Annotated in this window: 100 protein-coding genes, 1 tRNA gene and 1 pseudogene (2 of these 102 cut by a window edge); 47 read left to right on the top strand and 55 right to left on the bottom strand. The window is 64.1% G+C overall.

From position 1 onward, the window contains the following. The 3 genes from B0G69_RS02880 to pdxH form a co-directional block, all read right to left on the bottom strand. On the bottom strand, positions 1–1412 hold the 5' portion of the coding sequence (locus B0G69_RS02880; protein ID WP_121315568.1) for a DUF72 domain-containing protein. It extends 28 nt beyond the left edge of the window; the window shows 1412 of its 1440 coding nt (coding positions 1–1412); it begins with the start codon at positions 1410–1412; its stop codon lies off the left edge, out of view. Positions 1413–1482: 70 nt separating this feature from the next. Continuing rightward, entirely contained in the window at positions 1483–2697 is a 1215-nt protein-coding gene (locus B0G69_RS02875) for a cyclopropane-fatty-acyl-phospholipid synthase family protein (RefSeq protein WP_121315567.1), read from the bottom strand. A 138-nt stretch (positions 2698–2835) separates the two neighbouring features. Further along, positions 2836–3477 carry a pyridoxamine 5'-phosphate oxidase gene (gene pdxH, locus B0G69_RS02870; protein WP_121315566.1) on the bottom strand — a complete coding sequence of 214 codons (642 nt, stop codon included), beginning with the start codon at positions 3475–3477 and terminating at the stop codon, positions 2836–2838. 229 nt (positions 3478–3706) lie between these two features. Between pdxH and tcdA the strand changes: the two genes are divergently transcribed. Beyond that, on the top strand, positions 3707–4564 hold the full coding sequence (gene tcdA, locus B0G69_RS02865; protein WP_121315565.1) for a tRNA cyclic N6-threonylcarbamoyladenosine(37) synthase TcdA: 858 nt from the start codon (positions 3707–3709) through the stop codon (positions 4562–4564). Positions 4565–4676: 112 nt separating this feature from the next. On the opposite strand, the gene trxA is transcribed toward tcdA, so the two are convergent. Together trxA and B0G69_RS02855 are read right to left on the bottom strand one after the other, a co-directional pair. Then, positions 4677–5525, bottom strand: a complete 849-nt coding sequence (trxA, locus tag B0G69_RS02860) for a thioredoxin (protein WP_121315564.1) — start codon at positions 5523–5525, stop codon at positions 4677–4679. Positions 5526–5638: 113 nt separating this feature from the next. After that, entirely contained in the window at positions 5639–6514 is an 876-nt protein-coding gene (locus B0G69_RS02855; RefSeq protein ID WP_121315563.1) for a pirin family protein, read from the bottom strand. 176 nt (positions 6515–6690) lie between these two features. Here B0G69_RS02855 and B0G69_RS02850 point away from each other — a divergent pair, with 176 nt between their 5' ends. Further along, on the top strand, positions 6691–7572 hold the full coding sequence (locus tag B0G69_RS02850) for an EamA family transporter (RefSeq protein ID WP_121315562.1): 882 nt from the start codon (positions 6691–6693) through the stop codon (positions 7570–7572). A gap of 92 nt (positions 7573–7664) precedes the next feature. Here the strand turns inward: B0G69_RS02850 and B0G69_RS02845 are convergent, their stop codons facing one another. Further along, entirely contained in the window at positions 7665–9257 is a 1593-nt protein-coding gene (locus tag B0G69_RS02845) for an N-acetylmuramoyl-L-alanine amidase (RefSeq protein WP_121315561.1), read from the bottom strand. Beyond that, positions 9239–9814 carry a tRNA (adenosine(37)-N6)-threonylcarbamoyltransferase complex ATPase subunit type 1 TsaE gene (gene tsaE, locus B0G69_RS02840; RefSeq protein ID WP_121315560.1) on the bottom strand — a complete coding sequence of 192 codons (576 nt, stop codon included), beginning with the start codon at positions 9812–9814 and terminating at the stop codon, positions 9239–9241. The genes B0G69_RS02845 and tsaE overlap by 19 nt, the downstream gene beginning before the upstream one ends. A gap of 17 nt (positions 9815–9831) precedes the next feature. Here tsaE and queG point away from each other — a divergent pair, with 17 nt between their 5' ends. The 3 genes from queG (at position 9832) to xerD (ending at position 12631) form a co-directional block, all read left to right on the top strand. Beyond that, positions 9832–11070 carry a tRNA epoxyqueuosine(34) reductase QueG gene (gene queG / locus B0G69_RS02835; protein ID WP_121315559.1) on the top strand — a complete coding sequence of 413 codons (1239 nt, stop codon included), beginning with the start codon at positions 9832–9834 and terminating at the stop codon, positions 11068–11070. A 140-nt stretch (positions 11071–11210) separates the two neighbouring features. Further along, positions 11211–11681, top strand: a complete 471-nt coding sequence (locus B0G69_RS02830) for a methylated-DNA--[protein]-cysteine S-methyltransferase (RefSeq protein ID WP_121315558.1) — start codon at positions 11211–11213, stop codon at positions 11679–11681. After that, positions 11678–12631 (top strand): site-specific tyrosine recombinase XerD, encoded by a 954-nt coding sequence (gene xerD, locus B0G69_RS02825; RefSeq protein WP_121315557.1) that lies wholly within the window; start codon positions 11678–11680, stop codon positions 12629–12631. Before B0G69_RS02830 ends, xerD begins: the two co-directional genes overlap by 4 nt. A gap of 46 nt (positions 12632–12677) precedes the next feature. Here xerD and B0G69_RS02820 read toward each other — a convergent pair whose 3' ends face one another. Further along, positions 12678–14237 (bottom strand): AMP-binding protein, encoded by a 1560-nt coding sequence (locus B0G69_RS02820; protein ID WP_121315556.1) that lies wholly within the window; start codon positions 14235–14237, stop codon positions 12678–12680. 326 nt (positions 14238–14563) lie between these two features. Here B0G69_RS02820 and ybaK point away from each other — a divergent pair, with 326 nt between their 5' ends. Beyond that, the gene (gene ybaK, locus B0G69_RS02815) at positions 14564–15055 is read left to right on the top strand and encodes a Cys-tRNA(Pro) deacylase (protein WP_121315555.1); all 492 of its coding nucleotides are present in this window, start codon (positions 14564–14566) and stop codon (positions 15053–15055) included. Between the two features lie 125 nt (positions 15056–15180). Further along, complete coding sequence (gene plsY / locus B0G69_RS02810; RefSeq protein WP_121315554.1) at positions 15181–15816, top strand: glycerol-3-phosphate 1-O-acyltransferase PlsY; 636 nt, start codon at positions 15181–15183, stop codon at positions 15814–15816. Positions 15817–16160: 344 nt separating this feature from the next. Here plsY and B0G69_RS02805 read toward each other — a convergent pair whose 3' ends face one another. Next, positions 16161–16646, bottom strand: a complete 486-nt coding sequence (locus B0G69_RS02805; RefSeq protein ID WP_007180572.1) for a YajQ family cyclic di-GMP-binding protein — start codon at positions 16644–16646, stop codon at positions 16161–16163. 183 nt (positions 16647–16829) lie between these two features. Between B0G69_RS02805 and murB the strand changes: the two genes are divergently transcribed. Further along, on the top strand, positions 16830–17882 hold the full coding sequence (murB, locus tag B0G69_RS02800; protein WP_121319050.1) for a UDP-N-acetylmuramate dehydrogenase: 1053 nt from the start codon (positions 16830–16832) through the stop codon (positions 17880–17882). Between the two features lie 242 nt (positions 17883–18124). Here the strand turns inward: murB and B0G69_RS02795 are convergent, their stop codons facing one another. Both B0G69_RS02795 and argF read right to left on the bottom strand, forming a co-directional pair. Further along, positions 18125–19351 carry an argininosuccinate synthase gene (locus B0G69_RS02795; protein ID WP_121315553.1) on the bottom strand — a complete coding sequence of 409 codons (1227 nt, stop codon included), beginning with the start codon at positions 19349–19351 and terminating at the stop codon, positions 18125–18127. Between the two features lie 255 nt (positions 19352–19606). Further along, complete coding sequence (gene argF / locus B0G69_RS02790; protein WP_121315552.1) at positions 19607–20536, bottom strand: ornithine carbamoyltransferase; 930 nt, start codon at positions 20534–20536, stop codon at positions 19607–19609. 439 nt (positions 20537–20975) lie between these two features. Here argF and B0G69_RS02785 point away from each other — a divergent pair, with 439 nt between their 5' ends. After that, positions 20976–21323, top strand: coding sequence for a DUF3579 domain-containing protein (locus B0G69_RS02785; RefSeq protein ID WP_121315551.1), 348 nt, complete (start codon positions 20976–20978; stop codon positions 21321–21323). Positions 21324–21544: 221 nt separating this feature from the next. Here the strand turns inward: B0G69_RS02785 and rpsT are convergent, their stop codons facing one another. Further along, a complete protein-coding gene (gene rpsT / locus B0G69_RS02780; protein WP_012434165.1) occupies positions 21545–21823 on the bottom strand; it encodes a 30S ribosomal protein S20 in 279 nt (92 codons plus the stop codon). Between the two features lie 539 nt (positions 21824–22362). Between rpsT and murJ the strand changes: the two genes are divergently transcribed. Further along, entirely contained in the window at positions 22363–23913 is a 1551-nt protein-coding gene (murJ, locus tag B0G69_RS02775) for a murein biosynthesis integral membrane protein MurJ (RefSeq protein WP_121315550.1), read from the top strand. Between the two features lie 5 nt (positions 23914–23918). Further along, positions 23919–24761, top strand: coding sequence for a SirB1 family protein (locus B0G69_RS02770; RefSeq protein WP_121319048.1), 843 nt, complete (start codon positions 23919–23921; stop codon positions 24759–24761). A gap of 107 nt (positions 24762–24868) precedes the next feature. Here the strand turns inward: B0G69_RS02770 and B0G69_RS02765 are convergent, their stop codons facing one another. The 5 genes from B0G69_RS02765 to lpxK form a co-directional block, all read right to left on the bottom strand. Then, complete coding sequence (locus tag B0G69_RS02765; RefSeq protein ID WP_121315549.1) at positions 24869–25627, bottom strand: 3-hydroxyacyl-CoA dehydrogenase; 759 nt, start codon at positions 25625–25627, stop codon at positions 24869–24871. A 249-nt stretch (positions 25628–25876) separates the two neighbouring features. Beyond that, entirely contained in the window at positions 25877–26542 is a 666-nt protein-coding gene (adk, locus tag B0G69_RS02760; RefSeq protein WP_121315548.1) for an adenylate kinase, read from the bottom strand. Between the two features lie 224 nt (positions 26543–26766). Next, a complete protein-coding gene (gene kdsB, locus B0G69_RS02755; protein WP_121319046.1) occupies positions 26767–27567 on the bottom strand; it encodes a 3-deoxy-manno-octulosonate cytidylyltransferase in 801 nt (266 codons plus the stop codon). 131 nt (positions 27568–27698) lie between these two features. Further along, the gene (locus B0G69_RS02750; protein WP_121315547.1) at positions 27699–27902 is read right to left on the bottom strand and encodes a Trm112 family protein; all 204 of its coding nucleotides are present in this window, start codon (positions 27900–27902) and stop codon (positions 27699–27701) included. Then, positions 27883–28899 carry a tetraacyldisaccharide 4'-kinase gene (gene lpxK, locus B0G69_RS02745; RefSeq protein WP_121315546.1) on the bottom strand — a complete coding sequence of 339 codons (1017 nt, stop codon included), beginning with the start codon at positions 28897–28899 and terminating at the stop codon, positions 27883–27885. The genes B0G69_RS02750 and lpxK overlap by 20 nt, the downstream gene beginning before the upstream one ends. Before the next feature lie 566 nt (positions 28900–29465). Between lpxK and xseA the strand changes: the two genes are divergently transcribed. Together xseA and sodB are read left to right on the top strand one after the other, a co-directional pair. Next, positions 29466–30845, top strand: a complete 1380-nt coding sequence (xseA, locus tag B0G69_RS02740) for an exodeoxyribonuclease VII large subunit (protein WP_121315545.1) — start codon at positions 29466–29468, stop codon at positions 30843–30845. A 219-nt stretch (positions 30846–31064) separates the two neighbouring features. Further along, positions 31065–31643, top strand: coding sequence for a superoxide dismutase [Fe] (gene sodB, locus B0G69_RS02735; protein WP_042321432.1), 579 nt, complete (start codon positions 31065–31067; stop codon positions 31641–31643). Positions 31644–31997: 354 nt separating this feature from the next. Here the strand turns inward: sodB and B0G69_RS02730 are convergent, their stop codons facing one another. Continuing rightward, positions 31998–32276 carry a hypothetical protein gene (locus tag B0G69_RS02730; RefSeq protein ID WP_147440692.1) on the bottom strand — a complete coding sequence of 93 codons (279 nt, stop codon included), beginning with the start codon at positions 32274–32276 and terminating at the stop codon, positions 31998–32000. Between the two features lie 335 nt (positions 32277–32611). Between B0G69_RS02730 and B0G69_RS02725 the strand changes: the two genes are divergently transcribed. Together B0G69_RS02725 and B0G69_RS41710 are read left to right on the top strand one after the other, a co-directional pair. Further along, positions 32612–33184, top strand: coding sequence for a glycine zipper family protein (locus B0G69_RS02725; RefSeq protein WP_121315543.1), 573 nt, complete (start codon positions 32612–32614; stop codon positions 33182–33184). Between the two features lie 289 nt (positions 33185–33473). Beyond that, positions 33474–33696 (top strand): annotated as a pseudogene (locus B0G69_RS41710) (pyrrolo-quinoline quinone); the annotation flags it as partial. Positions 33697–33984: 288 nt separating this feature from the next. On the opposite strand, the gene B0G69_RS02715 reads toward B0G69_RS41710, so the two are convergent. Together B0G69_RS02715 and clpP are read right to left on the bottom strand one after the other, a co-directional pair. Beyond that, positions 33985–35439: an NYN domain-containing protein gene (locus B0G69_RS02715; RefSeq protein WP_121315542.1), complete on the bottom strand. Its 1455-nt coding sequence runs from the start codon at positions 35437–35439 to the stop codon at positions 33985–33987. Positions 35440–35814: 375 nt separating this feature from the next. After that, positions 35815–36462, bottom strand: coding sequence for an ATP-dependent Clp endopeptidase proteolytic subunit ClpP (gene clpP / locus B0G69_RS02710; protein ID WP_121315541.1), 648 nt, complete (start codon positions 36460–36462; stop codon positions 35815–35817). Between the two features lie 269 nt (positions 36463–36731). On the opposite strand from clpP, the gene B0G69_RS02705 reads away from it, so the two are divergent. Next, on the top strand, positions 36732–37715 hold the full coding sequence (locus tag B0G69_RS02705; protein WP_121315540.1) for a sigma-70 family RNA polymerase sigma factor: 984 nt from the start codon (positions 36732–36734) through the stop codon (positions 37713–37715). Here the strand turns inward: B0G69_RS02705 and B0G69_RS02700 are convergent. The 3 genes from B0G69_RS02700 to B0G69_RS02690 form a co-directional block, all read right to left on the bottom strand. After that, positions 37671–38945: an EAL domain-containing protein gene (locus B0G69_RS02700; protein ID WP_121319044.1), complete on the bottom strand. Its 1275-nt coding sequence runs from the start codon at positions 38943–38945 to the stop codon at positions 37671–37673. The genes B0G69_RS02705 and B0G69_RS02700 overlap by 45 nt on opposite strands. A 236-nt stretch (positions 38946–39181) precedes the next feature. Further along, positions 39182–40642, bottom strand: a complete 1461-nt coding sequence (gene mdtD / locus B0G69_RS02695) for a multidrug transporter subunit MdtD (RefSeq protein ID WP_121315539.1) — start codon at positions 40640–40642, stop codon at positions 39182–39184. Between the two features lie 140 nt (positions 40643–40782). After that, complete coding sequence (locus B0G69_RS02690; protein ID WP_121315538.1) at positions 40783–42198, bottom strand: PLP-dependent aminotransferase family protein; 1416 nt, start codon at positions 42196–42198, stop codon at positions 40783–40785. A 199-nt stretch (positions 42199–42397) separates the two neighbouring features. Between B0G69_RS02690 and B0G69_RS02685 the strand changes: the two genes are divergently transcribed. Beyond that, positions 42398–42703, top strand: coding sequence for a DUF2917 domain-containing protein (locus B0G69_RS02685; RefSeq protein WP_121315537.1), 306 nt, complete (start codon positions 42398–42400; stop codon positions 42701–42703). A 40-nt stretch (positions 42704–42743) separates the two neighbouring features. On the opposite strand, the gene B0G69_RS02680 is transcribed toward B0G69_RS02685, so the two are convergent. Then, on the bottom strand, positions 42744–43985 hold the full coding sequence (locus B0G69_RS02680; protein ID WP_121315536.1) for a citrate synthase family protein: 1242 nt from the start codon (positions 43983–43985) through the stop codon (positions 42744–42746). A gap of 129 nt (positions 43986–44114) precedes the next feature. Here B0G69_RS02680 and B0G69_RS02675 point away from each other — a divergent pair, with 129 nt between their 5' ends. Beyond that, entirely contained in the window at positions 44115–45506 is a 1392-nt protein-coding gene (locus B0G69_RS02675; RefSeq protein ID WP_121315535.1) for a CoA transferase, read from the top strand. A 14-nt stretch (positions 45507–45520) separates the two neighbouring features. Here the strand turns inward: B0G69_RS02675 and B0G69_RS02670 are convergent, their stop codons facing one another. Beyond that, positions 45521–46267 carry a GntR family transcriptional regulator gene (locus tag B0G69_RS02670; RefSeq protein WP_121315534.1) on the bottom strand — a complete coding sequence of 249 codons (747 nt, stop codon included), beginning with the start codon at positions 46265–46267 and terminating at the stop codon, positions 45521–45523. A 192-nt stretch (positions 46268–46459) separates the two neighbouring features. Between B0G69_RS02670 and B0G69_RS02665 the strand changes: the two genes are divergently transcribed. Further along, entirely contained in the window at positions 46460–47305 is an 846-nt protein-coding gene (locus B0G69_RS02665; RefSeq protein ID WP_121315533.1) for an aldo/keto reductase, read from the top strand. 57 nt (positions 47306–47362) lie between these two features. Here B0G69_RS02665 and B0G69_RS02660 read toward each other — a convergent pair whose 3' ends face one another. From B0G69_RS02660 to B0G69_RS02610, 11 genes are all read right to left on the bottom strand, one after another. Next, a complete protein-coding gene (locus tag B0G69_RS02660) occupies positions 47363–47836 on the bottom strand; it encodes a hypothetical protein (protein ID WP_121315532.1) in 474 nt (157 codons plus the stop codon). Between the two features lie 524 nt (positions 47837–48360). After that, complete coding sequence (locus B0G69_RS02655; RefSeq protein WP_121315531.1) at positions 48361–50547, bottom strand: ABC transporter ATP-binding protein; 2187 nt, start codon at positions 50545–50547, stop codon at positions 48361–48363. After that, positions 50544–51413, bottom strand: a complete 870-nt coding sequence (locus B0G69_RS02650; RefSeq protein ID WP_121315530.1) for an ABC transporter permease — start codon at positions 51411–51413, stop codon at positions 50544–50546. The genes B0G69_RS02655 and B0G69_RS02650 overlap by 4 nt, the downstream gene beginning before the upstream one ends. After that, entirely contained in the window at positions 51410–52420 is a 1011-nt protein-coding gene (locus B0G69_RS02645) for an ABC transporter permease (protein WP_121315529.1), read from the bottom strand. The genes B0G69_RS02650 and B0G69_RS02645 overlap by 4 nt, the downstream gene beginning before the upstream one ends. Before the next feature lie 31 nt (positions 52421–52451). After that, positions 52452–54116 (bottom strand): ABC transporter substrate-binding protein, encoded by a 1665-nt coding sequence (locus B0G69_RS02640; RefSeq protein ID WP_121315528.1) that lies wholly within the window; start codon positions 54114–54116, stop codon positions 52452–52454. A 253-nt stretch (positions 54117–54369) separates the two neighbouring features. Further along, entirely contained in the window at positions 54370–55389 is a 1020-nt protein-coding gene (locus B0G69_RS02635) for a HoxN/HupN/NixA family nickel/cobalt transporter (RefSeq protein WP_121315527.1), read from the bottom strand. Between the two features lie 30 nt (positions 55390–55419). After that, the gene (locus B0G69_RS02630; protein WP_121315526.1) at positions 55420–55947 is read right to left on the bottom strand and encodes a cupin domain-containing protein; all 528 of its coding nucleotides are present in this window, start codon (positions 55945–55947) and stop codon (positions 55420–55422) included. A gap of 202 nt (positions 55948–56149) precedes the next feature. Then, on the bottom strand, positions 56150–58255 hold the full coding sequence (fusA, locus tag B0G69_RS02625; RefSeq protein WP_121315525.1) for an elongation factor G: 2106 nt from the start codon (positions 58253–58255) through the stop codon (positions 56150–56152). Positions 58256–58558: 303 nt separating this feature from the next. Next, entirely contained in the window at positions 58559–59068 is a 510-nt protein-coding gene (locus B0G69_RS02620; RefSeq protein ID WP_121315524.1) for a DUF192 domain-containing protein, read from the bottom strand. Between the two features lie 145 nt (positions 59069–59213). Beyond that, positions 59214–59405, bottom strand: a complete 192-nt coding sequence (locus tag B0G69_RS02615; protein WP_121315523.1) for a hypothetical protein — start codon at positions 59403–59405, stop codon at positions 59214–59216. 469 nt (positions 59406–59874) lie between these two features. Beyond that, on the bottom strand, positions 59875–60444 hold the full coding sequence (locus B0G69_RS02610) for a pseudouridine synthase (RefSeq protein WP_121315522.1): 570 nt from the start codon (positions 60442–60444) through the stop codon (positions 59875–59877). Between the two features lie 344 nt (positions 60445–60788). Here B0G69_RS02610 and icd point away from each other — a divergent pair, with 344 nt between their 5' ends. Further along, positions 60789–62045 (top strand): NADP-dependent isocitrate dehydrogenase, encoded by a 1257-nt coding sequence (gene icd, locus B0G69_RS02605; protein WP_121315521.1) that lies wholly within the window; start codon positions 60789–60791, stop codon positions 62043–62045. Positions 62046–62313: 268 nt separating this feature from the next. Here the strand turns inward: icd and B0G69_RS02600 are convergent, their stop codons facing one another. Beyond that, the gene (locus B0G69_RS02600) at positions 62314–62520 is read right to left on the bottom strand and encodes a cold-shock protein (RefSeq protein WP_007180614.1); all 207 of its coding nucleotides are present in this window, start codon (positions 62518–62520) and stop codon (positions 62314–62316) included. A gap of 551 nt (positions 62521–63071) precedes the next feature. Between B0G69_RS02600 and clpS the strand changes: the two genes are divergently transcribed. Then, positions 63072–63386, top strand: coding sequence for an ATP-dependent Clp protease adapter ClpS (gene clpS / locus B0G69_RS02595; RefSeq protein ID WP_006050100.1), 315 nt, complete (start codon positions 63072–63074; stop codon positions 63384–63386). Beyond that, the gene (gene clpA, locus B0G69_RS02590; protein ID WP_042321496.1) at positions 63383–65680 is read left to right on the top strand and encodes an ATP-dependent Clp protease ATP-binding subunit ClpA; all 2298 of its coding nucleotides are present in this window, start codon (positions 63383–63385) and stop codon (positions 65678–65680) included. Before clpS ends, clpA begins: the two co-directional genes overlap by 4 nt. Before the next feature lie 101 nt (positions 65681–65781). Here the strand turns inward: clpA and dut are convergent, their stop codons facing one another. The 6 genes from dut to B0G69_RS02560 all read right to left on the bottom strand — a co-directional run bounded on the left by dut (position 65782) and on the right by B0G69_RS02560 (position 73181). Further along, entirely contained in the window at positions 65782–66228 is a 447-nt protein-coding gene (gene dut, locus B0G69_RS02585) for a dUTP diphosphatase (protein ID WP_121315520.1), read from the bottom strand. Between the two features lie 16 nt (positions 66229–66244). Further along, positions 66245–67261: an LLM class flavin-dependent oxidoreductase gene (locus B0G69_RS02580; RefSeq protein WP_121315519.1), complete on the bottom strand. Its 1017-nt coding sequence runs from the start codon at positions 67259–67261 to the stop codon at positions 66245–66247. 71 nt (positions 67262–67332) lie between these two features. Continuing rightward, positions 67333–68547: a bifunctional phosphopantothenoylcysteine decarboxylase/phosphopantothenate--cysteine ligase CoaBC gene (gene coaBC / locus B0G69_RS02575; RefSeq protein WP_121315518.1), complete on the bottom strand. Its 1215-nt coding sequence runs from the start codon at positions 68545–68547 to the stop codon at positions 67333–67335. 113 nt (positions 68548–68660) lie between these two features. Further along, on the bottom strand, positions 68661–69167 hold the full coding sequence (gene lspA, locus B0G69_RS02570; protein ID WP_121319042.1) for a signal peptidase II: 507 nt from the start codon (positions 69165–69167) through the stop codon (positions 68661–68663). A gap of 11 nt (positions 69168–69178) precedes the next feature. Then, positions 69179–72016 (bottom strand): isoleucine--tRNA ligase, encoded by a 2838-nt coding sequence (gene ileS / locus B0G69_RS02565; protein ID WP_121315517.1) that lies wholly within the window; start codon positions 72014–72016, stop codon positions 69179–69181. A 169-nt stretch (positions 72017–72185) separates the two neighbouring features. Further along, entirely contained in the window at positions 72186–73181 is a 996-nt protein-coding gene (locus B0G69_RS02560) for a bifunctional riboflavin kinase/FAD synthetase (protein ID WP_121319040.1), read from the bottom strand. Between the two features lie 117 nt (positions 73182–73298). On the opposite strand from B0G69_RS02560, the gene purN reads away from it, so the two are divergent. From purN to nadC, 6 genes are all read left to right on the top strand, one after another. After that, positions 73299–73952 carry a phosphoribosylglycinamide formyltransferase gene (gene purN / locus B0G69_RS02555; protein ID WP_121315516.1) on the top strand — a complete coding sequence of 218 codons (654 nt, stop codon included), beginning with the start codon at positions 73299–73301 and terminating at the stop codon, positions 73950–73952. Next, positions 73949–75208 carry an RsmB/NOP family class I SAM-dependent RNA methyltransferase gene (locus tag B0G69_RS02550; protein ID WP_121315515.1) on the top strand — a complete coding sequence of 420 codons (1260 nt, stop codon included), beginning with the start codon at positions 73949–73951 and terminating at the stop codon, positions 75206–75208. The genes purN and B0G69_RS02550 overlap by 4 nt, the downstream gene beginning before the upstream one ends. A 74-nt stretch (positions 75209–75282) precedes the next feature. Continuing rightward, a complete protein-coding gene (locus B0G69_RS02545) occupies positions 75283–76638 on the top strand; it encodes a mechanosensitive ion channel domain-containing protein (protein ID WP_121315514.1) in 1356 nt (451 codons plus the stop codon). 202 nt (positions 76639–76840) lie between these two features. Then, positions 76841–78037, top strand: a complete 1197-nt coding sequence (locus tag B0G69_RS02540; RefSeq protein ID WP_121315513.1) for an acyl-CoA desaturase — start codon at positions 76841–76843, stop codon at positions 78035–78037. Positions 78038–78167: 130 nt separating this feature from the next. After that, a complete protein-coding gene (nadA, locus tag B0G69_RS02535) occupies positions 78168–79307 on the top strand; it encodes a quinolinate synthase NadA (protein WP_121315512.1) in 1140 nt (379 codons plus the stop codon). Then, on the top strand, positions 79307–80230 hold the full coding sequence (gene nadC / locus B0G69_RS02530) for a carboxylating nicotinate-nucleotide diphosphorylase (RefSeq protein ID WP_121315511.1): 924 nt from the start codon (positions 79307–79309) through the stop codon (positions 80228–80230). Before nadA ends, nadC begins: the two co-directional genes overlap by 1 nt. A gap of 91 nt (positions 80231–80321) precedes the next feature. On the opposite strand, the gene nadB is transcribed toward nadC, so the two are convergent. The 4 genes from nadB to radC form a co-directional block, all read right to left on the bottom strand. Beyond that, positions 80322–81920 carry an L-aspartate oxidase gene (gene nadB / locus B0G69_RS02525; RefSeq protein ID WP_121315510.1) on the bottom strand — a complete coding sequence of 533 codons (1599 nt, stop codon included), beginning with the start codon at positions 81918–81920 and terminating at the stop codon, positions 80322–80324. A gap of 246 nt (positions 81921–82166) precedes the next feature. Then, positions 82167–82334: a 50S ribosomal protein L33 gene (rpmG, locus tag B0G69_RS02520; protein ID WP_007180630.1), complete on the bottom strand. Its 168-nt coding sequence runs from the start codon at positions 82332–82334 to the stop codon at positions 82167–82169. Positions 82335–82344: 10 nt separating this feature from the next. After that, the gene (gene rpmB, locus B0G69_RS02515) at positions 82345–82578 is read right to left on the bottom strand and encodes a 50S ribosomal protein L28 (RefSeq protein WP_007180631.1); all 234 of its coding nucleotides are present in this window, start codon (positions 82576–82578) and stop codon (positions 82345–82347) included. Between the two features lie 237 nt (positions 82579–82815). Next, positions 82816–83598, bottom strand: coding sequence for a DNA repair protein RadC (gene radC, locus B0G69_RS02510; protein ID WP_121315509.1), 783 nt, complete (start codon positions 83596–83598; stop codon positions 82816–82818). A gap of 210 nt (positions 83599–83808) precedes the next feature. Here radC and B0G69_RS02505 point away from each other — a divergent pair, with 210 nt between their 5' ends. The 7 genes from B0G69_RS02505 (at position 83809) to B0G69_RS02475 (ending at position 90852) form a co-directional block, all read left to right on the top strand. Next, a complete protein-coding gene (locus tag B0G69_RS02505; protein WP_121315508.1) occupies positions 83809–84264 on the top strand; it encodes a peptidylprolyl isomerase in 456 nt (151 codons plus the stop codon). A gap of 2 nt (positions 84265–84266) precedes the next feature. Beyond that, the gene (gene ispH, locus B0G69_RS02500) at positions 84267–85226 is read left to right on the top strand and encodes a 4-hydroxy-3-methylbut-2-enyl diphosphate reductase (RefSeq protein ID WP_121315507.1); all 960 of its coding nucleotides are present in this window, start codon (positions 84267–84269) and stop codon (positions 85224–85226) included. A gap of 542 nt (positions 85227–85768) precedes the next feature. Continuing rightward, positions 85769–86968 carry a branched-chain amino acid ABC transporter substrate-binding protein gene (locus B0G69_RS02495; RefSeq protein ID WP_121315506.1) on the top strand — a complete coding sequence of 400 codons (1200 nt, stop codon included), beginning with the start codon at positions 85769–85771 and terminating at the stop codon, positions 86966–86968. A gap of 230 nt (positions 86969–87198) precedes the next feature. Further along, the gene (locus B0G69_RS02490) at positions 87199–88149 is read left to right on the top strand and encodes a branched-chain amino acid ABC transporter permease (RefSeq protein WP_121315505.1); all 951 of its coding nucleotides are present in this window, start codon (positions 87199–87201) and stop codon (positions 88147–88149) included. 26 nt (positions 88150–88175) lie between these two features. Beyond that, positions 88176–89345 carry an ABC transporter ATP-binding protein gene (locus B0G69_RS02485; protein WP_121315504.1) on the top strand — a complete coding sequence of 390 codons (1170 nt, stop codon included), beginning with the start codon at positions 88176–88178 and terminating at the stop codon, positions 89343–89345. Positions 89346–89362: 17 nt separating this feature from the next. Next, a complete protein-coding gene (locus B0G69_RS02480; protein ID WP_121315503.1) occupies positions 89363–90136 on the top strand; it encodes an ABC transporter ATP-binding protein in 774 nt (257 codons plus the stop codon). Further along, positions 90136–90852, top strand: a complete 717-nt coding sequence (locus B0G69_RS02475) for an ABC transporter ATP-binding protein (RefSeq protein ID WP_121315502.1) — start codon at positions 90136–90138, stop codon at positions 90850–90852. Before B0G69_RS02480 ends, B0G69_RS02475 begins: the two co-directional genes overlap by 1 nt. A gap of 87 nt (positions 90853–90939) precedes the next feature. Here the strand turns inward: B0G69_RS02475 and B0G69_RS02470 are convergent, their stop codons facing one another. The 3 genes from B0G69_RS02470 to B0G69_RS02460 all read right to left on the bottom strand — a co-directional run bounded on the left by B0G69_RS02470 (position 90940) and on the right by B0G69_RS02460 (position 94033). Further along, entirely contained in the window at positions 90940–91410 is a 471-nt protein-coding gene (locus B0G69_RS02470) for a GNAT family acetyltransferase (RefSeq protein ID WP_121315501.1), read from the bottom strand. 17 nt (positions 91411–91427) lie between these two features. Further along, entirely contained in the window at positions 91428–92612 is a 1185-nt protein-coding gene (locus tag B0G69_RS02465; protein WP_121315500.1) for an acetylornithine transaminase, read from the bottom strand. A gap of 389 nt (positions 92613–93001) precedes the next feature. Further along, on the bottom strand, positions 93002–94033 hold the full coding sequence (locus tag B0G69_RS02460) for a CDP-6-deoxy-delta-3,4-glucoseen reductase (protein ID WP_121315499.1): 1032 nt from the start codon (positions 94031–94033) through the stop codon (positions 93002–93004). A 95-nt stretch (positions 94034–94128) separates the two neighbouring features. On the opposite strand from B0G69_RS02460, the gene B0G69_RS02455 reads away from it, so the two are divergent. Then, positions 94129–95169: a sugar nucleotide-binding protein gene (locus B0G69_RS02455; RefSeq protein ID WP_121315498.1), complete on the top strand. Its 1041-nt coding sequence runs from the start codon at positions 94129–94131 to the stop codon at positions 95167–95169. 205 nt (positions 95170–95374) lie between these two features. Here B0G69_RS02455 and B0G69_RS02450 read toward each other — a convergent pair whose 3' ends face one another. Continuing rightward, a complete protein-coding gene (locus B0G69_RS02450) occupies positions 95375–95563 on the bottom strand; it encodes a hypothetical protein (RefSeq protein ID WP_121315497.1) in 189 nt (62 codons plus the stop codon). A 170-nt stretch (positions 95564–95733) separates the two neighbouring features. Continuing rightward, entirely contained in the window at positions 95734–96444 is a 711-nt protein-coding gene (locus tag B0G69_RS02445; RefSeq protein WP_121319038.1) for a 16S rRNA pseudouridine(516) synthase, read from the bottom strand. 92 nt (positions 96445–96536) lie between these two features. Between B0G69_RS02445 and B0G69_RS02440 the strand changes: the two genes are divergently transcribed. From B0G69_RS02440 to poxB, 10 genes are all read left to right on the top strand, one after another. Further along, entirely contained in the window at positions 96537–97787 is a 1251-nt protein-coding gene (locus B0G69_RS02440) for an MFS transporter (protein WP_121315496.1), read from the top strand. Positions 97788–97913: 126 nt separating this feature from the next. Continuing rightward, positions 97914–98906: a MurR/RpiR family transcriptional regulator gene (locus B0G69_RS02435; protein WP_121315495.1), complete on the top strand. Its 993-nt coding sequence runs from the start codon at positions 97914–97916 to the stop codon at positions 98904–98906. Then, positions 98903–99901: an isoaspartyl peptidase/L-asparaginase gene (locus tag B0G69_RS02430; protein ID WP_121315494.1), complete on the top strand. Its 999-nt coding sequence runs from the start codon at positions 98903–98905 to the stop codon at positions 99899–99901. The genes B0G69_RS02435 and B0G69_RS02430 overlap by 4 nt, the downstream gene beginning before the upstream one ends. 68 nt (positions 99902–99969) lie before the next feature. Then, complete coding sequence (locus B0G69_RS02425) at positions 99970–101892, top strand: dipeptide ABC transporter ATP-binding protein (RefSeq protein ID WP_121315493.1); 1923 nt, start codon at positions 99970–99972, stop codon at positions 101890–101892. A 147-nt stretch (positions 101893–102039) separates the two neighbouring features. Beyond that, positions 102040–103602, top strand: coding sequence for a glutathione ABC transporter substrate-binding protein GsiB (gene gsiB / locus B0G69_RS02420; protein WP_121315492.1), 1563 nt, complete (start codon positions 102040–102042; stop codon positions 103600–103602). Positions 103603–103710: 108 nt separating this feature from the next. Further along, positions 103711–104631, top strand: a complete 921-nt coding sequence (gene gsiC, locus B0G69_RS02415) for a glutathione ABC transporter permease GsiC (RefSeq protein ID WP_121315491.1) — start codon at positions 103711–103713, stop codon at positions 104629–104631. A 7-nt stretch (positions 104632–104638) separates the two neighbouring features. Beyond that, positions 104639–105544, top strand: coding sequence for a glutathione ABC transporter permease GsiD (gsiD, locus tag B0G69_RS02410; RefSeq protein ID WP_121315490.1), 906 nt, complete (start codon positions 104639–104641; stop codon positions 105542–105544). Beyond that, positions 105541–106644, top strand: coding sequence for a P1 family peptidase (locus tag B0G69_RS02405; protein ID WP_121315489.1), 1104 nt, complete (start codon positions 105541–105543; stop codon positions 106642–106644). The genes gsiD and B0G69_RS02405 overlap by 4 nt, the downstream gene beginning before the upstream one ends. Beyond that, on the top strand, positions 106644–107477 hold the full coding sequence (locus B0G69_RS02400; protein ID WP_121315488.1) for a M55 family metallopeptidase: 834 nt from the start codon (positions 106644–106646) through the stop codon (positions 107475–107477). The genes B0G69_RS02405 and B0G69_RS02400 overlap by 1 nt, the downstream gene beginning before the upstream one ends. Before the next feature lie 162 nt (positions 107478–107639). Beyond that, entirely contained in the window at positions 107640–109364 is a 1725-nt protein-coding gene (gene poxB, locus B0G69_RS02395) for a ubiquinone-dependent pyruvate dehydrogenase (protein WP_121315487.1), read from the top strand. A 133-nt stretch (positions 109365–109497) separates the two neighbouring features. Here poxB and B0G69_RS02390 read toward each other — a convergent pair whose 3' ends face one another. Then, positions 109498–110418, bottom strand: a complete 921-nt coding sequence (locus tag B0G69_RS02390) for an alpha/beta hydrolase (protein ID WP_121315486.1) — start codon at positions 110416–110418, stop codon at positions 109498–109500. Positions 110419–110631: 213 nt separating this feature from the next. On the opposite strand from B0G69_RS02390, the gene B0G69_RS02385 reads away from it, so the two are divergent. Continuing rightward, positions 110632–112011, top strand: coding sequence for an amino acid permease (locus tag B0G69_RS02385; protein ID WP_121319036.1), 1380 nt, complete (start codon positions 110632–110634; stop codon positions 112009–112011). Positions 112012–112207: 196 nt separating this feature from the next. Here the strand turns inward: B0G69_RS02385 and B0G69_RS02380 are convergent. Beyond that, a tRNA-Leu gene (locus B0G69_RS02380) sits at positions 112208–112292 on the bottom strand. Between the two features lie 107 nt (positions 112293–112399). Beyond that, on the bottom strand, positions 112400–113339 hold the 3' portion of the coding sequence (hemN, locus tag B0G69_RS02375; RefSeq protein WP_121315485.1) for an oxygen-independent coproporphyrinogen III oxidase. The gene runs 446 nt beyond the window's last position; 940 of the gene's 1386 nt are visible here — the last part of the coding sequence; its start codon lies beyond the right edge, outside the window; its stop codon occupies positions 112400–112402.

The following is a 113339-nucleotide window of genomic DNA, read 5'->3' as shown; positions in this document are numbered from 1 at the left end:
CCGTCTTCCTGCGGCCGATGTTCGTCGGGCTGCGGCCGTTCACCATCGTGCTCGTGCTCACGTTCGTGAGCACGGTGCGCGTAGGCGTCGATAATCGCCCGCGCCAGTTCCACGCAGCTTAGCGGCGCCGAGCCCTCCGCCTTGTTATTGATCGCGATCACCACCGGCTGGCCGGCGAGCGCGTAGCGCGCGGCCAGTTCGGCGAGCGACGCGCGGGTGGCCGGGTCATGATCGACCAGCTGGTTGAACGGCTCGTACCTGGCTTTCGCCTGCTCGTATTTGAAGCCGCCGTGCAGACTCCAGCGCACGATCAGCGGACCGGCCGGCTCGCCGTCCAGCAGCGCGAGCGCAGCGGCCTGGCGCAGCGGGTCCGGCATCCGCGCGTGAATCCCCACGCAATACCGCACGCCCGCCGTTTTCAGCGCGCGAATGAAGCGCGGCGTGAGCAGACTCGCGTCGCGGATTTCGATCGCGTAGCACGTGCCGTCCGGCAGCTTCGGCAACGCCATCAGAAACGCGGCAAGCCGTTCGATGAACACCGTCGGCTGCGCCAGCATCTGGTCCGGCAGCGGCGAAAGCTGGAACACCAGCGCGCCGGCTTTCGCGCCGAGTCCTTCGAGACAGGGCGTGACGAATTCGTCGATCGCCATCTGCGCGTTCAGGAAGCACGGGTTCAGCGATACCGGTTCGCCGCGTTCGGCGCGCACTGTGGCGTCGGTGATCGTCATCGGCGCTTTGACGATGAAGCGGAAATGCTCGGGGACCTGCTGCGCGTAGCGCAAGTAATCGGTGACCGGCAGCGTCTGATAAAACGACCGGTCGATGCTGACCGTCTTCAGCAGCGGATGCGCGCCATAGGCGGTGAGTCCGTCGCGCGAGAGTTTGCTGTTGCTGTACTCGTCTCCGTAGACGATGCCGTTCCAGCCGGGAAACGACCATGTCGAGGTGCCGAGATGGATCTGCGGCGGCAGTTCGGCAGCAAGCGCGCGCAGTTCGGGCGACGACGGGGCGGCGAGGATGTCGCGGCCACGGCGCTTTTTTGGGGTGTCGGCGGGGGCGGGTGGGGAATCGGCAGAGGCGGGCGACGCGGCGTTCCCGGGCGCATCGTCTTCCTGCCAGAGCGACGCGGCCGCGCCGGGTTTCGTGCGCGGTTGCCGCCGGCGTTCGGGCTGGGCGGCAGCAGCGGGCGCGGTAGCGAGGGTATCAGCGGCAGGCTGCCCGGCTCCAGCTTCGGCTCCGACTACCGCGCGCGGCGGCTTACCAGCCCGGGCATCCACCTTCGACGAAGCGCTCGCCTGCTCCACCGGCATGCCGAACAGATCGACCTGCACGGCTTCGCCGCCGGTGTCCTCATCACCGCGATGCTCGCCGCCTGGCGGCTGTTCAACTTCGTTCGTCCCGCTCTGGTCCATCGATGTCGGATCTGCTGTTCAAGGTTGCGCCGCGCGGGTCCGCTCATGCACGCGCCGCGGCGCAACCGTATCACAGCGGTTTTTCGTACATATAGCGGCGCGACCACGGCAAGGTTTTCGCGCTGCGGCCGGCTTTGCGGCACACCACCTGGTAGATCGACACGTCGTCGTTTTCGAACGCGTAGGCGCAGCCGGCGAGGTACACGCGCCAGATGCGGAATTTTTCGTCATCGACCAGCTTGCGGGCTTCCTCCGCATGCGCCTCGAAACGTTCCGCCCACAGGTCCAGCGTGTGCGCATAGTGACGGCGCAGGCTTTCGACGTCAACCGCTTCGAGCCCGCCGCGCTGCATCGATTCGAGCGCGAGGCTGATGTGCGGCAGCTCGCCGTCCGGGAACACGTAGCGGTCGATGAATTCGCCGCCGCCGAGCGCGGTTTCCCCGCTGTCGGAATCGCTCGACGTGATGCCGTGGTTCATCGCGATGCCGTCGTCGACCAGCAGGTCGTGGATTTTCTCGAAGTAGCCCGGCAGATTCTTGCGGCCCACATGCTCGAACATGCCGACGCTCGTGATGCGATCGAATTGCCCGGTGACGTCACGATAATCCTGCAGACGGATTTCGATCTGGCCTTCCAGACCCGCGGCTTTCACGCGGGCGGTAGCGAGGTCGAACTGATTCTGCGAGAGCGTCACGCCCACGCACTTCGCCCCGAACTTCTGCGCCGCGCGCAGCACGAGCGCGCCCCAGCCGCAGCCGATGTCGAGCAGACGCTGGCCGGGCTGCACCTGAATTTTGGTGAGTATGTGGTCGATCTTCTTGATCTGCGCGGTGGCGAGATCTTCGTTGCCGTTCTCGAAGTACGCACACGAGTAGACCATGTTCTCGTCGAGCCATAGCTTGTAGAACTCGTTCGAGACATCGTAGTGGTACTGGATCGCCCTTTTGTCCGACGTCTTCGAGTGATTGAAGTAACGCCGCACACGCGCGAGCTTGCTTGCACTGGTCACGGTGTTGCGCGCCAGCTGATAGCTGATGTTGATGATGTCCGACAGCTTGCCTTCGATGTCGATCTTGCCCTTCACGTACGCCTCGCCGAGATTGTCGAGGCTCGGTTCGAGCAGATAGGGCAAGGCCGTCGCGCTCTTGACGTGTAGCGTGACCTGGGGCGCGGCGAACTGCCCGAAGTCATGTTGCTGACCGTCCCACAGCACGAGGCGTGCAGGCAGGTTAGCCTTGGTTTTTACTTCTTCTACCCACTGCGCCAGCTTCTTCTCCCAGAACATGTGATCTCTCCGTGTCCGTTGAATTAAAGCAAAGCTTGTGGACCGCGGCCCGGTGCGGCGCAACTCCCATGCCGCGAGACGCGATCCGGCCGGCGCGCGCTGCTGCGTTGGCGGCGCGCTGCCAGCGTCATATTCGATTCAAGGCGATAAGCGGGAGATTTGCCAGTCGCCGTTTTCGCTTGCTCGCGTATAGAGCAGACGGTCGTGCAGACGCGACGGCCGGCCCTGCCAGAATTCAATTGCTTCGGGGACCAAACGATAACCGCCCCAGTGCGGGGGACGCGGTGGCTGGTCGCCGTATTGCAGACTGATTTCGCGTTCGCGTGTTTCGAGCTGCGAACGGCTTTCAATTGGCTGACTCTGATTCGAGGCCCACGCGCCGATGCGTGAACCGAGCGGACGCGACGCGAAATATGCATCGCTTTCCTCCGCGCTGGTTTTGACAACGCGCCCCTCGACGCGCACCTGGCGTTCGAGTTCGATCCAGTAAAACAGCAGGCTCGCGTACGGATTGGCAGCCAGCTCGCGGCCCTTGCGGCTTTCGTAATTGGTGAAGAACACGAAGCCGCGTTCATCGACACCCTTGATCAGCACGATGCGCGCCGACGGCCGACCGCGCGGGTCGACCGTGGCCAGCGTCATCGTATTCGGTTCGGGTAGCTTGGCGTCGACGGCTTGTTGAAACCATGTGTCGAACTGACGAAACGGGTCGTGGTCGACATCGGCAACGTCCAAAGAACCTAGCGAATAGTTTTTTCGAAGTTCGGCGAGTGAGGTCATGTTCTTATGCGAACGCTACAGTCAAGCAAGTATAGCCAGGGAGTTAACTTTTTGCGCGTGAGCAAGGCAAGACCGCGTGCCATGCATGGCTTTGCGCCTTCGCCGCCGCCGCAGCCGCAGCCGCGGCGATGCCGATCGACGCGTTCAGGCAAAATACGGGCTGAGCGCGCCAAACCCCCTTGAGCGCCGTCACTTTCTGTCTTGCCAGTTTTCAACGAGCCCCGCCATCATGTCCAGCACCACCGCGCAATCCGATCTTACTACCAGCCTCGACGGGAGTGAAACCGCCGACCGCGCGCGGCGCTTCGGCGGCATCGCCCGCCTGTACGGCGCGCCGGCGCTCGCCGCGTTCGAAGGCGCGCACGTCGCGGTGATCGGCATCGGTGGCGTGGGGTCGTGGGTGGCCGAGGCGCTCGCGCGCAGCGCGGTCGGCACGCTGACGCTGATCGATCTGGATAACGTCGCCGAAAGCAACACCAACCGGCAGATTCATGCGCTCGACGGCAACTACGGAAAGCCGAAAGTCGAAGCGATGGCCGAGCGCATCGCCGCGATCAATCCGTATTGCGACGTGCGGCTGATCGAAGACTTCGTCGAGCCGGACAACTTCGCGGCGACGCTCGGCGGCGGCTTCGACTACGTGATCGACGCGATCGACAGCGTGCGCACGAAGACCGCGCTGATCGCATGGTGTGTCGAGCGTCAACAGGCGTTGATCACGGTGGGCGGCGCGGGCGGTCAGCTCGACCCGACGCGCATTCGTATCGACGATCTCGCGCTGACGATCCAGGACCCGCTGCTGTCGAAAGTGCGCGGTCAGTTGCGCAAACAGCACGGCTTCCCGCGCGGACCGAAGGCGAAGTTCAAGGTGAGCGCCGTGTATTCCGACGAGCCGTTGATCTACCCGGAAGCGGCCGTCTGCGATATCGATGTGCAAGCCGAGCACGTGAGCACGTCGCCGGGCCACATGGGACCGGTCGGGTTGAACTGCGCGGGATTTGGATCGAGCGTGTGCGTGACGGCAAGCTTCGGTTTTGCCGCCGCGGCGCATGTGTTGCGAGCGTTGGCGAAGCAGGCGGTGGCCTGATGCGGTGAGGCGAGTGCCGCGTGAGCGCGCGGCATGGTGAGGTGCGATGGCCGCGGATTCAGGCGCGATAGCCGCGCTTGCTTGCGGCCACCACGCGTGAACCCGGCGCGAATCAGAACAACGATGCGCTCAGCTTGCGCCGCCACTGCGACACCAGCTCCGGCTGATGCGCGGCCAGATCGAACACCGACAACATCGTCTTGCGGCCGATATCGTCGCGGAACGTGCGATCGCGTTGCACGATCGCAAGCAGGTGTTCGAGCGCTTGCGCATATTTGCGACGCGCGATCAGCGCGCTCGCCAGATCGAAGCGCGCTTCGAGATCGTCCGGAGCGGCCGCGACTTTGGCCTCCAGCGCGTCGGTCGGCGGCAGGTCGGCGGCGGCATCCACTGCATCGAGGCGCGTCTTGATCGCGTTGAAACGCGCGTCGATGCCTTGCGTCGTTTTCGGCGACAGCAGATCCACCTCGTTGCGCGCCTCGTCGATGCGGTTGTCTTCGAGCAGCAGCTCGATGCGGTCCATACGCGCTTCGTCGAAACCCGGGTCGTAGGCGAGGGCGGCTTGCAGCGCGTCGTACGCATCGTCACGGCGGCCTTCGGCCAACGCGGTCTGCGCTTCGAGGCGCGCCGCATCCGCGCCTTGCGGCACGAGCCGCTCGATAAACTCGCGCAACTGACCTTCAGGCAACACGCCGATGAACTGATCGACCGGCCGGCCGTCGGCAAAGGCGATTACGTGCGGAATGCTGCGCACCTGGAAGTGCGCGGCCAGTTCCTGATTTTCGTCCACGTTGACCTTCACCAGTTTCCATTTGCCGGCCGCTTCGGCTTCGAGCTTTTCGAGCATCGGGCCGAGGCTCTTGCAGGGGCCGCACCACGGCGCCCAGAAATCGACCAGCACGGGGGCCAGTGTCGACGCCGTGATGACGTCCTGTTCAAAAGTGGCCAGAGTGGTGTCCATTGCGTCCTCGTCGATAAAACGGTTTGTGATTAATTGGGGCCGAACAGCGCGGATTCAATCCGGCCGGCGCCGGCTTGCGTCAGCCGGCGGCGCTCATTTGCGCTCATTTGCGCTCATTTGCGTTCCGGCAGCGGAATCCATTCGGTTTCACCCGGCACCGTGCCCATCTCCTGATGAGTCCACGCGAGTTTCGCGGCCTCAATCTTTGCGCGCGAACTGGCGACGAAATTCCATTCGATGAAGCGCTCGCCGTCCAGCTTCTCGCCACCGAGCAGCATGACGCGCGCGCCGTGCGTGCTGGCGAGCGTGACGGTTTCGTCGAGCGCGAGCACTGCCATCTGACCGGCTTCGAGCGGCTCGCCGTCGATCTCCAGATCGCCATCCACGAGATAGACGCCGCGTTCCTCGTGCTCCGGTTCGAGCGCGAAGGCGCCGCCCGGCGCGAATTCCGCGGCGACGTACAGCGTGCCCGAAAACGTCCTGACCGGCGACTCCACGCCGAAGGCCGTGCCCGCGATCACCCGCAGCGATACGCCGTTGCGCTCGACGAGCGGCAGCGTGTCGGCGGCGTGATGCGCGAACGACGGCTCGATCTCTTCGTCCGCGAGCGGCAGCGCGACCCAGGTCTGGATGCCGTGCATCGTCACGCCGCTCGCGCGGTCTTCGGCGGGCGTGCGCTCGGAATGGACGATGCCGCGCCCCGCGGTCATCCAGTTGACGTCGCCGGGGACGATTTTCTGCTCGGAGCCGAGGCTGTCGCGATGCATGATCGCGCCTTCGAACAGATAGGTGACGGTGGCCAGACCGATGTGCGGATGTGGGCGCACGTCGAGGCCGACGCCCGGTTCGAGCGTCGCCGGGCCCATGTGGTCGAAGAAAATGAACGGGCCGATCAGGCGCGCTGCCATGGCGGGCAGCACGCGCCGCACCGTCAGACTACCGACGTCGCGCAGATGCGGTTTGAGGACTGCTTTGATCGAGGAGGTCATGGGCGGGCTCGGCTGAAATGGTCGGTGGGGATGGCTTAATGGACGATTCTACTGCGCAGCGCGCGATGCCGACGGTTCGTGGCACAGCGGCGCTGGGGGAACGCGTAGCGTGGGCGATCACGCCGCGCTGCCGGCTCCGCTAAACTCCCGGATTGGACAATCAATCGGAGACCGGGATGTCGCCCAGGGACTTGCTGCTCGCGCTGGTGGTGGTGCTCGCGTGGGGCGTCAATTTCGTCGTGATCAAGGTGGGCCTGCACGGGGTGCCGCCGATGCTGCTCGGCGCCTTGCGCTTCACGGTCGCGGCGGTGCCGGCGGTGTTCTTCGTCAAACGCCCGAACCTGCCGTGGTGCTGGCTGCTCGCATACGGCGCGACGATCTCGTTCGGGCAATTCGCTTTTCTGTTCTCGGCGATGTACGTCGGCATGCCGGCCGGGCTCGCTTCGCTGGTGCTGCAGGCCCAGGCGTTCTTCACGCTGATGTTCGCGGCGCTGTTCCTGCACGAGCGGTTTCGTTTGCCGAACGTCGCGGGTTTGCTGATCGCGGCGGGCGGGCTCGCGGTGATTGGCCTGCAAGGCGGCCATTCGATGAGCGTCGCCGGTTTCGTGCTGACGTTGTGCGCCGCGTGCATGTGGGCGCTCGGCAACATCGTCACGAAGAAAGTCGGCAAGGTCGATCTCGTCGGGCTGGTGGTGTGGGGCAGTCTGATCCCGCCGCTGCCGTTCTTCGCCGCGTCGTATCTGTTCGAGGGGCCGCAGAAGATGGCCGCGGCACTGACGGGCATCAGCGCGATGTCGATCTTCGCGATCGTGTATCTCGCCTTCATCGCGACGTTGCTCGGTTATGGCTTGTGGAGCCGCCTGCTGTCGCGCTATCCGGCAAGCCAGGTCGCGCCGTTTTCGTTGCTGGTGCCGATCGTCGGGCTGGCGTCGGCGTCGCTGCTGCTCGATGAGCAATTGACCATGGCGCAAATCGGCGGCGCGCTGCTGGTGATGGCGGGCCTCGCCGTGAACGTGTTCGGCGGCTGGGTCGTGCAGCGGTTGACGCCGGCGCGTTGAGCCTGCCAAGCGCCGCTCGTGCGCGCGAACGCATCAGGAACAACGGCCGCGTCGAGCGGCCGTTGTTCATTGCGTGGCGGCACGCCAATGCATCACGTCATGCGGTTTTTTGCCAGCGGCGGGTTCGCCGCGAAATAGCGCTTGATGCCGGTCAGGATCGCGTCGGCCATCTTCTCGCGATACGCGTCGTCGTTCAGACGGCGCTCCTCGTCCGGGTTGCTGATGAACGCGGTCTCGACGAGGATCGACGGAATGTCCGGCGCCTTCAGCACGGCGAACCCCGCCTGTTCGACCGAGCCCTTGTGCAGCTTGTTGATCCCGCCGATTTCCTTCAGCACGAAGTTGCCGTAGCGCATCGAATCGCGAATCTGCGCGGTGGTCGACATATCGAACAGTGCACGGTTGACGGTGGCGTCGGCGGACTTGATGTTGATCCCGCCGATCTGATCCGACGAGTTCTCCTTGTTCGCCATCCAGCGCGCCGCGGCGCTCGACGCGCCATGTTCGGACAGCGCGAACACCGACGAGCCCTTCGCCTCCGGCGTGGTGAACGCGTCCGCGTGGATCGACACGAACAGGTCCGCGCCGACGCGCCGCGCTTTTTGCACGCGCACGTTCAGCGGCACGAAGAAGTCGGCGTCGCGCGTCATCATGGCGCGCATGTTCGGCTGCGCGTCGATCTTCGCGCGCAGCTTTTTCGCGATGTCGAGCGCGACGTGCTTCTCGTAGGTGCCCGAGCCGCCGATCGCACCCGGGTCTTCGCCGCCATGACCCGGGTCGATGGCGACCGTCAGCAGACGCACCGTGTTGCTCTTGCCGGATTTGGGCGTGCTGAACGCGTAGGTGTCGCCGCCGTCCGTATCGTCGCTGTCCTGGCTGCGCGCGCTATTGCCGCTGTTGCCGCCTTTGTTGTTGCGCGCAATCGCGGCGGGCGGCGAGAGCGGGGCGAGCGGCGCGGCCGGCTTGCCCGCGATGATCGGCGCGGTAGGCGCGGGGGTGACGTGCACGGACGGACGCGGCGCATTCGGCGCAGTGTTGCCGCCGCCGTTCTGCGCATAGCGCTCGAAGAATGCTTCGCTGTTGTCGGCGGTGGGCGGCGTGCCGGGGCCGCTCAGCGTGGCGGGCGGCACGCCGTTCTCTTCGTTCAGCGTCTGCTGCTTGTGCTCGGTCTGCGCGAGCAGGTCCATCAGCGGATCGGGCGCGACCGCCGGATAGAGGTCGAACACCAGCCGGTACTTGTACGCGCCGACCGGCGGCAGCGTGAATACCTGCGGCTTCACCGAACCCTTCAGGTCGAACACCATGCGCACCACGTGCGGCTGATATTGCCCGACCCGCACCGACGAAATCTGCGGATCGTTCGGCGTGATCTTCGAGACGAGATCCTTGAGCGCCTGATCGAGATCGAGGCCGCTCAGATCGACCACCAGCCGGTCCGGTCCTTGCAACAATTGCTGTGCGTTCTGCAACGGCTGATCGGATTCGATCGTCACGCGCGTATAGTCGCGCGCGGGCCAGACGCGCACGCCGAGCACCGAACTGGCCATGGCCAGACGCGGCGCGACGAGGCCGAGCACGAGCGTGGAGGCGCCCGCCCGCAGAATCTGCCGGCGCCGCCAGTTATGCGTTGCGGTGGCCGCCGATTCGATCGAGCGGAACGGTTTGATCAACATCTTTCGAGACATGCCTTTCCTGATTCGCTGTATGCCCGTGCGACGAGCACGCGGCCGTCGCCGTCGCTGTCGAGGTCGAGCGAGAAGACGAGATCCGGCACGCCGAGAAGACGCCCTGCGCGTTGCGGCCATTCGACGAGGCAGACCGCGCCGCTGTCGAAGTATTCGCGAAAGCCCGCGTCGGCCCATTCGGCCGGGTCGGTGAATCTGTAAAGATCGAAGTGATAGAGCGCGAGTTCCCCGAGTTCGCCTCGTTCACCTTGCCGTGGTTCGAGCACGTAAGGTTCGACGAGCGTGTAAGTGGGACTGCGCACGCGGCCGGTGTGGCCGAGGCCGCGCAAGGTCGCGCGCACGAGCGTGGTCTTGCCCGCGCCAAGGTCGCCGACGAGTTGCACCTGCAGTCCGTGGAACGCGTTGCCACGTTGGGCGATCGTTGCGCGCACGCTTTCGATCGCCTGCGCGAAGCGCTCGCCGAAGGCGAGCGTGGCGGCTTCGTCCGCGAGCGCGAAGACGCGTTCGAGCAGGACGGCGGCGGGCGGTTGAATCGCGTGATCGGAGTTGGCAGGCATTCTCGTAAAATGGCGTGATGAACCGAAGTCCGGAGTCCCCTGTTTCCAGCACGCCCGCGTCCGTCGACGCCGCGCGTGCCGTGCGTCATTTCGATGAAGCGGCGCTGAATGCGCTCGCGCTGAACATCAAAAGCTGGGGCCGTGAATTGGGTTTCGGGGCGATCGGCATTAGCGACACCGACCTCTCCTCTGCCGAAGCGCCGCTTGCAGCGTGGCTGGAAGCGGGGTGCCACGGCGAGATGGATTATATGGCGAAACACGGGACGAAACGCGCGCGCCCGGCCGAGCTTGTGGCCGGCACGCGACGCGTGATTACCGCGCGTATCGCCTATTTGCCTTTCGACACGCTGAGCGGCAACGCGAACCAGACCACCACGCAGGAAGGGCCGCTAGCACGCGAGTGGCGCGCAGCGGAGCAGGCGCGGCTCGCGGACCCGTCGGCGGCGGTGGTGTCGATCTATGCGCGCGGCCGCGACTATCACAAGGTGATGCGTAACCGTCTGCAACATCTGGCCGAGAAAATCGAAGCCGAGATCGGCGCGTTCGGCTACCGCGTATTTACCGATTCGGCGCCGGTGTTGGAAGTAGAACTTGCGCAGAAGGCGGGCATCGGCTGGCGCGGCAAGCACACGCTGCTGTTGCAACGCGACGCCGGATCGCTGTTTTTCCTCGGGGAAATCTATGTCGACGTGCCTTTGCCGACCGATGCCGAAACCTTGCCCGAGATCGCGCCGGAAACGCCGGGCTCGCATTGCGGCAGTTGCACGCGCTGCATCGGCGCATGTCCGACCGGGGCGATCGTCGCGCCTTACAAGGTCGATGCGCGCCTGTGCATCTCGTATCTCACGATTGAACTCAAAGGCAGTATTCCCCTGGACATGCGGCCGCTGATCGGCAATCGTGTGTATGGCTGCGACGATTGCCAGCTCGCGTGTCCATGGAACAAGTTCGCGCAGGCTGCGCCGGTCGCCGATTTCGATGTGCGGCATGGGCTCGATCGCGCGTCGCTGGTCGAGCTGTTCGCGTGGAGCGCGGACGAGTTCGATACGCGCATGCAGGGCAGCGCGATTCGCCGCATCGGCTACGAGAGCTGGCTGCGTAATCTCGCGGTGGGGATGGGTAATGCGCTCAGAGCGTCTGCGGGAAGTTTGAATGGTGCGGCGCGCGAGGCGATCGTGCAGGCACTGCGGCAGCGCGCCGACGACCCTTCCGCCGTGGTGCGCGAGCACGTGGAGTGGGCGTTGGAAGCGGCGTAGAGTAGCGGCAGTTCATTCAGCGGATGTTTTTGTACGGCGCGGTTTGCGCATAGGGTTCGCGTAGAGCGCCTGCACATCCATGCAGGTTGCTACGTGGCCGTTGCAAGCCAGTGCGCCGCGTCTGTCAGGAGCAGGCAATCATGTTCAACGCAGTGATCGATGCACCGTTCGGCAAGGTCGGCATTCGTGTCGAAGGCGAGGCCGTGCGCGCGATCGTCTATCTGCCGGATTCGGTGCAGAGCGTCACGCCCGACACGCCGTTGGCGCGGCAAGCGGTCGAGCAGATCGAACGATATTTCGAGCAGCCGTCCGCGCGGTTCGAGTTGCCGCTGGCGTCCGTCGGCACCGCGTTTCAGCGGCGGGTGTGGCAGGCGCTCTGCGAGATTCCGCCCGGCGTCGTGCTGACCTACGGACAGTTGGCGAGGCAGTTGGGCAGCGTGCCGCGCGCGGTCGGCCAGGCTTGCGGCGCGAATGACTTTCCGATTGTGATTCCGTGTCATCGCGTCGTGAGTTCGAGCGGTATCGGCGGCTTCGCGCATCACGCCGAAGAGGGCTTCTTTCGCAACGTCAAGCGCTGGCTGCTGGCGCATGAGGGCATTCCGTACGCATGAGCGACATCACCGCAGACGGCGCGAGCGTCGTGTCACCTTCATCCGCTTCATCGCCGGAGCTGCTCGCGAGCCTCGCGTCGATCGACGTGTTCTGCGACGCGCTGTGGCTCGAGCACGGCCTGTCGCGCAACACGCTCGATGCGTACCGCCGCGACCTGCGGCTGTTCTCAGAATGGCTCGCGGCGAGCCGCAACATGTCGCTCGATACAGTCGGCGAAGCCGACCTCAACGCGTACAGCGCCGCGCGCCAGCACGACAAATCGACCTCGGCGAACCGGCGTCTTTCGGTGTTTCGCCGCTACTACGCGTGGGCGGTGCGCGAGCATCGCGCGACGGTCGATCCGACACTGCGCATCCGTTCGGCGCAGCAGCCGCCGCGTTTTCCGTCGACGCTCACCGAAGCGCAAGTCGAAGCTTTGCTCGGCGCGCCCGACATCGGCACCGCGCTGGGCTTGCGCGATCGCACGATGCTGGAACTGATGTACGCGAGCGGTTTGCGCGTTACCGAACTCGTCACGCTGAAGACCGTGGAAGTGGGACTGAACGAAGGTGTGGTGCGCGTGATGGGCAAGGGCTCGAAGGAGCGCCTGATTCCGTTCGGTGAAGAGGCGCATGGGTGGATCGAGCGTTATCTGCGCGAGGCGCGCCCTGCGTTGCTCGGCGCGCGCGCCACCGATGCGCTGTTCGTCACGAGCCGTGCCGAAGGCATGACGCGCCAGCAGTTCTGGAACATCATCAAACGCCACGCGGCAGCGGCCGATGTGCACGCGCCGTTGTCGCCGCACACGTTGCGGCACGCGTTCGCGACGCACCTGCTCAATCACGGCGCCGACCTGCGCGTCGTGCAACTGCTGCTCGGCCATACCGATATCTCGACTACGCAGATCTATACCCACGTGGCCCGCGAACGGCTGAAGTCGCTGCATGCGCAGCATCATCCGCGAGGATGAGGCGCGCTTGCGTTCCGCGCGCGCGGCGCGTGCCGTTGGGCCTGCTTCAGACGAATTCGCGCAGCCGGTGTTTAAGGATCTTGCCGGTCGAAGCGGCCGGCAGCGCGGCGAGCACCTTCAATTCGGCGGGCCGCTTGTACGGCGCGAGACGCTCCCCGCACCACGCGATCAAGTCGGCGGGCGTCACGGTCGCGCCCGCCGTCAATTCGACGAACGCGATCACTTCCTCGTTGCCCTCGACCGCGCGTCCGATCACCGCCGACTGCACGACTTGCGGATGCGCATTCAACACATGCTCGACCTCGGCCGGATAGACGTTGAACCCCGAGCGGATGATCAACTCCTTGCTGCGCCCGACGATATGCAGCGCGCCGTCCGCGTCCTGGCGCGCGAGATCGCCGGTCTTGAGCCAGCCGTCCGCGGTCACGGCCGCGCGGGTTTGCTCCGGACTGCGGTAGTAGCCGAGCATCACGTTCGGCCCGCGCACCCATAGCTCGCCGATTTCTCCCGGCGCCGTGTCGGCACCGTCGAGTCCGACGAACTTCACCTCGACGCCCGGAATGACCTCGCCGACCGAGCAGTCGCTGCGCGGCGCGTCGAGCATCGTGTGCGATACCGTGGGGCTGCTCTCGGTCATGCCGTAGCCGTTGTGCAGCGGCAGACCGTAGACGGCTTCGACCTGCGCCTTGAGCGCGGCGTCGAGCGGCGAGCCGCCCGAGTAGGCAAAGCGCAGGTGCGGCGCGGACCACGGAAGGCCGCGCGTCTGCAGATGTTCGAGCAGTTTCGCGTGCATGGCCGGCACGCCCTGGAAGATCGACACGCGTTCGTCGGCGAGGGCGCGGCGCACGGCTTCCGGCGCGAAGCGCGGCGCGAGCCGCAAGGTCGCGCCGGCGTGCAGGCTGCCCAGGCACACCGACGCGAAGCCGTACACGTGCGAGATCGGCAGCACGGCATAGACGACGTCGCCGGGACCGACCTTGCGCAGGCGGCTCGACACCGCGGCGATGTACAGCAGATTGCGATGTGACAGCATCACGCCTTTTGGCGCGCCGGTGGTGCCGGTGGTGTAGATCAGCGCGGCGCATTGGCGGTGGTTGGCGGCTTCGACCGGTTCGGCTAGCGCCGTGCTGTCCACGGTGTACGACCACGCGCCGATGTCCGGCGTGATAGCCGGCGCTGCCGTCGCCTGGTGGCGCAGCGCGTGCTGTTGGGCATCACCGGATTCCACCGCGTACGCGACCACGCGAGGTTGTGCGTGCGCGCGGATAGCGTCGAGTTCGGCTGCGGACAGGCGGGCGTTCGACACCAGCGCCCACGCGTCGAGCCGCGCGGTCGCGAACAACAGCACGATCTGCGCGATGCTGTTTTCCGCGACGATCATCACGCGGTCGCCGCCACGCACGCCCCATGCGCGCAGCAGGGCCGTCACGGCGTCGACGGCTTGCAGCAGTTGCGCGCTGGTCAACTGGCGCGCGTCCTCGATCAAGGCGATGTGCTGCGGATCGCGCGCGGCGGCGAGCGCCGGAATCTCGGCGATGCGCGCCGGCAGCGCGGCGAGCAGGGCGGGGATGTCGATTGTGGAACGGGTGGATGAGTCGAGATTCAATGGTGTCTCCTGTGTCGACCGGAGTTAGCGCTTTAGCGCTTACTCCGGTCCCATGCCTACGGCGGTCGACCGGAGTCAGCGCTTTAGCGCTTACTCCGATCCCATGCCAACGGCGGTCGACCGGAGTCAGCGCTTTAGCGCTTACTCCGGTCCCATGCCAACGGCGGTCGACCGGAGTCAGCGCTTTAGCGCTTACTCCGGTCCCATGCCAACGGCGGTCGACCGGAGTCAGCGCTTTTTCGAACGATCGTGCCACACCCGCATGGACCGCACAATCGGCCGTTCGGCAAATAGCCGATGTGCAAACTCGCCATTACAATGCGCCGATGAGCAAATCCAGACACGTCTCCGAAACGCCGGCCACGCAGTTTCTGCGCCGCCATGGCGTCACGTTCGGCGAGCATCCTTACGATTACGTCGAGCACGGCGGCACCGGCGAGTCGGCGCGCCAGCTCGGCGTGGACGAGCATCATGTCGTGAAGACCCTCGTGATGGAAGACGAACACGCGAAGCCGCTGATCGTGCTGATGCACGGCGACCGCACCGTCAGCACCAAAAACCTCGCCCGGCAGATCGGTGCAAAGCGCGTCGAGCCCTGCAAGCCCGAGGTGGCGAACCGGCATTCCGGCTATCTGATCGGCGGCACGTCGCCGTTCGGTACGCGCAAGCAGATGCCGGTCTACGTCGAGTCGAGCATTCTCGAAATGGACAGGATCTGGCTGAACGGCGGCCGGCGCGGCTTTCTGGTCAGCATCGAGCCGACGGTGCTGACCGATCTGCTGGCGGCGAAGGCGGTGCAGTGCGCGAGCGTCGATTGACGTTTGCGCGAATGTTTTCCGGGCGGCCGCGTTCGGTAGAATGTGCGCCGCTTTGTTCCGAGTTGCGTTCCCTGTTGCGGTTGGAGTATTGAGTTTCAGACCGCTGATCCTTATAAGAGTCCCAGATGCAAAACCTGATCGTTGCTGTCGTTGCCTATCTGATCGGTTCGGTGTCGTTCGCCGTGATCGTGAGCGCCGCAATGGGCCTCGACGACCCGCGCTCATACGGCTCGGGCAACCCCGGCGCCACCAACGTGCTGCGCAGCGGCAGCAAGAAGGCGGCGATTCTCACGCTGATCGGCGATGCCTTCAAGGGCTGGCTGCCGGTGTGGTTCGTCGTGCACTTCGGCGCGCGCTACGGGCTGGACGGGACGTCGGTGGCGATTGCGTCGGTCGCGGTGTTTCTCGGCCACCTGTATCCGGTGTTCTTCCGCTTCAAGGGTGGCAAGGGTGTGGCGACCGCAGCGGGCGTGCTGCTCGCGATCAATCCGACGCTCGGTATCGCGACCCTGCTGACGTGGCTGATCGTTGCGTTCTTTACGCGTTATTCCTCGCTGGCGGCGCTGGCCGCTGCGGTGTTCGCGCCGCTTTTTTACGCGTTTCTGTTCGGGCCGCGCGTGATCGCGCTGGCGATCGTCGTGATGAGTTCGCTGCTGGTGTGGCGCCATCGCGGCAACATCGCCAAGCTGATGCGCGGGCAGGAAAGCCGCATCGGGGATAAAAAGAAGGCGGCTACGCCGGCGGCGGGTAACGACCTTTGAGGATGGATGGGGCGTGCATGCCGCACGAGTTGCGCGCCGATTGATCGCGCAAGCCGTCTCATCTGGACTGCCCGCAGACCGGCCGTTGCTGCTGCCCGGGCGGTATGGCGGTGATACGGGATTTCATTCGGGTTGCTCGCTGACTCCACCCAGGCCGTGCGCTGCGAACGCGAAACCAGGCGCGACCGGCTAGCCGGCAAGTTACGAGTTCGTGTTGGGCGGCGCACGGGTAAGGCGACCCCGGTGTGGAGGGCTCGCAAGCCCTGCGCGGGGGCACGCCTCGCGCTTGCCCGTTGCCCGTCGTCCGTTCTTCACCCCTGGGGCATAGCCGCGCCCCCTAAGCCTCAGTCCCGGAAGTTATTGAAGTCGAGCGGCGTATCGGTCACGTCCTTGCGCAGCATCGCAATCACGCTTTGCAGATCGTCGCGCTTGCCGCCGGTGATGCGCACCGCGTCGCCCTGAATGCTCGCCTGGACCTTGATCTTGCTGTCCTTCACGAGACGCACGATTTTCTTCGACAGATCGCCCGAGACGCCCTTCTTGATCTTGATGACCTGCTTGACCTTGTCGCCGCCGATCTTCTCGATCTTGCCGTAGTCGAGAAAGCGCACGTCCACGTTGCGCTTGGCCATTTTCGACAGCAGTACGTCCTTTACCTGGCCGAGCTTGAAGTCGTCGTCGGCGTAGGCGGTGATTTCGTTTTCCTTATGTTCGACGCGCGCGTCCGACCCTTTGAAGTCGAAGCGCGTGGAAATTTCCTTGTTGGACTGTTCGATCGCGTTCTTGACTTCGATCATGTTCGCTTCGCAGACGACGTCAAACGATGGCATTGCATTCTCCCAATAGTGCTGCGGTGCGTGACGCGGCCGGTCGGCTGCGCACGGGCACTCGCTATAATCACGAACCGGACGTCATTTTACCGACGCCACTCCCTTTTGCCCAAGGCCGCCGCGCATTGTCGCGCGGCCGGGCGCGATCTGGTCTCTTTCGCTGTTTCATTCTCCTCGATTCCGATGTCCCACTCCGATTCCGCCGCGTTCATTGCCGGCTATCCGCTGAAGGCGCACAACACCTTTGGTTTCGATGTCCGCGCGCAGTTTGCATGCCGCATCGAGCGCGACGCGCAATTGATGGCCGCGGTGCGCGATGCCCGCGCGACGGGGCTGCCGCGGCTTGTGCTGGGCGGCGGCAGCAACGTCGTGCTGACCGGCGACTTCCCCGGCCTGGTGCTGCTGGTGGCATTGCGGGGCCGCCGCGTCGTGCGCGAGGACGATGACGCATGGTACGTTGAGGCGGCCGGCGGCGAACCGTGGCACGAGTTCGTCGCATGGACTTTGTCGCAGGGATTGCCGGGGCTGGAGAATCTCGCTCTGATTCCGGGCACGGTCGGCGCGGCGCCGATTCAGAATATCGGCGCCTATGGATTGGAAATGTGCGAGCGGTTCGCCTCGCTGCGGGCCGTGGAGCTGGCAACGGGCGACGTCGTCGAATTCGATGCCGAGGCCTGTGGGTTCGGCTATCGCGACAGCTTCTTCAAGCGGGAAGGGCGTGACCGGTTCGTGATCACGTCGGTGACGTTCCGCTTGCCGAAGGTCTGGCAGCCGCGCGCCGGTTACGCGGATCTGGCGCGTGAGTTGGCCGCGGGCTCTGATCATGCCAATGGCGGTGACAGGCCGCCGACCGCGCGGGCCATCTTCGATGCGGTGGTGGCGGTGCGGCGCGCGAAGCTGCCCGATCCGCTGGAACTCGGCAACGCCGGGAGTTTCTTCAAGAATCCGGTGGTCGACGCGGCGCAGTTCGACGCGTTGAAGAGCCGGGAGCCGGATGTCGTGTCCTATCTTCAGGCGGATGGGCGGGTGAAGCTCGCGGCGGGCTGGTTGATCGACCGATGCGGCTGGAAAGGCCGTGCGATGGGCGCGGCGGCCGTGCATGAGCGGCAGGCGCTGGTGCTCGTGAATCGTGGCGGCGCGAGCGGCGCGGAGGTGTTGGCGCTTGCCGATGCGATTCAGCGGGACGTGCTGGAGCGATTCGGTGTGGAGTTGGAAGCGGAGCCGGTTTGTTTGTGACGCGACGGGCGCGGGTGGCGGCCGACTGAGTTTGAGGCGCCGAAGTCTTGCTGCCAGCGCTCTCAGAAGTGCTTCAACGGTGCGCTGGGCGCGTTGTGACTGGTTAGGCGGAACGCTGAAATGAAAAAAGCGCCGGGAGTTCTCTCCCGGCGCTTTTTTTTATCGTCTGCGTTTGGATCGGGCCGCGCCTTCAGCGCTTGACTTCGCTCGCGCGAAATTAGCCTTCACCGAAACGCCCACCCTCAGTCACGCTGACGGCGCGCATTTTCCGCAATCCGCATACGCAGTGCATTCAGCTTGATGAAGCCGCCGGCGTCCGCTTGGTTGTATGCGCCGCCGTCGTCGTCAAACGTGGCGATGGTCTTGTCGAACAGCGTTTCCTTCGAATCGCGCGCGACCACCGAGACGCTGCCCTTGTACAGCTTCACACGCACCCAGCCGTTCACCTTTTCCTGCGTGTGGTCGATCAGCACCTGGAGCGCGCGGCGCTCCGGGCTCCACCAGTAGCCGTTATAAATCAGCGATGCGTAGCGGGCCATCAGGTCGTCTTTCAGGTGAGCGACTTCACGGTCGAGCGTGATCGACTCGATGCCGCGGTGCGCTTTCAGCATGATCGTGCCGCCCGGCGTTTCATAGCAGCCGCGCGATTTCATGCCGACGTAACGGTTTTCCACCAGATCCAGACGGCCGATGCCGTGCTTGCCGCCCAGGCGGTTCAGTTCGGTCAGCATTTCCGCGGCCGACAGACGTTTGCCGTTGATCGCGACCGGGTCGCCGTGCTCGTACTCGATGTCGAGGTATTCGGCCTCGTCCGGCGCCTGTTCCGGCGACACGGTCCAGCGCCACATATCGGCTTCGGCTTCCGCCTTCGGGTCTTCCAGGTGACGGCCTTCGAACGAGATGTGCAGCAGGTTCGCATCCATCGAATACGGCGCGCCGCCTTGCTTGTGCTTCATTTCGATCGGAATGCCGGCTTTTTCCGCGTACGCGAGGAGCTTTTCGCGCGACAACAGGTCCCATTCACGCCACGGTGCGATGACCTTGATCCCTGGTTCCAGCGCGTAGTAACCGAGTTCGAAGCGAACCTGGTCGTTACCCTTGCCAGTGGCGCCGTGCGACACCGCCTGCGCGCCGGTGGCGCGGGCGATTTCGATCTGACGCTTGGCGATCAGCGGACGTGCGATCGACGTGCCCAGCAGGTACTCGCCTTCATAGATCGTGTTGGCGCGGAACATCGGGAACACGAAGTCGCGCACGAATTCTTCGCGCAGGTCTTCGATGAAAATGTTTTCCTGCTTGATGCCGAGCTGCAGGGCCTTCTTGCGCGCCGGCTCCAGCTCTTCGCCCTGGCCGATGTCGGCCGTGAACGTGACGACTTCGGCGTCGTAATTGTCCTGCAACCACTTCAGGATGACGGAGGTGTCGAGGCCGCCCGAATAGGCGAGCACGACTTTCTTGATATCGCTCATGGTGAACTCGTAGCTGGAAAAAGCGGGAAAACAAGGCGCGCCGGCGGTTCCGGAGCGCGGAAAACCACTATTTTGACACTAAACCGCCGGACGCCCGCGTTTTTGGAGCAGTGCGCTGATGCAGCCGGGTCGCGTTACAACCGTGGACGCCGGCCCGATGCGCAGCGCCGACGTGGACGCCTTGCCTCGTAGTCAAGGCCCCGTCGCGCTTTACGCAGATTTCACGCGGGTGCTGCAGGGAGTGAAAAAGCTCGCTCAGTGATTCAGCTTGCCGAGCAGCAGATATTCCAGCAATGCCTTTTGCACGTGCAGGCGATTTTCCGCCTCGTCCCACACGACACTTTGCGGGCCGTCGATCACTTCCGCGCTGACTTCCTCGCCGCGGTGGGCGGGCAGGCAGTGCATGAAGAGCGCGTCCGGGTTGGCGCGCGCCATCATTTCGGCGTCGACGCACCAGTCCGCGAAGGCTTTCTTGCGTGCTTCGTTTTCGGCTTCGAAGCCCATGCTGGTCCAGACATCGGTGGTGACGAGATCGGCGCCCGCGCAGGCTTCGTTCGGGTCGTCGAATTCTTCGTAGAACGGCGCGCTTTCGGCGGCGACCATCGCGCGGTCGAGCTTGTAGCCCGGCGGCGTGGATAGCCGCAGCTTGAAGCCGAGAATCTGCGCGGCTTCGATCCACGTGTACAGCATGTTGTTGGCGTCGCCGACCCACGCAACCGTCTTGCCGCGAATCGGGCCGCGATGCTCGAAGTACGTGAAGATGTCGGCCAGCACCTGGCAGGGGTGGTATTCGTTGGTCAAGCCGTTGATCACCGGCACGCGGGAATTTTCCGCAAAGCGCTGGATGATGTCCTGGCCGAACGTGCGGATCATGATGATGTCGACCATGCGCGAAATCACTTGCGCAGCGTCTTCGATCGGCTCGCCGCGGCCGAGCTGCGTGTCGCGCGTGCTCATGAAGACGGCGTGACCGCCCAGTTGGAAGATGCCGGCTTCGAACGACAGGCGGGTGCGTGTCGAATTTTTTTCGAAGATCATGGCCAGCGTGCGATCGTGCAGCGGGTGGTAGGTCTCGTAGTTCTTGAATTTGCGTTTCAGAATGCGCGCGCGTTCCAGCACGTACTCGTAGTCTTCCAGCGAGAAATCCTTGAACTGCAGGTAGTGGCGAATTTTCTTGGCGGTCATGAAACAAATACGGCGGACTCACCCGGCAGGATTGCCGGACGGCGCCGCCGTCGTTTGTGGTAACCCAATGCAGCATAAAGGATTTCGCCCCGTTTGACGAGTCGGCCAAAGGGCCAAGAAAGCTGTCTGAAAGCGTCGCACCTCTGTCGGACGAGGCTTGTGTGCGCTGCGGAAAAAGGTCCGCTGCGCTATAATTTGGCGGTTCTCCCAAAGCCCGGCAGGTCGGAATCCGGCCTGCGGGACACGGCTCGCGCGGTTCGGAAAGCCTGCTCGCGGTGCGCCGTCATGACAAGCGACGAGGCTGCCCCGGCGGCCCGTGGCGGTTTCTGGTGGCGCGGCTCGCCATCGCGGCGTACAGCCGCGAATTCAGGCATTCGAAGCCGGCGCGTGCCGTCGGCTTTGCCGTCATCACGCTGGGCAGTTACACAGGTATTCCTACATGGCCGAAGCAGCTCCAACCGAATTTTTCATTCAGGGCATTACGTCGACCGGAAAGCGATTCCGGCCGAGCGACTGGTCGGAGCGGCTCGCCGGTGTAATGGCATGTTTTGGGCCGGGAGCGAAGAAGGGGCCGAACGCCTATATGCAGTACTCGCTGTACGTGCGGCCGACCATGATCGGCGATCTCAAATGCGTGATTCTCGATTCGCGCCTGCGCGACATCGAACCGATGGCCTTCGATTTCGTGCTCAACTTCGCAAAAGACAACGACCTCGTCGTGACCGAGGCGTGTGAGTTGCAACTCGAGCACGCTGCTGTGCCGCAAGCCAAAAGGCATGCTATATAACGCAGGCCGCGCCGGATCTGCAAAAGCAAAAAAACCCGCATTAGCGGGGTTTTTTGTGCGTGATGCCGGGGCGGCAGGCCGGTCCGTCAATCACGAGCGCGCCGCGCTAAACCGTTGCGGCACTGTGCGAATCGGTCTGTTTCAAGCAAAAAAGCCCGCCGAGGCGGGCCTTTCTGTGCAGCGGAAACAGGAGGTAGCCCACCGAAGCGGGCTGACCGGAATTACTGCGCTGCGGACGCTTGCAGGCCCTTGATGGCTGCAGCGAGACGGCTCTTATGGCGAGCAGCCTTGTTCTTGTGAACGATGTTCTTGTCGGCGATGATGTCGATGGTCTTCGACGATGCCTGGAAGATTTCAGCGGCCTTGGCCTTGTCGCCGGCGTCGATCGCCTTGCGAACAGCCTTGATAGCCGTGCGGAACTTCGAGCGCAGTGCCGAGTTGTGCGAGTTTGCCTTGGCGGCCTGGCGGGCGCGCTTGCGTGCTTGTGCGGAGTTAGCCATGACGGTTCCTTATCCTGTTCCTGTTTCCAGTACCTGACCTTCAAGTGGTGAGGTGCTGCTTTTAGATCCGAACTCTTGGAAGCGATTGCCCAAGAGCGCAAAAAGTGTCGAAAAAATCGATCGAACTACGCGAAGGCGGGCCTGTATTTCCGGCGATTCGAGGACGTAGCCAGGCGGCGCGGAGCCGGCCTAGCCGTTGTCCCGGAGCGCGTCCGAAAACTGAGCGAGCTTCGAAACCAGAGATTATAGCAACAAAATCAGGCACGTGGCAACGGGAACGCGTGAGCGCGCCGCGTGGGCCTGTCGCGGGAAGGCTCGCGTCCTTCGGCGGGCATGGGGTGGCGAAAGTGGCGCGGCCGGGGCGACGCGAGTCCGGAACGCGCCTTCCGGCGCACGTTTCGTGACGCACGGCACGGCCCGACGCGCCGCAAAAAAATGCGCCGATCAGCCGATCGGATCGAACGTCTGCGTAGCAAATCGGTCCGAATCGCGTTCCGGCTCGTCGTCCGCACTTGCGGCACCCGTATAATAAGCGCCCCATGAATCTAATCCGAGCCCTGCTGACGGTCAGCGGCTTCACGCTGCTGTCGCGCGTGACCGGACTGGCCCGCGAAACGCTGATCGCTCGCGCGTTCGGCGCCAGTCAATACACTGACGCGTTCTACGTCGCCTTCCGTATCCCCAATCTGCTGCGCCGCATTTCCGCCGAAGGCGCGTTCTCGCAGGCCTTCGTGCCGATTCTCGCCGAGTTCAAGAACCAGCAGGGCCACGACGCCACCAAAGCGCTCGTCGACGCCACCTCGACCGTGCTCGCATGGGCGCTGGCGGTGCTGTCGCTGATCGGCGTGGCGGGCGCGTCGGGCGTGGTGTACGTCGTCGCTTCGGGCCTCGCGCACGAGGGCCAGGCGTACGCGCTCGCGGTCACGATGACGCGCATCATGTTTCCGTACATCATTTTCATCTCGCTGACCTCGCTGGCGTCGAGCGTACTGAATACGTACAAGAACTTCTCGCTGCCCGCATTCGCGCCGGTGTTGCTGAACGTGGCATTCATCGTCGCGGCGGTGTTCGTCGCGCCGCGTCTGCAAACGCCGGTCTATGCGCTCGCGTGGGCGGTGATCGCCGGCGGCATCCTGCAGTTCATCGTACAACTGCCGGGGCTGAAAAAGATCGACATGGTGCCGCGCATCAGCCTCAATCCGTTGCGCGCGCTCGCGCATCGCGGCGTGAAGCGGGTGCTGTCGAAGATGGTGCCGGCGATGTTCGCCGTGTCGGTCGCGCAGATCAGCCTCATCATCAATACGAATATCGCGTCGCGCATTGGGCCGGGCGCGGTGTCGTGGATCAACTACGCCGATCGGCTGATGGAATTTCCGACCGCGCTGCTCGGCGTCGCGCTGGGCACGATCCTGCTGCCGAGCCTCTCGAAGGCGCACGTCGATGCCGACGCCCATGAATATTCGTCGCTGCTCGACTGGGGTTTGCGCGTTACGTTCCTGCTGGCCGCGCCGAGCGCGGTCGCGCTGTTCTTCTTCGCGCAGCCGCTGACCGCCGTCCTGTTCAACTACGGCAAGTTCGACGGCCACTCGGTCGTGATGGTGAGCCGCGCGCTGGCCGCCTATGGCGTCGGCCTGATCGGTCTGATCCTGATCAAGATTCTCGCGCCCGGCTTCTACGCGAAGCAGGACATCAAGACGCCGGTCAAGATCGGCGTCGGCGTGCTGATCGCCACGCAGTTGAGCAACTACGTGTTCGTGCCGCTTTTCTCGCATGCAGGCCTTACGCTGAGCGTCGGGCTCGGCGCTTGCGTCAATGCGTTGCTGCTGTTTGTCGGTCTGCGCAAGCGCGGCATTTATATGCCCTCAGGTGGCTGGCTCAAATTTTTCGTACAGTTGTTCGGCGCCTGTCTGGTGCTGGCCGGCACGATGCGCTGGCTGGCGATCAACTTCGACTGGATCGCCATGCATGACCGGCCGGTCGACCGGATGGTGCTGTTGGGCGCGTGCCTCGTGCTGTTCGCCGCGCTATATTTCGGTATGCTTTGGCTGATGGGCTTCAAGTACGCGTATTTCAAAAGGCGAGTGAAGTGATCACGATGACGCGGGTTCTCGACTATTTCAGCACGCTCGTCGCCGAAGACGACAGTCTCCCACTGACCGAGGCGGCGCTCTCCCTCGCGCAGGACGCTTACCCCGATCTCGATCTGCAAGCCACGCTGGCCGAGATCGACGAACTGGTGGTGCGCCTGCAGCGCCGCATGCCGGCCGACGCCGACATCAAACAAAAGCTCGGCATTCTGAACCGGTTCTTCTTCCGGGAGCTCGGCTTTGCCGCCAACCTCAACGATTATTACGATCCCGACAACAGCTATCTGAACGCGGTGCTCAAGCGCCGCCGCGGCATTCCGATTTCGCTCGCGGTGCTGTATCTGGAGATGGCCGAGCAGATCGGCATCCCGGCGCGCGGCGTGGCCTTTCCGGGGCACTTCCTGCTGCGCGTGACGACGCCCGATGGCGAACAGATGCTCGATCCGACCACCGGCCAGTCGCTGACCGAAACGCAGATGGTCGAGATGCTCGAGCCGTATGTGGCGTCGGCGGGCGAGTCGGTGAGCCGGGCGCTGCGCATGCTGCTGCAGCCGGCGACGCGCCGCGAGATCATCGCGCGGATGCTGCGCAATCTGAAGTCCACCTACCTTCAAACTGAGCGCTGGCAGCGCCTGTTGGCGGTGCAGCAGCGTCTCGTGATCCTGCTGCCGGACAACATCGAAGAGGTGCGCGATCGCGGCTTCGCGTACGCGCGGCTCGATTACCTGCGCCCCGCGCTCGAAGACCTCGAAAGCTATCTGGGCGACCGGCCGGATGCTGAGGACGCGACGGTGGTCGAGTCCCAGTTGCATGAGTTACGCCAACGTACCCAGCACGACGATCGCGAATAGCGCCCGGGGCTTTCCTGTGCGCCGCTTTAAAACAGAACGCCTGCACATGATTCATGTGCAGGCGTTTTTTTCGGGCATGCCGCATCAGGCGGCAGGTGGGCGCATCGTTACTTCGGCTGCATGCGGATGGCGCCGTCCAGACGAATCACTTCGCCGTTGAGCATTGGATTGTCGAAGATCTGTTTGGCCAGCATCGCGTATTCGGCCGGCTTGCCGAGGCGCGGCGGGAACGGGACCATCGCGCCGAGCGCGTCCTGCACTTCCTGCGGCATGCCAAGCAGCATTGGCGTTTCGAAGATGCCCGGTGCGATCGTCATCACGCGGATCGCGTTGCGCGACAGGTCGCGTGCGATCGGCAACGTCATGCTGACCACGCCGCCTTTCGACGCCGCATAGGCCGCCTGGCCGATCTGGCCGTCGTACGCGGCCACGGATGCGGTGTTGATGATGACGCCGCGTTCGCCACTCGCATTCGGCTCGTTCTTCGACATTGCCGCGGCGGCGAGGCGGATCATGTTGAAGGTGCCGATCAGATTGATCGAGATGGTGCGCGCGAACGAGTCGAGCGGATGCGGGCCGTCCTTGCCGACCGTTTTGACGGCCGGTGCTACGCCCGCGCAGTTGACGAGACCGCGCAGCGTGCCGAGCTTCGTCGCGGCTTCGACGGCCTGGATCGCGTCGTCTTCGCGGCTCACGTCGCATTTGACGAACACGCCGCCGAGTTCCTTGGCGAGCGCCTCGCCGGCATCCTGATTCAGGTCGGCGAGCACCACCTTGCCGCCGTTCTCGACGAGCAGGCGCGCGGTGGCGGCGCCCAGGCCCGATGCACCGCCGGTGATCAGGAACGCATTGTCACGAATCTCCATGTCTACTCCTTTGCTACGGTTGTCCAGTCGTCTCTCGATCGAATATTTTTTCGATGATCGATTGTAGCGGCTATGGTGCAACGCGGAAAGCGCGGCGCAAGCAGGCAAACCGCTATGGATGTCTAACTAATCTGGATGGGTGTGATCAGCAGGGAATGGAAGGGGCGGCCCGCCCGAGCCGTTGGCCCAATTAAAAACCCGCCGGCAGGGGCGGGTTTTTCGTCAAAACAGAAGCGATCGGCAGCGAGCTTACTTCAACGCGTCGAATACGCGAGTACGAATCTCATCGACGCTGCCGAGGCCAGAAATGCGGCGGTACTGCGGCGCCTTCAATGCGGTCGATGCATCGCCGTTCTTCGCCCAGCTGTTGTAGTACTCGATCAGCGGCTTGGTCTGCGCCTCGTACACCTCCAGACGCTTCTTGACCGTTTCTTCCTTGTCGTCGTCGCGCTGGATCAGCGGTTCGCCGGTCACGTCGTCCACGCCTTCGACTTTCGGCGGATTGAACTTGACGTGATACGTACGGCCGGAAGCGGCGTGCGAGCGGCGGCCGCTCATACGCACGATGATCTCGTCGAACGGCACGTCGATTTCCAGCACGTAGTCGATCGCGACGCCGGCCTGCTTCATCGCTTCCGCTTGCGGAATGGTGCGCGGGAAACCGTCGAACAGATAGCCGTTCGCGCAGTCCGGCTGTTGCAGACGTTCCTTCACCAGGTTGATGATGAGTTCGTCCGTGACCAGCTCGCCGGCATCCATGAAGCGCTTGGCTTCGAGGCCCAGCGGCGTGCCTGCCTTGACGGCCGCGCGCAGCATGTCACCGGTGGAAATTTGCGGAATGCCGAATTTTTCCTTGATGAAGTTCGCCTGAGTGCCCTTGCCCGCACCGGGTGCACCCAAAAGGATCAAACGCATGTGATATCTCCAGATCTATGTGAATTCTTCGATTGCCGCTGCAGCCATCCCACGATTCGTCGAAGGACCCGCATCGGCTGCCGTTGCAGGTCTCGCGCTGCACGTCGAAACACGACGGCGCTGCAAGAGGGCAACGGTGCGACCGGGCAAACCCTGAGTTTCGCTGCTTTCGCTGGGGATGGGAGGCGCGTATAAGCGTCCGATTATGCCATGGGTTTTTGTGCTCAAGACCCGAATAAAGCCTGTACGCGCGCGAGATCCGCGGGTGTATCGACGCCGGGCAGCGGCACGTCCGGCGTGACGAGCACCGCGATGCGCTCGCCATGCCACATCGCGCGAAGCTGTTCGAGCGCTTCAACCTGTTCGATTGGCGAGATCGCAAGACTCGGGTACGTGCGCAGGAATTGCGCGCGATACGCATACAGCCCGATATGCCGGTGAACCACCGCGGGCGCAGGCGGGACGGGCATCGACGCGACCTTGGGCCAGTGCGGCTGATACGCGTCGCGGGCCCACGGAATCGGCGCGCGCGAGAAGTACAGCGCGACGCCGTGCGCGTCGAGCACGACCTTGACGACGTTCGGATTGAAGATTTCAGCGGGGTCGGTGATCGGATGCGCGGCGGTGGCGATCGCACAACCGCTGTTCGCCGCGAGGTGCGACGCGACGCCGCACACCAACGCTGGGTCGATCAGCGGTTCATCGCCTTGCACGTTGACGACGATCGTGTCGTCGCTCCAGCCGAAGTGCGTCGCGACTTCCGCGAGACGGTCGGTGCCCGACGGATGGTCGGCGCGCGTCAACACGGCTTCGAAGCCGTGATCACGTGCCGCGTCGAGCACGGCCTGCGCGTCGGACGCGACCAGCACCTGCTGCGCGCCCGACTCGCGCGCGCGTTCGGCGACCCGCACCACCATCGGCTTGCCGCCGATATCGGCGAGTGGCTTGTTGGGCAGACGCGTCGAAGCGAGCCGGGCCGGTACGACGGCAATGAACGGGGCAGTGGCGGTGTGGGCTTGGGTCATCGGGAAGGCGAGCGGCAAGACTAGCAGCGATAAAGCGGGAGGAAGCGCCCGCGCAGGCAGCGCGTGCGCAAACGGGAAAGACGGCCCCGGGCGTGCCGACGCGTGGCCGCCCCGTGCAGGCAAACCTGAACTCAGGCGACTGAGCCCGGATTCAGATCGACCGGCGTGCCTTCCACGGTCTGCCGCGCTTCGTCGACGAGCATCACGGGAATGCCGTCGCGGATCGGGTACGCGAGCTTGTCGGCGTTGCAGATCAGCTCCTGCGCGCCACGGTCGTAGCTGAGCGGGCCCTTGCAGATCGGGCAGACGAGAATTTCAAGCAGGCGAGCGTCCACGAACTTTCTCCACAACTAATGCAATGAGGCGATGATCGAGCGCGGCTTCGACCGGGACAACCCAGATGCGCGCATCGTGCCAGGACCCTAATTTTACCGCATCCTTTTCGGTTATCAGGATCGCATCGGCGTCGACGTCCGTAAAAGGATTGCGTTCGAACGCGTAGTGATCGGGCAGCGCGCGCGTGGTGGGCGCGAGACCGGCGGCGCGCAGCGTCGCGAAAAAACGCTCCGGCGCGCCGATGCCGGCCGCAGCCAGCACGCGCTCGCCGCTGAATTGCGCTAGCGGACGGCGCAGTGCGGGGTTCTCCAGATGCCACGCGTCGACGGGGGCGAGTTGCAGCGCGAACGTGTTCGGCCAGGGCGGAAGTGTGCGCGCGTAGGGGTCGTTGACGAGCGTTGCATCGCGGCGGCGCGACAACGGCTCGCGCAGCGGGCCGGCCGGCAGCAGGAAGCCGTTGCCGCCGAGCCGGTGGTCGAATACGACCAGCTCGGCGTCGCGTGCGAGGCGGTAATGTTGCAGGCCGTCGTCGCTTACGATCACGTCGACGTCGCCATGTGCGGCGCGCAACGCCTGCGCGGCGGCCACCCGGTCCGGACAGACCCACACCGGCGCGCCGGTGCGGCGCGCGATCAGCAACGGCTCGTCGCCGCCGACCGCTGCCGCCGATGCGGGCGTGACCGGCGTCGGCGTCCGGACGCGCGCACCGTACCCGCGCGACACCACGCCGGGACTGAAGCCCGCGGCGCGTAAGGCTTCGACCAGCGCGATCACGGTCGGCGTCTTGCCGGTACCGCCGACGGTCACGTTGCCGACCACCACCACCGGCACGCCGACGCGCACGGATTTCAACCAGCCCAGCGAGAAGGCGGCGCGCCGTGCGCCGGCAATCGCGCCGAACAGGCACGCGAGCGGTGTCAGCGCCCACGCGAAAGGGCCGCGCTGTTGCCACTCGCGGGCGAAACGGGCTTCGAGACGATCGCCGAGTTCGCTCATGGACGAGTCGCGCGGACGAGCAGTGCGCCGTTCGCCGGGTGGGGGCGGCGCGGCGGCGTGGAGGTGCCAGCCGCAATACGCGGGATCTGCATCAACGCGGTTCTCCGGACAGTCGAAAGAGGCGAAAAATGAAGCAGCGGCACTGTCCGCCGCACTCGCGCGGTGGCCACATCGGCGTCCTTTGCGCGGCGTTCGGCATGCCGCCGAACCCACCACTCTAGCGCGTGCGCGCCCCGCCCGGCAAGTCGCGCGGCGCATGTGCGGCGGTGAGTTGCGGCTGAGCGCGCTCTCCACGGCCTGTGGATAACTTTGTGGAGAACCTGCCGTCGAACCGCCGGCAAGGGCCGTCGTGAGCCGCGCGCATCGGAGAGTGTCGCTGTTACCCAGTTATAAACGCCATATAAATCAACGGTATGCCTGAAATCCATGCGCGCCGGTGGGAGATCTGGCGGGATCTGTCTGGCAACTCCCGCCATGTGGACACTTTTAACAGTTCAGCGCCTACGCTGGACGCCGATAGCCAGTCGGTCTATTGTCTGTCCGGCCAGTCACGAATATTCCCTCGCATGAATCCCGAAAGTCCCTTTTCTTCGTCGGCGGCGCCCGGCGGTGAAGTCGTCGTTCCCGTTTCCGCGCTCAACCGGGCGATCGGCACGATGCTCGAACGTTCGTTTCCGCTCGTCTGGGTGGCCGGCGAAGTGTCCAACTTCACCCGCGCCGCGAGTGGCCACTGGTATTTCTCGATCAAGGACGCGCAGGCGCAAATGCGTTGCGTGATGTTCCGGGGACGGGCTCAATACGCCGAGTTCACGCCGCGCGAAGGCGACCGCATCGAAGTGCGCGCGCTCGTCACGATGTACGAGCCGCGCGGCGAACTGCAACTGAACGTGGAAGCGGTGCGCCGCACCGGTCAGGGGCGGCTCTATGAAGCGTTTCTCCGGCTGAAGGCGCAGCTCGAAGCGGAGGGGCTCTTTGCCGCCGAGCGCAAGCGCGCGTTGCCGACCCACCCGCGGGCGATCGGCATCGTGACGTCGTTGCAGGCTGCGGCGCTGCGTGACGTGCTGACTACGCTGGCGCGCCGTGCGCCGCACATTCCGGTGATCGTTTATCCCGCGCCGGTGCAGGGCGTGGGCGTCAGCGGCAAGCTCGCCGCGATGGTCGAGGCGGCCGGCGCGCGGCGCGAAGTCGACGTGCTGATCGTGTGCCGCGGTGGCGGCTCGATCGAAGACCTGTGGGCCTTCAACGAAGAAGTGCTGGCGCGTGCGATCGCGGAAAGCGCAATTCCCGTGGTGAGCGGCGTCGGTCACGAAACCGATTTCACGATCGCCGATTTCGCTGCCGACGTGCGCGCGCCGACGCCGACCGGCGCGGCCGAACTCGTCAGCCCGCAGCGCGTGCTGCTGCTGCGCGAACTCGATCATCGGCACGCGACGCTCGCGCGAGGCTTCGGCCGCATGATGGAGCGGCGTGCGCAGCAACTCGACTGGCTCGCTCGCCGTCTCGTGTCGCCAGTTGAGCGGCTCACGCGGCAACGCACGCATCTGCAGCAACTGAGTGTGCGGCTTGCGTCGGCGGGCGCGCGTCCGCTGCGTGACGCGCGAGCGCGTTTTTCGCTGCTGCAGATGCGCTGGCAGCGTTGGCGTCCGGATCTCGCCGCGCATCGGACGAAGCTCGGCAATCTTTCGCAACGTCTGGACGCGGCCGTGTTGCGCCAGCATGAGCGTCAGGTTGCGCGGATCGACACGCTAGCCGCACGGCTCGAAGTGCTGAGTCCGCAGCGCACGCTGGAGCGCGGTTATGCCGCAATGATCGACGCGCAGAGCGGGCGTGCGGTGCGCGCGCCGTCGTCGTTGCGACCGGGGCGGCGGCTGACTGTCCATCTCGCCGAAGGCTCGGCCGACATCGCACTGGCCGACGTGCAAGCACGTCTCACCGACGGTTTCTGACACTTCGCCGACACTCGCGACAGCCATCCTTGCAGCGTGCGGATGAGCCGGGCACGCGCCATGCATTCGCACTGATTACGCTGTGCGCGCGGTCTGTTTTCCGCTGCCGGGCGTAAAGTCCGTTGGTTTGCGGGGTTATTCCAACTCGCCTACAATCGAGTGCTCATAAGCGTTATCCGCAGACTCCCCCACAACAGATCCAGACAGAAGGAAAGCACCATGGAACATACGCTCCCGCCGCTGCCGTTCGCGAAAAACGCACTCGCTCCGCACATGTCGGAAGAGACGCTCGAGTTTCACTACGGCAAGCATCACCAGACCTATGTGACCAACCTGAACAATCTGATCAAGGGCACGGAGTTCGAAAACCTGTCGCTGGAAGAGATCGTCAAGAAGTCGTCGGGCGGCGTGTTCAACAACTCGGCTCAAGTGTGGAACCACACGTTCTTCTGGAACAGCCTCTCGCCGCAAGGTGGCGGTGCACCGACCGGTGCGCTGGCTGACGCGATCAACGCCAAGTGGGGTTCGTTCGACAAGTTCAAGGAAGAATTCGCGAAGACCGCAGTCGGCACGTTCGGCTCGGGCTGGGCATGGCTCGTGAAGAAGGCCGACGGTTCGCTCGACCTCGTGTCGACAAGCAACGCCGCTACGCCGCTGACCACGGATGCCAAGGCACTGCTGACGATCGACGTGTGGGAACACGCGTACTACATCGACTACCGCAATGCGCGTCCGAAGTTCGTCGAAGCGTACTGGAACATCGTCAACTGGGAATTCGCGTCGAAGAACTTCGCGTGAGATTGCTGGCTGCCGCGTGACGGTAAGGATCGTGTCGCCTGATCGGGTTGGGGCGATGTGAATTCGATAACGTCATAGCGTTGGCAACTGTTGCAAAAGTGAAAGCCCTCCGGTGTGAGGGCTTTTCTTTTTCTCGGGCCTTGGAGTGATGGGGCGGGGCGTGCTCGATCAAAGGCGCGTCGATGTCGGCGCGGTAATTTGACTGACTTCGGCGGTCGTTAATTGACCAGCGCGATTACGACTTCCAAGGCCGCGCTGAAAACGCGGTTTTGTCACAGTTAGTAACGATGCAGCGCGTCAACGACGTGCTCACATGCGTCTTTCCGGCCTCGCCAGACCGCGCGGGTAGACGGATCAAGGCTGTGTCGATGCTCCACCGCCGCCATCCGGATTGCTCGACATCTGTCGATGCCGATGGCCGCGACCGCCACCGGACGTCGCCACCGACCTCGCGGGCGCGGAATGTGTCGGCGGATGGTTCATGTACTGGAAATTCTGCGCGACGGCCGAGCTCGTCAATGTCGTGACCGGCTGCTGGGTCGCATCGGCGGACAGGCTCGAATCCGACTGCCCGAAGACGGACGATGCACACGCGGCGCAAGCCATCCCCACAGCCAAAGCCAGACGGTTCATTGAGTCATCCTTCCTTTTGTGGGCACGCAGCGATAGCCCCGCGCTGCGACTACGCGTATAGTCGAGCCCCGCGCGTCGCCGGGACCGAGTCTTGCGGCGGGTGGTGTGTGCAGTCGCGTGCAAACGAGTCTAGGCGGTGCGATGCGAAATTTGATCGGCGGCGCGCTTACAAGCGTTATCCGATTTAACGCTGGCGACGCCGTGCGCGATGCGAGACACGCTCTCGATTCATTGGCCACGGCGCACGGCTCGGCGAATAACTTTCTGTAACTATCCGGTAACCATGGATTGCGCCGATTGGCTTAACGTTTGAATTCCATTTCGAAACGCACTGCATGATGTTCAGCACTAAATCGATAAGTATGGCGATACCCGCCGCCGTTGTTGCACTCGCACTCGGCGGGTGCGCGGTGGTGCCGCCGAGCGGCCCGAGCATTGTCGCGCTGCCGCACAGCGGTGAATCGCTCGAGCAGTTCCAGCAGAACGACTATGCGTGCCGTGACTACGCGAATCGTTCCACGAACTCGTCCGCGGGGGCGCAGGCGGCCACCACGAACAGCGTGAACAGCGCGGCGCTGGGCACGTTCGGCGGTGCGGCGATCGGCGCGCTGTTCGGCGCGGCGGCCGGCAATGCAGGCGCGGGCGCAGCGATTGGCGCGGGCAGCGGACTGCTGATCGGCGGCGCGAACGGCGCCAACAGCGCGCAGTATTCCGCAGCCGGCTTGCAGGCGCACTATGACGCCGCGTACGCGCAGTGCATGACCTCGAAGGGTGACACGATCGCGCAGCCTCGACCTTATTACGCCGCGCCGCAGCCGGTGTATGTCGCGCCGCAGCCTTACTATGCGCCTCCGCCGGGGTACGTCGCGCCGCCGCCGGTTATGTATGCACCTTATCCGTACTACTGAACTCGTTGTGCCGGTTGTTATTGACGGCGGTTCGACGGCACCTTCAGCCGTTGACACCGGCTGTCTTCAACGGTGACCTCGGCCACCGCTCCGAGGATTTCGCGATTTCTGCTGGAAAGACGCGATACGCTTTCGAGCACTCGACGCGCCGAGCGCTCGCGCACCGAGCGACGACGAGGCGAATAGGCAGAGACCGCAAGCCGGATCTTTGGTCCGAGTATGGGACAGCGAGTGTGTGCGTGGCTCGTCAGGATATTTGCGTTGCGAAGCCCGACCACATTTCCTTAATCCCGGCGCGACGCCGGCCATGTCGGCCAAAGGGGCGAGCAATGTAATCGTGCCGGCGGCGGAGAATGGCACGACCGGTGCTTTGCACATGTACGACGGCGGCAACCGCTCGCGCGAGTTGTACAACAGCAATCAGGCGGGCACGCGCAACCAGTGGGGTGCTGGCAACAAGCTCATCACGTCCGATGATCGCGCGCGGTACGGTGTATGTGGTGCTGCGATAAGGGTGAGGTGTGATTGGAGCTGGCGCCGTAACGGAATGGGACGATGGCGGTTCCAGAAAAATTGGCGCTTGTTGTCGTTTTCCGCTTTGGCAATGGACGTCGAATTTCGTGTGACTGAGGACATATCTGCGGTTCTTGGCGCGACAGGCACACAGTGGCTTGCCGTTGCAAAGCCCCTGCTCATTATGAGCAGGGGCTTTGTGCTCAATACGCAGGATATTCCGTTGCATGCGCATTGCGATAGTCCGCCCCGAGCCCAATCTGCGCGATTCACGCAATGCAGGCCGCTTACTCCGTGTCGCTCGTCGCCGCTGTCTTACGCGGACGACGGCTACGCGGCGCGGCCTTGCGCGCTGCCTTCCTGGCGGCTACAGGAGCTTGCTCGGTGTCGACAACCGGTGTCGGCGCTTCAGCTGGCGCAGCGATCTCGGGCACGTCATCGATCGTTCGCGGCGTGCTTTTCTTCGCTTTCTTCGCGGCGGTCTTGCGCGGCGCGCGCGTCTTGCGACGCTCCGCCTGATTGCCGTCTGTTTCCGGGGCGTCTTCATTGCCACCGATCGCATTCGGCGCAGCAGCGTTGCTCGGCGGTTCCACCAAAGCGGCTTCCAGCCGTTCGACATGCGGTGCACTGGCCAACGGCGCCTGATGCTGCACTGGCTCGCGTGCCTGTGGCTCGTCCTCCCACGCTTGCGCGTGACCTGCTTGCTCAACGGGGGCTCGCTCTTCCTGAGCGGCCTCGTGCTGACCAGGTGCCGACTTGCGATTGCCGCGGCCCCTGCGACGCGACTCGTGCTTGCCCGCTGGCTCGATAGCGGTGACCGACGTTTCAGCAACCTGCGCCTCGTACAACTGTTCGGCCGATTCTGATTCGCCAGGCTCATGCACGCTTTCGCCGGCCGCACCCGCCGCCGTGCTGCGATACACGTACGCCCCGGACTTTTCATCGCGGCCAAACTCGAGCAGTCCACGCGCGTGCGCTTCTTCCAGCAGATTGCCGAACGCACGAAAACCGTAGTAGGTCTCGTTGAAATCCGGTTTTCGGCGCTTGATTGCGTTCTTCAATACGGATGCCCAGATCTTGCCGCTGTCGCCGCGTTCGGACGCGAGCGCATCGAAGGTTTGCACCGCGATCTCGACTGCCTTGGTACGGCGTTTTTCCAGATCTTCCTTCTGCCGGCTCTTATCTTCATCGGGCGCGCGTTTGGCCGTCTGCTGAGCGTTTTGCTGCGGGCGAGCCGACTCGCGCTTCGCGACCGCACGCTGACTTTCGCGCACGAGGTCGTCGTAAAAGAAGAACTCGTCGCAGTTAGCGATCAGCAGGTCGGACGTGGATTGCTGTACGCCAACGCCGATCACCTGCTTGGCGTTCTCGCGCAGCTTCGACACCAGTGGCGAAAAATCCGAATCGCCACTGATGATGACGAACGTATTGACGTGCGATTTCGTATAGCAGAGATCGAGCGCGTCGACCACGAGCCGGATATCCGCGGAATTCTTGCCCGATTGGCGCACGTGCGGAATCTCGATCAACTCGAAATTGGCCTCGTGCATCGCGCCTTTGAAACTCTTGTAGCGATCCCAGTCGCAATACGCCTTCTTGACGACAATGCTGCCCTTGAGCAGCAGACGTTCGAGTACCAGCTTGATATCGAACTTGTCGTACTTTGCGTCGCGCACGCCGAGTGCGACGTTTTCGAAGTCGCAGAATAGCGCCATGCTGACGTTTTCGTTGGATGACGCCATGTATATCTCCATTGAAGCGATCGTCGAATTCGACGGATCGCGACCATGATAGCGATTCCAGCGAAGGTGAGCAGCTTTTGTGGTCTCGCCGCACCGACCGGGACAGTAAAAATGAGGGCGCACGAGTGATCAGGGCGGACGCCACGCCCTGTTTCCGTAACGAGGAGAGCGCGTGGTGCTCGACCGAGTTGAGCGGAAAGCGTCTGAATGGCGCATTGAGTTTGGTTGTATGAATTGGAAGAGGCGTGCATTGCGCGCTCGGGCCGGCTCCGAACGGAGGCACCCCCACCATGGCGGAAATGCGAGAGGACGCCGAACACAAGTTTTGACTCTCGAAGTGTTGGTTGAAAGCCGAAGGGCCACGGGTTGGCGTCACTACATGTCATGCCGCCGTAGCATTTCGCCCAGCCCTGCGCGCGTTTCCAGCACGCCGTCGATCAAGCCATACCCCTTCGCTTCATGCGCCGACATGAAATTGTCGCGGTCCGTGTCGCGCACGATTTCCTCGAGGCTGCGGCCCGTGCGCTCGGCCGTGATCGCGTTCAGGCGCGCTCGCAGATACAGCACTTCCCTCGCCTGAATCTCGACGTCCGCCGCCGTGCCCTGGCTGCCGCCGGAGGGCTGGTGAATCATAATGCGCGCGTTCGGCAACGCATACCGCTTGCCACGCTGGCCGGCGCTGAGCAGGAACGTTCCCATACTCGCGGCAAAGCCGGTACACAACGTCGACACCTCGGGCTTGATGAACTGCATGGTGTCGTAGATCGCGAGGCCGTCGTACACCGAGCCGCCCGGCGAGTTGATATAAAAGGAAATATCCTTGTCGGGATTTTCGGATTCCAGAAACAGCAACTGGGCGACAATCAGACTGGCTGATTGTTCGTTGACCGGCCCGACCAGAAACACGATGCGCTCGCGCAGCAAACGGGAGTAAATGTCGTAGGCACGCTCGCCGCGCCCCGACTGTTCGATCACAGTGGGAACGAGGCCGAGACCGGTGACGGATGGATGGGTCGAGTGCATAGGTGTCCTGTAATTGACGGTGCGGCACGAATAGCCGATGGATGCCGATTGCGGCCGGTGCACAAACCGCGCGCGCCACGCGCCGGTTGTTGCTCATTTGACGAGGCAGCCCGTGGCCGCGTGACAGGAATATTTTTGCGCCGCGCTGTCACATCGGCATGGGCTCGGACGTCAAGCTGAAAAGAATGCAGACTATGGCGAGCGCCTCGACAGTCCCGCAGGCAGGCAAGGCGCGCATTTTTCACCACGCACGATCCGGAGGTCTACGTATGACGGAACAAGGAATCAATAAGGCATCCAGTTTCGAGGCCGTGCGCGCCCGCCTGCTCGCGCTGGCGTACCGGATGCTCGGCAGCCGTGCCGAAGCGGAAGACGTGGTGCAGGACGTCTGGCTCAAATGGCAGCTGGCAGATACGCGCGCGGTGCAAACGCCGGCCGCCTGGCTCACCACGATCGCCACGCGCACGGCGATCGACCGTCTGCGGCACCTGCAACGCGAACGTTCGCAGGCTGCGGGCTGGCTGCCGGAACCGTGGCTCGACGAGATGGCGCCGTCGGCGGAAGAACTCGCGTTGCGGGCGGCGGAAATGTCCTACGGCGTGATGCTGCTGCTCGAACGCCTGAAGCCCGACGAACGCGCGGCGTTCGTGTTGCACGAAGCCTTCGATTGCGACTACGCGGAGATTGCAAAAATTCTCGAGCGCACACCGGCGAGTTGCCGGCAGATCGTCCACCGGGCCAAGGCGCGTTTGCAGCGCGCGGGTGCGCCGTTGGAGCGGACCGACCCTGTCGCGCATGCGCGCATCGTCGAGCGTTTGCGTACGGCGCTGGAGGCGCAGGATCGGACCGGGTTGCTGCGGCTCTTCAGCGACACACCTGACGTCGTCAGCGACGCGCCCGTGTGTGCGCCTGCATGCGCACGCGAGCCGGCAGCGGCAGAGTGGGTGGACACGGTCACGTCGCTCGCGCAGCAGGCGAGCAATGCCGAGGTGGTGTCGATCGAAGGGAACATGTGTGTCGCCCTGTTCTTCGAAGGCGACGTCGTCGGCGTGCTCGACGTGTGGACAAATGGCGTGGCGGATGGCTCGACAAAGATCATCGCACTGCGCATCGTGACCAGCGCCACGCGTTTGCAAGCTGCCAACCGGGTGCTGGGCCGTGCCGCCGTCGCGCAGTTGCTCTCGCGCATCCGGCGGCACCCGGCGCCTTCAGTTGCGATGCGCCGCGAGTTCCCAGTTGATATCGACGCATAACACCTGTGTGCCATGCGGCGTATGCGCGGCGATCGAGGCGGTGACGCACAGATGCGCTTCGTTGATCGACAGATAAGGCGGCGTGAGATGCACTTGGCCGGGCACGCGCATCGCCTGGATAAAGTACGGCCGGCGTTCCCAACTAGCGCCTTGCGAATGCAACAGCGGCCGGAAGCGCTTCGCGCGTTGCGACGTGCGCCCGGGCGGCAGCACGTTGTCGCCGATCTGCCGGCCCGAACCGTCGAGCACGAAGCAGCGTGCAGTTTCTCCGAGCAACAGCAATGGGGCGGTGGCGTGGGCGATCGACTCACCGGCCATCAGTTGTGCGGCGGCTGTCTCCAGCGCCGTGACGTAGGGTGCGAGGCGCGCAGATTGTGCGCGCTGGCGTGCGGTGACCCGCTCGCGCAACGCGGCCGAAAGCGAGTCCATCAGTCCGGCCGCGGCTTGCGGCTTGACCGGCTCGACGCTTGGGCCCGCGAAGAACGTGCCTTGCACGAAGTCCACGTTGCATTCGAGCGCGATCAGCGCGTCGCGCTCGGTGCTCAGGCCGCCCATCAGCACCAGTTGCCCGGACTCGTGCAGCAGCGAAACGAGGCCCGGCAGCACGCGTTCAATATGCGAGTGCTCGCTGGCCTGCGCGAGGATGCAGCGGTCGAGTGTGACGATGTCCGGACGCAGATTCCACACGCGGTCTATGTTCGAATGTTTCGCGCCGAAGCCGTCGAGCGCGATCAGGAAACCGGATTTGCGCAACGAGTCGATGATTTCGGCGAAGCGCGTGGTTTCCCCGCCTGCCTGCTCGGACACTTCGAGCACCACACGTTGCGGCGGCAGGCCGAGCGCCTTGAGGCCCGCCAGCAGCGCATCGCCATAGCTGGTGTCCATCAGCGCGGCCGGGTGCAGGCTCAGGAAGAGCCACTCATCGTGGCTGTCGAACGCGTTGAAGTTGCCGAGATGCAGCGATTCGGCCAACCGGCCGAGCTCCAGCAGGTCGCCGCGCCGCGCGGCCTGCGTGAAAACCTCGTGGGAGGGCACTTGTTGCGCATGTTCGTCGTGTGCCCGCAGCGACGCATGGTAGCCGATCGCGCGCCGGTGCGACACCGAGAAAACCGGCTGAAAGACGCTGAAGACGGTGTAGCCGCCATACAGGACGGTGCGCCGGGAGCCTTCGTCGCCGGCCATCGGGCGCGGCGGCTGGAAGCCGGGAGGATCGAGTTCGATCATGCTCATCATGTCGGTCGTATGGAGTGGGCGGCGCGCTGCGGCTCGTTACGAATGCGCGCGCAAAACGAGAGTTTACAGGATAGGCGAGCAAGAACTATGCGCATGCGGAAACGCAGCCTGTGCGTGTCGCAGCCGCGCTCTGATACGACGATTGTGCGCCAGCGCGGGTGCGAACGCGTCGCGTCGCACTTCGCTGGTGCGGGTTGCGCCCCGTTGCGGGTCGGCGACGGGCGCGATGCATGTCAGGTCCGCTCTGACGGATCGGTCTTTTTCGCCGGCGTGCGGATGTCCGGCGAGAGTTGCGCGAAGATCCACGACGAGCAGGCGGTGATGATGCCGACACACAGGAACGTCGCATGAAACGCGGGCAGCGAGTTGATCGCGGTCACCCGCTTCAACAGGCCGGTGAAGGTCGCGAGCAGCGCGCCGGCAACGGTCACGCCGAGACTCATCGACAGCATCTGAACGAGCGAAAACAGGCTGTTGCCGCTGCTCGCACCGCCGGTGCCCAGGTCCTTGAGCGTCAGCGTGTTCATCGCGGTGAACTGTATCGAGTTGACGGCGCCGAACACCGCCAGTTGCACGAGCCGCAGCCACAGCGGCTGATTCGCGCTGGTCAGTGCGAAACTCGCCATGGCCAGGCCGACCAGCACCGTGTTGACGATCAACACGCGCCGATAGCTGTACTGGACGATCAGCTTCATTACGAGGCGTTTGGACGCCATGCCGGCGGCGGCCACCGGCAGCATCATCAGGCCGGCTTCGAATGCGCTGTAGCCGAGGCTCACCTGCAACAGCAGAGGGATCAGGTAGGGCATCGAACCGCTGCCGATCCGGGCGAACAGATTGCCGAGCAGGCCGACGCTGAACGTGTGGATCTTGAAGAGGTCGAGCGGGAAGATCGGCGCGGGTTCGCGCACTGCATGCAACGCGTAGGCGACGAAACAGGCGAGGCTCAGGATCAGCAGCACCAGCACCGTTGCGTGCTGAATGCCGAACTCGGTGCGACCGTCGAGCGCGAAGGAAATTGCCACCATGCCGACGATCAGCAGCAGGTAGCCTTTTATGTCGAACTTGCCGGTGTGTTCGTTACGACTATCCGGCATGAAGATGAACGTGGCGATGCAGCCCACGATCCCCACCGGTACGTTGATCAGAAAGATCCAGTGCCACGAGGCGATTTTCACGAGCCAGCCGCCGAGCGTAGGACCGATCAGCGGTCCGATCAGGCCAGGAATCGCGACGAACGAGAGCGCCGCCAAATAACGTTCCGCCGGAAAGGTACGCAGCACGGCGAGCCGTCCGACCGGCAGCAGCATCGCGCCGCCCACGCCCTGCATGACGCGGAAGAACACCAGCTGATTCAGCGTGTGCGCGTTCGCGCACAGCAGCGAGCCGACCGCGAACACGAGGATCGCGCTGAAGAACACGCGCCGCGTGCCGAGTTTGTCGGCGAGCCAGCCGGACACCGGGATCATCACCGCCATCGTCAACGAATAGGCGATCACCACCGATTGCATGCGCAGCGGCAACTCGCCGAGGCTCGTCGCCATCGCGGGGAGCGCGGTGTTGACGATGGTCGCGTCGAGCGTCTGCATGAAGAAGCCGGTGGCGACGAGCCACAGCATCACGGTGAGGGAGCGGGCCGAAGGTCCCGAGGGGGCGTTGACAGCGGAGGCGGGCGGAGTCGGCGTCGTGGACATGGAGGGCGGCTGGGCGCGCAGGACGGGCTGGGACTCGCTATTCTAGGGAAAAGCGGAGTGCGGCGCAGCCTAAGGAGGATTGGGCGTGATGGGCGAGAGGCGTTAGGAGCTGGCCTCGGGACGCGGTAAGAGCGGGATGCTCAGCCCCCCTCCAGCGCCGCCGCCGCATGAAAAAACGCCTGCGCCCGCGGCTCATTACCAAACGCCACGTGAATCCTGATCCACGGACTCGTCTCCATATTCGGCCGGAAGTAGCTGCCCGGCACCACCGTCACCCCAAGCGGCGCACCGCATGCCACCAGCCGTTCGGCATCGGCGACATGCGGCACGCGCGCCCACACGAACTTGCCGCCCACCGGCTTTTCGAAAATCTCCCAGCCCGCGTCTTCGAGTGTCTGGATCGTCGAACCAAGCGCGTCACGCATGCGGCGACGCATGCGTTCCAGATATTTCCGGTACGCGCCGCGCTCCAGCAGCGACACCGCGACCGCTTCCGCAAAGCGCGAGCAACCAATGCTCGTCAGCATCTTGATGTCGACCAGATCCTTGATGATCGCGTGGCTCGCCACCACGCAGCCGATCCGCAGCGACGACGATAGTGTCTTCGACAGCCCCCCCACGTAGATCACATGTTCGAGTTGATCGAGGGTGGCGAGGCGGTCGGTGAGCTCGGTCTGGAAGTCGGCGTAGATGTCGTCCTCGATGATCGAGAAGGCATGCTCGCGTGCCAGCTGCAGCAGCCGGAAGGCCACTTGCGGCGCGACCGTGGTGCCGGTCGGGTTGTGGAACACGGTATTGATGAACAGCAGCCTCGGCCGGTGTGTCTTGAGCTGCTCCTGCATGACGTCGAGGTCAGGACCGTTGCGCGTGCGCGGAATACCGATCAGCTTCACGCCGTGCAGCTTCAGCAAGCCGTACAGGTTGTAGTAGCCGGGGTCTTCGACAAAGATCGTATCGCCGGGCTTGAGCAGGTAACGCATCAGCAGATCCAGCGCCTGGCTCGCGCCGTTGGTGATCAAAATCTGCGACGCGTCCGCCTGAATCCCCAACTGTCCGATCCGGCTTTGCAGATGCTCGCGCAAAGTCAGGTTGCCGAGCGGCGTCGCGTAATCGACCATGCTCTGCCGATCGGTGCGCGACACGTGGCGGATCGCTTGCGCGAGGCTGTCCGTGTCACGCCAGCTTTCCGGGATGAAGCCGCTGCCGAGCTTCAGCGTTTCGCCGGGATGGTTGAACTGCTGCAGTAAATGTCCCGATTCGTCTTCGGCGCGGCGCGGGTCCGAGGCACCCTGACAACGCGTCGCGAGCGGCTGACGGTCGGCGACATAAAAGCCGGAACCATGGCGCGACTCGACATAGCCGAGCGACACCAGCCGGTCATACGCCTCGATCACCGGAAAGCGGCTCACGCCGAAGTCGGCGGCGAACTGGCGGATCGACGGCAGCTTGGAGCCGGGATGCGCGGTACGCGAGCGGATCCACGCGGTGACGCCCGCGACGATCTGCTCGGTGAGCGGCACGCCGTTATCGCGATCGAGCTGGATTTCGAGTTTCATGCGCTTGCTTCCTTCCGGATGACGCGGTGCCTGCTGCGGCCAACTGTGCAAGCGCCTGATCCACGATGCATCAGTCGCCCAACTGTCCGGTTTTTCGACTGAACAGTTCCACTGAAAGTGTTCGGAACTGTGCATGGGTATCCGATCATCGCACGTCAATAATCGGTACAACAGAAAAGTTCTTTGAAGGAGAACGGCGATGCGTGAAGTGCGGATTTTCGAATTGGAACAGGGCGAACCCGTGGCGGCCTGGCGTGTCGCGCGGCCGTCGACTTTTAAGGTGCTGTCGGGCGAAATCTGGCTGACCGTCGAAGGCAGGAGCGAGGATCACTGGCTCGCTGCGGGCGAGTCGGTCGAGCTGCCGCGCCGGGCGCTCGCGTGGATCAGCGCGAGCCAGGGCGGCGCACGCTTTTCACTGGCGAGCGGCTCCGACCAGGTGGCGCCGAAGCCGGGGCTGAGTTTGCCGGTGTTCGGCCGCTTGCCTCGCTGGCTTGGCGTGGCCTGAGAAAGCCTTGGCGAGCGTCGGTCGACCCGATCCTCGATCCTCAGTCCACGCCCGCCGCGTCATACTCGCCGATGTACCGCGCCCTCGGCCGGATCAACCGTCCATCGCGCGTCTGTTCCATCGCATGAGCGATCCAGCCGACCACCCGGCCCACCGCGAATAGCGTGAACGCGGCGCCGTCCGGCAGATCCAGCACGCGCTCGATCGCGGCGAGCGCGAAGTCGACGGTCGGTTCGGCGCCGGTCGTGTCGCGCACCGTGCGTGCCAGCCGCAGCACGTCCCCGAGCGGCGAGCGCGCTGGCGCACAGTCGGCAAGCATGCCTAACAACAGCCGTGCCCGCGGATCGCCATCCGGATAAAGCGGATGGCCGAAGCCCGACAGCACCGGTCCCTGCGTGCCGCCTTCGTCGCGCGTGACGCGGTTCGCCAGATAGCGATCGAGATCGGGCGCGCGCGACGCTTCTTCGAGCAGCGCGGCGATCCGCACCGTCTCACCGCCATGACGCGGGCCGGCCAGGGCCGCGAGTCCTCCCGCCACGGCGCCGAACAGGTGCGTTCCCGTCGACGTGATGCAGCGGACCGTGAAGGTCGACGCGTTCAGTTCGTGATCCGCGCAGGCCACCAGCGCCGCGCGTAGCAGCCCGGCCTGCTGCCGGTTGCGCACCTGCCACGCGCGAGCGAGTTGCCGGTGCAGCGCCTCGTTCGACGGCGCTGCCGAGATCATCGCGGCGGCCAGCAGCCGCATGACGGCGCAGGCGGTATCAAGTTGCGCATCGCGGCCGAGCGCCCACACGCGTGGCATGTGCGCAGCGGCGGCCGGCAGCAGCACGAGCGCGCGATCGAGCGGCGTGCTGTCGCTCCAGAGCCTGAGCCACGCGGCCCACTGCGCGGCGGCGAGCGGCACGGCGGGCGCCTCGGCGATGCGCCGCGCGCTGCATTCCCACAGCAAGGCCGCCGTGTCCTCGAGCGACGCAGTGCGCGCCAGTTCCATCGCATCGTGGCCGCGATACAGCAGGCGGCCGTCGGCGACCAGCGTGATCGACGATTCAAGCACCGGCACGCCCCAGTCCAACACTTTCTGCGCGACCTTGCCGGCGCGCTTGCCGTCCGCCTTGCGACGGGCGAGGCGGCGCACCTCGGCGGCGTCGTAGAGCCGGTTCTTGCCTTGCGCATCCGGCGACGAACTGAGCATGCCGCGGCTCACGTACGCATAGAGCGTAGGCAAGCTGATGCCGAGCGCGGCGGCGGCTTCGGTGGCGCTCAGGAAGGTGGTGGTCGGCATGGAAAAGCGGAGAAACCGAAGAAATCAATATATATTGATTATCATAATCAAGATTGATTGCGGCGGGTCGGAATTCTAGACTCGAATCACTTCGCGGTTCACTTCCACCTGCTCTCCGGTAAGAACGCCATGACGCCCGAACTCGCTCTCCAACATATGTGGACCGTCGCCGGATGCGACCCGAGTGCGCTGCGCTCGGTGTCGCTGAGCGGCTCAGACCCCGGCTTGCCGTCGATCTACCGGGTCGGCAGTCTGGCATCGGCGACCATCGCCGCGACCGGCCTCGCGGCGGCCGAATACCGGCGCTTGCGCACGGGCCGCCGGCAGCATGTGTCGGTGCAGATGCGGCGCGCGCTGGCGGCGTTTCGCAGCGAACGCTATTTGCGCGTGGACGAGGGTCCGCCGCCTGCGCTGCGCGATCCGGTCACCGGTTTCTACGAGACACGCGACGGCCGCTGGATTCAACTGCATACGAACTTTGCGCATCACCTTCAGGGTGTGCTGAAGGTGCTCGGCTGCGGCAATGATCGCGCCGCCGTGGCTGCCGCGATTCGCGGCTGGGACGGCGCGACGCTCGATCAGACGCTCGCCGACGCGGGCCTGTGCGCCGCGTTGATTCGCACGCCCGACGAATGGGCCGCGCTCGACCAGGCGAAAGCGATTGCGGGATTGCCGCTGTTCGAGATCGAGCGCATCGGCGATGCGCCGCCCGAGCCGCCGCGCGCGAGCGGCGCGGACCGGCCGCTGGCGGGAGTGCGGGTGCTGGACCTGTCGCGCATCATCGCGGGGCCGGTGGCCGGGCGAGCGCTCGCGCATCACGGCGCCGACGTGTTGATGATCAACGGGCCGCATCTGCCGAACATCGCACCGCTGGTAATCGATAACGGACGCGGCAAGCGCTCGGCGCTAATCGATCTGCGCGACGCGGCCGGGCGCGAGACCTTGCGCGGCCTCGCCGGCCACGCCGACGTGTTTCTGCAGGCGTATCGTCCCGGCGCGCTGGCGGCGCGCGGCTTCGGTCCCGACGAGCTGGCGCGGCAGCGGCCGGGAATCGTGTATGTGTCGGTGTGCGCGTATGGGCACGAGGGACCTTGGGCGCAGCGTCGCGGGTTCGATAGCCTCGTGCAGTCGGCGAGCGGCATCGCCTTTGCCGAGCGGCAGGCGGCGCGCTGCGATGAGCCGAAGCATCTGCCGTGTCAGGCGCTCGATCATGCGAGCGGCTATCTGGCCGCGTTCGGCGCGATGGTCGCGTTGACGCGGCGTGCGAGCGAAGGCGGCAGCTGGCATGTGCGCGTCTCGCTCGCGCAAACGGGGCGGTGGTTGCAGTCTTTTGGACAGATCCCCGACGGCTGGCGGACCCCCGATGTCACGCTCGACGACGTGCGGGATTGCGTCGCGACCGTGCAGTCGGAGTTCGGCCGGGTGCTGGGGGTGCAGCCGGCCGAAGAGATGGAAGAGACGCCCGCTTTTTACGCGTTGCCGCCTGTGAGGGTCGGCGCGCACGAGGCCAGGTGGGGGTGACGGCTCTTTGGGCGCTACTTGCGCAACTCCGCAACAAAATCGTAGTAGTCGTTGCGGCAGTACGTGTCGGTCAATTCGATCGCCCGCTGATCGGCGGTATAGCCCACGCGGGTGATCAACAGCAGCGCCTCGTTCGGCGCGATGCTCATCTGCTGCGCGATCTCCTCGCTCGCGTTCACCGCGCGAAAGTGCTGCAGTGCACGCACGATCGTCAGGCCGCGATTTTCCAGGTACGTGTACAGCGAATCGCCGATGGCTTGCGGATCGGGAATCATCGCTGCCGGAAACGTGGAGTTCTCCACCGCCATCACGATGCCGTCGGCCAGCCGCAAGCGCCGCAAACGCGTCACCGCCGCGGCCGGCGACAGGCCAAGCTGAATCACCTCATCGCGATTGGCCGGCGAAATCTCGCGCGACAGCCATTTCGAGCTCGGCGTAAAGCCGCGCCGCCGCAGCATTTCGCTAAAGCTCGACAGACGCGACAGCGGATCTTCGTAGCGCGGCGTGATGAAACTGCCCGCTCCTTGGGTGCGGCGGATCAATCCCTGTTCGACCAGCAACGCGATCGCCTTGCGCGAGGTGATCCGCGATACGCCCAGCGCTTCCGACAGAACGCGCTCGGAAGGCAGCGCTTCACCGGCATTCCAGCGGTTTTCGTGGATGGCGCTACCGAGCTTGCGGGCAAGTTGCAGATAAAGCGGCGTGTCGTTTTCCGGGTCCGGGCGCAGATCGCGCCAGCGGTCTTCCGAGGCAGAGGTCATGGGACTCACGCAAGATAGGCAAGCGGCAATTCTATGACATCGGCGCGTCCCGTTATAGCGGGCTTTTGCCTGGGCCGAGGCCGCGGGCGCGTCGAGCCGCTAAACTCGTCGCTATGATTTTTCGCAGAGGCGTCGCGTGCAGCCCGTGGCGCCGCTGCGTCGGTTTGCATCCAGACACTTCGAGGAGTCCGTATGACGAGCGATATCGCGAGCGTGAGCCTGCCCGACGGCGAACGCATCCCGGCACTGGGGCAGGGCACGTGGGAAATGGGCGAAGCACCGGCGCGGCGGGCGGCGGAAATCGCCGCGTTGCGCTGCGGCATCGAACTGGGCATGACGCTGATCGATACCGCGGAAATGTACGGCGACGGCGCAACCGAAACGCTGCTCGGCGAAGCGCTGGCCGGTTTGCGCGACCAGGTGTTCCTCGTCAGCAAGGTGTATCCGCACAACGCCAGCCGGCGCGGCGTGATCGCCGCGTGCGAGCAGAGCCTGAAGCGTTTGAAAACGGACCGGCTCGATCTGTATCTGCTGCACTGGCGCGGCTCGGTGCCGCTCGCGGAAACCGTTCAGGCGTTCGAGGCGTTACGCGCGGCGGGCAAGATCCGCCATTGGGGCGTGAGCAACTTCGACACCGACGACATGGAAGAGCTGCTTGCCGCGCCGGGCGGCGACGCGTGCGCGACCAATCAGATTCTCTATAACGTCGCGCGCCGCGGACCGGAATTCGATCTGCTGCCGTGGCTCGCCGCGCGCAAGATGCCGGCGATGGCGTACAGCCCGGTCGATCACGCGCGCCTGCCGAAACGTTCGCCGCTCGACGACATCGCCGACGCGCGCGGCGTTTCGGTGTTCCAGGTGGCGCTCGCGTGGGTGCTGCTGAAGCCCGGCGTGTGCGCGATTCCGAAGACAGGCCGCGTCGAGCACGTGCGCGACAACCATCGCGCATCGCAATTGCGGCTCAGCGCAGACGAGCTTGCCGCTCTCGACGCCTATTTCAAACCGCCGCGCAGCAAGCGTGCGCTCGAGATGCTGTAAATGGGGTGAGCGCGGCCGCGAGCGCTTGCGGCACGGCGGCCCGCCGCATGGAGGTGCTCAGGTGCAGGCGTGGTGCATGTGGACGGAGCCCAGCACGGCGACTTCGGCGGGGGTGTGCTTGAGGGCCTCGTCGTCGACCTGGGCGGCATCCGCGAGGAAATCGGCGACGATCGACGACACCGCTACGTCGCGCAGACACAGCGACACGCGCTGCGTCTCGTTGGCCGGCAGCGCTGCGCGCTGGCCGAGGAACAGGACACCGTACTGATAGCCGTGAATGATGCCGCGGATCGCGCCGACGCACTGGCCTTGCGCGGCGTTGTCGTCTCTCTGCTTGCACATCTGCACGAGCGTGTAGGCCGAGAAGCTGGGGTCGACGGGGGGCGCCGCCTGCGACATGGTTGGCGGCAGCGGCTTGGCGGGAGCTTGCGCCGGTGTTTGGGCATGAGCGAGCGATGCGAGGCCCAGAGCGGCAACCATCAGCAGGCCGGTAGCCGCGCGTGCTGCGGAGGGAGGAACGTTTCGTTGCATGTTGTAGGCCCTCATATCGAACGTTGAATCTGATATGAGGCGATCGCCCCGGAATGGTTCCATAACACGGGTGCGCGGCCACGTGTTTTGTTTGTCGGCCGTGAAGGGCGCGGTTCGTGTGATGGTTCGCGTGACGATTTGCAGGCGTCTGGCGGCACTATGTCCGGGAGAGGACGGCGCGCCTGCCGGGTTTCGCGAGTCGTTGCGAGCGACCGGCCTCGGGCGGTGACGCTCGACCGGGGGATCGAGACATCACTGCCGATGCCAGCGGATCGCGGACGCCATGCCCGGCGCATAACGCCGGCGGAGAGTAGGGCGCGGGGGCATCCTACCGGGGAGCGGGCGCCTGCTAGTGCCCGTTCGCTGCGGCATTGCCGCCACCGTTGCCTCCGCGGCCTCCTCCATTGGTCGCGAAGCCTTGCAGCGGCAAGCGCGCAATGGGGATGTGCGATGCGTAGGATGAAAAAACGCATGAAAACGTTTCGACGATGAAACGCGTCGGCGCAAAGCCGCATCCAACCGCGCTATTCGTGACGACCGATGTTCTGCGGCGCGCGAGAGGACCGGTCGTCGGCGGAGACTTCGCGCAGCGCATCGCGTGAGGCGCTTTGCAGCGCACGCAAGGTGTCGACGGGGATATGGCAGCGGATTCGATGCGCGGCCGATGGGGCAGCGTCGTCTTCGCCGCCACTGGTGTCGGCGTCGAGAAAGGGCGGATCCTGCTGCTCGCAGATCGCGCCGAGCTTGCGCGGACAGCGTGTGTGAAAGACGCAACCCGAAGGCGGCGAGACCGCGCTCGGCAGATCGCCGGACAGGCGGATGCGAGCCCGCTTGTCGTGAGCATCGAGCGAGGGGACCGACGACAGCAGCGCCTCGGTATAAGGATGCTGCGGCCCATCGAACACCGCCGCGGCCGGCCCGATTTCCAGCAGCCTGCCGAGATACAGCACGGCGATGCGATCCGCGAGATAGCGCACCACGTGCAGGTCGTGCGAGATGAACACGTAGCTGACGCCGCGCTCGCGTTGCAGGTCGGCGAGCAAGTTGAGGATCGCGGCCTGCACGGAGACATCGAGCGCGGAAGTCGGCTCATCGCAGACCACCACGCGCGGCTCGCCGGCAAACGCGCGGGCAATCGCGACGCGCTGCTTGAGCCCTCCTGACAACTGCCGCGTGCGCGAGTCAAGATAACGTTCCGGCAAACGCACGGCCGACGTCAGCGTGGCGAGCCGTGTGTCGATCGCCGGGCCGCGCAAGCCGGTGAGACGTGTCAACGCGCGGCCGATCAGCCGCTTCACCGAATGCGCGCGATTGAGCGCCGAGTCGGGATTCTGGAAGACGATCTGCAGCGACTTCACCTGCTCGTCGCTGCGTCGTGTGACCCGCGCGGCGAGCGGCGCGCCGTCGAGTTCGAGCACGCTGCCCGCATCGGGCGTGAGCAGGCCGAGCATCAGTTTCGCGAGCGTCGTCTTGCCGCTGCCCGATTCGCCGACGAGCCCGAGCGTTTCGCCGCCGGCGAGGTCGATCGAGACATCGTCGAGCGCGCGCAGCGAGGCGCCGGATACGTGGAATGTCTTCGACAGTTTGCGTGCGCGTAGCACGACTGCGGCCGATGAATCGCCCACCGGGCCGCGCAGATTTTCAACCGGTGCGTCCGGCGTCGCGCGCGGCAATTCGATTGCGCGCTCATGGTAGTGGCAACGCGCCATCTGGTCGCCGTGCGCGACCGAGAGCCGGTACGGCGGCGGCGCTTCGCGGCGGCAGCGCTCGTCGGCGAGACGGCAACGCTCGGCGTAAATGCAGCCTTGCGTGACCGAGCCCGGTGACGGCAAACCGCCCGCGATCGTATCGAGCCGCTCCCTGTCCTTGCTGCGCCCGGTCGTGGGCAAGCAGCGCAACAGCCCGACCGTGTAGGGATGACGCGGCCGCGTGAAGACGTCGCGTGTCGCGCCTTCTTCGACCAGCTTGCCCGCGTAGAGTACGCCGACGCGCTCGCACATTCGCCCGATTACCGCGAGGTTGTGGCTGATGAAGAGCACGGCGGTGCCGAGTTCCTCGCGCAACTGCGCGACGAGATCGAGCACTTCCGCTTCGACGGTGGCGTCGAGCCCGGTGGTCGGCTCGTCGAGAATCAGCAGCGCGGGGTTCGATGCGAGCGCCATTGCAATCACCACGCGCTGCTGCATGCCGCCCGACAATTGATGAGGATAGCTGTCCATCACCCGCTCGGGCGCGGCGATGCGCACGCGCTTGAGCATATCCAGCGCGCGGTGCAATGCGTCGTCGCGCGTGGCGCCCGCGGCTTCGAAGGCTTCGGAGACCTGTCGCGCGATCGTCAGCGACGGATTCAATGCGCGCCCCGGGTCCTGATAGACCATTGAAATGCGGTTGGCGCGCAGCTCGCGCAGCGCATCGGCATCGAGCTTCTGCACGTCCGCGCCGGCGATCATGATCTTGCCCGCTTTCACTGCGCCGTTACGCGGCAGATAGCGCACGATCGCCATTGCGACGGTCGATTTACCGCAGCCCGATTCGCCGACGAGCCCATACGCTTCGCCGCGCCGCACGCGAAACGAGACATCCTGCAGCACTTCGCGATCGCGCCCGCGGGTCCGGTAGGTGACGGTTAGGCCGACCACCGTGAGCGCATCGGTGCGATCGCTTTTCGACACGTCGAAGGCGGCGAACGGGGAGGGCGGCGCGCTGTTCATCGGTCGAGCACGCCTTGCACGCTGTCGGCGATCAGATTCACGCCAACCACCAGCGTCGCGATCGCACCGGCCGAGAACACCACGGTCCACCATGCGCCGCCCGCCATCAACGTGTACGACTCGGACAGGGCGAGACCCCAGTCGGCCGACGGCGGTTGAATGCCGAAGCCGAGAAACGACAGCGTGGCGACCGCGAAGATCGCATAGCCGAGGCGCACGGTCGCCTCGACGATGATGGGCGGCAGCACGTTCGGCAGAATCTCGACGAACATGATGTACGGCGCACGCTCGCCGCGCAATTGCGCGGCGGCCACGTAGTCGAGATGCCGTTCGGCGAACACGGCGGCGCGCACGGTGCGCGCGGTGATCGGCGTGAAGGTGATGCCGATCACGAGGATCACCGTGACGTTGCTCGCACCGACCGCCGCCAGTGCGAGCAACGCGACGATCACGAGCGGCAGCGCGAGCACCGCGTCGATCGCGCGGCCGACCACGTTGTCCACCCAGCCCTCGAAATAGCCGACGATCAGACCCAGCGCCGTGCCTGCCGCCGTGCCGAGCAGCGTCGCGAGCGGCGCGATGGTGAGGATGTCGCGCGCGCCGACGATCACGCGCGAGAATACGTCGCGGCCGAGCTGGTCGGTGCCGAACCAGTGCGTATGGTCGGGCGGCAGCAGCGAATTGAGCGGATCGGACGCATACGGATCGAGGCGCACGATCCACTGCCCGGCGAGCGCGCAGACGATCCACCACGCGACGATCACCACACCCACCACGAAGGTGGGCGAACGCAGCAGGAGGCGCAGCTGGTCGAAGCGCGGTTCGGTGGCCGCGGCTTGTTGAGAGGGAGGCGCGACCGTGCTCATTCCGCGCTCCTCACGCGCAGCCGCGGATTGAGCAGTACATGCAGTGCATCGGCGACGAGATTGGCGAGCGTGTAGACCACGCCGATCGTCAGCACGCCCGCTTCGAGCATCGGAAAGTCCTTGGCCTTGGCGGCGTTGTAGATCAGCGAGCCGATGCCCTGATAGTGGAACAGCGTCTCGACCACCACGAGCCCGCCGATCATATAGCCGAGCTGTGTCGCGGCGACGGTGATGGTCGGCAGCAGCGCATTGCGCAGCACGTGCCGCCAGATCACGATATGGCGCGGCAAGCCTTTGAGGATCGCGGTGCGCGTGTAGTCCGCGTCGAGCGCTTCGACGGTGCCCGCGCGCGCCATTCTCGCGATGTAGCCGAAGAACACGAGCACCAGCGGCAGCACCGGCAGCACCAGATGCCGTAGCTGTTCGAGCGCGTTCGCTTGCGGCGGATACGACGCTTCGATCGGTAGCCAGCGCAGCCACACGCCGAACACGAGGATCAGGACGATGGACGAGACGAACTCCGGCACCACGGTCGCCGACAAACCGGCGATGCTGATCGTGCGGTCGAGCCAGCGGCCCGCGTGCATGGCCGACCACACGCCGCCCGCGATGCCGAGCGGCACGACGACGACGAACGCGAGCAGCCCGAGCCTGGCCGAATGAGCGAGCGCGTCGGCGATGAACGGCCCGACCGGCTCGCGATACGCATACGAGAGCCCCATGTCGCCGCGCACGAAATGCGTGATCCAGTCGACGTATTGCGTGAGCAGCGGCCGGTCCGCGCCGAGCTGATGATTGAGCGCGGCGACCGCCTGTGCATCGGCGAGCGGTCCGAGCACCGCGCGGCCGATGTCGCCGGGCAGCAGCTGGCCCCCCGCGAACACGATCACCGACAACAGCCACAGCGTGACCAATGACAAGCCCACGCGCGTGCCGAGAAACCGCGCGACGCGGCCCGCGTTGCCGTTCGATGCGCGGGGGGCGGAGGGGGACGCCGTGGCCGACATCGTAAGCTCCTGCCGAAGGCGGCGCCGGCGCTTACGCGCTCAGCACCGCGCGGTCGAAATAGAGTTGCGCGAGCGCGGTGAAGCGCACGCCGTTCACGCCTTTGCGCATCGCGATGAGCTGATCGTAGAAGAACGGAATGATGACCGGCGTTTCGTCGAGCAGCAGCGTCTGGATCTGTCCGGAGATTTTCTTCTGCGTGCCGAGGTCGATCGCCGCGACGAACTGCGCGACCAGCTGATCGTATTGCGGATTTCTGAAATGCGCGGCGTTCCACGTGCCGGTGCTCGTGAGCGGCGCGTTCAGGAACACGTTCGGCACGCCGCGATGGCCGTAGTCGGTTATGCCGAGCGGCGAGTCGAGCCAGTCGGATTTGCCAGGTGTGCCCGCGCCGTAGTACAGCGACTGACTCTCGACCTTCAGATTGATACGCACGCCGATCGCCTTCGCCGCGTTCTGCACGACCACGGCGAGGTCGGGAATCTCCATGTACTTCTCGGTGGTCAGCGTGACGTCGAACCCGTTGGGCACGCCCGCTTGCGCGAGCAGTTGCTTCGCTTTCGCGATATCGATCTTGCGTTGCGGCACACCCGCATCCGATGACGGAAACACCGGCGCGAACGGACTGTCGTTGCCGAGTTGCGCGCGCCCCTTGAAGAGGCCGCGCACCAGCACGTCGCGATCGAGCGACAACGCCAGCGCCTCGCGCACGCGCTTGTCCTTGAACAGCGGATTGTCGTTGCGCATGTGAATCTGCCGATGCGCACTCGACTTCACCCCGACGGCTTTGTAGTCCGGATTGTTCAGAATGCCTGCACCGCCCTGCACGGTGAAGGTGCCCATCACGTCTGCCTGATGGCCTTGCAACGCGAGCAACTGGGCCTGCTGATCGGCATAGAAGGAAAACTGTACGCGTTGCGGTAACGCTTTCTCGCCCCAGTAGTCGGGATTGCGTACGAATGACGCGCCCACCTTCGGCTGATACTTCTCGAACCTGAACGGCCCGGTGCCGATGAAGCTCTTTTCATAACCGCCTGCGTAGTTCGCGGGCAGGATCACGGCGTTGTAATTGTCCGAGGAGACGTAGTACGGAAAGTTGCCGTTCGGCGCATCCAGATGAAACGCGATCGTGTGTTCATCGACGACTTTCGCGCCGCCTTTCGACAGCACGCCCTTGAGCACGGAGAGCGCCGCCGACCCGCTCGCGGGATCGGCGAGGCGGTCGAAGGTGGCGGCCACGTCTTTCGCGGTAAACGGCTGGCCGTCGTGGAACTTGACGTTTGGGCGCAGCGTGAAGGTCCACACGTCGCCCTTGTCGTTCGGCTTCCACGACAACGCGAGCGCAGGTTTGAGCATCAGCTTCTCGCCGTCGTCATCGATCAGGAATTCGCCGGTCTGGTTGAGCAGCGCGAGACTGGCGGCATCGGTGACGGTGAGCGGATCGACTGCGCCGGCAGGCGTCAGGTGGGCGACGCGGATCGTCTGGTTGCCGGCACCCGGCGCGCCTTGAGCTCGTGCGCGCGGCGCAGTCAGCACGCCGCCGCCCGCGAGCGCCAAACCGATCACGCTCGCATGGCGCAGCAACTCGCGGCGCGTGATGCGGCCGGCGAGGAATTCGTCGATGGCGTGGTTGCCGTAGGCGTCGGCGGTGAGGCGGGCTGCGTCGAGTGCGAGAAATCGGTCCGCGGGAGTTTTCATCGATGGAGAGTCCAGTCCGTTCTGTTGCCGGTTCTGAAGAGCCGCGCAAGCCTGCGCAAAGCCGGTTCAGTGTAAGCGATTGCTCGCGGGTCTGGCGCGCTTGCGACGCTGGGAGGTGGCCGATTGGCCGATAAAAGAGCCGCTGTGTATCGTCATCACAACGTTCGGCGCGTGCATTGCAGCGCAAGCGGAATTCGCACGCGGATGCTTATTCAGGGTAATGAGCAGATTCATGCGCCGCACCGGGTTGGATTTACCGCGCCACCGCCGCTGGCCTGCGCCAGCGATGGAACAGCACGGAGCCGATCCAGCACGCCATGAAGGCCGCGACGATCGCGTAACCGAGCGCGCCGAAGCGCTCGTTGACGCTCGCCACCGCGTCCCACATGCCGCCGCTCAAACCGAGCTTGTCCGACAGCAGCCCGAGCGCTTCGACACCGCCGATCACGATCGCCACCATCGCCGACACGAACGTGATGCTCGCGTTGTAGTAGAGCTTGCGCTTCGGATCGTCCATCGCCCAGCCGTAGGCGTGCACCATCAGCACGTTGTCGGTGGAATCGACGAGCGTCATGCCCGCGGTGAAGAGCGCGGGGAACACGAGGATCGAGTACAGCGGCAGACCGGTGCCCGCCTGCGATGCGGCGATCGCGAGCAAGCCGATCTCGGTCGCGGTGTCGAAGCCAAGGCCGAACAGCACGCCGACGGGGTACATGTGCCAGCTTTTGGTGACGAGCCGGAACAGCGGGCGCAAGGCGCGCGACAGCAGGCCCGCCGGCGCGATCGAATCAACCGCTTGCGCAGCCAGCTCGCCGTCGCGTTGAACATGACGATAACGGCGCCACACGTCGCGCAGAATCACGAGGTTGACGGCCGCGAGCCCCAGCAGGAAGGTCGCGGATACGAGCGTACCGACCGTGCCGCCCAATTCCTTGAAGGTCTCGAAACGGCCGTGCAGCGAATGGGCGGTCCATGCAATGCCGATGGTCGCGGCGATCACGATCGTCGAGTGTCCGAGCGAAAACGCGAGACCCACGCCGAGCGGCCGCTTGCCGCTTTGCATCAGCTTGCGCGTGACGGCGTCGATCGCCGCGATGTGATCCGCGTCGACCGCATGACGCAGGCCGAAGCCATACGCGAGCAGCGCGGTCCCGAGCAGCAGCGGGTAGTGGCGAAAGGCGATCAGCGCCCATGCCCAGGCGCCGAGATTGGCGGCAATCAGGATCGCGTACAGCGAGAGCAGGCGAGGGCGCAGCGAAGCGGTCGGCGTCATGAGTCGCAGGGTGAAGAGTGGACAGTCGAGTTAGTGATCGTGCGGATGCTTGTGAATCGGATCGACCCAGTAGACCGTTTCAGGCGCTTCCACTGCGTCGATGTTCAGATTGACGACCACCGCTTCGTTGTCGCTGCGCACCAGCACGCATTCGAGCGGCGCGTCGGTGCTCGCGTTGATCTCCTGATGCGGCACGTAGGGCGGCACGAAGATGAAGTCGCCGGGGCCGGCCTCCGCGGTGAACTCCAGATGCTCGCCCCAACGCATGCGCGCCTGGCCGCGCACCACGTAAATCACGCTTTCGAGCGCGCCGTGATGATGGGCGCCGGTCTTCGCGTTCGGATGGATCGTAACGGTGCCGGCCCATATCTTCTGCGCGCCGACCCGGGCGGCGTTGATCGCGGCGGCGCGGTTCATGCCCGGCGTTTGCGCGGTGTTGCTGTCGAGCTGGTCGCCCTTGATGACCTTCACGCCGTGCTCGCGCCAATCGACGGGCGCGGCCGGTTGCTCGGCGCCATGTTCGGCGCGATAGTGCGGGTGTTCGTGATCCTGGCTCATGGTGTCTCCTCCTGGGCATCGCCCCGGTGCCCAGCTCGGCGCCGTCAGGCATTTTTGCACGTTCAAAAACGGCTGTGTGGAGAACCGCATCAACGCCGTCCCCACCGGGCGATGGACGAAAAAAAGCCCGTTCACGTGGAACGGGCTTCGGGCGCTTTGGTTGGCCGCTGCAAGCGCGGCGGCTTCGTCGCAGCGCTTGCGCTTACTTCTGCTTCGCGTTGATCACGGCTTCGGCGACGTTATTCGGCGTCTCCGCGTAGTGCTTGAACTCCATCGTGTAGGTTGCGCGGCCCTGGGTGGCCGAGCGCAGCGACGTCGAGTAGCCGAACATCTCCGCGAGCGGCACTTCGGCGCGCACCAGCTTGCCGCCGCCGCCCGCGATGTCTTCCATGCCCTGCACGAGTCCGCGGCGGCTCGACAGGTCGCCCATCACGTTGCCCATGAAGTCTTCCGGCGTTTCCACTTCGACGGCCATCATCGGTTCGAGCAGTACGGGTTTGGCCTTGCGCATCGCTTCCTTGAACGCTATCGAGCCGGCCATGCGGAACGCGTTTTCATTCGAGTCGACGTCGTGGTATGAACCGAAGGTCAGCGTCACTTTCACGTCGACCACCGGATAGCCCGCGAGCACGCCGGCCTTCAGCGTTTCCACGATGCCCTTGTCGACGGCCGGGATGTATTCGCGCGGAATCACGCCGCCCTTGATCGCGTCGACGAACTCGTAGCCCTTGCCTTGCGGCGCCGGTTCGAGCGTGATGACCGCGTGGCCGTACTGACCGCGCCCGCCCGACTGCTTGACGAACTTGCCTTCAACATCTTCGACCTTGTTGCGCACCGTTTCGCGATACGCGACCTGCGGCTTGCCGACGGTCGCCTCGACCCCGAACTCGCGCTTCATCCGGTCGACCAGAATTTCCAGGTGCAGCTCGCCCATCCCGGAGATGATCGTCTGACCGGATTCCTCATCGGTTTGCACGCGGAACGACGGGTCTTCCTGGGCGAGACGGTTTAGCGCGATGCCCATCTTTTCCTGGTCGACCTTGGTCTTCGGCTCGACGGCCTGCGAGATGACCGGCTCAGGGAAGATCATCTTTTCGAGGATGATCACGTGGTTCGGATCGCACAGCGTGTCGCCGGTGGTCGCTTCCTTGAGGCCGACGGCCGCGGCGATGTCGCCCGCGTAGACTTCCTTGATTTCCTTGCGCTCGTTCGCGTGCATCTGCAGGATCCGGCCGAGGCGCTCTTTCTTTTCCTTGATCGCGTTGTAGACCGTGTCGCCCGAATTCACCACGCCCGAGTACACGCGGAAGAAAATCAGCTGGCCGACGAACGGGTCGGTCATGATCTTGAAGGCGAGGGCCGAGAACGGATCGGTATCGTTCGGATGACGCTCGATTTCCTTGTCGTGTTCGTCGTGACCGGTAATCGCCGGCACGTCGACCGGCGAGGGCAGGTAGTCGATCACCGCGTCGAGCATGGCCTGCACGCCCTTGTTCTTGAACGCGCTGCCGCACAGCATCGGCACGATTTCATTGGCGATGCAGCGCGCGCGGATGCCGTGCTTGATTTCGTCTTCGGTCAGCGTGTCGCCGCCCAGGTATTTTTCGAGCAGCGTCTCGTTTGCCTCGGCGGCGGCCTCGACCATCTTGTCGTGCCACTCCTTCGCCGTAGCCGCTAGTTCCGCCGGAATATCGCGGTACTCGAACTTGATGCCCTGGTTCTCTTCGTCCCAGAAGATCGCCTTCATCTTGACCAGATCGACCACGCCCTGGAAGTGCTCTTCCGCGCCGATCGGAATCTGGATCGGCACCGCGACGCCCTTCAGGCGATCGCCGATCTGCCGCTGCACGCGAAAGAAATCCGCGCCGACGCGGTCCATCTTGTTGACGAACGCGATGCGCGGCACCTTGTACTTGTTCGCCTGGCGCCACACGGTTTCCGACTGCGGCTGCACGCCGCCGACCGAGTCGTACACCATGCACGCGCCGTCGAGCACGCGCATCGAGCGCTCCACTTCGATCGTGAAGTCGACGTGGCCCGGGGTGTCGATGATGTTGATCCGGTGTTCGGGATAGTTGCCGGCCATGCCTTTCCAGAAGGCGGTGGTGGCCGCCGACGTGATGGTGATGCCGCGCTCCTGCTCCTGTTCCATCCAGTCCATCGTCGCCGCACCGTCGTGAACCTCGCCGATCTTGTGGGTCACGCCGGTGTAGAACAGGATGCGTTCAGTGGTGGTAGTTTTGCCGGCATCGATGTGAGCGCTGATACCGATATTCCGGTAGCGCTCGATGGGAGTCTTGCGGGGCACGTGAACCTCCTTGGAATGGCGCGCCTGAAACGCTTGCCGGGCGGCGCTCTGGCCGACCGGAGAACCTGGTGCTGCTTGACTGAGATTACAAGGATAGCGCGTCGGCCTGTCTTTTGCAGGAATCTTGCCAGCCGGGCGCGAGCGCCTGCCAGCAGGCGTTCGGCCGCCGCCGCACGGCGCAAGCACGCGACGGCGGCGAGGTGGCCCGAATGTAAAAAAGCCGGCGCCTCGCGAGAGGCGCCGGCTTTTCCAGCAGCGCTAAAACGCGGCGGCGACGCCCGCCGTTGCCGTCGTCGAGGCGGCTTATTGCTGCACAGCCGGCAAGCCCTGAATCTGCATTCCCGGTTTGATGCCCTTCGACGTGAACCAGCCTTTGGGCATTTCCAGCGCGAACACGCCGTTGTGCGTCGGGCAATGGTTGTTGGTGGTCTCGGCCTGCATCTCGTCGATGTCGGTGATCGTGCCGTCCGCGCGCATGAACGCGATCGACAGCGGGATCAGTGTGTTCTTCATCCAGAAGCAATGCCCTGCGTTCTCGTTGAACACGAACAGCATGCCTTCGTTCGGTCCGAGATTCGTACGGTACATCAAGCCTTGCTCACGGTCCGCGTCGTTGGCAGCGACGGCGGCATCGATCACGAACATGCCCGCGGTCAGCTTCACGCGCGGAAATTCGTTGGGCTGCTTCGCACCGGCCGGCATCTGCTGAGCGTGAGCAGGGGCGGCGGTGGTCGCGGCGAACGACAACGCGGCGAGCGGCAATGCAACGGCAACAGCGAAACGCGCAATCAACGAGCGCATGGGAAATCGCACGGCATGACTCCTTGCTGGAAATTAACTCGCGAATGTTACGCGAGCGCGTCAAAAACAAAAAGGCAGATCGCCTTGCGGTGATCTGCCTTACAACGCCGTAAGAACGGCGGTGAAGCTGGTTCTTGACTGCGTCGTTACAACAAACTTACTCCGATGCTGCCGAAGCTGCAGCAGCAGCTGCTGCCTTCTTGTGCGACTTCTTGTGAGCGTGCTTCGTGGTCTTCTTTGCCGACGAAGCTGCTGCCGGAGCTGCCGAAGCTGCTTCCGGTGCCGAAGCTTGTGCGAATGCTGCCGTTGCGAAAAGGCCAGCGACCAGAGCGGCGATCAGTTTGTTCATTGTGTGAATCCTCAGCTTGAGTTAATTAACCAAATGACCCGGCTATATGTAGAGTCATGTCGGTAAACGTGCCATCCACCTTTCGGTTGACAGTCGCATCGAACAAATTTTTTTCGACACGTCTGCGTAGCGCTCAGACTCCCCGCGCGCACCGCAAGAACGGCTTGCGCAAAGGGCCCTTCAGGCTGAATGCCGGATAGCTTCGGGCGGCATCTGCGTCGAATAACGCGTGAGCTCGCGCACCGGTTGACGAAAAATTTCTGGAAATTTTTATCGTGAAAGCGCGATGTCGATGTGCGGCTTCGCTGCTATCGCGAGTGTGTTCGTTTCACGTTTTTTTTGCGGGTGTTTCACGCGTGTTTTTGTTTGCCGATACAACGGCTTAGCTTTTGTTATTCGGCGTGAAACACGCACACGTGATGCGAGTTTTGCAAACTTGCGCGCAGAGAGTCGAGCGTTCGGATCACGCTCAGACGACACCTTCCCAAGGCGCCTTCGTTGACAATTCGACACTTTCCCCGGGTTGAAGGCCGAGTGAAAAAATGTCAAGCGCCCCGATGCCGACGCGCACCAGACGCAGCGTCGGGAAACCCACCGCGGCTGTCATGCGGCGCACCTGACGGTTCTTGCCTTCGGTGATCGACAACTCGATCCACGTGGTCGGTATCGCCGCGCGATAACGGATCGGCGGCGTGCGTGTCCAGAGCGTGTCGTTCGGTTCGACATATTCGGCGCGGCAGGGGCGCGTCACGTAGTCGCCGAGATCGACGCCGCGTGCGAGCTTCTTCAACGCGGCTGTGTCGACCGCGCCTTCCACTTGCGCCCAATAACGTTTGACGAGCTTATGACGCGGCTCGGCGATGCGCGCTTGCAGCGCCCCATCGTCGGTGAGAAGCAGCAGGCCTTCGCTGTCGGAGTCGAGCCGGCCCGCCGGATAGACGCCGGGCACCTTGACCCAGTCGGCCAGCGACGCACGCGTCTCATGCGGCGAGAATTGACAGATGGTGCCGAACGGCTTGTTCAGTGCGAGAAGGCGCATAGGGAAACGAATGAGAGTCGCGCGGACACTGCCGCGACGGTCAGCGTCGCGAAGTCCCCGGGAGAGCCGCGGGTGCGGTTTTGAATGGCGCGATGATAATGCATAAACGAAGCCGGCCTTTCTGCTGTCTTATAAAAGACCCATGAGCCGGCGCGCGTGCGGTTCACGGTTTTTGCGTCCATGTTGGGAAAACCCCGAGCCGTTGCCGGATGGCTGCGCGGGGCGTGTGGGCTAGAATAACGGCCAGGCTTGCTTGCGAGCGTCCTGGCATTGCGCGTAGCGAGGAGCGCCCATTTTCGCAGTCTCCCTTCAGCTTTCTGCACAGCCTTCACTGGAGTCCGATCATGTCGTATCAGCACATCAAGGTTCCGACCGGTGGTGACAAGATCACTGTCAACGCCGATTTCTCGCTCAATGTTTCCGACCAGCCGATCATTCCGTTCATCGAAGGCGACGGTACGGGTCTCGACATCACGCCGGTCATGCTGAAGGTCGTGGATGCAGCGGTGGAGAAGGCGTACGCAGGCAAGAAGAAAATCCACTGGATGGAAATCTACGCGGGCGAAAAGGCGACCAAGGTGTATGGTCCCGACGTGTGGCTGCCGGAAGAAACGCTGCAGGTGGTCAAGGAATACATTGTGTCGATCAAGGGGCCGCTCACCACGCCGGTCGGCGGCGGCATCCGTTCGCTGAACGTCGCGCTGCGCCAGGAGCTCGACCTGTATGTGTGCCTGCGGCCGGTGCAGTATTTCAAGGGCGTGCCTTCGCCGGTGCGCGAGCCCGAGAAGACCAACATGGTGATCTTCCGCGAGAATTCGGAAGACATCTATGCGGGCATCGAATGGGCGGCCGAATCGGAGCAGGCGAAGAAGGTCATCAAGTTCCTGCAGGACGAGATGGGCGTGAAGAAGATCCGCTTTCCGGAGTCGTCGGGGATCGGCATCAAGCCGGTGTCGCGCGAAGGCACCGAGCGTCTGGTGCGCAAGGCGATCCAGTACGCGATGGACAACGATCGCCGCTCGGTCACGCTGGTGCACAAGGGCAACATCATGAAGTTCACCGAAGGCGCGTTTCGCGACTACGGCTATGCGCTCGCGCAAAAGGAATTCAGCGCGGAACTGATCGACGGCGGCCCGTGGATGAAGGTCAAGAATCCGAAGACAGGTGGCGACATCGTGGTGAAGGACGTGATCGCCGATGCATTCCTGCAGCAGATCCTCCTGCGTCCGGCCGAATACGACGTGATCGCCACGCTGAACCTGAACGGCGATTATGTCTCGGATGCGCTGGCCGCGCAGGTCGGCGGCATCGGCATCGCCCCGGGCGCGAATCTGTCGGACTCGGTCGCGATGTTCGAAGCGACGCACGGCACGGCGCCGAAATACGCGGGCAAGGACTATGTGAATCCGGGTTCGGAAATTCTCTCGGCGGAAATGATGCTGCGCCACATCGGCTGGACCGAAGCGGCAGATCTGATCATCCACTCGATGGAGAAATCGATTCTGCAAAAACGCGTCACTTATGACTTCGCACGCCTGATGGAAGGCGCGACTCAGGTATCGTGCTCGGGCTTCGGCCAGGTGATGATCGAGAATATGTAGAACGAAGCGAACTGAAATATTCAGGTCGCATGACAAGCCCTGGCGTCGCAAGATGGCTGGGGCATTTTTTTGCCCGCTCGTCGAAGCGGCCGCTATCGATCCGAACAGCGATAGGGTGAGCGCGAAAGCCGCCGGCAGCCAAACTATACGGGCGTACCCGATAATTGGGAGCCATGGCTGTCCGATAAAAGCTAACGGAACGAAAAAAGCGCCGCACAAAAAAAGAAACCCGGCAAGCCGGGCTTCAAAGGACGGGTAACGAACAGCCTCAGGCGGGTGCCTGAATGTTCGATGCCTGTTTGCCTTTCGGGCCTTGCACGACCTCGAAGGTTACCTTTTGGCCTTCCTTGAGGGTCTTGAACCCATTCATCTGGATGGCCGAGAAGTGTGCAAACAGATCCTCACCACCTTCATCAGGCGTGATGAATCCGAAACCTTTTGCGTCATTGAACCATTTGACCGTACCAGTTGCCATTCCAACATCCCCTGTAACTCATGTCACTACCACGAGCCCTCGAAAAGCTCCGCGACCACGCAAGTAGCCGCTCCCTCCTCACAAGCTCACCATCGGCATTTTTTCGAAATTATGGCTCGGTGAAAAAAGTGCCAGCTTGATTGTTGGTGCTCTTTATTCGAGTGTCAAGAAAATTTTGAGATGTCGTTGTCGCGTTGCAAACAGGCGCTTTCCAGGGGTTTTTCCCGCTTCCGCTATGTGCGGTTGCGCAAGCGGGCCGTCTTGAAAAGTCGCATAATCGACTCACATGCTGTGCTACGCGCCGCCCGCCGCCGTCAGGCTCCGGCGAGCGCCAGCAACCAGCTCCGGCAGGTTGTGCGATACTCGATCCGACTGCGGTGCAACACGGCCGCGCTGCATCATTGGATAGGGGCCGGCTCCGCAATCGGCTCGTCGAATCGCAAATGCATGGCGGGTCATTTACCCATCACGCAGAAGCGAACGGGCTCACCGGCGGGTTGACCGGGTTTTGACAGGATTGCGGGCCTGTCCTAGTTGTTTAGAATGGGTGTATGGCGATTATCCCGGACAAGCAGGACGGCACCGTACTGGAGCGGCAGGAGAAGAAGCTCAAGCCGCCATCCATGTACAAGGTGGTGCTGCTGAATGACGACTTCACGCCAATGGAATTTGTCGTGATGATCGTGCAGGAATATTTCAATAAAGATCGTGAAACCGCAACGCAGGTGATGTTGAAGGTGCATCGCGAGGGCAGGGGAGTTTGTGGGGTCTATACGCGGGACATCGCGTCGACCAAAGTCGAGCAAGTCGTTACCCACGCACGGCAGGCCGGGCATCCGCTGCAGTGTGTGATGGAGGAAGCATGATTGCCCAGGAACTGGAAGTCAGCCTGCACATGGCGTTCATGGAAGCACGCCAGGCGCGGCACGAGTTCATAACGGTCGAACATCTTTTGCTGGCACTGTTGGACAATCCGACAGCGGCGGAGGTGTTGCGTGCATGCGCGGCCAATATCGAGGATCTGCGTCAGAACCTGCGCAACTTCATTCATGACAACACGCCAACCGTGCCTGGCACGGACGACGTCGACACGCAGCCCACGCTGGGTTTCCAGCGTGTGATCCAGCGCGCGATCATGCATGTGCAGTCCACCTCGAACGGCAAGAAGGAAGTGACCGGCGCGAACGTGCTGGTGGCGATCTTCGGCGAGAAGGATTCGCACGCGGTGTACTACCTGCAGCAGCAGGGCGTGACGCGTCTGGACGTGGTCAATTTCATCTCGCATGGCATCGCCAAGACGAGCAGCACGGACGCCGCGAAAGCGAGCGACGCGAATGCCGAGTCCGACGAAGCCGCCGCGCAGAAGGAAACGCCGCTCGCCCAGTTCACGCAGAACCTGAACCAGATGGCGAAGGACGGCCGCATCGATCCGCTGATCGGGCGCGAGTCGGAAGTCGAGCGCGTGGTCCAGGTGCTGTGCCGTCGGCGCAAGAACAATCCGCTGCTGGTCGGTGAGGCCGGCGTCGGCAAGACGGCGATCGCCGAAGGTCTCGCGTGGCGTATTACGCGCGGCGAAGTGCCGGACATCCTCGCGGACGCGCAGGTGTATTCGCTCGACATGGGCGCGCTGCTCGCCGGCACGAAGTATCGTGGCGACTTCGAGCAACGCCTGAAGACGGTTCTCAAGGAGTTGAAGGAACGTCCGCACGCGATCCTGTTCATCGACGAAATTCATACGCTGATCGGCGCGGGCGCCGCCTCGGGCGGCACGCTGGACGCGTCGAATCTGCTGAAGCCTGCGTTGTCCTCGGGCACGCTCAAGTGCATCGGCGCGACCACGTTCACGGAATATCGCGGCATCTTCGAGAAAGACGCGGCATTGTCGCGCCGTTTCCAGAAGGTCGATGTGACCGAGCCGACCGTCGAACAGACGGTGGCGATCCTGCGCGGCCTCAAGTCGCGTTTCGAAGAGCATCACGGCGTGAAGTATTCGTCGGGTGCGCTGTCGGCGGCGGCTGAGTTGTCGGCACGCTTCATCACGGATCGTCATCTGCCGGACAAGGCGATCGACGTGATCGACGAAGCGGGCGCGGCGCAACGCATCCTGCCGAAGTCGAAGCAGAAGAAGACCATCGGCAAGAACGAGATCGAGGAAATCATCTCGAAGATCGCCCGTGTCCCGCCGCAAAGCGTGTCGCAGGACGATCGCAGCAAGCTGCAGACGCTCGATCGCGATCTGAAGAGCGTGGTGTTCGGGCAAGACCCCGCCATCGACGCGCTGTCGGCCGCGATCAAGATGGCGCGTGCGGGTCTCGGCAAGCTGGACAAGCCGATCGGCGCGTTCCTGTTCTCCGGCCCCACGGGTGTCGGCAAGACCGAAGTGGCGAAGCAACTGGCGTTCACGCTGGGGATCGAACTGATCCGCTTCGACATGTCGGAATACATGGAGCGTCATGCGGTCAGCCGGTTGATCGGCGCGCCGCCGGGCTATGTCGGGTTCGACCAGGGCGGTCTTCTGACCGAAGCCGTCACGAAGAAGCCGCATTGCGTGCTGCTGCTCGACGAAATCGAGAAGGCGCATCCGGACATCTACAATGTGCTGCTGCAGGTGATGGACCACGGCACGCTGACGGACAACAACGGCCGCAAGGCGGACTTCCGCAACGTCATCATTATCATGACGACGAATGCGGGCGCCGAGGCGATGGGCAAGTCGGTGATCGGCTTCACGAACCGCCGGGAAGCCGGTGACGAGATGGTCGACATCAAGCGTATGTTCACGCCGGAGTTCCGTAACCGTCTGGACGCGACGATCAGCTTCCGTTCGCTCGATGAAGAAATCATCATGCGCGTGGTCGATAAGTTCCTGATGCAGTTGGAAGATCAGTTGCACGAGAAGAAGGTCGATGCGCTCTTCACCGACGCGTTGCGCAAGCATCTCGCCAAACACGGTTTCGATCCGTTGATGGGCGCGCGGCCGATGCAACGTCTGATCCAGGACACGATCCGTCGTGCGCTGGCCGACGAACTGCTGTTCGGCAAGCTGATGAACGGCGGCCGGGTCTCGGTCGACGTGGATGCGGAAGACAAGGTGCAGTTGACCTTCGACGAGCATCCGGCGCCGCGCAATCCGAATCCGGAAGCGGTCGAAGTCGAGTAAGGCGTCGAATAAAGTCTCTGGCGGTATTGAAGAAAGCAGAACGGCGCGGGTTCAACCCCGCGCCGTTCTGCTTTTTGCGTCCTGCTTTGCGTCGCTCAGGGTTAGTGTTTGCCGGTACTGCCGAACCCGCCGCCGCCACGCTCGCTTTGTTCGAAATCATCGACGATATTGAACTCGGCCTGCACGACCGGCACGATCACGAGTTGCGCGAGACGCTCCATCGGATTCAGCACGAACGTCGTTTCGCCACGATTCCAGGTCGAGATCATCAGTTGACCCTGGTAATCGGAGTCGATCAGGCCGACCAGATTGCCGAGCACGATCCCATGCTTATGTCCCAGTCCCGAACGCGGCAGAATCAGCGCCGCATACCCCGGGTCACCGACGTGAATCGCGAGGCCTGTCGGGACCAGCGCGGTTTCGCCAGGCTTCAGCGTCAACGGCTCGTCGAGGCAGGCACGCAGATCGAGGCCGGCACTGCCGGTGGTCGCGTAAGCAGGGAGTTGCTCGCGCATGCGCGCGTCGAGAATCTTCAGGTCGAGTTTCATGCAGATTGGAGTGAGGTTAGGGCGTGGTGTTTAAGCCGAGCTGGAATGCGTCGGCGAGAAGTTCATAGGAGCGCAGCCGGGCGCGATAGCTGCCTGCGACGGTCAGCACCATCAGCTCGTCTGCCTGGAATTGCTCCTGCAATGCATGTAGCCGCTCGGTGACCGTCTCAGGCGTACCGATGATGCTGCGTGGTTTTTCTCGTGTAATCACAAGTTGCTCGCGCTCACCGTACTCCTGCTCGATTCCCTGTTCGATGTTTGGAATGGGTTCGTTCAGGCCGTACGCCATTTGAACGCGGCGCAGGTCGACGGCCTTTTCCAGAGCGGCGGCTTCCTGTTCGGTATCCGCGCAAATCACGAAGACGGCAGCGGCCAGATACGCTTGCTGGGTTTCCTGACTCGCCTTGAAGCGCTCGCGATAGGCCTGCGCCACCTGATGTCCGAAATGCGCATTGATGAAATGCGCGAACGCGAAGCGAATGCCGAGTTGCGCGGCGAGCAGTCCGCCGAATTCGCTCGAACCGAGCATCCACAGTTGCGGACGCGTGTCGATCTGCGGCTGCAGCAACACGCCACGCGCCATGTGATCCTCGGGCAGCGCGCCGTGCATCAGGCCGAGCAGGTCGGTGACCTGCTGCGGGAAAATATCGCCGCGGTTGTAGTCGCCGCCGGCAACCGCCTGCGCTGTGCGCATGTCGCCGCCCGGTGCGCGTCCCACGCCGAGATCGATGCGATTCGGAAAGAGCGCCTCGAGCATCATGAATTGCTCGGCGACCTTGAACGGGCTGTAGTACGGCAGCATCACGCCGCCGGAACCGAGGCGGATGCGCCGAGTCACGCTCCCGAGGCGCGCCAGCATTACCTCGGGACACGGATTCGATACGCCGCGCAAGCCGTGATGCTCGGCACACCAGTAGCGCGTGTAGCCGAGGTCGTCGGCGAGCTGCGCGAGTTCGACGGTGGCGGCGATGGCGTCCGACACCGAGTGCCCGGCGATCACGGGCGTTTGATCGAGCACGGAAAGCAGCGTCATGTCAGTGGCTCCAGATAATCCGATTCGTCAGCGCGGCTTGCCGTGGTGGCGAAAAATACGCCGTGACGGACTCAACGAATCAGACTCGTATCGGGCAGACGCTTCGCAATCTCTGCGATCAGCGCACGCGCGAGCGTCTGCTTGTCCGCGCGCGGGAGCTTCGTGGCGCCGCGGGCTTCGAACAGGATCACTTCGTTGTCATCGAGACCAAAGGTGAGGGGGCCGAGATTGCCGATCAGCAGAGGCACGTTTTTGCGCATGCGCTTTTCTTCGCCATGCACCTCGAGGTCGCCGCTTTCCGCCGCGAAGCCGACCGCGAACGGTGGATGCGGCAGCTTCGCCACCGAGGCCAGAATGTCCGGATTCTCGACGAACGTGAAGCTTGGCAGTGCGCGTTCGGCGGTCTTCTTGATCTTATGCTCGCTTGCGTGAGCGACACGCCAGTCGGCCACTGCGGCGACGCCAATGAAGATGTCGGCGTCGGCGACCGAGCGCATCACCGCATCGTGCATCTGCTGCGCGGTTTGCACGTCCTGGCGGAACACGCCCCACGGCGTTTCCAGCGAGACCGGGCCGGCGACCAGGTGCACCTCGGCGCCGGCCTGTTGCGCGGCGCGCGCGAGCGCGAAGCCCATTTTGCCGCTGGAGCGGTTGGTGATGCCGCGCACCGGATCGAGCGGCTCGAAGGTCGGCCCGGCGGTCAGCAATACGCGACGGCCGGAGAGGATCTTCGGCGAAAAGAACGATGCGATTGCTTCGTAGGTCGCCTTGGCTTCGAGCATGCGTCCGTCGCCGATTTCGCCACAGGCCTGCGGGCCGGAGTCCGGCCCCAGCAGTGTGACGCCGTCCGCGCGCAGTTGCGCGACGTTGCGTTGCGTCGCCGGGTTTTGCCACATCTGCCGGTTCATCGCCGGGACGACGAGCAGCGGACAATCGCGCGCGACGCACAGCGTCGACAGCAGGTCGTCGGCCATGCCGTGTGCGAGTTTGGCGAGAAAGTCGGTGGAGGCGGGCGCGATCACGATCGCATCCGCTTCACGCGACAGATCGATGTGCGCCATGTTGTTCGGCACGCGCCCGTCCCACTGGCTCGTATAGACCGGACGGCCCGAGAGCGCCTGCATCGTGACGGGGGTGATGAACTGGGTGGCCGCTTCGGTCATGACGACCTGCACGGTTGCGCCTGCCTTGGTCAGCAGACGCGTGAGTTCGGCGATCTTGTAGCAGGCAATCCCGCCCGTCATGCCGAGGACGAGGTGTTTTCCTGCGAGTTCTGCGGTTGCCAACGAAAGCCTCCGGCAAAGCGTGGTGGCGGGCGGCAGGGCGGGGCGTTATCCGCGCCGCCGCGCCTTTGAATCCTGACACAAAGCGCGGACGCCGGCGCCTCGTGCCGGTGACGTTAGCGGGTGCCGCGCACGCGCCGCAACTCGTCGAGCACGAGCAGGATCGCGCCGATCGTGATCGCGCTGTCGGCGAGATTGAACGCCGGCCAGTGCCAGCCGCGCACGTGGAAATCGAGGAAGTCGATCACGTGCCCATACGCGAGCCGGTCGATCACATTGCCGAGCGCGCCGCCCAGAATCAGCGCGAGCGCCGTGCAGAACATCTTCTGCCCGCCATGACGCTTGAGCAGGTAGCAGATCACCAGCGCGGCGACCACGCCGAGCGCGGTGAATGCCCAGCGTTGCCAGCCACCCGCCATCGCGAGGAAGCTGAACGCCGCGCCACGGTTGTACACGAGCACCAGGTTGAAAAACGGCGTGAGCTCATGCGCGACACCGTAGGCGAACACCTTCTGGACCGCGATTTTCGTCAACTGGTCGAACAGGATGACGATCAGCGCGATGCCCAGCCAGGGGGCCAGCGAACTGCTTCCGATGGACGTTTTCGACGAGGTTTTCGACATGGTTCTCGCCATTATGCCGCGCTCCTTGTTTCACCGTTGCCGAACAGGTTGCTGAAGCAGCGGCCGCACAGCGTGGGGTGTTCGGCGTTCGCGCCGACGTCCGCCCGATAGTGCCAGCAGCGCTCGCACTTCAGGTACTTCGAGGCGATCACTTCGACGCCTTCTTCCGCTTCGCTCGCGACCTTCACGACGTTCGCGCTCGAGGTGATCAACACGAACTTCAGGTCGTCGGCGAGGCTCGCGAGCGCGTCGTAACGCGCGCCGCTCGCGCGGATTTCCACTTCCGCCTGCAGCGACGAGCCGATCAGATTCGCGACGCGCGCTTCTTCCAGCGCCTTCGTCACGTCGCTGCGGGCGGCGCGCAACAGCGTCCATTTGTCGAGCAGCGCGCCGGCGTCCGGCACCGCCGGGAACGCGTGATACGTCTCGGTAAAGATGGTTTCGCTGTTCGGCTGGAACACCTTCCATGCTTCTTCCGCGGTGAACGACAGGAACGGCGCCATCTGACGCAGCAAGCCGTGCGCGATGTGATACAGCGCGGTCTGCGCCGAGCGGCGTGCGACGGAATCCGCCGCCGTGGTGTACAGGCGGTCCTTCAGCACGTCGAGGTAGAAGCCGCCGAGGTCTTCCGAGCAGAACGTCTGCAGCTTGGCAACCACCGGGTGGAACTCGTACTTCTCGTAGTGCGAGAGGATGTCGTCCTGCAGATTCGCCGACAGCGCCACCGCATAGCGGTCGATCTCGAGCCAGTCTTCGACCGGACGCGCGTGCTGCGCGAAGTCGAAGTCCGACAGATTCGCGAGCAGGAAGCGCAGCGTGTTGCGGATGCGGCGATAGCCTTCGGTGACGCGCTTGAGAATTTCCTCGGAGATCGCCAGCTCGCCCGAGTAGTCGGTCGATGCGATCCACAGGCGGATGATTTCCGCGCCGAGGCGGTTCGCCACTTCATGCGGATCGATGCCGTTACCGAGGGACTTGCTCATCTTGCGGCCTTCGCCGTCGACCGTGAAGCCGTGGGTGAGCAGCGCGTTGTACGGCGGCCGACCGTCGAGCATCGACGCGGTCAGCAGCGACGAATGGAACCAGCCGCGATGCTGGTCCGAGCCTTCCAGATACAGGTCGGCCGGGAATTGCAGTTCGTCCTTGTGCGAGCCGCGCAGCACGTGCCAGTGCGTGGTGCCCGAGTCGAACCATACGTCGAGCGTGTCGCGGTTCTTCTCGTACATGTTGGCGTCGTCGCCGAGCAATTCGCGCGGATCGAGCGATTGCCATGCTTCGATGCCGGCCTTCTCGACGCGTTGCGCGACTTCTTCGAGCAGTTCCTGCGTGCGCGGATGCAGTTCGCCGGTTTCCTTGTGCACGAAGAACGCCATCGGCACGCCCCATTGACGCTGGCGCGACAGCGTCCAGTCCGGGCGGTTGGCGATCATGCTGAAGAGGCGCTGCTTGCCCCACGCCGGATAGAACGCGGTGTTTTCGATGCCTTCGAGCGCGGTTTCGCGCAGCGTCCTGTCGGTGTCGTTCGGCTTCACGTCCATGCCGGCGAACCATTGCGACGTCGCACGGTAGATGATCGGCGTCTTGTGGCGCCAGCAGTGCATGTAGCTGTGCGTGTACTTCTCGGTGCGCATTAGCGAGCCGGCGCCTTGCAGCGCTTCGACGATCTGCGGATTGGCCGCCCAGATGGACAGGCCGCCGAACAGCGCGAGCGATTCGATGTAGCGGCCGTCGCCCATCACCGGGTTGATGATGTCGGAGTCGGCCATGCCGTGCGCCTTGCACGACGCGAAGTCTTCCACGCCGTAGGCCGGCGAGGAGTGCACGACGCCCGTACCGGTTTCGGTCGTCACGTAGTCGCCGAGATAGACTGGCGCAGTGCGCTTGTAGGCCGGATGCGCGGACGCGAGCGGATGGTTGAAGCGCAGGTTGACGAGCCTTTCGCCCGGCGTGGTGGCGACGATCGTGCCTTCCAGCCCGTATTGTTTCAGGCAGGCTTCGACGCGTTCTTCAGCCAGGATCAGCAGGCCGCGCGGCGTGTCGACCAGCGCGTAGACGACTTCAGGATGCAGGTTCAGCGCCTGGTTGGCGGGGATGGTCCACGGCGTGGTGGTCCAGATCACGATGCCGCCTTCGTTGTGCGGCAGCGCATTCAGACCGAACGCCTGCGCGGTCTTTTCCGGCTCGGCGAAGCTGAACAGCACGTCGATGGTCGGATCGGTCTTGTCCTTGTACTCGACCTCCGCCTCGGCCAACGCCGAGCCGCAGTCGAAACACCAGTTCACCGGCTTCAGGCCGCGGAACACGTAGCCCTTTTCCATGATCTTCGCGAGCGCGCGGATTTCGCCGGCCTCGTTCGTGAAGTTCATCGTCTTGTACGGGTTGTCCCAGTCGCCGAGCACGCCCAGACGGCGGAAGCCGACCTTCTGCTTCTCGATTTGCTCGGTCGCATAGGCGCGCGCCTTCTGCATCACTTCGGCCGCCGGCAGCGACTTGCCGAACTGCTTTTCGATCTGGATTTCGATCGGCATGCCGTGGCAGTCCCAGCCCGGCACGTAGACCGCGTCGAAGCCCGCCAGATTGCGCGCCTTGACGATCATGTCCTTGAGAATCTTGTTGACCGCGTGGCCGAGGTGGATGTCGCCGTTCGCATACGGCGGGCCGTCGTGCAGGATGAACTTCTTGCGGCCTTTGGAAGCGGCGCGGATCTTTTCGTAGATCTTGCGTTCCTGCCATTCCTTGACCCATTGCGGCTCGCGCTTGGGCAGGTCGCCGCGCATCGGGAACGGCGTGTCGAGCAGGTTCACCGGGTAGCGTGACTGCGGTTTCGAATCGGCTTTCTTGTTGCTCATGATGTGGTCGCGGTGAATTCGTTCTATGCGCGGCAAAGGCGCGGGGTTGCGCACGATGCGCGCGGACGTGGGACGCGCCCGGCAGGTCTGTCGCGTGATCCACGGACGCCTTTCGATGCGCGCGGCAACGGTACGCGCGGCGCTTGAGCGCTCGCCCGTACCGCGGCGGTTACCTAATTCGGTCGGTGGCCGAGGTGGCGAAACCGGTGGAGCGGCTGCCCGGCGTGCCGGCGCCGACGGCCGCGAACCACGCGCGCGCATTGGCGACGTCGCGCGCGATGGCGGCGGTCAGCGTTTCGAGGTCGACGTACTTTTCCTCGTCGCGCAGCTTCTTCAGGAATTCGACGCGCACGAGTTTGCCATACGCGTCGCCGTGCCAATCGAGCAGGTGCACTTCGAGCAGCACGCGGCCGGAGTCGTCGACCGTGGGGCGCAGGCCGAGGCTCGCGACGCCCGGCAACGGTTCCTCCGCCACGCCGTGCACGCGCACGACGAAAATGCCGGCGAGCGCCGGACGCTTATGGGCGATCGGCAGATTGAGCGTGGGAAAACCGAGATCGCGGCCGAGCTTCATGCCGTGCGCGACGTGGCCGCTGATCAGATAATCGCGGCCGAGCGCGGCGCGCGCCGCGTCGAGGTCGCCCGCCACCAGCGCCGAGCGCACGCCCGAGCTGGAAATGCGCGCGCCCGACGGATCGGCGACCGTGGCCATCTGTTCGACTTCGAAGCCATGCTGCTGGCCCGCGGCCTTTAGCGACGCAAAGTCGCCGGCGCGCTTCGCGCCGTAGCGGAAGTCGTCGCCGATCATGACCCAGCGCGCGTGCAGCCCGTTGACGATGATCCGCTCGACGAACGCATCCGGTGACTGGCTCGCGAACGTGTGATTGAAATGCTCGACCACCACCCGGTCGACGCCGTTGGTGCGCAGCGCCTCCAGCTTGTCGCGCAGCATCGCGATGCGCGGCGGCGCGCCGGCCGGATTGAAGAATTCGCGCGGGTGCGGCTCGAAGGTCATCACGCAGACGGGCAGGCCGCGCGCATCCGCTGCTGCGCGCACATGGGCGAGCAGAGCCTGATGGCCGCGGTGGACACCGTCGAAGTTGCCGATGGTCAGTGCGCAGGGCGCACGGCTTTCAGCATTGGGAAGACCGCGGAAGACTCTCACGATAGCGGGTTGCAGTAGGGCGGCCGGAATGCCGCAAAACAAACGATTATAAACGCTCGGCGCGGCAGCCGCCTCTCGCGTCGCGGTTTGGGTGTTGCCGAATGATAAAATCCGCGGATGAAAAAACTCGTCATCCTGATTTCGGGGCGGGGAAGCAACATGGAAGCCATCGTTCGGGCCTGTCTGGACGAAGGCTGGCCGGCGCAAATCGCCGCCGTGATTGCCAACCGTCCTGACGCCGCGGGCCTTGCGTTCGCGGCGTCGCACGGTATTGCCACGGCGGTGGTCGACCACCGCCAGTTTCCCGACCGCGACAGCTTCGACGCCGCGCTGGCGCGCGAAATCGACGGTTTCGCGGCGGACCTCGTGGTGCTCGCGGGTTTCATGCGAGTGCTCACCGCCGCATTTGTCGACCGGTACGCCGGGCGCATGCTCAACGTGCACCCGTCGCTGCTGCCGAGCTTTCCGGGCCTGAAAACCCATCAGCAGGCGCTCGACGCCGGCGTGCGGCTGCATGGCGCGTCGGTGCATTTCGTCACGTCGCAGCTGGATCACGGGCCGATCGTCGCGCAGGCGGCGGTTCCCGTGGAAACCGGCGACACCCCCGCCACGCTCGCCGAACGCGTGCTGGCAACCGAACATATTATTTATCCACGCGCGGTGCGCTGGTTCGTCGAAGGGCGTCTTGCGCTCGACGGTCTGCGTGTCACGCTTACGCCGCCAGAGCCGCAATGGCTCTTTGCCGGTCACACCGCCGGAGAGGGCGCATGAGATTACATGGTTTCCTGATTGGACAAACCGAGACTTTGCTGGCCGAAGTCCTGAAATTGACCGGCCCCGCCGACGCCACCACCAGCCGCTTTTTCCGCGCCCATCCGAAGCTCGGGCACGGTGAGCGCGGCGTGATCGCCGAGGCGGTCTTCGCGGTGCTGCGTCGCCGGATGGAATTCGCCCACCTCGCCGAAAGCGGCGCGGGCAGCCCGGCGCGCCGCATGGCCTTGCTGGGCCTGATGCAGACGGCAGGGCGCTCGGCGCTCAAGCCGTTCGTCTCGGAATCGGAATCGAAGTGGCTCGATCACGTCGCGATGATCGACCCGGAAAGCTTGCCGCTGCGGATTCGCCTGAATTTGCCTGGCTGGATCAGCGAGGCGCTGAGCCAGCGTTTCGAGGCCGCGGAACTCGCGCAACTGGCCGCCGCGCTGAACTACCCCGCGCCCCTCGATCTGCGCACGAACCCGATCAAGGCGAGCCGCGACGACGTGCTGAACGCGCTGTCGAAGGCCGGCATCGAGGCCGGCGCGACGCCGTTCGCGCCGTTCGGCGTGCGCGTGGTCGGCAAGCCGCCGCTCACCAAACTCGACGCGTTCCAGCACGGTTGGCTCGAAGTGCAGGACGAAGGCAGCCAGTTGCTGTGTTCGCTGGTCGCGCCCAAGCGCGGCGAGATGATCGTCGACTTTTGCGCGGGCGCGGGCGGCAAAACGCTGGCGCTCGGCGCGGCGATGCGTTCTACCGGGCGTCTCTACGCATTCGACATTTCCGAGCGGCGTCTGGCCAAGCTCAAGCCGCGCCTTGCGCGCAGCGGGCTGTCGAACGTCAATCCGGTGCTGATCGACAGTGAGCATGACGCGAAGATCAAGCGCCTCGCCGGCAAGATCGACCGTGTGCTGGTCGACGCCCCGTGCAGCGGCTTGGGCACGCTGCGCCGCAACCCCGACCTGAAGTGGCGCCAGTCGCCGGAATCGGTGGCCGAGCTGGCGCCGAAGCAGTTGTCGATTCTGGCGAGCGCGGCGCGTCTCGTGAAGAAGGGCGGCCGTCTCGTCTACGCGACCTGCTCGATTCTGGAAGTCGAGAATGAGGCTGTGGTGCAGCAGTTCCTCGCCAATCATCCGGACTTTGCGCTGGTGCCCGTACGTGACGTGCTGGCCGAGCAGCGGATCGACCTGGAAATGGGCGACTACCTGTCGATGTGGCCGCATCGCCACGCCACCGACGGCTTCTTCGCCGCCGTGCTGGAACGCCAGAGCTAACGCAACAGTGGCTTCCTGTCGACGCTAGCGGGTTCATTGCCGAACCCGCTAGCGCCGGCGGATTCGGCAACATCATGGAAAACCGCATTTTTTCTCACATGTTCGGCGATCTCGCGCGCGACTTCGGTCAGCCCGTGATGATATGGCAAGCCGGCATCCTGCTGGCGGCGCTCGTGTTCGCGTGGCTGCTCGCGCGCCTGCTGCGCCGCTCACTGGATCAGCGCCAGGAGTCCCGTTACCACACGGTGCGCTTCGGCGCGGAAAGTCTGAACCGCGCGGCCTTTCCGCTGATCGGCGCGGTGCTGGTGTGGCTCGCCCGAGCGATCGCCGGCCGCTTCATGCACACGGCGCTGCTCGATCTGGCGCTCGTGCCGCTGTTCGGCATCAGCCTGATTTACATTGTGTTTTTCTTCGCGCGACGGGTTTTCAGCCGGGACGGGCAAATCCATCCGTGGCTGTTCCTCGTCGAGAAAATCGTTTCCATCGTCGTCTGGCTCGGCATGCTGCTCACCGTGATGGGCATTCAGGACGACGTGATCGCGTGGATGGGCAGCGTCCAGTTCCGCATCGCCAACGCGCACCTGACGCTGCTCTCGCTCGTCACGGGCCTGCTGTGGGTGGGCGTCACGATGATCGTCGCGATGTGGCTCGGCTCCGCGTTCGAAGACCGGCTGATGCGCTCGACCACGCTCGACGCTAACCTGAAGGTGGTGGTGGCGCGGGTCGGCCGGGCGGCTTTCGTGCTCGCGGCGGTGCTTGTCAGCCTGTCGGTGGTCGGCATCGACATTACGGTGCTGGGCGTATTCGGCGGCGCGCTCGGCGTCGGGCTGGGCTTTGGCATGCAGAAGATCACCAGCAACTACGTGTCGGGCTTCATCATCCTGCTCGACCGGTCGCTGCGCATCGGCGACACGATCAACGTGAGCGGCCTGCAGGGCATGGTCACGCAGATCCGCACGCGTTACACCGTGGTGCGCGGGCTGGACGGCATCGAGACGCTGATTCCGAACGAAAAGCTGATCACGGACGTCGTGCAGAACCAGTCGTCGTATCTGACGCGCGGTTATGCGAAAGTGGCCGTGCAGGTCGCCTACACGTCCGATGTCGAGCACGCGATGAGTCTGCTCGCCCGCGCCGCCGAGGACGTTCCGCGGGTGCTGCGCGAGCCGGCGCCGACGCCTTATCTGGCGAGCTTCGGGCCAGACGGCATCAATCTCGAACTGGGCTTCTGGATCGAGGATGCGGCAACCGGAACCTCGGGTGTGCGCTCGACGGTCAACCGCAATATCTGGCGTTTATTCTCCGAGCACGGCATTGCGATTCCGCTCACGCAGCGCGAAGTGCGGCTCGTCGGCCATGCGGCCGAAGCAACGCTGAATCCGGTAACAATAACCGCCCCGGCTGCCAGCGAGACGTACGGCGCCCGCTGACGGGCCGTTGGAGCCTGCCGCCGGCGTTAAATTTGACCCCGGCGGGCTTCGTTCTCTTGATACCGCACAAAAAATCTCTATTTGTTACAAACACTTGGAACGCTTCAAGTAGAATGTCGTCCAATCCCGCTGTATGCTTTCACTTTCTTGACACACGCATGCCGCGGGTGTCTCGTGTCTCTCGTTCCACAGGTAAATTGCCTTGTTGAATTCATTGCTCGCTTTCCTTGCCCACGGCCTGTTGCACTTCTCGTGGTGGCAACTCGTCGTGTACACGCTGGTCGTGACGCACATCACCATTATTGGGGTGACGGTCTATCTGCACCGCTGCCAGGCGCACCGCGCGCTGGAGCTGCATCCGATTGCCAGTCATTTTTTCCGCTTCTGGTTGTGGATGACCACCGGCATGCTGACCGGCCAGTGGGCCGCGATTCACCGTAAGCACCACGCCAAGTGCGAAACCGAAGAAGATCCGCACAGCCCGCAAACGCGCGGCATCTGGAAGGTGCTGCTCGAAGGCGCGGAACTGTATCGCACCGAGGCGAAGAACGAAGAAACGATGCGCAAGTTCAGTCACGGCACGCCGAACGACTGGATGGAACGCAACGTGTATACCAAGTACCCGATCCTCGGCGTGAGCCTGATGATGGTGCTGAACGTCGCGCTGTTCGGCGTCGTCGGTCTGACGATCTGGGCCGTGCAGATGGTGTGGATTCCGTTCTGGGCCGCCGGTGTGGTCAACGGCCTCGCGCACTTCTGGGGGTATCGCAACTTCAACTCGTCGGATGCGAGCACCAACATCTTCCCGTGGGGCATCATCATCGGCGGCGAAGAGCTGCATAACAATCATCACACGTATGCGACGTCGGCCAAGCTGTCGAACAAGTGGTACGAGTTCGATATCGGCTGGATGTACATCCGCATCATGTCGGCGTTCCGTCTGGCCAAGGTGAAGAAGGTTGCGCCTACGCCGCGTCTGACCACCGGCAAGCTGGTGCTCGACCAGGACACGCTGCAAGCCGTTCTGGCCAACCGCTACGAGGTGATGGCCCGCTACGGCAAGGCGCTCAAGCGTGCTTACCGTCAGGAACTCGCGCATCTGAAGGAAGTCGGCGCGCGCGAAAAGTATCAGGTCATGCGTGGTGCTCGCAGCTGGTTTCATAAGGAAGAAGCTGGACTCGACGAGCCGCAGAAGCGCCTGCTGCCGCAGATCTTCGCGAACAGCCAGAAGCTCAAGACCTACATCGACATGCGCAATGAACTCGCGGCCATGTGGGAGCGTTCCAATGCATCGCGCGATCAACTGCTGATCCAGTTGCAGGACTGGTGTCATCGCGCCGAGCAGAGCGGCATCAAGGCACTACAGGATTTCGCGACGCGACTGCGTCGTTATGCTTGATCGCGAAATCTATTAAAATTTCGTTACGTCACAAAACCCCGCGTTGGCGGGGTTTTGCTTTTTGGGCCGCTGAAATTGCAACGCCATGAGATTGGCAGCCGGCGGCGGCAGAGCGAAGGCAGAGGAGATCATGGATCAGCAGGCGACCAGGACGGTCGAGTACGACCGGCCGCAAGCACAGGGCACTACCTGTGGGATCGGGCAGGCGTGGGCGAAAGTGCCCAAGATGCCGTCTATGGAAGAGAAGGTTGCGCTCAAAGCCCGCATCCGCGCGTTGCTCGAGCGCGAGAAAGCCGTGCTTGTCGCGCACTATTATGTCGACGCGGAATTGCAGGAGCTTGCGGACGAAACCGGTGGTTGCGTGGCCGACTCGCTGGAAATGGCGCGTTTCGGGCGCGATCACGAAGCGCAAACGCTGGTGGTGGCCGGTGTGCGCTTCATGGGCGAGACGGCGAAAATCCTTAGCCCGGACAAGCGCATTCTGATGCCGGATCTCGATGCGACCTGTTCGCTCGATCTGGGCTGTCCCGTGGACGAATTCTCCGCTTTCTGCGATGCGCACCCGGATCGCACGGTAGTCGTGTACGCGAACACTAGCGCCGCGGTCAAGGCGCGCGCGGACTGGATGGTGACCTCGTCGATAGGGCTGGAGATAGTCGCCGACCTGCACGCGCGCGGGGAAAAGATCATCTGGGCCCCCGACCGGCATCTCGGCGGCTATATCCAGAACAAGACCGGCGCGGACATGCTGTTGTGGCAGGGCTCGTGCCTCGTGCACGACGAATTCAAAGGCATCGAACTCGATCTGTTGCGCGCCGAATATCCGGGCGCGAAGGTGCTGGTGCATCCGGAGTCGCCGGCCAACGTGGTCGCGCAAGCGGACGTGGTCGGCTCGACCACGCAATTGATCGACGCCGCGCAGAAGCTCGACGCGACGCACTTCATCGTGGCGACCGATCTCGGCATTCTGCACAAGATGCAACTCGCCGCACCCGGCAAGACGCTGATCGCCGCGCCGACGGCCGGCAATAGCGCGACCTGCAAGAGTTGCGCGCACTGCCCGTGGATGGCCATGAACGGCCTCGCCAATCTGGCCGACGTGTTGGAGCGTGGTCACAACGAAATCTTCGTCGATCGCGCGATCGGCGAGCGGGCGCGTCTGCCGATCGACCGGATGCTGGATTTCGCCGCGCGTCACAAAAAGCGCGTGCAGGCAAGCGGCGATCTCGCGCGCGACGCACAACTGTATTCGAACGTGGGGGCAGCGTGATGGCGGCGGTTGAAGGGATAGTTGAGGGGGCAGCCGAGCGCCAGCAGATCGAGGCGGTGTCGCCGCTGTTTGCCGAGATTCACGCGCAGTATGGCGCGGCTTTCGACGCCGCCTTGGCGCGCAACGTCGCCGATGCGTTGGCCGAAGATGTCGGCACGGGTGATCAGACCGGCCGCCTTGTCCCCGCCGACGACGTGCGCCATGCGCGCATCGTCGTGCGCGAGGACGCAGTGCTGTGCGGCGTGCCATGGTTCAACGCAGTGATGCGCGAGGTCGATCCGCGTATCGATGTGCGGTGGCGTTATCGTGAAGGTGATCGGATGGCCGCGGACACGCCGGTCTGCGAACTGCGCGGACCGGTTCGCGCGCTGTTGACTGCGGAACGCAATGCACTGAATTTTTTGCAGTTGCTGTCGGGTGTGTCGAGCGCGACGCGGCGGTATGTCGACGCGATCGCACATACGCGCACGCGCATTCTCGACACGCGCAAGACGTTGCCGGGTTTGCGGCTCGCGCAAAAGTACGCGGTGCGCGTGGGCGGCGGCGCGAATCAACGGCTCGCGTTGTACGACGGCATCCTGATCAAGGAAAACCACATTGCCGCGGCAGGCGGTGTTGCTGCTGCCATGGACGCGGCGCTCGCGTTAAATGCGGGCGTGTCGATCCAGATCGAAGTGGAGACGCTCGAGCAACTGGAAACCGCACTGTCGCATCGCGCGCAATCCATTCTGCTGGACAACTTTTCGTTCGACGCAATGCGCGACGCGGTCCGCATCACGGCGGGGCGAGCGGTACTGGAGGTGTCCGGCGGCGTGAACTTCGAGACCGTGCGGACGATTGCCGAAACGGGTGTCGATCGCGTCTCGATCGGCGCACTGACCAAGGACGTGCGCGCAACGGATTACTCGATGCGGATCGTTTGACCGCTTGTCCGCAAGCGGTTTCGATCAATGATGAAAGCCATCGCCGGATCACTCGGGCGATGGCCTTTTCGTTTCATCCAGCTCAAAACGATCATACGTTGCGGTTGCGCACGTGCTCTGGCGAGAGAACTGTCGGCAGCGCTTTGGGCAGTGTTGCCGGCCAGTCCCGGCTGAAATGCAGCCCGCGGCTCTCACGCCGTGAGCGCGCGCCTTCGACGATCAACGAGGCGACGTCGACCAGGTTGCGTAGTTCGAGCAGATCGCGGCTCACCTTGAAGTTCGCGTAATACTCGTGAATCTCGTCGCGCAGTAACGCCAATCGGTGTTTCGCGCGTGCGAGCCGCTTGTCGGTGCGCACGATGCCGACGTAATTCCACATCAGCCGGCGCAGTTCATCCCAGTTGTGAGCGACCACGACTTCTTCGTCGGGATCGGACACGCGGCTTTCGTCCCAATCCGGCAACGGCGCATGAACGGCCGCGCTGAAGCCTTCTTCCTCGATGGCTTGCGCCGCGGAGCGTCCGATCACGAGGCATTCGAGCAGCGAGTTGCTGGCCAGACGGTTCGCGCCATGCAGGCCGGTGCACGAGGTCTCGCCGACGGCATACAGGCCCGCGAGATCGGTGCGGCCGGCCAGGTCGGTTACGACGCCGCCGCACGTGTAGTGCGCCGCTGGTACGACGGGGATCGGTTCGCTGGTGATGTCGATGCCGAATTCCAGGCAGCGCGCGAGAATCGTCGGGAAGTGTTCGCGCAGGAATTCGGGTGGTTGATGGCTGATGTCGAGGTACACGCAATCGATGCCGCGCTTCTTGATCTCGAAATCGATCGCACGCGCGACAATGTCGCGCGGCGCGAGTTCGGCGCGCTCGTCGTGGTTCGGCATGAAGCGCGTGCCGTCCGGTAGCTTCAGAATGCCGCCTTCGCCGCGCACCGCTTCCGAAATCAGAAACGACTTCGCGTACGGATGGAACAGGCAGGTCGGATGGAACTGGATGAATTCCATGTTCGACACGCGGCAGCCGGCTCGCCATGCCATTGCGATGCCGTCGCCGGTCGCGGTGTCGGGATTCGTGGTGTACAGATAGACCTTGCCGGCGCCGCCCGTGGCGAGCACCGTATGCGGCGCTTCTATCGTCACCGTGCGGCCGCTTTGCAGATCGAGCGCGTACAGACCGTGGCAACGGCGGCCGGGCAGGCCGAGGCGGTCGGACGTGATCAGGTCGATCGCGTAGTGGTCCTCGAACAGCGTGATGTTCGGATGGCGGCGCACGCGTTCGCTGAGCGTGGCAACCACCGCGTGGCCCGTCGCATCCGCAGCATGAATGATCCGGCGATGGCTGTGGCCGCCTTCGCGCGTCAGATGGAAGCCTAGTTCGGCGGCATCGTCTTTGGTGAACGGCACGCCTTGCCCGATCAGCCATTCGATCGCGGCACGCCCATGCTCGACGATGAAGCGCGTAGCGGCCTCGTCACACAGTCCGCCACCGGCGATCAGCGTGTCGCGCACGTGATTTTCGATGCTGTCCGCAGAATCCAGCACCGCGGCGATGCCGCCTTGCGCCCAGTCGCTTGCGCCTTCGGTCATCGATCGCTTGGCGACCACTGCAACCCGCCGGGTCTCCGCCAGATTGAGCGCTACGCTCAAGCCAGCCAGACCGCTACCGACAATCGCCACATCGAATTCCATTACCTGCGTCTCCGTCTTTCGTTTTGCCACGACGGCGCGCGATCCGCTCGCCGCTAAAACAAGAAAGCATACGCGTCGCAACGGATGAACGAAAGCTGGCTGAACGGCATAAGACTGTTCGTGTGGACGAAGAGCGAATGAACGACGTGGAGATGAGATAAGAAGGGCGCGCAGAAACAAAAAAGCCTCGCACGAATGCGAGGCTTTTTTGCATGTCTTTTGCCTTCGTCAGGCTAGAGCCAAGATTTATTTAATCTTGGTTTCCTTGTACTCAACGTGCTTGCGGACGACCGGATCAAATTTCTTGATCAGCATCTTTTCCGGCATGTTGCGTTTGTTCTTCGTCGTCGTGTAGAAGTGACCCGTGCCTGCGGTCGATTCCAGCTTGATCTTGTCGCGTGCGCCTTTCGCCATGATTTACTCCTTAGGCTTCACCGCGTGCGCGCAGATCTGCGAGCACAGCGTCGATACCGTTCTTATCGATCAGGCGCAGGCCGGCGTTCGAAACGCGCAGACGCACCCAACGGTTTTCGCTTTCCACCCAAATGCGGCGGTTTTGCAGGTTCGGCAGGAACCGGCGCTTGGTTTTGTTGTTCGCGTGGGAAACGTTGTTGCCGCTCATCGGCGCTTTCCCAGTTACTTGGCATACGCGTGCCATGAGAGCACTCCTAATACGCTAATTCTGAGTTCGAACGCCGTGAAAGTTTCCCGAAAAGAGCCGCGCTTAAGTTTGGAAACTAGAGGCGCTTGAGCTTTCCGGAACGCCTTGATGGCTTCGGAACAGGGGGTTGGAAATAGGCAAACCGGAATTATAGCGGAAAAAAAGCCGCAAAATCAAACCTTATTTGCGACACTGGACCGGTGCCCCGCCTGCACGGCCCTGGTCCTTGCGCTGTCACGGCCAGCCGGCGCGGGCGAACGAGTAGACGCTGTCCGTGGCGATCACCAGATGATCGATCAGTCGCACGTCGATCAACGCCAACGCGTCGCGCAGCGTGTGCGTCAGGCGGCAGTCGCTGGCGCTCGGCTGGACCGCGCCGGAAGGGTGATTATGCGCGACGATCAGGCTCGCCGCATTCAGGTTCAGTGCGCGCCGTACGATTTCGCGGGGATAGACCGCCATGCGCGTGAGCGAGCCCTGCGCGCTTTCCTCGCAGCGTATCAGCCGATGCCGCGCGTCGAGAAAGAGCGACACGAACACTTCCTGCTGGCGGCCGCCGATCAACAGGCGCAGATAGTTTTCCACGGCTTCGGGCGAGTTCAACAGCGAGCGCCTACGCATTTTATCGACCAGAGAGCGCCGGGCCATTTCCATGATCGCCAGCAACTGCGCTTTTTTCGCCGGCCCGAGGCCGCGGATGCCGTCGAGGTCCACGTAGGCCGCGTCGAGCATGGCGCGCAGCGAGCCGAACCGGTCGAGCAATGCGCGCGCGACGCTGAAGACGTCGTGGCCGGGCAGGCCCGCGCCCAGCACCAGCGCGATCATCTCGGTATCGGACAGGGCACCGGGCCCCTGGTTGATCAGACGCTCGCGCGGCATGTCTTTTTTTTGCCATTTGCCGCGCAGCAGCGGTGGCCGGGCAGGCGCGCCCGTTGCAGCGGCGGCGCGTGGTGTCGGCGCCCCCGGCAGCGCTGTCTGCGCGGGTTCGTCGTCAATTGTGCTGACGTAATCGGCCATATAAATAGAATCCTCCGCTTCCGTGGGTGGCGCAGGGCGAGGGTGTACCCTGCCGCCATGCGCGCGACTGACCCAAGCCGCCGCCCGCTATGTGGCTTACAATAGACGCTTTGCGCACGGCACCCCGATGGTTTGCCACACGCGTGAACTGCGGCGTCGACTGCGCCTGCAGCGCACGCGTGCAGCGCGCTTCGACTGAGCGAGCATTGCATGAGCATCATCGACATTTCCGAGGTGAAGGCCGGTTCACACGTGACACTTCACTACCGGCTTTCCCTTGCCGATGGCGCCGAAGTCATCAATACGTTTGCCGACAAGCCGGCTACGCTGCTGCTTGGCGCCGGTCAACTGGCGCCGCCGCTGGAGGATATTTTGCTGGGTTTGAAGGTGGGCCACCATTCGACCTTTCAGCTAACCCCGGGCCAGGCGTTCGGTCCCCGCAATCCGGAGCTGATCCAGCGCGTGTCGCTGGCCACGCTGCGCGAAAACAGCATGATCGGCGAGGATTTTTCGCCAGGTGACCTAGTCGAATTCAACGCACCGGGCGGCGGGCGCTACGCCGGTGTCCTGAAGGAGGTCGGCGAGACGTCGGCCCTGTTCGATTTCAACCATCCGCTTGCCGGCCAGGCGCTGGCGTTTGAAGTGAAAATCATCGGGATTTTGTAAACATGAGCATCACGGATACGACTCTTGCCGAAACCGAGATCCTGCTGGCGCAGCCGCGTGGATTTTGCGCCGGCGTCGATCGGGCGATCGAGATCGTCGAGCGGGCCATCAAGCTGCACGGGTCGCCGATCTACGTACGCCACGAAATCGTCCACAACGCCTATGTGGTCGAGGACTTGCGCAAGAAGGGCGCAATCTTCATCGAGCGGCTGGAAGAAGTGCCGGCCGGCAATACGGTCATCTTCAGTGCGCACGGTGTGTCGAAGGCCGTGCGTTCGGAAGCCGAGTCGCGCGGGCTGCGCGTGTACGACGCCACGTGTCCGCTCGTGACCAAGGTGCATATCGAAGTCGCGAAGATGCGCCAGGACGGCTTCGACATCGTGATGATCGGCCACAAGGGCCACCCGGAAGTCGAAGGAACGATGGGGCAGGCCGGCGAGGGCATGCATCTGGTCGAAGACATCGAAGACGTGCAGGCTTTGCAACTGGCCGATCCGGAGCGGATCGCGTTCGTCACGCAAACCACGCTGTCCGTCGACGATGCGGCTGAAATCATCCGCGCGCTGAAGACCAAGTATCCGTCTATCCGTGAACCGAAGAAGCAGGACATCTGCTACGCCACGCAAAACCGCCAGGACGCGGTGAAATTCATGGCGCCGCAGTGCGACGTCGTGATCGTGGTCGGCAGCCCGAATAGTTCGAACTCCAACCGGCTGCGCGAGCTGGCCGAAAAGCTCGGCGTGCCGGCCTATATGGTGGATTCGCCCGATCAGATCGATCCCGTGTGGGTCCAGGGCAAGCGGCGTATCGGCGTGACCGCCGGCGCGTCGGCGCCGGAAGTGCTGGCGCAGGCGGTGATCGCCCGCTTGCGCGATCTCGGCGTGCGCAATGTGCGCGCGCTCGACGGCATCGAGGAAAACATCGCGTTTCCGCTGCCGCGCGGATTAGGTCTGCCGGCCTGACAGTTCCGCTGAGCCGGGTTGGAAGAAAGAAGCGCGCCTAAGGGCGCGTTTTTTTCGTCCTGAGGCTGGCGAGTGCGCAAAAATAAAGTGCCAGATCACACCGGCCGGCCCGTTTGAGTGACGTCCCGCACAAATTCTTTTGAATTGCGATTCGGTTTTTTATCCATTCCGGCGTGATGTGTCCCCGTTTAAACGACATTAAATCCATGCATAGAATTTTGACGCACTAAAATAGTGCGTCGCCCTCGATATTGCAGGAAACGTAATACATAACGCAAAGCACGCTCCAACCGGCCACCGGGCCGATTCGCTGCAACACTTGATGCCATGGGGTCTCGCACTGGTGCAACTGATGCACGAAAAACTGTCGCAACCGGGTTGCGCCTTGTAGCGGTTTTAGCTCTCAAAATAAGGTTGCAATGCAGGAAAACCCCACCGGTTCAACAATATTGCCAGCCGTAAAATTGGAGTTACAATGCGCGCGTTCTCAAGGCCTTACGGTCCCGAACAACGGATTTTGCAAGGCGCAGGAGACCTACTTAATGCGAGTCAGATTTGCTTACGCCGTGTCCATCGCGACAGCGGTTGCGATGTTGACCGCGTGCGGCAAGAAACAGGATGTCGAGGCGGGAGCGGGCGCATCGGCGGCTGCGGTAGCAGCGGCCCCCGCCAGTGAAGCAACTGTCGTGAAGATCGGTCATGCCGCCCCTCTGACGGGCGGCATCGCCCATCTCGGCAAGGACAATGAAAACGGCGCGCGTCTGGCGGTGGAGGAAATCAATGCGCAGGGTTTGACGATCGACGGCCACAAGATCCAACTGCAGCTCGACGCCCAGGACGATGCGGCCGACCCGAAAACGGGCACCGCCGTCGCGCAGAAGCTGGTGGACGACCATGTGGTCGCCGTGGTCGGGCATCTGAACTCGGGAGTGTCGATCCCGGCTTCGAAGATCTATAGCGATGCGAGCATCGTGCAGATCTCGCCGTCGTCGACTAATCCGGCTTACACGCAGCAGGGTTTCAAGACGACCTACCGGGTCGTCGCCACCGACGCGCAGCAAGGTCCGGCGCTTGCTAATTACGCCACAAAGGCGTTGGGCGCCAAACGCATCGCCATCGTGGACGATGCAACCGCCTACGGTAAGGGGCTCGCGGACGAATTCGCGAAGACCGTCGAGGCGAGCGGGGCGAAAGTGGTCGCACGGGAGGCGACGAACGACCGGGCCACGGATTTCCGGGCCATCCTCACAAAGATCAAGAGTGTTCAGCCGGACGTGATCATGTTCGGCGGCATGGACGCGACGGGCGGGCCGTTTACGAAGCAGGCGGCGGCGCTCGGTATCAGGGCAAAAATCCTTGGCGGCGACGGTGTGTGTACCGACAAGGTAGGTGAGCTGGCGGGAACCGCCGTGCAAAACCTGGTCTGTTCGGAAGCAGGGCTCGCGCTTTCGAAGATGGACCGCGGAGCGGACTTCGAAAAGAAGTACGAGGACCGCTTCCACACGCCGGTGCAGATTTACGCGCCGTTCACGTATGACGCTGTGTACGTGATCGTCGATGCAATGAAGCGCGCTAATTCGATCGAGGCGCCCAAGGTGCTGGCTGCGATGCCCTCGACCGATTACAACGGGGTAATCGGTCACATCGCGTTCGACGACAAGGGTGATTTGAAAGAGGGCGCCATTACGCTTTACGACTTCAAGGACGGCAAGAAAGCGGTTCTCGACGTCGTGAAGATGTGATGACGGAACGTTCAGCCTGACGGCACCGAAACCACCCAACGGTGCCGTTTTTGCATCCGTTCAAGGGCAAGCCTGCGACCGCATCCCGGTCGTCAGGGCGAACCGGCGGCGGATAACCCTTACCGGTCTTTTACATCAGTACCCGCAGTGCCGTTGAGATTCCGTAGCGCATCACCGCCCACCGGCTGATGAAGAACGCGAATCCAGTCGCACGGGCTAAGGAGCATTAAATGGATATCTTCATCCAGCAGATCCTAAACGGACTGGTGCTTGGCAGCGTTTATGCCATCATCGCACTGGGCTATACGATGGTTTACGGCATTCTGGGCATCATCAACTTCGCTCACGGCGACGTGTTGATGGTCGGCGCGATGGTTGCGCTTTCAGCCATAGGCGTGCTGCAGAACCACTTCCCCGGCCTCGGCAACGTGCCGACGCTTTGCATCGCGTTGATTATCGCGGCGGTGGTCTGCGCGGTGGTCGGCTACACGATCGAGCGCGTGGCCTACCGGCCGTTGCGTAAGGCGCCGCGTCTGGCACCGCTGATCACTGCGATCGGTGTGTCGATTCTGCTGCAGACCCTCGCGATGATGATCTGGTCGCGCAACCCGCTGCCGTTCCCGCAGCTCTTACCCACCGACCCGATCAACGTGATCAAGGCCACTGACACGACGCCGGGCGCCGTGATCTCGATGACCGAAATCGTGATCATCGTGGTGGCGTTCCTCGTGATGGGCGGCCTGCTGCTGCTCGTGCACAAGACCAAGCTCGGCCGCGCGATGCGGGCGATCGCCGAGAATCCGGGCGTCGCGAGCCTGATGGGCGTGAACCCGAACTTCGTGATTTCCGCGACCTTCATGATCGGCTCGGCGCTGGCTGCGCTCGCCGGCGTGATGATCGCGTCCGAGTATGGCAACGCGCACTTCTACATGGGCTTCATCCCCGGCCTGAAGGCCTTTACCGCGGCGGTGCTGGGCGGTATCGGCAATCTCGGCGGCGCGATGGTGGGCGGGGTGATCCTCGGCCTGATCGAACAGCTCGGCGCAGGTTACATCGGCAACCTCACGGGCGGTGTGTTCGGCAGCAACTATCAGGACGTGTTTGCCTTCATCGTGCTGATCGTCGTGCTGGTGTTCCGTCCGTCGGGTCTGCTCGGCGAACGCGTTGCGGATCGCGCTTGATCCCAGGCCATAAGGAGTAAATAGACATGACCTCAATTCAACCGATCGAGCCGTCCACGACGCTCATCCCTGAAAAGAACCTGGGCAAGACGCTGACCGTCGGCATCATCACGGCGATCTTCGTGATCGCCGCGCCGATGATCATTGGCGCGGCCGGCGGCAACTACTGGGTTCGCGTGCTCGACTTCGCGATGCTGTACGTGATGCTCGCGCTCGGCCTGAACGTGGTGGTCGGCTTCGCCGGCCTGCTCGACCTGGGCTACATCGCGTTTTACGCGATCGGCGCTTACACGGCCGCGTTGCTGAGCTCGCCGCACCTCACGTCGCAATTCGAGTGGATCGCGCATCTGGCTCCGAACGGGCTGCATATACCCATCTGGATCATCGTGCCGGTCGCGATGTCGTTCGCCGCCTTTTTCGGGATCGTGCTCGGGGCGCCGACCCTGCGTCTGCGAGGCGACTACCTCGCGATCGTGACCCTGGGTTTCGGGGAAATCGTGCGGATCTTCATGAACAACCTCGACCGTCCGGTGAACATCACCAACGGACCGAAGGGGATCACGGGGATCGATCCGGTGTCGGTCGGCGGCTTCAGTCTTGCGCAGACGCACTCGCTGTTCGGCGTCCAGTTTCCGTCGGTGTACCTGTACTACTACCTGTTCGTGCTGTGCTCGCTGCTCGTGATCTGGGTCTGTACCCGCTTGCAGCATTCGCGGATCGGCCGCGCATGGGCCGCGATCCGCGAGGACGAGATCGCCGCCAAGGCGATGGGCATCAATACCCGCAACGTGAAGCTGCTTGCGTTCGCGATGGGCGCGTCGTTCGGCGGCCTGTCGGGCGCGATGTTCGCCTCGTTCCAGGGATTCGTGTCGCCGGAATCGTTCACGTTCTGGGAGTCGGTCGTGGTACTGGCGTGCGTGGTGCTCGGGGGTATGGGCCATATTCCTGGTGTGATCCTCGGCGCGGTGCTGCTCGCGGTGTTCCCCGAATTCCTGCGCTCGACGATGGGTCCGCTGCAGAACATGATCTTCGGCCACGAAATCGTCGATACGGAAGTGATCCGTCAGCTGCTCTACGGTCTCGCGATGGTCGTAATCATGCTGTATCGCTCGGAAGGCCTGTGGCCGTCGCCGAAGCACGAAGACAAAATTGCGAAACTGGCCAAACGCAGCGGCAAAAAGCCGGTGCGCGCTTAACTGACAGGGAGAAAGACATGAGCGATAACATTCGACTGTCAGTGAAGGGCGTCAACAAGCGCTTCGGCGGCTTGCAGGCGCTGTCCGACGTGGGCCTGCAAATCAAGGCCGGGCAGATCTACGGTCTGATTGGTCCGAACGGCGCCGGCAAGACGACTTTCTTCAACGTGATCACGGGTCTGTACACGCCGGATTCGGGCGAGTTCAAGCTCGACGGCGAGAACTACACGCCGACCGCGGTGTACCAGGTGGCGAAGGCGGGCATCGCCCGCACGTTCCAGAACATCCGTCTGTTCGGTGGCATGACCGCGCTCGAAAACGTGATGGTCGGCCGCCACGTGCGCACGAAGCATGGCCTGCTGGGCGCGGTGTTCCAGACGCCGGCCGAGCGCAAGGAAGAACGCGAGATCAAGGAACGCGCGGTCGAACTGCTGGAATACGTCGGCATTGCGCAGTACGCCGACTACACCTCGCGCAATCTGTCGTACGGTCACCAGCGTCGTCTGGAAATCGCGCGCGCGTTGGCAACCGATCCGAAGCTGCTCGCGCTCGACGAACCGGCAGCCGGCATGAACGCGACGGAAAAGGTCGAGCTGACCAAGCTGCTCGACAAGATCCGTGCAGACGGCAAGACGATTCTCCTGATCGAACACGACGTGAAACTCGTGATGGGTCTGTGCAACCAGATGACGGTGCTCGACTACGGCAAGGTGATTGCGCAAGGTCTGCCGCAGGACGTGCAGAAGGATGCGAAGGTGATCGAAGCTTATCTGGGTGCGGGGGTCCACTAATGGCAACGGCAATGTTGAAAATCAAGGGCCTGCAAGTCAATTACGGCGGCATCCAGGCAGTCAAGGGCATCGACCTCGAAGTCGCGCAGGGCGAGCTGGTCACGCTGATCGGCGCGAACGGCGCGGGCAAGACCACGACGATGAAGGCGATCACGGGTCTGAAACCGTACGCGGCGGGCGACATCGAGTACATGGGCCAGTCGATCAAGGGCATGCCCGCGCACGAGCTGCTCAAGCGCGGTCTCGCGATGGTGCCGGAAGGGCGCGGCATCTTCGCGCGCATGTCGATCGTCGAGAACATGCAGATGGGCGCGTATCTGCGCACGGATACGGAAGGCATCAAGAAGGACGTCGATCGCATGTTCGGCTTCTTCCCGCGCCTGAAGGAACGTGCGGCGCAATACGCGGGCACGCTCTCGGGCGGCGAACAGCAGATGCTGGCGATGGCGCGCGCGATCATCTCGCGCCCCAAGCTGTTGCTGCTGGACGAACCGTCGATGGGTCTGTCGCCGATCATGGTCGAGAAGATCTTCGAGGTGGTCCGCGCGATTTCCGCTGAGGGCATGACCGTGCTGCTGGTCGAGCAGAACGCGCGTCTCGCGCTGCAGGCAGCGAACCGCGGCTACGTGATGGACTCGGGTCTGGTCACGATGTCGGGCGACGCGAAGCAGATGCTGGACGATCCAAAGGTACGGGCGGCCTATCTGGGTGAATAAGTTGGACTGAATTACCCTGCCGTACTGATGAAAAAAAGGCCGCATGCGTTTTCGCATGCGGCCTTTTCCATTCAGGCGTGCGGTGCTTCAGGCAGCCGGCACGGAGTCCGCCAGTTCGCCTAAGCGCTTGCCGAGACTGATCACCGCATCGGTGCGATACCCGAGCGCCTCGTAAAACGCGCGCAGCTCGTCCTTCGCGGACAGGATTTGCAGATTCAGCTTCGGACAGCCAAGGCCGGTCAACGCTTGTTCGACGTGCGCGACCAGACGCGTGCCGATGCCGTGACGACGCAGCGATTCATCTACCGCCAGCGAATACATCCAGCCGCGGTGCCCGTCATAACCGCCCATCACCGTGCCGACGATGCGCTCGCCGAGCACCGCGACAAAGAACAGTTCGGGTTGCGTCGCCAGCTTGTTGGCGATCGACAGATGCGGATTGCGCTGCGGCCTCGTCGCGTCCCGGTACTCGGGAAACGCTTGTTGCCACAGCGCGACCACGGCATCGATATCGCTCGCGTCGAAGCGGCGGATCGATAGCGTTGCGCTCATCGTCATCGGCGTGTTCCGGTTGATTACAGCGTGTCGAGAATCGAACGCAGCATCGCCATCATCTGGTCGATCTCTTCGTTCGTCACGTTCAGCGCCGGCATGAAGCGCAGCAGGTTCGGACGCGCCGCGTTCAGCAGCAGGCCGTCGGGCTGCATGTCGCGCGCCTTCTCGACGATCTGGTTGCCGATGTCCTTACCGAGCAGCAGCGCGCGCAGCAGACCCTCGCCGCGCTCGCCCTTGAAGCCGCGTTCCGCCGACAACTCCAGCAGCTTCGCGCGCAGATACTCGCCACGCGCGCGCACGCCTTCGAGGAAGCCCGGCGCCGTCAGTTGCGAGATCACCGAATAGCCGACCGCGGTCATCAGCGGATTGCCGTTGTAGGTGCCGCCCTGATCGCCCGCTTCGAACACCGCGACCTCCGCCTTCGACAGCAGCGCCGCGAGCGGCACACCGCCGCCGATGCCCTTGCCGAGCGTCATGATGTCCGGCTCGATACCCGACAGCTCGTACGCGAACAGCGTACCCGCGCGACCGCAGCCGCTTTGCACTTCGTCGACGATCAGCAGCAGGTTGTGCTTCCTGGTCAGCTCGCGCAGTTGCTGCATGAATTCGCGCGACGAGGGAATCACACCGCCTTCGCCCTGAATCGGTTCGAGCATCACCGCGACCGTCTTCGCGTTGATCAGCTTTTCCACCGATCCGATGTCGTTCAGATCCGCCTTCGGGAAGCCCGACACCTGCGGTGCATAGATCGTGTCCCAGCCCGGCTTGCCGCTTGCCGACATGGTGGCGATCGTGCGGCCGTGGAAGCTGTGATCGAACGTGATGATTTCGAATGCGCCGTCCTTGAACTTCTTGCCCCACTTGCGCGCGAGCTTGATCGCGCCTTCGTTGGCTTCGGCGCCGCTGTTCGCGAAGAACACCTTGTCGAAGCAGCTGTGCTGCGTGAGGAGGCCCGCGAGTTGCGCCATCGGCTCGTTGTAGAACGCCGGCGACGGATTGAGCAGCAGCTTCGCCTGCCTGTTCAGCGCTTCGATCATGCCGTCGTTGCAATGGCCGAGGCTATTGACCGCCCAGCCCTGGATGAAGTCCAGATAGCGCTTGCCGTTGCTGTCGTAGAGCCATGAACCCTTACCGTGCGTGAAAACGATTTCAGGCCGGTTCGTGATGTACATCAGCGACTCGATCGGGTACTCATTGAAATTCATGACGGCGGGCTCCAGGAGACAGGTGAAAGCAGGGGTGAAGGTGAATGACCGATTGGCCAGATAGCGGCCGGAAAAACAAAAAGCCACGGCATGCCGTGGCTTTCATGATTCGAACAGCTTGCGCCCTGGTGTGGCGCGAATCCGTGACGAAGCCGGCGGCGTCCCTAAGGGAGCGGCGAGCGGCGACGTCGGAGTTCGGACTGGATGCGGTTCATGCGCGAAAGAATACGACAAGGAAAGCGCCGGTGTAAACCATGAATTTGCACCGCGGCGCATGAAGGCGGCTTTTTGCGCCGCGGTCTTGATGCTGACACGTTGCGCGAGAACGGCCTCGCCGACATACCGGCGACGCCTTGCAGCCGAGCAGGCCTCGTGCTCAGGCCGCGCGTTCAGACCGCGTTGGCCAGATCCGCTTCGCTCGTGAACGAGTCCGCGTAAAACTCGTCTTCCGGCAAACTATGATGCTGCGTGAAATCGCGCTGCGCCGACTCGACCATCACCGGCGCGCCGCACGCATACACCTGGTACGCCGACAGATCGGGCAGGTCTTCGATTACCGCACGGTGCACGAAGCCGACCCGTCCCGTCCACGCGTCGCCGGCGTCCGGCTCGGACAGCACCGGCACGAACTTGAAGTTCGGAATCTCGCGCGCCCACTGTTCGGCCAGCTCGAGCAGATACAGGTCTTTCTTGCGACGTGCACCCCAGTACAGCGTCATGGGCCGTTCGAGGTTCTTGTGCAGCGCGTGCTCGACGATCGCCTTCAGCGGCGCGAAGCCCGTGCCCGATGCGAGGAGCACGATCGGCTTGTCCGAGTCTTCACGCAGGAAGAACGTGCCGAGCGGTGCTTCGAAGCGCAGGATGTCGCGCTCTTTCATCGTGTTGAACACGTGATCGGTGAAGGCGCCGCCGGGCATGTGTCGGATGTGCAGCTCGATCGGGCCTTCGGCATGCGGCGCGCTCGCCATCGAATAGCTGCGGCGCTTGCCGTCTTTCAGAATGAATTCGAGGTACTGGCCGGCCAGATATTGCAGACGTTCGTTGGCGGGCAACTGCAGCTTCACGACGACGACGTCGTCGGCCTTGCGCTCGATCGCGTTCACGCGGCACGGCAGTTTCTTGACCTGCACGTCGCCGACACCGGCCACTTCGCGGATATCCACTTCGAGATCGGAGCAGGCGGTGGCGCAGCACAGCAGCGCCATGCCGCGCGTCTTTTCGTCGTTCGACAACGCCGACGACGAATGCGCGCGCTGTTCGACTTCGCCGCTCACCACGGTGCCCTTGCACGAACCGCAGGCGCCGTTCTTGCAACCGTAGGGCAGGCCGATGCCCTGGCGCAAGGCGGCGCTCAGCACCGGTTCGTCCTGTTCTACCTGAAACTGCCGGCCGCTTTGCCGGAGCGTGACGTTAAATGCCATAGAGTGTTCGAAATCGAAAAGTCGGGAATTGTTATCGGACTCGCCGGATCAACCGCGCGATACCTGCCGCGCTTGACGGCTACAATGCGTCCACCATGAAAGCGACACGAAACTTCCGCCGGCCGCGCGTGCTGATCGTAGGATGCGGCGATGTCGGCATGCGCTGCGTGCCGCTGTTGCACCCGCGCGCGCATGTTTTCGCGCTGACCAGCCACGCCGAACGCAGCGCCGAATTGCGTGCCGCCGGCGTGACGCCGCTCGTCGGCGATCTCGATGTGCGCCGCAGCCTGAAACGGCTCGCGGGCCTCGCGCCGACCGTGCTGCATCTCGCTCCGCCGCAAAAAAGCGGCGACGACGACCGCCGTACCCGCGCCTTGCTCGCCACGCTGGGCGCGCGCCGCGATGTCGCGCTGCGTGCCGCGAGGGCACCCGCCGTGTCGTCGGGGGGGCGCTTGCGCTGCGGGTTGCGCGCCATTCATGTCTCGTGGGCGCGTTCTGAAACAGCCCGTATTGTACCCGACGGGGTGCGCCGGACCGCCGCGGCGCGTGCGCCCGTGCGTCTTGTCTACGCGAGCACGACGGGCGTCTACGGCGATTGCGGCGGCGCATGGATCGACGAAACGCGCGCGACGCAGCCGGCCAATGCGCGCGCGAAACGCCGCGTCTCGGCCGAGGGGCAGTTGCGGCGCGCGACCGCACGCGGCAGCGTGGCGGCGAGCATCGCGCGGATTCCGGGCATCTATGCGCGTAACCGTCTGCCGCTCGCGCGGCTCGACAAGGGCACGCCGGCCCTGATCGACGCCGACGACGTTTATACCAATCACATTCATGCCAACGACCTCGCCGCGATCCTCGTGCGCCTCGCGACACACGGCAAGCCCGCGCGCGTGATCCATGCGTCCGACGATTCGTCGCTGAAAATGGGCGAGTACTTCGACGCGGTGGCCGATGCGTTCGGGCTGCCGCGCGCGCCGCGCATCACGCGCGCGCAGGCCGAAGAGCGGATCGATCCGAACCTGCTGTCGTTCATGCGCGAATCGAGACGGCTCGTGAACCGGCGTCTGAAGAAGGAGTTGCGCGTGCGTTTGCGTTATCCGAGCGTGGCGGACTTTCTGCATGAAGCAGGCATGAAGTGAACGTGTGAGCGGGCGGGGCGCAGGCGCCGGAAGCGCCGAACCTGAAGCGCCGAGCCCGAAGCCCCCTTCAGGAAGGCTCGATCAGGGAGCCCTGCAGAGCTAGCCGAAAACCCGGCAAATACTCGCCGCACCGGGCGTCGCCCGGAAAAATTCCGTTGCGCGTCGCGTTGCCGACGTGCATCGCGCTGCGCGTGATTGCGCTCGCTCAGGTCAGCGACGGCAGGAATTCCAGCAGCAGGAAACACAACATCCCGCCGACCAGAGCGCCGATCAGGTTCGGCGAATATTTGTGCCGCAGCCGCATGATGACCACCAGTGCGCCGACCAACAGCAGCCCGAAGCATACGAAAGCAACCATCACCTGCGAGATCGTAATGGTGTCGACGATGTGCATGGTGCCCCTCCTTGCAAACCTTTTGTAGTCGTTTGTTTAGACAAGTATAGGGCGCGGTGTAACGAAGAGCATGCTGCGACGCAGCGGTTCTGCGGGCCGCCGCTCGAACAGTTCCCGCAGCTCGACGGGCTTTTCCTGCCGCATCAAGACCTTAAGCGGGCGCTAGCGGTTTACCCGCTCCGTAAAGAATCGAGGTCGGCTTCGTCGAGCCATTGCCAGGCGCCGGGCGCGAGCGCCGTGGGCAACGCGAGTCCGCCGATCCGCTCGCGATGCAGCGCTTCGCAACGATTGCCGGCTGCGGCGATCATCCGCTTGACCTGGTGGTACTTGCCTTCCATCACGGTGAGCGCGAGCGTGTGCGCGTCGCGCGCTTCGGCGTCGACGGCGGCGCTCGGCCTGGTCTCACCATGCAGCAGCACGCCGCTGCGCAGCGCGCTCAATTGCGCGTCGTCGAGCGGATGACGCGTGGTCGCGACGTACAGCTTCGGTACTTTGCGTTTCGGCGACGTGAACAGGTGGACGAACTTGCCGTCGTCGGAGAGCAGCAGCAGGCCGGTCGTGTCCTGGTCGAGCCGGCCCACGCATTGCACGCCGCGCTCGGCGAACTGCGGCGGCAACAGGCTGAACACGCTCAGATGATGTTGCGGATCGCGCGAACACTCGTAGCCGGCGGGCTTGTTCAGCAGCAGATACGCATGCTCGCGATACGGCCAGACGACGCCGTCCACGCTAAAGCGCAAGGTGTCGTCATCGGTCGGGAAATCGGCGTCGGCGTCGGTGCACACAGCGCCGCCGATGCTCACGCGCGCATCGGCGATCAGCGCCCGGCATTGGCGGCGCGAGCCGAAACCTTGAGTGAAGAGAATGCTTTCGAGATTCATGGCGAGCGAAGAATAACACCGCAAGAAGCGGAGCGCCCCGCGGCGCCGGACGGACGACGATGGACTCCCCGCCATCACGCAGGAGTTCATCGATGCCCGCCATGTCTTCATCATCCGCGATCCGATTGCCGGCCGTCTTCCAGCGGCTCGCGTGGTCGAATCTGGCCGCGCAATCGGCCGAGCAGATCAGTCTCGCCGCCGCGCCGCTCGTCGCGGTGTTCGCGCTCGGCGCCGACGCGCGCGGTACGGGGCTTCTGCAAACCGCACAGACGCTGCCGTTCCTGTTGCTGTCGATCCCGCTCGGCGTGTGGGCGGATCGCCGCTCGCGCCGCATGTTGATGACGCTCGCCGAAAGCGTGCGCGTGTTCGCGATGCTATGCGTGCTGCTGCTCGTGATGACGCATGCGCTGAGCCTGCCGTTGCTCGCCGCGCTCGGTTTCATCGCGGCGACGGGCACCGTGGCCTACAACGTCGCCGCGCCGTCGCTGGTGCCGTCCCTCGTGCCGCGCGAAGCGTACGCGAGCGCGAACGGCCGGCTCGAACTCGCGCGCAGCGTCGCGTATTCCGCGGGGCCGGCGGTGGGTGGTTTGCTGGTCGGCTGGATTGGCGCGGGCTGGGCCTACGGTTGCGCGGCGGCCTTGTCGGCGCTGGCCGTCGCGTTGCTGGCGGGACTGCGCGAACCGCCGCGCGCGGCCGCTCCCGCGCGCCACTTCATGCTCGAACTGCGCGACGGCACAAGCTTCGTGCTGCGCGACGAGTTGCTGCGGCCGATGCTCGCGACCGCGGTGTTCTTCAACCTCGGCTTCTTCATCCTGCAGGCGGTGTATGTGCCGTACGCGGTGCATCGGCTGGGGCTGAGCGCCTCGGCGGTCGGCGTGACGCTCGGCGCTTACGGCGTCGGCATGGTGTGCGGCGCGCTGGCCGCGCCCGCCATCGCGCGACGGCTCGCGTTCGGCCGGGTGCTGATCATCGGGCCGTCGTGCGGTCTGCTCGCCTCGCTCGTGATGGTGGCGACGCTCGTCGCACCGTCGTTCTGGCTCGCGACGGCGAGCTTCTTCCTGCTCGGCGCCGGACCGATCCTGTGGGTGGTCGGCTCCACGACGCTGCGCCAGGCGATCACTCCCGAGCGCATGATGGGCCGTGTCTCCGCGCTCATCAGCACCGCCACCTATGGCGCGCGGCCAGTGGGTGCGCTCCTCGGCGCGGCGCTCAGCGCGCGCTGGAATGTCGACGCCTGCCTGGTCGCGGCAGCGGCGGCTTTTTTCGTGCAGGCGCTGATCATCGTGATGTCGCCAGCGGCGCGGCTTGCGAGTGTTCCGGATCGGACAGCGATGGCCTGCTGACATGCGTTGTCCTTCACCAATCTCGGTAAAAACCCTCGAAAATGAAAATGAATTTTTTTCCAGGATGTTTTCATGTAAATATACTTTCATGCATTCCAACTACAACCGTCGCGCAGACACACTCGCATGATCGACCATCCCGCCGCCGCATCCCGTCACGCCGAGCAGGCCATTGCCGCGCGCATCGCCGCGGCCATGCCGACGCTGACGCCGATTCACCGGCGCATGGGCGACTACGTGCTGGCCAATCTGTTTCGCGCGGCGACCATGCGGATCGACGAGCTGGCGAGCGTGGTCGGCGCGTCAGTGGCGACCGCGAACCGCTTTGCCCGTGCGCTCGGCTTCGACGGCTATCCGCAGTTCCGCGAGGCACTGGTACGCGGCTTCGAAGCGACGCTCGCACCGGTCGAGCGCCTGCGCAACGCGCAGGAGTCGCTCGCGGCCGGCGACGATCTGGTCGACGCATCGCTGGAGCAGGCCGCCAACAACCTGCACGCGACGCGCACCGCGATCGACCGCGCCGCCGCTGACGCCGCCGTCGAAGCGATCATCGCCGCGCGCCGCGTGTTCGTGCTCGGCTACGGCGCCAGCGCGTTTCTCGCCGGTCTGATGGAACACGGCCTGATGCCGTATCACGACAACGTGCAGTCGCTCGCGCTCATCGGCGGGCCGTCGCATGCGGCGCGGCGTCTGTTCGCGTCGAACGAAAACGATCTCGTGATCGGCATTGCGTTTCCGCGTTATGTCGAAGACACGATCGAACTCGCGCGCCGTGCCGCCAGCCGGGGCGCCCGCGTGCTGGCGCTGACCGACGGTCCGCATTCGCCGCTCGCGCAATTCGCGAGTCTCTCGCTTTATATCCGCACCGACCGGCGGCTCGCGGCGAACGCCGATTCCGCCGTGCTGGCGGTGATCGAAGCGCTCTGCGACGCGCTCGCGTATCGCGCCCAACGCTCGGTGAAGGCCGCCGCCGAGGTCAGCGAATTCGTGCTGCCCTGGCTCGTCGAGCCGCAGGCCGGTCCGAGCGACGCAGCGGGCGAACCCGCGCGCGTCACGAGCCGCGCGCCGCGCGCCACCCGCACCCCCCGTACCACCAGCACTCCCAAAACGAAACGATGAACTCCAACGCAGTCATTGCCATTCACGGCGGGGCAGGGACGATCCTGCGCGCGTCGATGTCGGCCGGTGCCGAAACCGAATACCACGCGGCGCTGCATGCAGTGCTGAGCGCGGGCCAGCGCGTGCTCGCCGACGGCGGCAGCGCGCTCGACGCGGTCAGCGAAGCCGTGCGGCTGCTCGAAGATTGCCCGCTCTTCAACGCGGGACATGGCGCGGTCTACACGGCCGCCGGCACCCACGAACTCGACGCCGCCATCATGGACGGCAGCACGCTCGAAGCCGGCGCGATCTGTTGTGTGAAGCGCGTGCGCAATCCGGTTCTGGCCGCGCGTCGCGTGCTCGAAGGCAGCGAGCACGTGCTATTCACCGGCGAAGGCGCGGAGGCGTTCGCCGCCGCGCAAGGGCTCGAATTCGTCGAGCCCGCGTACTTCGATACCGAAGCGCGTCATCGTCAGTGGCTGCTCGCGCGTGATCAGCAGCGCGCGGTGCTCGATCACGACGGCGCGACGCTCGCCGCGGCATCGTCGGCGAATCAAGGCGATGGCGAACCGACACCGCATGAGCCGATCGATCCGAACCGCAAGTTCGGCACCGTCGGCGCGGTCGCGCTCGACCGGCACGGCCACGTGGCGGCGGCCACTTCGACGGGTGGCGTCACCAACAAGCAGGTTGGCCGGGTCGGCGATACGCCGCTGATCGGCGCGGGCTGCTATGCGGACGACGCGACCTGTGCGGTCTCGACCACCGGCTCCGGCGAAATGTTCATGCGTATGGTCGCCGCTTACGACGTCGCCGCGCAGATGGCCTATCGCAATGTCTCGCTGCAGGAAGCGGCCCACGACGTCGTGATGAACCGTCTGCCGAAGATCGACGGCCGCGGCGGTCTGATCGCCGTCGACGCGCGCGGTAACGTCACGCTGCCGTTCAACACCGAAGGCATGTACCGCGGTTTCGCGCGGCTCGGCGAAACGCCGGTGACGGCGATCTACCGCTAGCGCGCGACATTCCGCTCGAAGTTTTGCCAGAACCTACGTTAGCCGCGTTCGAAATCAAAGGAACCACCGTGCCGACTCCCTCGCACACTGCCCGTCCGCTTATCGAAACCTTGCCGCCGCAACGCGTGCTCGCGGTCGACGATCTGTCGGTCGCGTTTCGCCGCGGCAACTCGACCTTCAACGCGGTGCGCAATCTGTCGCTGACTGTCGAGCGCGGCGAGACGCTGGCGATCGTCGGCGAATCGGGCTCGGGCAAATCGGTGACTTCGCTCGCGTTGATGCGGCTGATCGAGCATGGCGGCGGGCGCGTTGCCGGCGGCAGCATCGCATTCCGGCGCCGCGACGGCAGCGTGCTCGACCTCGCGCAAGCGTCGTCCGGCACGATGCGCTCGATTCGCGGCGCTGACATCGCGATGATCTTCCAGGAGCCGATGACGTCGCTCAATCCGGTCTTCACCGTCGGCGACCAGATCAGCGAAGCGATCGCGTTGCATCAAGGCAAGAGCCGTCAGGCCGCCCATGCCGAAACGCTGCGGCTGCTCGAACTGGTTCGGATTCCTGAGGCACGGCGGGTGGCGGCGCGCTTTCCGCATCAACTGTCGGGCGGCATGCGTCAGCGCGTGATGATCGCAATGGCGTTGTCGTGCAAGCCCGCGCTGCTGATTGCCGACGAGCCGACTACCGCGCTCGACGTGACGATTCAGGCGCAGATCCTGCAGCTGATCCGCGGCTTGCAGGACGAGATGAACATGGGCGTGATCTTCATCACGCACGACATGGGCGTAGTGGCCGAGGTGGCCGATCGCGTGCTGGTGATGTACCGCGGCGAAAAGGTCGAAGAGGGCGCGTCGGATGCGCTGTTCGCCGCGCCCTCGCATCCTTATACCAAGGCGCTGCTGGCGGCCGTGCCGCGCCTGGGCGCGATGCAGGGCACCGATCAACCCGCGCGCTTTCCGATTCTCACCGTCGAACAGGCGAGCCTGAGCGGCGCCGCGCAGGCCGTGCAGTCCGCCGCAGCGATCGCCGACGCGGCGCAGCCGCTGGTGCGGCAAGACATGCCGCCGATTCTGCGCGTGCGCGATCTCGTCACGCGCTTTCCGGTACGCAGCGGTATGTTCGGCCGCATGACGGGACGTGTGCATGCGGTCGAAAAAGTCAGCTTCGATTTGCGGCCGGGCGAAACGCTCGCGCTGGTCGGCGAATCGGGTTGCGGCAAGTCGACGACGGGCCGCTCGCTGCTGCGCCTCGTCGAAAGTCAGAGCGGCTCGATCGAATTCGACGGCAAGGAAATCAGTTCGCTGACCGGCCCCGCGTTGCAGGCGCTGCGGCGCGATATCCAGTTCATTTTCCAGGACCCGTTCGCGTCGCTGAATCCGCGGTTGACGGTCGGCTTTTCGATCATGGAGCCCCTGCTCGTGCACGGCGTCGCGCAGGGCGCACAAGCGCAGGCGCGGGTCGCCTGGCTGCTCGAAAAAGTCGGCCTGCCGGCCGAAGCCGCGCGCCGCTATCCGCACGAATTCTCCGGCGGGCAGCGCCAACGCATCGCGATTGCACGCGCGCTCGCGTTGAATCCGAAAGTCGTGATCGCCGATGAATCCGTGTCCGCGCTCGACGTGTCGGTGCAGGCGCAGATCGTCAATCTGATGCTCGATCTGCAGCGCGAACTCGGCGTCGCGTATCTGTTCATTTCGCACGACATGGCGGTGGTCGAGCGCGTCAGTCATCGCGTCGCGGTGATGTATCTCGGCCAGATCGTCGAGATCGGGCCGCGCCGCGCGGTGTTCGAAGCACCGCAGCATCCGTACACGAGAAAGCTGATGGGCGCGGTGCCGGTCGCCGATCCGGCGCGCCGGCACGCCAAACGCATGCTCGCCGCCGACGACATTCCGAGCCCGATCCGCGCGCTCGGCGACGAGCCGGTCGTCGCGCCGCTGGTGGCGGTGGGACCGGATCACTACGTGGCGCAGCATCGCGTCGGCGGGGCCTACTGAGGCGCGAGACCTGCAGAAGACCCGACGCGCAAACGAAGCCAAAGAATCGCAGCAACACGTCAAGCAGAACGCAACGCAAAACCCGAAGCAAAAACGAGCCTCTCGCAACCCCAACTCTGTTTCATCTTGCCGCCTGGAGCCAACCTCATGAACCTGCTGGTCCCGTCTTCTCCGTTTCGTTTGCGCGCGCTGGTCAGCGGCGGCGCGGTGGTGTTCGCGATGCTCGCGGGCAATGCGGCGCACGCCGACACCACGGCCGTGATGGCCGTCGCCTCGACCTTCACGACGCTCGATCCGTACGATGCCAACGACACGCTGTCGCAAGCGGTCGCGAAGTCGTTCTATCAAGGGCTGTTCGGCTTCGACAAAGACATGAAGCTGGTCAACGTGCTGGCCGAGAGCTACGAGGCGAGTCCGGATGCGAAGGTCTACACGTTCAAGCTGCGCCATGGCGTGAAGTTCCAGGACGGCACCGACTTCAACGCGGCGGCCGTGAAAGCGAACTTCGACCGCGTCACCGATCCGGCGAACAAGCTCAAGCGCTACAACATGTTCAGCCGCATCGAGAAGACCGAAGTGGTCGATCCGTACACGGTGAAGGTCACGCTGAAGACGCCGTTCTCCGCGTTCGTCAACGTGCTCGCGCATCCGTCGGCGGTGATGATCTCGCCGGACGCGCTGAAGAAATACGGCAAGGACATCGCGTTCCATCCGGTCGGCACGGGTCCGTTCGAACTCGTGAAGTGGGACCCGGCGGGCGATCTGACGGTGAAGAAGTTCTCCGGCTACTGGAAGAAGGGCTATCCGAAGATCGACGCGATCGACTGGAAGCCGGTGGTCGACAACAACACACGCGCCGCGCTGATGCGTACCGGCGAAGCGGATTTCGCGTTCCAGGTGCCGTTCGAACAGGCCGCGCAATTGCAGTCGAGCCCGAAGGTCGACCTGATCGCATCGCCGTCGATCATTCAGCGCTATATCAGCCTGAACGTGAACCAGAAGCCGTTCGACAACCCGAAGGTGCGCGAAGCGCTGAACTATGCGGTCAACAAGGAAGCGCTGAGCAAGGTCGTGTTCGCTGGCTACGCGACGCCGGCCGACGGCGTGGTGCCGCAAGGCGTCGACTACGCGACCAGGCTCGGGCCGTGGCCGTACGACCCGGCCAAGGCGCGTGCGTTGCTGAAGGAAGCGGGCTATCCGAACGGTTTCGAAACCACGCTGTGGTCGGCGTATAACTACTCGACCGCGCAGAAGGTGATCCAGTTCGTGCAGCAGCAGCTCGCGCAAGTCGGCATCAAGGCGCAGGTCGAAGCGCTCGAAGCGGGGCAGCGTGTCGCCAAGGTGGAGAGCGCTCAAGACCCCGCTACCGCCCCGGTGCGGATGTATTACGCGGGCTGGTCATCGTCGACTGGTGAGGCCGACTGGGCGGTCACACCGCTCCTCGCGTCCGTCTCGTTTCCGCCGAAGATGGTCAATACCGCGTACTACAAGAACGACACCGTCGACCGCGATCTGAAGCAGGCGCTCGAAACCACCGACCGCACGCAGAAGGCCGCGCTTTACACCGATGCGCAAAAGCGCATCTGGGCCGACGCGCCGTGGATCTTCCTCGTCAAGGAGAAGGTGGTGTACGCGCGCAGCAAGCGTCTGTCGGGCGCGTACGTCGCGCCGGACGGCTCGTTCAATTTCGACGAAATCGCGATCAGATAATGCGCTGAGCGCTCGTCCCGGCGTATTCGATGAAATACGCCGGGACGATAGCCGCGCTACCGCCGGTCTCGACTCTTCGTTGCCCGTATCACTGCCGGATTGGGTTCCATGCTGAACTTCCTCGTCAAACGTTTCTGTGGCCTGCTGCCGACGCTCTTCATCGTCGCCGTGCTGGTGTTTCTGTTCGTGCATCTGCTGCCGGGCGACCCGGCGCGGCTTGCCGCCGGTCCCGAAGCGGACGAGGCGACGGTTGCGCTGGTGCGCGCCGATCTCGGTCTCGACCGGCCGATGCCGCAGCAGTTCGCCCACTTCTTCTGGCGCATCGCGCACGGCGATTTCGGTATCTCGACGCGCAGCAAGCGGCCCGTCAGCCAGGAAATCGCCGAGCGCTTCATGCCGACGCTGCTGCTCACGCTCGCCAGCATGGCATGGGCGGTCGTGATCGGGATGACGCTCGGCATCGTTTCGGCGGTGTGGCGCAACCGCTGGCCCGACCGGCTCGGCATGACGCTCGCGGTGTCGGGTATTTCGTTTCCGGCGTTCGCGCTCGGCATGCTGCTCATGGAGATTTTCTCGGTGAAGCTCGGCTGGCTGCCGATCGTCGCCGACGGCTCCTGGCAGAGCTACGTGCTGCCGTCGCTCACGCTCGGCGCGGCGGTGGCCGCAGTGATGGCGCGCTTCACGCGGGCGTCGTTCGTCGAAGTGATGCACGAGGACTTCGTGCGCACCGCGCGTGCCAAGGGTGTGCCCGAGCGGCTCGTGATCGTCAAACACTGCCTGCGCAATGCGCTGATTCCCGTCATCACGATGATGGGTCTGCAGTTCGGTTTTCTGCTGGGCGGCTCGATCGTGGTCGAAGTGGTGTTCAACTGGCCAGGGCTCGGGCGCCTGCTGGTGGATGCCGTATCGATGCGCGACTATCCGGTGATTCAGGCCGAAGTGCTGTTGTTCTCGCTCGAATTCATCATCATCAATCTGGTCGTGGACGTGCTGTACGCCGTGATCAATCCGACCATCCGTTTCAAGTGAGGCCTGCATGAGCACGACCGTGACCGAGTCGAATGTGGCCGACGCCGCGTCCGCCGAACGCGTGATCCGCACACCGTGGAGCGAGTTCTGGCGCAAGTTCCGCAAGCAGCGCGTGGCGCTCGCCGCCGGCATTTTCGTGCTGCTGCTGATCGCAGTCGCGATTGCCGCGCCGCATATCGTGCCGTACGACCCGGAGAATTTCTTCGACTACGACGCGTTGAACGCGGGGCCGTCCGCCGCGCACTGGTTCGGCGTCGACTCGCTGGGCCGCGATATTTTCAGCCGCATTCTCGCAGGCTCGCGCATCTCGCTCGAAGCGGGCTTTCTGTCGGTGGCGATCGGCGCGGTGATCGGCACGTTCTTCGGGCTGCTGGCCGGTTACTACGAGGGCTGGTGGGATCGCATCACGATGCGCGTCGCCGATGTGCTGTTCGCGTTCCCCGGCATTCTGCTGGCGATCGGCGTGGTGGCGATTCTCGGCAACGGCATGATCAACGTGATCTGCGCGGTGGCGATCTTCAGCATTCCCGCATTCGCGCGGCTCGTGCGCGGCAACACGCTGATGCTCAAGCAGCTCACATATATCGAAGCGGCGCGCAGCATCGGCGCCTCGGACTGGACCATCATCGTGCGGCACATTCTGCCGGGTACGATCTCGTCGATAGTGGTGTACTTCACGATGCGCATCGGCACGTCGATCATCACTGCGGCCAGCCTGTCGTTTCTCGGCTTGGGCGCGCAACCGCCGACCCCCGAGTGGGGCGCGATGCTCAACGAAGCGCGCGCCGATATGGTGACCGCGCCGCATATCGCGCTGTTCCCGAGTCTCGCGATTTTCCTCACCGTGCTCGCGTTCAACCTGCTCGGCGACGGCTTGCGCGATGCGCTCGATCCGAAGCTCGACCGGCCATGAGCGCAGCCATCGACTCAGGGCTGGGCGCGCCGCATATCGGCACGTTGCCCGGCGGTCCGCTCGGCACGATTGCGGACGTGCCAGGCGTCACGGTCGGCCATTGCACGCTCGATCAAGGCGCGTTGCAAACGGGCGTGACCGTGGTCCGTCCGCATCGGGGCAATCCGTTTGTCGACAAGGTGCCGGCTGCGGCGTCGGTGATCAACGGGTTCGGCAAAAGCATCGGGCTCGTGCAGGTCGAGGAACTCGGCACGCTCGAAACGCCGATCGCGTTGACCAATACGTTCGGCGTCGCATCGGCCGCGCAGGCGCAGATTCGCGCCGCGATACGCGCGAATCCGCAGATCGGGCGCGAATGGTCGACGGTCAATCCGCTGGTGTTCGAGTGCAATGACGGCTACCTGAACGACATCCAGGCGCTGGCCGTTACCGAACAGCATTTCAATGACGCTTTCGACAGCGCGAGCACGCAGGTCGCAAGCGGCTCGGTCGGCGCGGGGCGCGGCATGTCGTGCTTCGATCTGAAGGGCGGCATCGGCAACGCGTCGCGCGTGGTCGAGGTGGCGGGGCGTGGCTATACGGTCGGCGCGCTGGTGCTGGCGAACTTCGGCCGCCTGCCGATGCTGACGATCGACGGCACGCCGCTTGGGCGCTTGCTGGCCGAACGCGCACGCGCGGCACAGGCCGCCTGCGAAACAGCCGCTGCGAACGCGACGACGAAGCCCGAGCAGGGCTCGATCATCATGATCGTCGCCACCGATGCGCCGCTCGACGCGCGCCAACTCAAGCGCCTCTCGCTGCGGGCGGCGGCGGGCCTCGCGCGAACCGGCTCGGTATACGGCCACGGCAGCGGCGATATCGCGCTCGCGTTTTCGACTGCTTATACGGTGCCGCACGCCGCCGACTTCGTCACGCTGCCGCCGCTCGTCGCCGACGCGCGTCTGGACCCGCTGTTTCGCGCGTGCGCGGACAGCGTCGAGCAGGCGATCGTCGATGCGTTGTGGAGCGCGGTCTCCGTGACGGGCCGCGACGGTCATCGACGCTTGTCGCTGCACGACGGCGTGCCCGACCTCGCTCAACTACTGACACCTGCTCGTTAATGAAAGTCCTGATTTCCGCCGACATCGAAGGCGTGGCCGGCGTATTCCACCCCGAGCAGACGCGCGCGGGCAACGGCGAGTACGAAGCCGCGCGCCGCTGGATGACGCTCGAAGCCAACGCCGCGATCGAAGGCGCATTCGACGCTGGCGCGACCGAGGTATGGGTTAACGATTCGCACGGCGGCTTTCGCAACCTGCTGCCCGATCTGCTTGATGCGCGCGCCCAGGTCATGCTCGGCAAACCGCGCACGCTCGGCATGATGGCCGGGCTCGAATACGGCGCGTCGCTGGTGTTCATGATCGGCTATCACGCGATGTCGCAAACGCGCGGGGTTCTCGCGCACACGATCAACAGCTTTGCGTTCGCGCGGGTGTCGTTCAACGGCGTCGAGCTCGGCGAGGCGGGTGTGTATGGCGCGCTGGCCGAAGAATATGGTGCACGTGTCGCGCTTTTGTCCGGCGACGATGTCTTCGCCGAAGAAACCGCGCCGCGCTTTCCGCATGCGCGCTTCGTCGTCACGAAACGCGCGAGCGGGCAGACGAGCGGCGCGACGCAATCGCCGGCCAGCGCGCGCGAGGCGATCAGGAGCGCTGCGCGCGAAGTGGTCCGGCAACACATCGCCGATGGTCATGCGCCGCACGCGACGCGCGCCGAAGCGAAGCCGGTCGAATGCGAGTTGCGCGTGCAGACAAGCGCGCTGGCCGACCTGTTCTGCCAATGGCCGACGCTTACGCGCGTGGACGCGGTGACGTTGCGCTTTGGCGCGGCGTCGGCGGAACATGCGGTGCGGATGCTGAACTGTCTGTCGGCGATGTCGTTCATGCTGCGATAGTCGCGAAGTAAGCGCATTGAAATGGCCGCGAGCGGGTCTACGCGCCCATTTCACGGCGCTTACGTCTCGCTCAAGAACCCCCCTTGATGACACGTTTCGCGAGGAAGCGGTACTCTCTGGCATTCCGGAGGTACCGACTTTCTCACTGAACGGGGGTACAGCATGGCTAAGCAGACTATCGCGGACTATCTGGCCAGAACACTGGCCGCAGCGGACGTCGAACGGATTTGGGGCGTGACGGGCGACAGCCTGAACGGCTTGTCGGATAGCTTGCAACGGCTCGGCTCGATTCGCTGGATGCATACGCGTCACGAAGAAGTCGCGGCCTTCGCCGCCGGCGCCGATGCCGCCGCGACCGGCAAGCTCGCCGTCTGCGCGGGCAGTTGCGGACCGGGCAATCTGCATCTGATCAACGGGCTGTACGACTGTCATCGCAATCATCAGCCCGTGCTCGCGATTGCCGCACATATTCCGTCCTCGGAAATCGGCCTCGGCTACTTTCAGGAAACCCATCCGCAAGAGTTGTTCAAGGAGTGCAGTCACTTCGTCGAACTGGTGACGAATCCGTCGCAGTTTCCGCGCGTGCTGGCGCGCGCGATGCGCACCGCGATCGAAGAGCGCGGCGTCGCGGTAATCGTGCTGCCGGGCGACGTCGCGCTCGGCGAGGCGCCCGACGAAACGCCGGCATGGGCCGGCACGCTGGAGCGCTCGACCGTGGTGCCGTCCGCCGCCGATATCGACCGGCTCGCCGATCTGCTGAATCAGGCTGGCGGCGTGACCCTGCTATGCGGCAGCGGCTGCGCGGACGCGCACGACGAAGTGGTCGAGTTCGCCGACCAGCTCGGCGCGCCGACCGTGCATGCGCTGCGCGGCAAGCAATACGTCGAGTGGGACAATCCGTTCGACGTCGGCATGACCGGGCTGATCGGCTTCAGCTCCGGCTATCACGCGATGATGTCGTGCGACACCCTCGTGATGCTCGGCACCGACTTCCCGTATCGCAACTTCTATCCGTCGCATGGCAACGTGGTGCAGATCGACCGGCGCGGCTGCGCGCTCGGCAAGCGCGCACCGCTGAAGCTCGGGCTCGTCGGCGACGTCAAGGCGACCTTGCAGGCGCTGTTGCCGAAACTGAAGCGCAAGACCGACCGGCGTTTCCTCGAGAACGCGCGCAAGCATTACGCGGATACACGCAAGGGTCTCGACGATCTCGCGCGGCCCTCCGATCCGGGGCGCGCGATTCATCCGCAATATCTCACCAGCATCGTCGACCAGGTCGCGAACGAAGACGCGGTTTTCTGCGCCGACGTCGGCACACCGACGCTATGGGCCGCGCGCTATCTGACGATGAATGGCAAGCGCACTCTGCATGGTTCGTTCAATCACGGCTCGATGGCCAATGCGATGCCGCAGGCGCTGGGCGCGCAAGCGGCGCAGCCGGGACGCCAGGTGATCGCGCTGTCGGGCGACGGCGGTTTGTCGATGCTGCTCGGCGATCTGCTCAGCGCGCGCCAGCTCGACCTGCCGATCAAGGTCGTGGTGTTCAACAACAGCACGCTCGGCTTCGTCGCGATGGAGATGAAGGCGGGCGGCTATCTTGAAGCCGGCACCGATCTCGCCGCGACCGACTTCGCGGCGATCGCGCGCGGCGCGGGAATCTACGGAGTCCGGATCGAACATTCGGAGAACATCGAAGCGGCGTTGCGCGAGGCGTTCGCGCATCCGGGGCCGGCGGTGATCGACGTGGTGACCGCGAAGCACGAACTCGCGCTGCCGCCGAAGATTCAGTGGGCGCAGGCGAAGGGCTTCAGTCTGTATATGCTGAAGGCGGTGCTCAATGGGCGAGGGGACGAGGTCGTCGAACTGGCGGCGACGAATTTGCGGTGAGGTTTGAGGCACATGTGGTGCGTTGAGCAAGGCGGGCGGCTGCGGCGATGAGACTCGCGCAGCCGTAGCGGTGTCCTCGATCGCATGCGAGACGCACGCCGCAGCCTCACGCGCAGCCGCAGCGCACGGCCGACTACTGCTGCCGGCTCAGCTCACGCGCCGCGCGATCGATCACATCGGCAACCGCGCCCGCATGCGACACCGGCGCAAGATGGCTCGACGCCATCGGCACGACCTTCGCGCCCATCCGGTCCGCCATGAATCGCTGGACTTCGGGCGACAGCGCGCGGTCTTTGGTCGTCAGCACGTACCACGACGGCTTGTCCTTCCAGCCGACCTGGCTGACCGTTTCGCCGAACGCCTTCTGCGCAATCGGCACCTGGGCGGTGGAAAGCACGCGCGTCACATTCTCGGGCACGTCCGCGGCGAAGTCAGCGTGATAGCGGGCGCGGTCGAGCCACAGGAAGCCGCTCGGGTCCGCGCTGATGGCCTGGCCCGCGGGCACCGGCGCGGCGCGCTTCATCAGGTCCATCGTCGACTCGTGCAACTGCGGCGCGATCGCGGCGATATACACGAGGCCCGCGACGTTGGGGGCATTAGCGGTTTCGGTGATCACGACGCCGCCCCACGAGTGCCCCACGAGAATCGTCGGACCCTGCTGGCGCGCGAGTACGCGGCGCGTGGCGGCGACATCGTCGGCGAGCGAGGTGAGCGGGTTCTGCACCGAACTCACGTGATAGCCCTTCTGCTGCAATTTCGCGACGACGCCGTTCCAGCTGGACCCGTCGACGAACGCGCCGTGGACCAGCACGACGTTGCGCACGGGGCCGGTCAGCGGCGCGACAGGAGCTTGGGCAGCCGTGGCTACTGGCGGCGCGGAACTGGCGGGCGCGGCCGTCGGCGCAGCGGGGGCGGGAGCGGGTGCGCCGGTTTCCATGCCCGGCTGGTCGGCTGGGGCCGGTTGCGCCGTAGGGGTCGCCGTTTGCGCGAAGGCGGCCGGCCCCGCGAAGCAGAGAGACAAAGCAGCGGCGCAAAGCAGGCGTTTGGGCGACATGTTGAATCTCCGCAGGCGGAAAACTTCGACTAGGGCAACATACCGAAGCACCACGCCAGTGACAATCACAAACATCGCGCTTAAGTGCGGCGCAGAACCAACGCGGGTTGCTCCCAGTATTTAGGTCATATCCGCCAAGGTAAAATTACCGGTTTTGCCGGGCCGAACCGTCAGTTCGACTGGGTGACCGATATCCATACACTGGGGCGCAATTTGAATAGTGCACAGCAACAAGACGGCCTGAAGCGCGGGCTGAAGAATCGCCACATCCAGTTGATCGCGCTGGGCGGGGCAATCGGCACGGGCCTCTTTCTCGGCTCCGCCAGCGTGTTGCAGGCAGCCGGCCCGTCGATGATTCTCGGCTACGCGATCGGCGGCATCATCGCTTTCATGATCATGCGGCAGCTGGGCGAAATGGTCGCGCAGGAGCCGGTCGCCGGCTCGTTCAGTCATTTCGCGTACAAGTATTGGGGTGACTTTCCGGGCTTCCTGTCCGGCTGGAACTACTGGGTGCTGTACGTGCTCGTCAGCATGGCCGAACTGACCGCGGTCGGCACCTACGTGCATTACTGGTGGCCGGGCGTCCCCACGTGGGTGTCGGCGCTGGTGTGCTTCGCCGCCATCAACGCGATCAATCTCGCCAACGTCAAGGCCTACGGCGAAACCGAGTTCTGGTTCGCGATCATCAAGGTCGTGGCGGTGATCGGCATGATCGTGTTCGGCGGCTTTCTGCTGATCAGCGGCCATGGCGGCCCGCAAGCGTCGGTCACCAATCTGTGGAGCCATGGCGGCTTTTTCCCGCATGGTTTTCATGGCCTCTTCACGATGCTCGCGGTGATCATGTTCTCGTTCGGCGGGCTGGAACTGATCGGCATCACGGCAGCCGAGGCTGCCGATCCGCAGAAGAGCATTCCGAAGGCCGTGAATCAGGTGATCTACCGGATTCTGATTTTCTACATCTGCTCGCTGGCGGTGTTGCTGTCGCTGTATCCGTGGAACGAAGTGGCGGCGGGCGGCAGTCCCTTCGTGATGATCTTCTCGCAGATCGGCTCGACGCTGACCGCGAACGTCCTCAACGTGGTGGTGCTGACGGCGGCGCTGTCGGTGTACAACAGCGGCGTGTATGCGAATAGCCGCATGCTCTACGGTCTCGCGGAGCAGGGCAACGCGCCGCGCGCGCTGATGAAGGTCGACCGGCGCGGCGTGCCGTACATGGCGATCGGTTTGTCCGCGCTCGCTACGTTCACCGGCGTGATCATCAACTATCTGATTCCGGCCGAAGCGCTTGGCCTGCTGATGTCGCTGGTAGTCGCGGCACTGGTGCTGAACTGGGCGCTGATCAGCCTGACGCATCTGAAGTCGCGCAAGGCGATGATGGCTGCGGGCGAGACGCTCGTGTTCAAGTCGTTCTGGTTTCCGGTCAGCAACTGGATCTGCCTTGCGTTCATGGCGCTGGTCCTCGTGATTCTGGCGATGACGCCGGGCCTGTCGGTGTCGGTGTGGCTCGTACCGTTGTGGCTGCTGGTGATGTGGGGCGGCTACGTGTTCAAGCGTCGGCGCGCGGAGCTGCATCGCATCGTGGCGCGCGGGTAGCGGGGCGGTAAGTTTTTGTGAGCGGGCGTGGGCGGCGGGAATGCGCTCACGCTGTTGATCGAGGCTGAGAGCGCATCTCTAATTGCATGTGCTCTCCTCAGGCCCGCTCAGCCCGCCGGAAAACGAAAAACCCCGCAGGCAGCAAACGCTGGCGGGGTTCGTGGCACTACGCAAACAAACGGTCAATCGAATTCTTTGGTGCCCAGGGCCGGAATCGAACCGGCACGCCTTGCGGCGGGGGATTTTGAGTCCCCTGCGTCTACCAATTTCACCACCTGGGCAGATCTTGCAGCGTACGCGTCAGACTCTGGCGCGCCGCGAAGACGGAGATTATGGCCGAAAATTCGACGACGGGCAAGCCACTTGCTTTCAGCGCGTCATGCGGCGCTCACACCGTGCGGGAAAACCGTTCGAGCGTCTGCTGGCCGAGATAGCGGTCGAACACCATTGCGATGTTGCGCACGAGCATGCGGCCGGCCATCTGCACGTCGAGCCGCCCGGCACTGATCGACACCAGTCCGTCCTCCTCGAAACCACGCAAGCGCTCCAGCTCCGGCGCGAACGTTTCGCCGAAGTGGATGCCGTAAGCGGCTTCGAATTCATCGAAGCGCAGTTCCAGGTTGCACATGATTTGCGTGATCACGTCGCGACGCAAACGGTCGTCGGCGGTGAGGCGCACGCCGCGCGCGATCGCGAGCCGGCCCGCGTCGAGCGCCGCCGCATAACCGGGCAAGTCCTTCGCGTTCTGCGCGTACACGTCGCCGACCTTGCCGATCGACGACGCGCCGAAGCCGATCAGATCGCATTCCGCCCGCGTGCTATAGCCCTGGAAATTGCGCTGCAAGGTGCGCTGCGCTTGTGCGCGGGCGAGTTCATCGGTGGGCAGCGCGAAGTGATCCATGCCGATGTAGACGTAGCCCGCGTCCGTCAACCGTTCGACCACCCGCTGCAGCAGCGCGAGCCGCTGCGCGGGCGAGGGCAGCGTCGCGGGGTCCATCCGGCGCTGCATCTTGAAGAGCTGCGGCATGTGCGCGTACGCGAACACCGACAGACGATCGGGCGCAAGGTCGATCATCGTATCGAGCGTGCGGCTGAAGCTGTCGACCGTTTGATGCGGCAGTCCGTAAATCAGATCGACGCCGATCGAATGAAAGTGCGTGTCGCGCGCGGCCTGCATGACGGATGCGGTCATCTCGAGCGGCTGAATGCGGTTGATCGCCTGCTGCACGAGCGGATCGAAGTCCTGCACGCCGAGGCTCAGGCGGTTGAAGCCCAGTTTGCGCAGATGCGCGATGGTGTCCGGCGACGCCTCGCGCGGATCGACTTCG

It is taken from the genome of Paraburkholderia sp. RAU2J (assembly GCF_003634845.1).
GTDB classification, from domain to species: Bacteria; Pseudomonadota; Gammaproteobacteria; order Burkholderiales; family Burkholderiaceae; genus Paraburkholderia; species Paraburkholderia fynbosensis.
This window is presented reverse-complemented; position numbering and strand designations above follow the sequence as displayed.

Bases quoted from the DNA above. Each gene is read 5' to 3' on its own strand.
- B0G69_RS02875 (WP_121315567.1), bottom strand. From the start codon at position 2,697: ATGTTCTGGGAGAAGAAGCTGGCGCAGTGGGTAGAAGAAGTAAAAACC.
- pdxH (WP_121315566.1), bottom strand. From the start codon at position 3,477: ATGACCTCACTCGCCGAACTTCGAAAAAACTATTCGCTAGGTTCTTTG.
- tcdA (WP_121315565.1), top strand. From the start codon at position 3,707: ATGTCCAGCACCACCGCGCAATCCGATCTTACTACCAGCCTCGACGGG.
- trxA (WP_121315564.1), bottom strand. From the start codon at position 5,525: ATGGACACCACTCTGGCCACTTTTGAACAGGACGTCATCACGGCGTCG.
- B0G69_RS02855 (WP_121315563.1), bottom strand. From the start codon at position 6,514: ATGACCTCCTCGATCAAAGCAGTCCTCAAACCGCATCTGCGCGACGTC.
- B0G69_RS02850 (WP_121315562.1), top strand. From the start codon at position 6,691: ATGTCGCCCAGGGACTTGCTGCTCGCGCTGGTGGTGGTGCTCGCGTGG.
- B0G69_RS02845 (WP_121315561.1), bottom strand. From the start codon at position 9,257: ATGTCTCGAAAGATGTTGATCAAACCGTTCCGCTCGATCGAATCGGCG.
- tsaE (WP_121315560.1), bottom strand. From the start codon at position 9,814: ATGCCTGCCAACTCCGATCACGCGATTCAACCGCCCGCCGCCGTCCTG.
- queG (WP_121315559.1), top strand. From the start codon at position 9,832: ATGAACCGAAGTCCGGAGTCCCCTGTTTCCAGCACGCCCGCGTCCGTC.
- B0G69_RS02830 (WP_121315558.1), top strand. From the start codon at position 11,211: ATGTTCAACGCAGTGATCGATGCACCGTTCGGCAAGGTCGGCATTCGT.
- xerD (WP_121315557.1), top strand. From the start codon at position 11,678: ATGAGCGACATCACCGCAGACGGCGCGAGCGTCGTGTCACCTTCATCC.
- ybaK (WP_121315555.1), top strand. From the start codon at position 14,564: ATGAGCAAATCCAGACACGTCTCCGAAACGCCGGCCACGCAGTTTCTG.
- plsY (WP_121315554.1), top strand. From the start codon at position 15,181: ATGCAAAACCTGATCGTTGCTGTCGTTGCCTATCTGATCGGTTCGGTG.
- B0G69_RS02805 (WP_007180572.1), bottom strand. From the start codon at position 16,646: ATGCCATCGTTTGACGTCGTCTGCGAAGCGAACATGATCGAAGTCAAG.
- murB (WP_121319050.1), top strand. From the start codon at position 16,830: ATGTCCCACTCCGATTCCGCCGCGTTCATTGCCGGCTATCCGCTGAAG.
- B0G69_RS02795 (WP_121315553.1), bottom strand. From the start codon at position 19,351: ATGAGCGATATCAAGAAAGTCGTGCTCGCCTATTCGGGCGGCCTCGAC.
- argF (WP_121315552.1), bottom strand. From the start codon at position 20,536: ATGACCGCCAAGAAAATTCGCCACTACCTGCAGTTCAAGGATTTCTCG.
- B0G69_RS02785 (WP_121315551.1), top strand. From the start codon at position 20,976: ATGGCCGAAGCAGCTCCAACCGAATTTTTCATTCAGGGCATTACGTCG.
- rpsT (WP_012434165.1), bottom strand. From the start codon at position 21,823: ATGGCTAACTCCGCACAAGCACGCAAGCGCGCCCGCCAGGCCGCCAAG.
- murJ (WP_121315550.1), top strand. From the start codon at position 22,363: ATGAATCTAATCCGAGCCCTGCTGACGGTCAGCGGCTTCACGCTGCTG.
- B0G69_RS02770 (WP_121319048.1), top strand. From the start codon at position 23,919: ATGACGCGGGTTCTCGACTATTTCAGCACGCTCGTCGCCGAAGACGAC.
- B0G69_RS02765 (WP_121315549.1), bottom strand. From the start codon at position 25,627: ATGGAGATTCGTGACAATGCGTTCCTGATCACCGGCGGTGCATCGGGC.
- adk (WP_121315548.1), bottom strand. From the start codon at position 26,542: ATGCGTTTGATCCTTTTGGGTGCACCCGGTGCGGGCAAGGGCACTCAG.
- kdsB (WP_121319046.1), bottom strand. From the start codon at position 27,567: ATGACCCAAGCCCACACCGCCACTGCCCCGTTCATTGCCGTCGTACCG.
- lpxK (WP_121315546.1), bottom strand. From the start codon at position 28,899: ATGAGCGAACTCGGCGATCGTCTCGAAGCCCGTTTCGCCCGCGAGTGG.
- xseA (WP_121315545.1), top strand. From the start codon at position 29,466: ATGAATCCCGAAAGTCCCTTTTCTTCGTCGGCGGCGCCCGGCGGTGAA.
- sodB (WP_042321432.1), top strand. From the start codon at position 31,065: ATGGAACATACGCTCCCGCCGCTGCCGTTCGCGAAAAACGCACTCGCT.
- B0G69_RS02730 (WP_147440692.1), bottom strand. From the start codon at position 32,276: ATGAACCGTCTGGCTTTGGCTGTGGGGATGGCTTGCGCCGCGTGTGCA.
- B0G69_RS02725 (WP_121315543.1), top strand. From the start codon at position 32,612: ATGATGTTCAGCACTAAATCGATAAGTATGGCGATACCCGCCGCCGTT.
- B0G69_RS02715 (WP_121315542.1), bottom strand. From the start codon at position 35,439: ATGGCGTCATCCAACGAAAACGTCAGCATGGCGCTATTCTGCGACTTC.
- clpP (WP_121315541.1), bottom strand. From the start codon at position 36,462: ATGCACTCGACCCATCCATCCGTCACCGGTCTCGGCCTCGTTCCCACT.
- B0G69_RS02705 (WP_121315540.1), top strand. From the start codon at position 36,732: ATGACGGAACAAGGAATCAATAAGGCATCCAGTTTCGAGGCCGTGCGC.
- B0G69_RS02700 (WP_121319044.1), bottom strand. From the start codon at position 38,945: ATGAGCATGATCGAACTCGATCCTCCCGGCTTCCAGCCGCCGCGCCCG.
- mdtD (WP_121315539.1), bottom strand. From the start codon at position 40,642: ATGTCCACGACGCCGACTCCGCCCGCCTCCGCTGTCAACGCCCCCTCG.
- B0G69_RS02690 (WP_121315538.1), bottom strand. From the start codon at position 42,198: ATGAAACTCGAAATCCAGCTCGATCGCGATAACGGCGTGCCGCTCACC.
- B0G69_RS02685 (WP_121315537.1), top strand. From the start codon at position 42,398: ATGCGTGAAGTGCGGATTTTCGAATTGGAACAGGGCGAACCCGTGGCG.
- B0G69_RS02680 (WP_121315536.1), bottom strand. From the start codon at position 43,985: ATGCCGACCACCACCTTCCTGAGCGCCACCGAAGCCGCCGCCGCGCTC.
- B0G69_RS02675 (WP_121315535.1), top strand. From the start codon at position 44,115: ATGACGCCCGAACTCGCTCTCCAACATATGTGGACCGTCGCCGGATGC.
- B0G69_RS02670 (WP_121315534.1), bottom strand. From the start codon at position 46,267: ATGACCTCTGCCTCGGAAGACCGCTGGCGCGATCTGCGCCCGGACCCG.
- B0G69_RS02665 (WP_121315533.1), top strand. From the start codon at position 46,460: ATGACGAGCGATATCGCGAGCGTGAGCCTGCCCGACGGCGAACGCATC.
- B0G69_RS02660 (WP_121315532.1), bottom strand. From the start codon at position 47,836: ATGCAACGAAACGTTCCTCCCTCCGCAGCACGCGCGGCTACCGGCCTG.
- B0G69_RS02655 (WP_121315531.1), bottom strand. From the start codon at position 50,547: ATGAACAGCGCGCCGCCCTCCCCGTTCGCCGCCTTCGACGTGTCGAAA.
- B0G69_RS02650 (WP_121315530.1), bottom strand. From the start codon at position 51,413: ATGAGCACGGTCGCGCCTCCCTCTCAACAAGCCGCGGCCACCGAACCG.
- B0G69_RS02645 (WP_121315529.1), bottom strand. From the start codon at position 52,420: ATGTCGGCCACGGCGTCCCCCTCCGCCCCCCGCGCATCGAACGGCAAC.
- B0G69_RS02640 (WP_121315528.1), bottom strand. From the start codon at position 54,116: ATGAAAACTCCCGCGGACCGATTTCTCGCACTCGACGCAGCCCGCCTC.
- B0G69_RS02635 (WP_121315527.1), bottom strand. From the start codon at position 55,389: ATGACGCCGACCGCTTCGCTGCGCCCTCGCCTGCTCTCGCTGTACGCG.
- B0G69_RS02630 (WP_121315526.1), bottom strand. From the start codon at position 55,947: ATGAGCCAGGATCACGAACACCCGCACTATCGCGCCGAACATGGCGCC.
- B0G69_RS02615 (WP_121315523.1), bottom strand. From the start codon at position 59,405: ATGAACAAACTGATCGCCGCTCTGGTCGCTGGCCTTTTCGCAACGGCA.
- B0G69_RS02610 (WP_121315522.1), bottom strand. From the start codon at position 60,444: ATGCGCCTTCTCGCACTGAACAAGCCGTTCGGCACCATCTGTCAATTC.
- icd (WP_121315521.1), top strand. From the start codon at position 60,789: ATGTCGTATCAGCACATCAAGGTTCCGACCGGTGGTGACAAGATCACT.
- B0G69_RS02600 (WP_007180614.1), bottom strand. From the start codon at position 62,520: ATGGCAACTGGTACGGTCAAATGGTTCAATGACGCAAAAGGTTTCGGA.
- clpS (WP_006050100.1), top strand. From the start codon at position 63,072: ATGGCGATTATCCCGGACAAGCAGGACGGCACCGTACTGGAGCGGCAG.
- clpA (WP_042321496.1), top strand. From the start codon at position 63,383: ATGATTGCCCAGGAACTGGAAGTCAGCCTGCACATGGCGTTCATGGAA.
- dut (WP_121315520.1), bottom strand. From the start codon at position 66,228: ATGAAACTCGACCTGAAGATTCTCGACGCGCGCATGCGCGAGCAACTC.
- B0G69_RS02580 (WP_121315519.1), bottom strand. From the start codon at position 67,261: ATGACGCTGCTTTCCGTGCTCGATCAAACGCCCGTGATCGCCGGGCAC.
- lspA (WP_121319042.1), bottom strand. From the start codon at position 69,167: ATGTCGAAAACCTCGTCGAAAACGTCCATCGGAAGCAGTTCGCTGGCC.
- ileS (WP_121315517.1), bottom strand. From the start codon at position 72,016: ATGAGCAACAAGAAAGCCGATTCGAAACCGCAGTCACGCTACCCGGTG.
- purN (WP_121315516.1), top strand. From the start codon at position 73,299: ATGAAAAAACTCGTCATCCTGATTTCGGGGCGGGGAAGCAACATGGAA.
- B0G69_RS02550 (WP_121315515.1), top strand. From the start codon at position 73,949: ATGAGATTACATGGTTTCCTGATTGGACAAACCGAGACTTTGCTGGCC.
- B0G69_RS02545 (WP_121315514.1), top strand. From the start codon at position 75,283: ATGGAAAACCGCATTTTTTCTCACATGTTCGGCGATCTCGCGCGCGAC.
- nadA (WP_121315512.1), top strand. From the start codon at position 78,168: ATGGATCAGCAGGCGACCAGGACGGTCGAGTACGACCGGCCGCAAGCA.
- nadC (WP_121315511.1), top strand. From the start codon at position 79,307: ATGGCGGCGGTTGAAGGGATAGTTGAGGGGGCAGCCGAGCGCCAGCAG.
- nadB (WP_121315510.1), bottom strand. From the start codon at position 81,920: ATGGAATTCGATGTGGCGATTGTCGGTAGCGGTCTGGCTGGCTTGAGC.
- rpmG (WP_007180630.1), bottom strand. From the start codon at position 82,334: ATGGCGAAAGGCGCACGCGACAAGATCAAGCTGGAATCGACCGCAGGC.
- rpmB (WP_007180631.1), bottom strand. From the start codon at position 82,578: ATGGCACGCGTATGCCAAGTAACTGGGAAAGCGCCGATGAGCGGCAAC.
- radC (WP_121315509.1), bottom strand. From the start codon at position 83,598: ATGGCCGATTACGTCAGCACAATTGACGACGAACCCGCGCAGACAGCG.
- B0G69_RS02505 (WP_121315508.1), top strand. From the start codon at position 83,809: ATGAGCATCATCGACATTTCCGAGGTGAAGGCCGGTTCACACGTGACA.
- ispH (WP_121315507.1), top strand. From the start codon at position 84,267: ATGAGCATCACGGATACGACTCTTGCCGAAACCGAGATCCTGCTGGCG.
- B0G69_RS02495 (WP_121315506.1), top strand. From the start codon at position 85,769: ATGCGAGTCAGATTTGCTTACGCCGTGTCCATCGCGACAGCGGTTGCG.
- B0G69_RS02490 (WP_121315505.1), top strand. From the start codon at position 87,199: ATGGATATCTTCATCCAGCAGATCCTAAACGGACTGGTGCTTGGCAGC.
- B0G69_RS02485 (WP_121315504.1), top strand. From the start codon at position 88,176: ATGACCTCAATTCAACCGATCGAGCCGTCCACGACGCTCATCCCTGAA.
- B0G69_RS02480 (WP_121315503.1), top strand. From the start codon at position 89,363: ATGAGCGATAACATTCGACTGTCAGTGAAGGGCGTCAACAAGCGCTTC.
- B0G69_RS02475 (WP_121315502.1), top strand. From the start codon at position 90,136: ATGGCAACGGCAATGTTGAAAATCAAGGGCCTGCAAGTCAATTACGGC.
- B0G69_RS02470 (WP_121315501.1), bottom strand. From the start codon at position 91,410: ATGACGATGAGCGCAACGCTATCGATCCGCCGCTTCGACGCGAGCGAT.
- B0G69_RS02465 (WP_121315500.1), bottom strand. From the start codon at position 92,612: ATGAATTTCAATGAGTACCCGATCGAGTCGCTGATGTACATCACGAAC.
- B0G69_RS02460 (WP_121315499.1), bottom strand. From the start codon at position 94,033: ATGGCATTTAACGTCACGCTCCGGCAAAGCGGCCGGCAGTTTCAGGTA.
- B0G69_RS02455 (WP_121315498.1), top strand. From the start codon at position 94,129: ATGAAAGCGACACGAAACTTCCGCCGGCCGCGCGTGCTGATCGTAGGA.
- B0G69_RS02450 (WP_121315497.1), bottom strand. From the start codon at position 95,563: ATGCACATCGTCGACACCATTACGATCTCGCAGGTGATGGTTGCTTTC.
- B0G69_RS02445 (WP_121319038.1), bottom strand. From the start codon at position 96,444: ATGAATCTCGAAAGCATTCTCTTCACTCAAGGTTTCGGCTCGCGCCGC.
- B0G69_RS02440 (WP_121315496.1), top strand. From the start codon at position 96,537: ATGCCCGCCATGTCTTCATCATCCGCGATCCGATTGCCGGCCGTCTTC.
- B0G69_RS02435 (WP_121315495.1), top strand. From the start codon at position 97,914: ATGATCGACCATCCCGCCGCCGCATCCCGTCACGCCGAGCAGGCCATT.
- B0G69_RS02430 (WP_121315494.1), top strand. From the start codon at position 98,903: ATGAACTCCAACGCAGTCATTGCCATTCACGGCGGGGCAGGGACGATC.
- gsiB (WP_121315492.1), top strand. From the start codon at position 102,040: ATGAACCTGCTGGTCCCGTCTTCTCCGTTTCGTTTGCGCGCGCTGGTC.
- gsiC (WP_121315491.1), top strand. From the start codon at position 103,711: ATGCTGAACTTCCTCGTCAAACGTTTCTGTGGCCTGCTGCCGACGCTC.
- gsiD (WP_121315490.1), top strand. From the start codon at position 104,639: ATGAGCACGACCGTGACCGAGTCGAATGTGGCCGACGCCGCGTCCGCC.
- B0G69_RS02405 (WP_121315489.1), top strand. From the start codon at position 105,541: ATGAGCGCAGCCATCGACTCAGGGCTGGGCGCGCCGCATATCGGCACG.
- B0G69_RS02400 (WP_121315488.1), top strand. From the start codon at position 106,644: ATGAAAGTCCTGATTTCCGCCGACATCGAAGGCGTGGCCGGCGTATTC.
- poxB (WP_121315487.1), top strand. From the start codon at position 107,640: ATGGCTAAGCAGACTATCGCGGACTATCTGGCCAGAACACTGGCCGCA.
- B0G69_RS02390 (WP_121315486.1), bottom strand. From the start codon at position 110,418: ATGTCGCCCAAACGCCTGCTTTGCGCCGCTGCTTTGTCTCTCTGCTTC.